The sequence below is a fragment of the Amycolatopsis sp. CB00013 genome, assembly GCF_001905755.1.
In the GTDB taxonomy this organism is placed as follows: domain Bacteria; phylum Actinomycetota; class Actinomycetes; order Mycobacteriales; family Pseudonocardiaceae; genus Amycolatopsis; species Amycolatopsis japonica.
The window spans coordinates 1,107,288-1,218,178 of sequence record NZ_LIWC01000002.1; the positions used below are offsets into that span (position 1 = coordinate 1,107,288).

Genomic DNA, 110,891 nt, shown 5'->3' on the forward strand with positions numbered 1-110,891 from the left:
CGGGCGATGTCTTCCCTTATGTTCGAACCATGGCGAAACTCGGGAACACCGACCTCGACGTCCGTGGGATCAACCTCGGCGGCAACGTCTTCGGCTGGACCGCGGACGAGGAGCAGTCCTTCGCCGTCCTCGACGCCTACACGGCGGCGGGCGGCAACTTCATCGACACCGCCGACCTGTACTCCCAAGGCGGTTCCGAGACGATCATCGGCGACTGGCTGGCCAAGCGCGGCCGCCGTGACGACGTCGTCATCGCGACCAAGACCGGTATGTGGGAGCAGCGCAAGGGGCTGTCGGCGGCGAACATCGCGGCGGCGGCCGAAGGCTCGCTGCGACGCCTCCGTACCGATCACATCGACCTCTACTACGCGCACATCGACGACCCGGACACGCCCGTCGAGGAGACGGTGCGCGCCTTCGACGCGCTCGTGCGCGCGGGCAAGGTGCGCTACGTCGCGGCGTCGAACTACTCGGCCGAACGACTGAGCGAAGCACTGTCCATTTCGGACCGCGAAGGGCTGGCGAAGTACGTCGCGCTGCAGCCCCACTACAACCTCGTCGAGCGGGACTACGAGCAGGATCTGGCGCCGACGGTCGAGCGCGAAGGCCTGACCGTCCTACCGTATTTCTCGCTGGCCAAGGGTTTCCTCGCCGGGAAGTACCGCTCGAAGGACGACCTCGGGGACAGCCCGCGCGCCGCTCGCGCTTCGTCCTATTTGGACGAACGGGGCGAGCGGGTGCTCGCGGCGCTCGACGAGGTCGCGGCCTCCCGCGGCGTCCCGGTCGCGGCCGTTTCGCTCGCGTGGCTGTTCGCGCAGCCGACCGTCACCGCGCCCATCGCGAGCGCCCGCTCGGTCGAGCAGCTGAACGACCTCCTGCCCGCGGCCGACCTCACGCTGACCACCGAGGAGGTCGACGCCCTCACCGCCGCCTCCGGAAGCTGACGACCCTCGCGTTTCGTCCTCTGGATGCGGTAGTCGGCACCACGAACTACCGCATCCAGAGGACGAAGCGCGGACTTACTTGCGGGTAGCTTACTCCGGGTAGGTTGAGGTACCGTCCGAAAGCCTTAGGGCTCGGACGAGGAGGCAACGTGGCCAAGAACAGCGTGAACGGCAAGGTCGTCCTGATCACCGGCGCCGCGAGGGGCATCGGCGCGGGGCTCGCCGAGCGCCTGGCCGCGCAGGGCGCGAAGGTCGCCTTGGTCGGCATCGAAGCCAAGGAACAGCAGGCGGTCGCCGACAAGATCGGCCCCAGCGCGCACGCGTGGGAAGCCGACGTCACCAGCTGGGACGACCTCGAACGCGCCACCGCGGGCGTCGTCGAGCACTTCGGCGGGATCGACATCGTCATCGCGAACGCCGGCATCGCGACCTCCGGTTTCGTCCGGTCGGTGGATCCCGCCGCCTTCGAAAAGGTCATCGAGGTCGACCTCCTGGGCGTTTGGCGCACCTTCCGCGTCACCCTTCCGCATGTCATCGACCGCAAGGGCTACCTGCTCGCGATCTCCTCGCTGGCCGCGATCACCCACGCGCCCGGCATGGCGAACTACGCCGCCGCGAAGGCGGGCGTCGAGGCGTTCTGCAACAGCTTCCGCGCCGAAGTCGCCCACCTTGGCGTGAAGGTCGGCGTCGCGCACCCCACCTGGATCCGCACCGACCTCGTCGAGAGCGCCGACCAGCACCCGGTCTTCGGCAAGCTCCGCGCCGGCATGCCCGGCCTGCTCGGCAAGACCTACCCGCTGTCCGTCGCGCTCGACCACCTGCAGGCCGGGGTCAACAAACGCGCCCGCACCGTGCACGTGCCCCGCTGGGTCGGCGGCCTGAAGCTGATCCGCGCGTTCCTGCCGCCGATCATCGAGATCGGCGCGAAGGGCCGGATCAAGAAGGCCGACGCCGCCGCGCTCATGGACATCAAGGAGCGCGGGGCGTACGAATCTTCAGTGACCGGCCAGGCAGGCCGGGCCGCCACACGAAAGGGCTGACGTATGTCCCGTCGCGACCAGATCCGCATGTCACCTGACGAACTCGCCGCTTACCTCGACGAGCAGAAGGTCATCAACGTCGCGACGATCGGCCCCAACGGCCGCCCGCATCTGGCGCCGCTCTGGTACTACCCGCACGAGTCCGGCGTCGCGACCTGGACCTACGGCACGTCCCAGAAGGCGAAGAACCTGGAGCGAGACCCCCGCGCCACCGTGCTCATCGAGGACGGCGAGAGCTACGAGAAGCTGCGCGGGGTCTCCCTCGAAGCCGACGTCGAGGTCATCACCGATACGGCCGTGGTCACCCAGATGGGTATCAGCCTCATGCAGCGGTACGCGGGCGCGAAGCCCGGGGACCCGGTGCCCGACGAGCTGTCCGGATTCATCGGCAAGCAGGCCCCGAAGCGGATCGGGCTGATTTTCCGGCCCACCAAGATCGTCAGCTGGGACCACACGAAACTCGGCGGCACGTACTGACGGGTAGGTAGTACTAGCAAGTAACTGTTACTTCAGGTAACGTCATCTGCGCAAGAAAGCCTCGACGTGGAGGGCGCAGATGACCGAGCGATTCAAGGTCGTGATCGTGGGCACCGGATTCTCCGGGCTCGGCCAGGCCATCCAGCTCGAAAAGGCCGGGATCTCCGACTACGTGATCCTGGAGAAGGCGGACGAAGTCGGCGGTACGTGGCGCGACAACTCGTACCCCGGCTGCGCCTGCGACGTGCAGTCCCACATGTACTCGTTCTCGTACGAGCAGAACCCGGACTGGTCGCGGTCGTTCTCGCCCGCCCCGGAGATCTTCCAGTACCTGAAGGACGTCACCGACAAGTACCGGCTGCGGCGCAAGATCCGCTTCGGGGTCGAGCTCACCGGCGCCACCTGGGACGACACCAAGCGTCGCTGGCACGTGCACACCAAGTCGGGTGAGTTCGAGGCCCAGTTCCTGGTCTCCGGCGTCGGCGGCCTGCACATCCCGCAGGTGCCCACGCTGCCCGGGATCGAGAAGTTCAAGGGCCAGACCTGGCATTCGGCGCAGTGGAACCACGAGTACGACCTGCGCGGCAAGAAGGTCGCCGTGGTCGGCACCGGCGCGAGCGCGATCCAGTTCGTCCCGAAGATCGCCCCCGAGGTCGACGAGCTGACGCTGTTCCAGCGGACGCCGCCGTGGATCATGCCGAAACCCGACCACGCCATGCCGGGCTGGGCCAAGACCGCGTTCCGCCGGATCCCCGGTGTGCAACGGCTTTACCGCAACGCGCTGTACTGGTTCCTCGAAGTGCGCGCCGTCGGCTTCAACGGTCACCCCGCGATCATGAAGGCCGGCGAGGTGATCGCGAAGCGCCACATCGGCAAGGCCATCAAGGATCCGAAGCTGCGCAAGAAGGTCACCCCGGACTACACCATGGGCTGCAAGCGGGTGCTGATCTCCAACGACTACTACCCGGCGATCAATCGGTCCAATGTGGACGTCAACACCGAAGGCGTGCGCGAGGTCAAGGCGCACAGCGTCGTCGACGGGAACGGTGTCGAGCACGAGGTCGACGCGATCATCTACGGCACCGGCTTCAAGGTCACGGATGCCTTGGAATACCTCGACATCACCGGGATCGACGGCCGCGACCTCGCCAAGGAATGGGCGACCGAGGGGATGCACACGCACAAGGGCATCAGCGTCGCCGGTTTCCCCAACCTGTTCTTCCTCCTCGGCCCGAACACCGCGCTGGGCCACAACTCCGTGGTCTTCATGATCGAGTCGCAGGCGCGGTACGTCGTCGACGCGATCAAACTCGCCGACTCGCGGGGCGCCGCCGCGCTCGACGTCCGCCCCGGCGTGCAGGAGAAGTTCCAGCGCGAGATCCAGGACAAACTCGTCAAGGGCGTGTGGACCCAGGGCGGCTGCAAGAGCTGGTATCTCGACGCGAAGGGCGTCAACCGCACGATCTGGCCGGGCTTCACCTGGCGCTACTGGCTCGACACCCGCAAGGTCGACGCGAGCGACTACGAACTCAGCGGGAGGTCGTCGTGACCGACCACGAGCAGATCGTCCTGCACGCCCGCGACGTCGAGTTCGACTGGGCGTCGCTGCCGATGCACTGGATCCCCGGCGAACCGCAGGCGACGCACACGATCAACGTGCTGCACCTGGCGCTGCCGGAGGGCGAACGCTGGTTCGTCGAGGTGTTCAAGCAGGCCGTGCCGCTGATCCGCGACGAGCGGCTCAAGGAGGACGTCCTCGGCTTCATCGGCCAGGAGGCCATGCACGCCGAGGCGCACGACGGCGCGGCCGAACACCTCGAAGCCGCGGGCGTCCACGTGCGGCCGTACATCGCGCAGATGGAGTGGATGTTCCGCCGTCTGCTCGGCGACCGTGAGCTTTCCGCCAAACGGCGCGAAGAATGGTTGATCGAACGGCTCGCCGTCATCGCCGCGATCGAGCACTACACGGCGTTCCTCGGCCAGTGGATCCTCGACGCCGAAGCGCTCGACAAGGCCGGCGCCGATCCGACGATGCTGGATCTCCTGCGCTGGCACGGCGCCGAAGAGGTCGAGCACCGCTCGGTCGCGTTCGATCTGTTCATGCACCTCGACGGCCGGTACGCGCGCCGCGTGCGCAGCATGCTCGTGGTGACGCCGGTGCTCGCGTGGGTCTTCTTGCGGGGCACCAGGTTCCTCATGAAGAACGACCCGACCCGGCCGGGCAAGACGAGTTTCCGGACCTATCTGCGCGTCGCGAAGCTCGGGCTGCTGCCGTCGGGCAGGCAGTTGCGGCGCGAGATCCGGCCGTACTTCCGGAAGTCCTATCACCCCACCGAAACCGGCAACACGGATCAGGCCGTCGCGTACCTCGCGAGCTCTCCGGCCGCGCTGGCCGCCGACGAACCCCGATGACCAGGCCGCTGCGGCTCGACGGCAGCGGGCGCACCGACCGCGCGATGGCGTCGCTGACCGGTGTCGTCGCGCTCTACCGCAGGCTCAGCGGGGTGAGCGGCCGTCGCCGTCCGCCTGTGGTCGCCGTCGACCGTGACCTCCCGCTGGTCGTCGACGACCTCCGCGCCCAGGCGGACGGCGTCGCCGTCCTGCGGCTGGTGCACGAACGCGGCGAGCCGCTGCCCCGGTGGCGTCCTGGCGCGCACATCGATCTCTCGCCGCGGCCGGGCCTGGTCCGGCAGTACTCCCTGTGCGGCGATCCGGACGACCGCTCGGCCTACCGCGTCGGAGTCCGCTTGCTCGGCGAGGGATCGACGGCGATGCACGCGCTGAAGAAGGGCGCGCGGATCACCGGGCGCGGCCCGCGCAACGCCTTCCCGTTCGTCGAGAGCCCGGCGTATCTGTTCATCGCGGGCGGTATCGGGATCACGCCGATCCTGCCGATGGTGCGGCAGGCGGCCGCTTCGGGAGCGGATTGGCGACTGGTCTACACCGGTCGCGACGAGGCTTCGATGCCGTTCTTGGAGGAATTGTCCGAATTCGGCGACCGCGTTTGGATCCGGCCGGACACGGACCACGGGATCCCCGCGTCGGGCGAGGAATTGCTCGAAGGGACACCGAAGAGTGCCCCGATCTACTGCTGCGGCCCGGTTCCGATGATCGTGAGCGTCCGGACGGACGCCGCGCTGCGCGGCTCGGGACCCGTGTTCTTCGAACGGTTCTCGACGCCGCCGATCGTAGGCGGCAAGCCGTTCCGCGTCGAACTCGCGCGCAGCGGCGTGACCCTGGACGTGCCCGCCGACCGGTCGACGCTCGACGTCCTGCGCGAGACCGTGCCCGGTATCGCTTATTCGTGCCGCCAGGGGTTTTGCGGGACGTGCGAACTGCCGACGGTGACCGGCGACCGCGTCCGGGTCTGCGTCGAACGCGAGCCGGTCACCCTCGATCTCTGAGTTGTCAGGCTTCCTTGGGGACCCAGGCGCCGATCACCGGCTTGAACTCGCGCACGGTCCGCTTCGCCACGACCCCTTCGAGGTGGTACGGGTCCTGGTCGATGATCTCCATCAACGCCGCCTCGTCGGCCGCCTGGTACATCGAGATGCCACCGGAGCCGTCGCCCAGCGGGCCGCCGAGCGCGACGACGCCCTGGTCGGCGAGGTCGGCGAGGAACTTCCGGTGCCGGGGACGCACGTCCGCCAGCTTCTCCTGCACGTACGTGATCTCCACCAGGAACCAGGCCATCGACATCTCCAAGGTCGTTCCGACAGACGCCTCCCAGCTTCTCAGGATCCGACCAGGCAGGAGTCACGCCCCACCCGATACGCTGATCGAGCGCCACGCACAGGTTGTGCTTCAAAGGGGTAAATGAACAGGTAGGGGTACATGCTCGAGGGCAATGCGGAACGCAGTGTCGAGGCGACCCTCGGCCACTTGCGCACCATGGACGGACCGGTCACGCCACCGCCGCCTGCGGCACCGCTGACCCTTGAGGATCTCTATCGCCAGCACCGGATGCGGCTCGTCCGGCTGGCCATCCTGCTCGTGGACGAACCGGCGACCGCCGAAGACGTCGTCCAGGAGGCCTTCACCGGGCTGCACCGCAACTGGGGGCGCCTGCGCGACGCCGCCGCGGCCGTCGGATACCTGCGCACCGCCGTGGTCAACGGCTCACGCAGCGTGCTGCGCCGCCGCAAGACCGCGCGCGAGTACGTCGCGCCGCACGCCGTCAACGCGCGTTCGGCCGAAAGCCTCGCCATGCTGTCGAGTGAACATCAGGCCGTTGTGAGCGCTTTGTCCAAACTGCCCCCTCGCCAGCGCGAGGTTTTGGTCCTCCGTTACTACGGTGGGCTGAGTGAGGCCGAAATCTCGGAGGCCGCCGGGATTTCGAAAGGTACCGTTAAGTCAACCGCCAGCCGGGCGCTCGAAGCACTGCAGAAAGCGATGCAGTCACCGAACTGATGCCCGGCCTTCATCTCGACCGCTGGGTTGTGCCGCCATGCTTGGTCCAGACCAATATATGCTGGGGGGCGTGAGAGGCGCCGGAGATTTCGTGATCGCGGGCGGCCGGGTCGTCGCCCCGGACCGTGTACTCGACGACGGCTGGCTGGCTATCGCCGGCGGCAAGATCGTCCAAGTCGGTTCCGGGACACCCCCGGACATCGGCAGTGCCGACTATGTGGACGTCGAGGGCGGCCTGGTCGTCCCGGGCTTCGTCGACACCCATTGCCACGGCGGTGGGGGCGGATCGTTCTCCAGCGCGAACCCCGAGGAGCTGTTCCGCGCGGTCCGCGCGCACCGGCGGCACGGGACCACGACGATGCTCGGCAGTCTGGTCTCGGACCCCATCCCGGTGCTCAGGGACCAGATCGCGGCCCTTCGTGAGCTGGTCCAAGAGGGTGAACTTGCCGGAATTCACCTTGAAGGACCCTTCATCTCGAAGGCGCGCTGCGGGGCGCACGACCCGGCGACGCTGATCGAGCCGGACACGGCGACGGTCAACGCGTTGCTCGGCGCGGGCCGCGGCGACATCCGGATGGTCACCCTCGCCCCCGAACTGCACGGCGGGATCAAGGCCGTCCGGCAACTGGCCGAATCGGGCGTCATCGCCGCCATCGGGCACACCGACGGCGTCGAGGACCAGATCATCCCCGCGATCGACGCGGGCGCCTCCGTCGCGACACACCTCTTCAACGCCATGCGGCCGCTCCACCACCGCGAGCCGGGCCCGATCGGCGCCCTCCTCGACGACGAGCGCATCACCGTCGAACTGATCTGCGACCTCGTCCACGTGCACCCGACCGTCCTGCGGCTGGCCGCGCACCACGCGGGCAAGGGCCGGACGGTGCTCATCACCGACGCCATGTCGGCCACCGACGCCGCCGACGGCAGTTACATCCTCGGCCGCCTCGAGGTCGACGTCCGCGACGGCGTCGCCACCCTGGCCGGGAACGGTTCACTGGCGGGCAGCACGCTGACCATGGACGCGGCCTTCCGCAACCTCGTGCGCGGCGCGGGCATCGACCTGCTCGACGCGGTCCGCGCGACCTCCGGGCGCCCCGCCGAACTGCTCGGCATCGCCGACCGGACCGGCTCGCTGCGGGCCGGGCTCGCGGCCGACCTCGTCGTGCTCGACCGCGACCTGCGGCCGGTCAAGGTGCTTCGTCAGGGCAAGTGGGTCGAAGACGACGCTGCGGCTACATTGAGCAGCGCCATCGAAGGCGGTGTGTCGGTCAGCGACGGGTAGCGGCGAAAGGAGTCCCGGATGAGCGAGCCCAAGGACCCGGAGAAGCTCCTAGCCGATGCCCTGCGCGCTCAGGCCGTCTTCGCCCCTTCGGCGGAGCGGATCTCCGAGACGACCACCGACAAACCGGTCGAAACGGACACCGAGAGTAATCTCGGATCCGCCGGCGAACACGAACTGCCGCTGCAGTACGGCCTGCTGTCCGGAGCCGGCGCGGACTCGCTCGAGCGAGAGCGCGTCGCGCTGGAAGACGCGGAAACGGCCAGGTTGGCGGAGCGCCCGACACCGCCTCCTGCGCCTTCGCCGGGCAGCCCGCCGCTGCCCGCGTACTGGGTGTTGCTGCTGGCCGTGCTGCTGGGGCTCGCCGCCGGTTCGGTGATCGGGCTGCTCACGCTGATCTGAGCGGGGTCTCCCGCCGGGTCAAGGCACTCTGCGTCACCCTGTACCGTTTTGGTGTGATCCTGGCGCAGAACAACGTGACGACGATGGGCCTCCTGCCGGAGTGGCTGGACCCGCAGCACCTGCTGAGCGGGCTGACCGTCCCGGTCATCACCGTGCTCTGCCTGATCATCTTCATCGAGAGCAGCATCTTCCCGGTGCTGCCCGGTGACTCGCTCCTGTTCACCGCGGGCCTGTTCATCGCGAACGGTTCGATCGAGGCGCCGCTGTGGCTGGTGTGCGTCCTGGTCACCGTCGCCGCGCTGCTCGGCAACGCGGTCGGGTACGGCCTCGGCTGGAAGGTCGGCCCCTGGCTGTTCCGCAAGCCGGATTCGAAGTTCTTCAACCAGAAGTACGTGGACCAGACCCATGCCTTCCTGGAGAAGCACGGGCCGAAGGCGGTCGTGCTGGCGCGGTTCGTGCCGTTCGTGCGGACATTCATCACCTGGATCGCCGGCATCGGCAAGATGGACCCGAAGAAGTACTTCACCTACACCGTCATCGGCGGCATCCTGTGGGCCGCCGGGATCACCGCGCTCGGCCACCTGCTCGGCGGTGTCGCGTTCATCCGCGACAACGTCGACGCGATCTTCATCCTGATCGTGCTGGTTTCGGTGGTGCCGATCGTGATCGAGTACCTGAAGGCGCGCCGCGAGAAGAAGCACGAAGCCGCCGCCCCGGCCGCGGACATGGACGCGACGCAGCAGATCCCGCGCGTCCGCGACTGACCCGCTTCTCCCCGCTCTCGTGCCATGAAAGGTCCTTTCCTTGCAAATTTTGCAAGGAAAGGACCTTTCATGGCGTTCAGGAGCGTTTCGGGCGGGAGGCCTCCCGGGTGATCCGGACCCCGCACTCCCGCGTCAGAGGGAGAACATCGAGCCCGGGTTGAAGAGGTTCCCCGGGTCCAGCGCCCGCTTGATCTGCCGGTGCACCTGGATCCCGACCTCGCCGATCTCCTTGGCCAGCCACTCGCGTTTGATGCGGCCGATGCCGTGCTCGCCGGTGACCGTCCCGCCCAGCGACAGGGCCACGTCGAGGATCGCGTCGAAGGCGACCCGCGCGCGGGCGAACTCCTCCTCGGAATCGTGTGCGTAGACGATCGTCGGGTGCATGTTCCCGTCACCGGCGTGGCCGACGACGGCGATCCGCAACCCCACCTCTTCGCTGATCCTCTCGCAGCCGGCGATCAGTTCGGCGATCCGCGTGCGCGGCACGCAGACGTCGTCGGTCAGCCAGACGCCGTACATCTCCAGCGCGGTGAGCACGACCCGCCGCGCCTGCAGCAGCATCTTGCCCTCTTCGAGATCCTCGGTGGCGTAGGCCAGATCCGCGCCGCAGTCGACACAGATCTGTTCCAGCACCGCGAGTTCCTTCCGCGCGACCTCGCCGCCGGAGTCGGATTGCGCCAGCAGCAAGGCTTTGCAGTCCGAACTCGTGCCGAGGTCGGTCTTGAGGTACGCCTCGGCGGCCTTGATGGACGTCGCGTCCATGATCTCCATCAGCGACGGCACCAGACCTTCGCGCACGACCCGCGCGACGGCCTCGCCCGCGGCCTCCGTGCTGTTGAAGGCGGCGACGAGCGTGGAAGGCAACTGCGGCAACGGTTTCAGCGCGACGGTCGCCTGCGTGATCACGCCGAGAGTGCCCTCACTGCCGACGAAGAGCCGCGCGAGGTCGTACCCCGCGACGCCCTTCACCGTGCGGCGCCCGGTCTTCAGCACCGAGCCGTCGGCGAGCACGACTTCCAGTCCCAGCACGGAATCCGTGGTGACGCCGTACTTCACGCAGCAGAGTCCACCGGCGTTGGTGGACAGGTTCCCGCCGATGGTGCACCAGTCGTAGCTGGACGGGTCCGGCGGATAGAACAGGCCGTGCTTCTCCACCGCGTTGCGGAAATCGAGGTTCACCACGCCGGGCTGCACGACGGCGAGCCGGTTGCCTTCGTCGATCTCGACGATCTGGTCGAGCTTCGTCAGCACCAGCACGACACAGCCGTCGATCGCGTTCGCGGCGCCGGACAGACCACTGCCGGCGCCGCGGGGCACGATCGGCACCTCGAACTCCGCGCAGGCCTTGACCACGGCCTGCACACCTTCCACGTCGGACGGCAGGACCACCGCGAGCGGCTTGCCGCTGGCGGCCAGCGGCATCATGTCGCGCGAGTAGGCGTCCGTGACATCGGTGTCGGTGAGCACCGCGGCGTCGCCGAGCTGCTCGCGGAGGCGGGTGACCAGGGCATGGTTGTTCATGCCCTCATGGTAAGCCGGATCAGCTCCGCACTGCGGAATTTTTTTTCCGATCTAGCAGAACAAAGGCCTGAACACCTGTATAGACGAGCACGGCCACGCCCGCCCATGCGGTGACGTGCATGCCCTGGGTGAAGGCCTCGCGAGCCGATTCCAGGAGCGCCTGTCCCGCGGCGGGGTCGAGTTGCTGCGCGGTCGCCACCGCGCCGCCCAGCGTGTCCCGAGCCGACTCGGCCGTGCCCTCCGGCAGGCCGGACCGGTAGACCGCCGTCGCGACACTGCCGAGAATGGCCGTACCGAGCGCGCCACCCAGCTCGAACCCGGTTTCGGAGATCGCCGAAGCGGCGCCCGCCCGTTCGGCCGGAGCGGCCGAGATGACCAGGTCGTTCGTCAGCGTCTCCGACAAGGCGACACCACCCCCGAGCAGCGTGAACGCCACGACGACGTACGCGAGCCCGCCGCCGGACGACACCTGGGTCAAGGCGAGGAAGCCGACCGCCGCGACCAAGAGACCGCCACTGACCAGCAAGGACACCCGGATCCGCTTCGCGAGCCAAGCCGCGAGGAGCGCACCGGCGATACCGGCGACCGTCGCCGGCAGCATCCACAGCGCGGCGACGACCGGGCTCAGCCCGAGCACCAGCTGCAGGTACTGCGGCACCAGGAACAGCAGGCCGACCATGGCGAACACGCCGAGCATGTTCGTCACGACGGAGCCACTGAAGGCCCGGTTCGAGAACAGCTTCAGGTCGAGCATCGGCTCGTCGAGGCTGTTCTGCCTGCGGACGAACACGACGCCGAGTCCGAGCCCGATCAGGACGCTGACGGCGGCCTTCACCGTGAAGCCGTGTTCGGCGACCAGCTTGATGCCATAGACCACCGGCAGCATCGCGGCCAGCGACAGCAGCGCCGACAGCGGGTCGAACCGGCCCGGCTTCGGGTCGCGCGCCTCCGGCAGCACGAACGGTCCGACGATCAGCAGCACCAGCATCACCGGGACGTTGATGAGGAACACCGAGCCCCACCAGAAGTGCTCCAGCAGCCAGCCGCCGAGCACCGGCCCGAGCGCCATCCCGCCGGAGAACCCGGCGCTCCACACCGCGATCGCGATCCGGCGCTGTTTGGCGTCGACGAAGATGCTGCGGATCAGCGACAGCGTCGACGGCATCAGCGTCGCGCCACCGACGCCGAGCAGCGCCCTGGCGATGATCAGCATGAACGCGCTGGTAGAGAAGGCCGCGAGCACCGACGCGGCACCGAACGCCGCGGCACCCATGAGCAGCAGCTTGCGACGGCCGATGCGGTCGCCGAGCGTGCCCATCAGGACCAGCAGGCCCGCCAGCATGAACGAGTAGATGTCGACGATCCACAACTGCTCCGCACCGGTGGGCGCCAGATCCTCGGACAGGAACGGCAGCGCGAACCCGAGCACCGTCATGTCCACGCTGATCAGCAGCACCGGAAGCACCAGTACCGCCAACGCCCACCACTGCTTGCGCCCCGCCATGGCGCACTCTCCTTAAGCTAAACCGTCTGGACGGTACAGTTACCGCCTCGTTCGAAGGTAAACCGTCCAGACGGTATAGTCAACTGATATGGCGAAGCCCACCGCGAAGGAACGCATCCTCGACTCGTACGAGGAGATCCTCATCGAGCAAGGCCCCGGCGGGGTCACCCTCGACGCCGTCGCCGCGCACGCCGGGGTGTCGAAGGGCGGCCTGCTCTACCACTTCGGCTCCAAGGAAGCGCTGGTCGACGGCCTGATGGAACGTCTCGCCACGCTGTCGGAAGCGGATCTCGAAGAGGCGCGGAAGGCGCCCGAAGGCGTCGTCTCCTGGTATCTGCGGACCGCGATCACCGATGTCACGCAGCAGAAAGCGCTGCATCGCACGACCATGGCGACGATCCGGATCATGCTCAACGAACCCCGGGTGTCCGAGGTCGTGCAGGTCTACAACCAGAAGGTCCACGACCTGATCAGCGAGCACGTCGACGACCCGCTGACCGCCGAACTGGTCATCCTGGTGGGCGACGGCCTCTATCTGCGGGCCGCGCTCGGCCGGGACGACGCGAGCCCCCTCCTCGACCGGCTCGACGAGATCAAGGCCCGCATCGCCCGCTGATGCATTTAGTCCTCTGGATGCGGTCCTTGCGCGTGCAACTACCGCATCCAGAGGACTGAATGCGGGGCACCTACATCTGGATCCCGTAGACGCGCTCGATCGGGATGGTCAGCAGCACCCGCTGGTCGGCGACCATGGCGTCGCGGAACTCGTCCCAGTCCGGATGCTCGCCCCGCGCTCGCCGGTAGTGGTCCACGAGCGCGTCGACGGTCGCGTCGTCACGCGAAGCGGCGGTCGGCGTGAGCACAGCCGGCCCCTCGACGACGACGTAGCCGTCGCCACTCTCGGTCGAAACGTGGAACGTCGCCCGCGGATCGCGCTGGAGGTTCTTGGTCTTGGCTCGCGGCGCGGTGATCGAGATCAGGATCGCGCCCGCGTCCGCGTCGTAGAGGTAGTTGACGGTAGACAGCTGCGGCCGCCCATCACGCTTGATGGTGGCGAGGGTGCCGAAGTTTCGTCGGGCGAGGATCGCGTAGAGCGCGGAGTCGGTCATGACTCCATCAAAGCAAAAGTGCAGCTCAGGGCGAATCGGACAAACATGCGCGAATAAATGTGCTTGCATGCGGCAACTAAAGTGTCATCCGACACACAACATCGCTTTCTCCTTGCGAACCTCCTTTGAGAGGAACATCCTTGCTCTAGACAACTAGTTGCAGTGACCAAGCAACCGGCGAGAGAGACCACCATGACACCCACGACACCCGGCACCAGGTCGAAGTCCGACCTCGATCTGGCCGACACCCTCGGGCATGAGCTCGTGCGGCTCGTGCGCCTGGTCAACCGGGCCAAGTCCCAGGTGTCCAAGCAGGGACCGGACGGCATCGAGCGGGCCGCGTACGCGATCCTCTTCTGCCTCATCCACGTCGGCCCCCAGCGGACCAGCAAACTCGCCGAGTTCCTGCACTCCGAGATCTCGACCATCAGCAGGCAGTCGAGTTCCCTCGTCCAGCACGGACTGGTCGAACGCCTGGCCGACCCCGAAGACGGCCGTGCCTGCCTGCTCGCACCGACCGCCGAAGGGCTCCGGGTGTTCGAGGAGAACCGCAAGCAGCGGAACCAGTGGCTCGCCGAGGTGCTCGGCGACTGGTCCGACGACGACCGGAAGACCCTCAACTCGCTGTTCCACCGGCTGAACGACGACCTCGAAAAAACATCTCCACAGTTCGCCGACCCCGCGTCGGCGTCGAAGGCCAAGGGGGCCTGAAGCAATGAGTTCCACCGTAGAAAGTCCGCCAGCCATCCACGAAGATGGTCCCCGGCTCAGTCACCGTCAGATCGTCACGATCCTGATCGGCCTGATGTCGGGCATGTTCCTCGCCGCGCTCGACCAGACGATCGTGGGTACCTCGATCGTCCGGATCGCCAATGATCTCAACGGTTTCGACCTGCAGGCCTGGATCACCACGGCCTACCTGATCACCTCGACGATCGTCACGCCGATCTACGGCAAGCTGTCCGACATCTACGGGCGCAAGCCGTTCTACATCGCGGCGATCTCGATCTTCCTGGTCGGCTCGATCGCTTCGGCGTTCGCGACGTCGATGTACGAACTGGCCGCGTTCCGCGCGATCCAGGGCCTCGGCGCCGGCGGTCTGATGTCGCTGGCGATGACGATCATGGGCGACATCGTGCCGCCGCGGGAACGCGCCCGCTACCAGGGTTACTTCCTCGCCGTGTTCGGTATCTCCACCGTGCTCGGCCCGGTGCTCGGCGGTTTCTTCGCCGACTTCGACAAGCTCGGCAGCGTCTTCGGCTACGACATCGCAGGCTGGCGCTGGGTGTTCCTGATCAACGTGCCGATCGCGATCGTCGCGCTGTTCGTGGTGGCCCGCGTGCTCAACGTGCCGCACCAGCGCCACGATCACAAGATCGACTGGTGGGGCGGGCTCGCGCTCGTCGTCGCCGTGGTGCCGTTCCTGATCGTCGCCGAGCAGGGCAACAAGTGGGGCTGGGGCTCGCAGAACGCGATCATCTGCTACATCATCGGCGGTATCGGCGTGATCGCCTTCGTCTTCATCGAGAAGCTGATGAAGGACGCGGCGCTGATCCCGTTGCGGCTGTTCAAGAACTCGACCTTCACGGTCGCGATCGTCGGCGGCATCATCGTCGGTGTCGCGATGTTCGGCGCGATCATGATGATCCCGCAGTACATGCAGGTGGTTCAGGAGTTCTCGCCGACCGAATCGGGTCTGCTGATGATCCCGCTGATGGCGGGCATCATGAGCGGTTCGATCATCTCGGGCCAGATCACCAGCAAGACCGGGCGCTACAAGGTGTTCCCGGTGGTCGGCACGCTGCTGATCGCGGCGGGCGCGTTCTTCTTCGCGCAGGTCGAGTACAACAGCGCGCTGTGGCACCCGCTGGTCGCGGCCGCGATCATCGGTCTCGGCCTCGGTGCCTGCATGCAGACGCTGATCATCGCGGTGCAGAACGCGGGCCCGCGCAGCGACATGGGCGTCTCGACCGCGTCGGCGACGTTCTTCCGGCAGATCGGTGGTACCGCGGGTGTCGCGGTGTTCCTGACGATCCTGTTCAACGTCCTGCCGGGCAACATCACCAAGGCGTTCGGCGGCAACCCGCCGAGCGGCCCCGGCGCGGCGGCGCTGGGCGACATCCAGTCGAACACGAGCGGTATCGCGAGCCTGCCCGAGGCCATCAAGACCCCGGTGCTGATCGGCTTCACCGAGTCGATCACCACGGTGTTCTACGTGGCGGGTGCGGTCGCGCTGCTGGCGACGCTGGTGCTGATGTTCATGAAGGAGATCCCGCTGCTCGGCGGCTCGGCTCCTTCGGCGGCCTCGGCTCTCGAAGGCGGCGAAGCACTCCTCGAAGAGGAAGACGTGCCTGTCGAGACGGCTTCCGAGAAGACCGTCGTGACCGCGCCGGTCGAGCCCGGCAAGCACGCCATGACCAACGGGAACGGCGCCTACCGGGCGGGATCCGCGCAGATCAGCGGGCATGTCCGCCGGGACGACGCCACGAACGTCGCGGGTGCGGCGCTGACCCTGATCGACCACAACGGCAATCAGGTGGCCAGGACGCACACCAACGAGAACGGCGTCTACTCGTTCGCCGGCATCGTGGGCGGGCGGTACACGATCGTCGCCAGCGGCCGCTGGTTCCGGCCGGTCGCGGCGACGCTGACCGCCACCGGCTCCGGGATGCTGCGTCACGACGTCGAACTGGTCAGCACGATCCTGCTGAGCGGGGTCGCCCGCACCGACGGCGACCGGGTGGTGCCGGACGCGCGGATCACCGTGCTCGACTCCTCGGGCGGCGTCGCCGCCGTGGCGAGGACCGACGCGGAGGGCAACTACACGGTCAGCGACCTGCCCGCCGGGACCTACACGGTGATCGCCAGCGGCTACCCGCCGGCGACCAGCCGGGTGGAACTGCTGGGCGGTGACCAGGCCGAACACGACGTCCGGCTGAGCTACGACCAGGCGCTGGACGAGCTCGTCGAGCACTAGTCACCAACGCAATGAAAGGTCCTTTCCTCGCAAATTTTGCGAGGAAAGGACCTTTCATTGCATCGGGGGTTTCCCGTGCTTGAAAGGACGACACGGGTGATCCGACGGACGACACGCGTGACGGGATGGACGACACGCGTGCGTCGAGGGGTCCCGCCGTGTGTCGTCCGGCTGGACACGCGTGTCGTCCGCCCGATCACGTGTGTCGTCCGTTCAAGCACGCGAACCCGCCCGACGGGGAGGTCACGACCACCGTGCGGAGCGGGTCACAGGGCTCAGGACACCCCGATTCCACCGTTCGGTGAAGTGCGGTTCGCCGAGTACACGTAGGCTCGCGTCGTGAGTGAGGTGTACACCGAGGCCGCAGGCATCGGGGTGAGCTGGCTCGACACCGCCGGGCCGGTGCTCGTCTGGGTGATCGTGCTGAGCTTCATCTTCGTGGAGTGCGCGCTGATCATCGGGCTGTTCCTGCCCGGCGACTCCCTGCTGTTCGCGGCCGGAGTCGTCCTCGCGCAGCACGGCTCCGACCTGAACGCGTGGCTGCTCTCGGCCGCCGCGCTGCTCGTCGCGATCCTCGGCAACCAGGTGGGGTATTACATCGGCCGGGGCACGGGCACGAAACTGATCGCCCGCCGCGGCGGCAAGGTGCTGAACCGGCACAACCTCGACCGCGCCAGGGCGTTCCTGGATCGCAAGGGTTTCTTCGCCATCGTCGCCGCGCGCTGGATCCCGTGGATCCGCACGCTGGCGCCGCTCATCGCGGGGACCGCGCGGATGGATCCGCGGCGTTTCGCCCTCGCGACCGCGCTCGGCGGGCTGCTCTGGGTGCCGACCTTGGTCCTGCTCGGCTACTACGGCGCCGGTCTGCTGGACCAGCTGCCGTGGGTCAAGACGGCGGCCTTGTGGATCAGCATCGCGTTCTTCGTGGTGGGTACGGCCTACGGCTTCATCCGCTACCGCCAGGAGATGCGGCGTCCCGCCGAAGAGCCGGAACAGAGCACCCCCTAGACCTCGGGATCCGCCCAGATCTCCAGCTGGATCCCATCGGGGTCGCGGAACACGATGACCGACGAGCCTTCCAAGGTCCGCGATCCCTTCGACGGCGAATAGACGACGCCGTATTCCGAGAGCCGCGCTTCCCATTCGGCCAGTTCCGACCGCGACGAGACCTTGAACGCCACGTGGTCCAGACCTGTCCGTCGTTCGTCGAACCGCGGCCGCTCGGTGTCCTGATGCTCGACGAGCACCACGGCGAAACCTTCGCTCGGCGACCTGAGCACGACCTTCCGCAGTCCCGTCTCCGGGTCCTCGCGACGCGTGAACTCCTCGAGCTCGAGCACACGGGCGTACCAGGGCACGCTCCGGTCCACATCGGTCACGGTGAGTGCCAGGTGGTGCACAGACATGAGCTTGGACATCGGGGATGACCGTCCTGATCAAGAAGCTTGGGGGCGCCACCAGGGTGACACAGGCGCCTCGGGCCACGAGGTGATCCGCCGACTTCCCACATGAATCGTGATATCCGCCGGGAAAGGGTGTTAAAAAGTGGCTGAACCGCACGCGGACCCGATATCGCCCCGTGACCGGTCCGTGGCCCCGGGTGTCAACGTCCTCCGCCGACGGTCAGCACCGTCCCGGTGGTGTACGACGCCGCCGGGGAAAGCAGCCACAGCACGGCTTCCGCGACTTCGCCGGGTTCACCCGCCCGTCCCATCGGGATGGTGGGGGCGATCCGGTCCATGCGGTCGGGCATCCCCGCCGCGGCGTGCAATCCGGTGTGGATCATGCCCGGCGCGACGGCGTTGACCCGGATGGACTCTTTCGCGACTTCTTGCGCGACGCCGTAGGTCATCGTTTCCACCGCCGCCTTGGTGCCCGCGTAATGGACCCACTCCCCGGGTGAACCGGTTTTCGCGGCGGTGGAGGACACCGTCACGATCGAGCCGCCCGCACCGCCGTACCGGGTGGACATCCGGCGGATGCCCTCGCGGACGCACAGGAAGACTCCCGTGACGTTGACGTCGACCACGCGGCGGACGACGTCGACCTCGTACTCGTCGAAGCGGCCCGGGGTGTTGCCGGTGATGGCCGCGTTCGCGACCACCCCGGCGAGCGGGCCGAGTGCGACGGCGGCGTCGAACAGGGCCACCACGTCGTCTTCGGACGCGACGTCACCGCGCTGGGTGATCGCCTGGACGCCGTGCTTCCGGACGCGCGAAGCGACGTCTTCGGCCGCTTCGGCGTCGCCCGCGTAGTTGACGACGACGTCGTATCCGCGCGCGGCGGCCAGTTCGCAGACCGCCGCGCCGATGCCCTTGCTTCCGCCGGTGACGACGAGAACCCCAGTCATGACCGGATCATATGGCGAAGTTGACCAGCGGCAGGTTCTCGAGGACCAGGTCGGCCCGGTCGCTGGTGGACGCGATCAGATCGGCGTTGCGCTGGTCGGAACCGAGCGCGCGGCGACGCGCTTCGACCAGCGAACGGCCGTAGCGGCGGTGCCGCGAGACGAGCCGCTCGATGCGCTCGGGTTCGTCCGGCGCGAGGAACCACGACTCGGCGAGGATCGGCTTCACGCCACTCCACGGGTCGTCCTGCATGAGCAGGTAGTTGCCCTCGGTGATGACCAGCGGGACGTCCGGCGTGACCGCGACGGCGCCGGCGATCGGCTCCTCGATCTCCCGGCGGAACTCGGGCGCGTAGACCGTCTCGCGGCCTTCGGCGAGCCTGCGCAGCAGGTGCACGTACCCGGCGGCGTCGAAGGTGTCCGGCGCGCCCTTGCGCTCCACCCGCCCGAGCCGCTGCAGTTCGACCTGCGCCAGGTGGAACCCGTCCATCCCGACCACGGCCGCCCGCGTGCCCAGCGCCTTCGCCAGGCCCCAGGCCAGTGTCGTCTTGCCGGACGCGGGGGCGCCGACGATGCCGAGCACACTGCGCTGTCCCGGCTTCGCCAGCGTCTGAGCCCTGCTCAACAGGTCCTCGAACACCGGAGGCATGGCACTCATGGCTGTCCTTCTCCCATCTTCGCGACCGCGGCCGTCCACGACCTCGGTCCTTCATGCCGCACCCGTTCGGCGGCCACCTCGTTGGCGAACCCGATCCAGCCCGGGACATCCCCTGTGCCCCTGGCGACCGCGTACGCGAAAGCCCCGTGCCAGACGTCGCCCGCGCCCAGCGTGTCACGCGCCCGCGCGACGGGAACGGGAACTGCACCGGATCCGTCCGTCGTCGACCAGCGGACCGGTTCGGGCCCGGCGGTCGTGACGACCACCGGCACGCCGTGCTCACGCGGATCGTCCCCGCGGTACAGCGACGAGCACGCGGCGACGTCGACCAGCGGGAGGAGTTCGGGGAAGACCGGCTTCCAGCTCCCGGCGTCGAGCACCACCGGCACTTTCCGATCCTTCGCCCAGCGCCCGACCGCCAGCGCGACCTCCGGATGGTGCCCGTCCAGGAGCACACACCCCGGCATTTCGTCCTCTGAATGCGGTAGTTGCGCGTGCAAGGACCGCATCGAGAGGACGAAACGCGAGGAAGCGTGGGCGTTGCGCGAGACGACGGTGCGTTCCCCGTCGGAATCGCGGACGACGATGGCGCTGATCGCGGGCGGATCCGGGCGTTCGGGATCGAGGTCGACCAGGTCGACGCCGTACGCCTCGAGGTCGGCGCGGGCGAGTGCCGCCAGCGGATGCGCACCGGCGACCGTCAGCAACGTCGCCCCGGCGCCGAGCGCGGCCACGGTCACCGCCGCGTTCGTCGCCGGCCCCCCGGCGGCGACGTCCATCGACAGCGAACGCACCTTCTCGCCCGGCGCCGGGATCTCGGCGACGCGCTGGATCTGGTCGACGGTGCACAGGCCCGCCAGCAGCACCTTCACTACAGGCCCGTGTGGACGGCTGAAGCGACCTCTTCGACCTCGCCGTTCTCACCGATCTTCAGCGCACCCGTGAGCAGGCCGACGACCTGGTTCATGGTGTGCGTCTTCGGTGAGACCACCGCGACCCGCTTTCCGAGGCGGTGCACGTGGATACGGTCGGCGATGTCGAACACGTGCGGCATGTTGTGGCTGATCAGCACCACCGGCAGGCCGCGTTCGCGGATGCGGTTGATCAGGTCGAGCACCTTGCCCGATTCGGCGACACCGAGCGCGGCGGTGGGTTCGTCCATGATCACCGCCTTGGTGCCGAAGGCCGCCGCCCGCGCGACCGCGACACCCTGGCGCTGCCCGCCGGACAACGTCTCCACCGGCTGCGTGATGGATTTGATGTTGATGCCGAGCTCGTCCAGGATCCGCTGCGCGTCGGCCCGCATGGCGGCGCTATCCAGTTTGCGAAACACTCTCCCGAACAGGTCCGTGCGCCGCTTTTCCCGGCCGAGGAACATGTTCGACGCGATGTCGAGCGCGGGGGCGACGGCGAGATCCTGATACACCGTCTCGATCCCGTAGTGCCGAGCGTCCAAAGGGGACTTGAAGTGGACGGTCCGACCGTCCACTTTGATCTCTCCGGCGTCCGGGATCACCGCGCCCGAAAGGGCTTTGATGAGGCTCGACTTCCCGGCGCCGTTGTCGCCGACGACGGCGAGCACCTCACCGGGGAACAGCTCGAAGTCGGCGCCGTCGATGGCGGTGACCCGGCCGTAGCGTTTGACCAGTCCCTGAGCGGACAACGTGGGCGTCGTCATGACTGCTGCCTCCTCGCGAACCGGTCGACGCAGACCGCGCCGATGAGCAGGGCGCCGGTGGCGACGTCCTGGTAGAGCGCGTCCACCCCGAGCTGGGTCAGCCCGGACCGCAGGACCGCGACGACCAGCGCGCCCATCATCGTGCCGAGTACCGAACCCCGGCCGCCGAACAGGCTCGCGCCGCCGAGCACCACCGCGGTGATGGAGTCGAGGTTGCCGAGCTGGAAGGCGTTCGGGTCGGCGTTCGGCACGCGGCCGAGCGCCTGCCAGGCGGCGATCCCGACGATCACCCCGGCGACGATGTACACCGACAGGATCGTCCGGTTGACCTTGATCCCGGACAGCCGCGCGGATTCCGGCGCGTTGCCGACCGCGTAGACGTGCTTGCCCCACGGCGTCCGCGTGAGCGCGTACCAAAGTCCCAGGTACATCAGCAAAGCGAGCGTCATGCCGTAGGTGATCGGGATGCCGCCGAAGAGGTACCGGCGGGTGCCGAGCCATTTGAGCAGTTCGTCGGCGACCGGGACGGCCTGCCCGCTCGCGAACAGCTTCGCGGCCGCGGTGAGCACGGTCAGCAGGCCGAGCGTGACGATGAACGGCGGCAGTTTGATCCGGGTGACCAGCGAACCGGTGACCATCCCGATCACCACCGTCGCCACGATTCCCAGCAGCAGCGCCCAGATCCCGGAGACGCCGCCGACCACGAGCTTCGCCATGATCAGCGTCGCGAGCACCATCGCGGCCGCGTTGGCCAGGTCGATCCCCGCGGTCAGGATGATCAGCGTCTGCCCGAGCGCGAGCGTGCCGACCACCAGGGACTGTTGCACCACAAGGGAAAGGTTGTCGAGGTCGAGGAAGGTGTCCGTCGACAGCGAGAACACCACGATCGCGACGAGCAGGGCCAGCGCGGGCCCGACCGCGGGCGCGCGCAGGAAGAACTCGCCGATGGACGGGCGTTCGTTGCCTTTGAGGGTTGCGGTAGTCACTTCGTCCCCCAGCAGTTCTCGAGGCCCCACTTGGTGTCCTGGCTTTCCACGCCGGGGATCGGCTTGTCCGTGATCACCGCGGAACCGGTGTTGACGAACCCGCTCGGCTTCTTCCCGGTCTTGGCGTATTCGACGGCGGCGAGGACGCCCTGCTCGGCCATCTTCTTGGGGAACTGCATGACCGTCGCGGCGTACTGGCCGTCTCGCACGTTCTTGACGCCTTCGCAGCCGCCGTCGATCGAGCCCATCACGATCTGGTTCACCAGGCCGCGGGCCTGGAGCGCGGCGTAGGTGCCGCGGCCCATCGGCTCGTTCATCGTGTAGACCGCGTTGATGTCGGTGGTGCGCTGCAGCAGGTTCTCGACGCCCTGCTGCGCGAGGCTCTGGTCGCCGTTCGCGGGGGTCTTGCCCTTGATCTCCGGCGACGCGTCCGTGAGCCCGATGCCCTTGAGGAACCCGGTGTGCCGCTGGGTGTCCACTGTGGACCCGGCGGTGCCGTCCACCATGAACAGCTTCGGCGGCTTGCCGTTCAGGGCGGCCTTGACGTACGCGCCCTGCTGGCGTCCGGCTTCGAAGTTGTCCGTGGCGAAGGTGGCGTCGACGGCGGTGTCCGGTTCGGTCGCCGTGTCGAGCGCGATGACCAGCACCCCGGCCTTGCGGGCGCGGTCGATGGCGTCGAGGACGCCGGTCGAGGAACTCGGCGTGATCAGGATGGTGTTCGCACCCTGCTGCATGAGGTTCTCGATGGCCCGGACCTGACCGTCGTTGTCGCCGTCGAACTGGCCGGCGAGCGCGCTGAACTCCGCGCCGTTGGCCTCGGCGGCGGCCTTGGCGGCCGCTCTCAGCTCCACGAAGTAGGGATTGGTGTCGGTCTTGGTGACCAGGCCGACCTTGGCCTTGCCACCGCCGCCTGCGTTCGAGCCGCCACCCCAGTGGCGTTCGACGGTGCACCCGGCCGTGGTCACCGTCAAGGCGGCGGCCAGGGCGAGCGCGGCGAGACTGCGCTGTCTCATGGGGGATGCCCTCCGATTCAAGGCTGTCCGTGATGGACCGGAAGGTAGACAGGGTTATGCTCAGTCGCAAGCGTTTGCGCAAACGCTTGCCAGCTGACTTCACGAGGATTGGTAATGCCGCCGTCTCGCTCGTCCCGTCCCACCCAACGCGACATCGCCGAGCTGGCGGGAGTCTCGATCACCACCGTTTCCCACGTGGTCAACGGGACGAGGGCGGTGGCCGAGGACACCAAACTGGCGGTGCTGCGCGCGATCGAGCAGACGGGCTACACCGGCGACGCCATCGCCCGCTCGCTGGTGACCGGCGGGACGCGGTCGATCGGCGTCGCGATCTCCCTGATCGCGAACCCGTACTTCGCCGTGCTGATCCAGGCGATCGAACGCGAGGCCGCGCTCGCCGGGTACACGGTCTTGCTCGCGGACACGCACGACACCGTCGACACCGAGCGTGAGACCGTGCGGACGCTGCGTTCGCGCCGGGTCGACGGGCTGCTGATCACGCCGTCGCCGGGCGACGGTTCGGTGATCGGCGAGCTCGTCTCGCTCGACGTCCCCACCGTGCTCATCGACCGGCTCTCCACGCGCACCGACGTCGACCAGGTCGGCGCGGAGAACATCCAATCGACGTCGGCGCTGACGGCGCATCTGGCGTCGCTCGGGCATCAGCGGATCGGCATGATCAGCGGCACGGCCGGGCTGAGCACCAGCGAGGAGCGGATCCTCGGCTATCGGCTGGGGCTCGGGCGCTCGGGTTTGACCTGGTCGGAGGACCTGGTCGCGTGCGGGCAGTCTTCGCAGGCCGGTGGCGCGCTCGCGCTGAGCACACTGCTCGCGCTCCCGGAGCCGCCGACGGCGCTCGTGGTCGCCAACGACACCATGATGGTCGGCGTGCTGCACGAGCTGCGGCGCCGCGGCCTGCGCGCGGGTGTCGACCTGCCGGTGGTGGTCTACGACGACGTCGAGTGGGCCGATCTGGTCGACCCGCCGCTGACCACGATGGCCCAGCCGATCGAGGAGATAGGCACACAGGCGGTGCGTCTGTTGCTCGCCCGCATCAACGATCCCGCACGCAAGGCCCAGACGATGCGGATTCCGCCTACGCTCCGCCATCGTGCGTCCTGCGGATGCGCCCTCGTTCACTCACATTGATGATTGTTGGGAGACTTTCCGGTCTCGCCGCCGAGTGACGCTCCGTCAGCCGTTACCGTCATTCAAGCTCGGATGAAGGCGTGGAGCGATGACCGCATTGTCCCCGGCGTTACCCCTGTGGGAGGACACCCCTGTCACCCACCGGTTCGGGGTGGCCATGGCGATGCACGCGAACCCGTATTCGGGTGAACTCGTTCGCGCCATCCGCCGCGCCGCGCGCCGTCACGGCTGCGAGATCACCCTCGCCGACACCGGGGACAGCGTCGCCGAAGAAGCCGCGGTCATCCGCGCGCTGCGGGCGGACCGCGTCGACGGTGTCCTGCTCGTCCCGGCGGCCGGCGACGAAGCGGTGATCAACGGGCTGGTCCGGATGGGTGTGCCGACCGTGCTCGTCGACCGGATGGCCGGACGCAACGACGTCGACCAGGTCGGTTCCGAGAACATCCAGGCCGTGTGCGCGCTCGTGCGGCACCTGGCGGGGCTGCGGCACCGCAAGATCGGCTTCATCTCCGGCGAAGAGGACGTGACCACCTACGAGGAGCGGGCTCTGGGCTACCGGCTCGGCCTCGGCCGCTCCGGCCTGCGGTGGACGTCGCAGCTGGTCGCGTGCGGGCGGTCGACCCCCGGCGGCGCGGCCGCCGCGACCGCGAAACTGCTCGACAGCTGGCCGTCGCCGACCGCGCTCGTGGTGGCGAGCGAGGCGATGATGATCGGCGTCCAGTACGAGGCGCACCGGCTCGGCATCCGGATCGGGCGCGACCTCGCGATCGTCGGCTACGGCGACATGGAGTGGGCCGGGCAGGTGACCCCGGCGGTCACCACGATGGCGCAGCCGATCGAGGAGATCGGGCGCAAGGCCGTCGAACTCCTGCTGGCCCGGATCACCGACCCTGAGCGACGACCCGAATCCGTACGGCTCGCGCCGCGGTTCATCCACCGGCAGTCGTGCGGCTGCTGATCACAAGTCGCTGGTGAGAAGCCCGCCGCCGGGTGATGATGGCGGAATGACCGACCTGTGGACCGTGCACACCGCCGACCTCGAAGCAGGCGTGCTGACGTCGGCACGCGCTCTGCTGGACGACGCTTTCGACGGCGATTTCAGTGACCACGACTGGGAAAACGCCCTCGGCGGCATGCACACGCTCGTCTGGGAGGCCGGCGAGCTGATCGGGCACGCGTCGTTGGTCCAGCGGCGGCTCGTGCACGACGGACGGGTCCTCCGCACGGGTTATATCGAGGCGGTCGCCGTCCGGTCGGATCACCGGCGGCGTGGGCACGGCGCCGCGATGATGGACGCGCTGGAGCGGGTCCTGCGGAAGGCGTACGACCTCGGGGCGCTTTCGGCGTCCGACGAGGCGCTGGAGTTCTACGCGTCGCGGGGCTGGCTGCTGTGGCGCGGGACTTCGTCGGCCATGACGCCTACGGGCATCGAGGCGACGAAGGAGGAGGACGGGTCGATCCATGTGCTGCCGGTGGGGGTCACGCTGGATCTGGACGGGGAGATCACCTGCGACTGGCGTTCCGGCGACGTCTGGTGACCCGCATTCAGAGGACTAAATGCGGTGTTCCAGGGTGGCCGCGGCTTCGAGCAGCATCCACGCGCTCACCTGGACGGACAGGTCGCGTTCGGGAGCGTCGGCGGCGAGGGGTAGCGAAGGCGCCGGAGTCGCCCAGTCGGCGCTGAAGAGCGGCCCGTGCGGCGTCTCGGTGGCACCCGACCAGCACGCGTCAGCCGACCGGATGACCAGGTCGCGCGCCACCCCGCTCGGCAGCAGCGGCGCCGCGAGCGCCAAGTATCGGGCGAGGATCCCGCCGAACAGGCCGCCGTCGCCGCCTTCCTGCCCGCGGATCACGCCGTTCGGCGCGACGTGTTCCGCGACCGCGTGGATCGTGTGCTCCACTCTGTCCATTTCGGACAGTTCAAGGCAGGCGCCGAGGTACACACCTTGGCAGTAGGTGAAAATATGCTTCACCAGTTCGTTACTGCCGACGCGTAGACCGTCCCACACCAGTCCGGTTTCCGGGTCGACGAGCCGTTCGGTCATCCAGTCGGTCAACCCGCGAGCGTGCTGCATGGAGCCTTCGCGAGCGTGGAAGATCGCGGCCGGGCCGTTCGCGGGCGCGTTCTTGAAGTCGTCGCCGACGCGCCACCAGATCCCGCCGCCCGCGTCGTCGGTCCAGCCTTCGCGCAGCCGCGAACTGATCGCCTCCAGCCCACCGCGGACGTCCAGCCCGAGATGCCCCACGCGTTGCAGCGCGAGGCCGAGCCAGGCGATGTCGTCGTAGTAGTCGTTGATCCACTTGCCGAAGTTGCGCAGCCGCACGGACACCACGAACCGGTCGATCAGCTTCAGCCGATCCGGCGACGGATCCCGCAACTGGGCGTCGACGAGGGTCTCCAGCAGATGCGCCTGCCACCAGTAGTTCCAGTGCCAATGGACGCGCTGCCCCGTCGAGGGCGGCCAGCCGCTGCAGCCCAGCACGGTCCCCGGCAGCCCCCACACGCGGCGCAGATGCCGGTCGCGGATCGCGCGCTCGGCGGTCGCGGCCCGGTCGGCGAGAGCAGTCATCGGGCCATCATCCCTTGCCCGCTGACATACCGCTCAGTATGTTGGGATGATTCCCGGACCCGCGAGGTGCTTCATGACCACGGCGCACGTGACCTGCCCGCTTTGCGAAGCCACCTGCGGTCTGGAGGTGACGATCGACGAGAAGAGCCTGGTGACCCGGGTTCGGGGCGACAGCGAGGACGTCTTTTCGAAGGGCTACATCTGCCCGAAGGGCGCTTCGCTCGGCGCGCTGCACCATGACCCGGACAGGCTCACCGCGCCGCTGGTCAAACGGGACGGCGAGTTCGTCGAGGTCACCTGGGACGAAGCGTTCGCCGAGATCGACCGGCGGCTCCGGCCGATCATCGACGAACACGGCCGGAACGCCGTCGCGGTCTACGCCGGCAACCCGACGGTGCACAACTCGGCGCTGGTGCTCTACGGCCGCGTGTTCTTCAAAGCCTTGGGCACCAGGAACTTCTACACCGCGACCACGGTCGACCAGATGCCGAAGCACTTCTCCTCCGGCTACCTGTTCGGCGACCCGCAGACCATCCCCGTCGCGGACCTCGACCGCACCGAGCACCTGCTGATCCTGGGCGCGAACCCGTTGGTGTCCAACGGAAGCCTGATGACCGCCCCGGACACCCGCGGAAAGCTGCGCGGGATCCAGAAACGCGGCGGCAAGATCGTCGTCCTCGATCCGCGCCGCACCCGGACCGCGCAGCTCGCCGACGAGCACCACGCGATCCGGCCAGGCACCGACGCCTTGTTCCTGTTCGCGCTGGTCAACGTCCTGTTCGCGGAGAACCGCGTCCGTCCCGGCGAACACGTCGACGGTGTCGACGAGGTCCGCGCGCTCGCGGAGCCGTTCACGCCGGAGGCGGTCGCGCCCGCGACCGGGATCGACGCCGCGGAGATCCGCCGCATCGCACTCGACCTCGCGGACGCCGAACGCGCCGCGGTGTACGGCCGGATGGGCACCACGACCCAGGCGTACGGCACCATCGCGAGCTGGCTGGTCGACGTCCTCAACACGCTGACCGGCAACCTCGACCGCGAAGGCGGCGTGATGTTCCCGCTGCCCGCCCTGTGGCGGCCGCGCCGGTCGTCGCCGTTCACCAGCGGCCGCTGGACGAGCCGGGTGCGCGGGTATCCCGAGGTGCTCGGCGAACTGCCGGTGGCCACGCTCGCGGACGAGATCGAGACGCCCGGCGAAGGCCAGGTGCGGGCGCTGGTGACCATCAGCGGCAACCCGGCGCTGAGCACGCCGAACTCCGCGCGGCTCTCGGAAGCGCTGCGGCAGCTGGATTTCATGGTCTCGCTCGACGTGTACCTCAACGAGACCACGCGGCACGCCGACGTCATCCTGCCCGGACCGTCGCCGCTGGAGCGGCCGCATTACGACGTCGCGCTGTACGCGCTCGCCGTGCGCAATGTCGCGAACTGGACGCCGCAGACGCTCGAGACGGACATGCCGCAGGAGTGGGTGACCTTGCTACGGCTGGCCGGGATCGCCGCCGGCCAGGGCCCGGACGTCGACGTCGCCGCCTTCGACACGATGGTCGCGGGCGAAACGGCGCGACGCACCGGCGTCGATCTCTCGCTGGCCGAAGGTCGCACGGGACCGGCACGGATGATCGATCTGATGCTGCGCGGCGGACCGTACGGACTGAGCCTGGCCGACCTCGAAGCCGCCCCGCACGGCATCGACCTCGGCGCGCTCAAGCCGCGGCTGCCCGAGGCGCTCGTCACCGCGAGCGGGAAGGTCGAATTGGCCCCGGAGGCGATCACGAAGGATGTGCCGCGGCTGCGCGCGGAGCTGGACAAGGCGCCCGACGGCGGGCTGCTGCTGATCGGGCGACGGCATCTGAGCTCGAACAACTCGTGGATGCACAACCTGACGCCGCTGGTGCGCGGTGGGAACCGGTGCACCGTCCAGGTGCATCCGGACGACGCGTCCCGGCTCGGGCTGACCGACGGCGGGCTCGCATCGGTGACTTCGCGGGCGGGCAAACTCGAAGCGCCGGTGGAGGTCACGGCCGACGTCCGGCCCGGCGTGGTGAGCATGCCGCACGGCTGGGGGCACGACCTCGACGGAACGCGGACGAAGGTCGCCGCGGCGCACGCCGGGGTCAACTCGAACCTGGTCGCCGACGAAACCCTGCTCGACGTGCCGTCCGGGAACGCCGTCCTGAACGGGATCCCGGTGGAGGTGGCCCCCGTCTAGCCCGCGTTTCGTCCTCTGAATGCGGTAGTTGCACGCGCAAGGACCGCATTCAGAGGACGAAATGCGGGGGTCACCAGGCTTGGGCGAGATCGGCGTGCTGCCGGACCCAGGCGTGCATGACGATCCCGGCGGCGACGCCGGCGTTGATCGAGCGGGTCGTGCCGAACTGCGCGATCGAAACGACCAGCGACGCCGTCTTCTGCGCCTCGGCCGACAACCCCGGCCCTTCCTGGCCGAACAGCAGGACACACTCGCGCGGCAGTTCGGCGGTCTCGACGGGCTGCGAACCGGGCGTGTTGTCGACGGCGACCACGGCGAGGCCTTCCGTCGCGGCGAAGGTCAGCAGGCCGTTGACGTCCTCGTGGTGGAGAAGGTGCTGGTAGCGGTCGGTCACCATGGCGCCGCGCCGGTTCCAGCGCCGCCGCCCGACGATGTGCACCGCCGCCGCGGCGAACGCGTTCGCCGTCCGGACCACGGTGCCGATGTTGTGGTCGTGCTGGAAGTTCTCGATCGCCACGTGGAACGGATGCCGACGACCGTCCACATCGGACACGATGGCCTCCCGCCGCCAGTAGCGGTACGGGTCGACGACGTTGCGGCGATCACCGTTGGCCAGGAGTTCCGGGTCGTAGCGCTCGTCCGCGGGCCACTCGCCCTCCCACGGACCGACGCCGACCTCTTCCCGCGCCACCCATTCGGTGGGCCCGGCTTCTTCCGAGTTCACCCGGTGATTGTCACCCAGTGGTCGCCATCGGAAGTCCTTCGGGGGTATTCGGCGGATCCAGGTTTCCGCTGGGTGCGCGGCCGCGAGGTCCTCGTACCGGGTCCGTACTCGGGCCTCGCGGCCGTGCGCCCAGCGGGAAGCTGGGCCGTCGAGACCCTCGGAGGACTTCCGATGGTGACCACTAACCCATGCTGACGCGGTGCGCCGGTGCGTCTCCGTCGTGGTGGCGGTGACGCCAGCGCTGATACGCGCCGACGTAGGAGATGATCACCGTCGCCATCGCGATCACGACGACGACCGGCAGCGACGAACGCGGGAACACGGTGTCGTAGAGGTAGTAGGCGTTGAAGCCGCCGGGCAGGTCGCCGAGGCCCTGCTGGTGCCGGAAGTAGTTCTCGGCCGCGGTCAGCGGGCAGGGCCACGGGAAGACGTTGACGAGGACACCCCATGCGGCGAAGAACACATGCACGAAGATCACCTTCGGCCACCGCCACGCCAGGAAACCGCCGAATCCTATGAACAACAGTGCGAAAATGTGCACCGCGACTGTCACGTTCGCCAGGAAACCCGCCACCTCAAGCCCCCTTTCACACCCCTACCAGCGACGTTACCCCTCTCGTATTGAGAAACGCTCACGAAAAAAGGGGCATCCTCCGTTCGCACACGGAGGATGCCCCCTTCGGGACGCTTTACTCAGGACAGACCGAGATCGTCCTTGTTCAGGATGTAACGGTATTCGAGGCCCTCCTTCTCGATGGCCTCGCGCGCTCCGGTGTCCCGGTCGACGACCGTCGCGACACCGACCACGTTCGCTCCGGCCTCGCGCAGCGCCTCGACGGCGGTGAGGACGCTGCCGCCGGTGGTCGAGGTGTCCTCGACGGCCAGCACGCGCTGCCCCAGCACCTCGACGCCTTCGATCCGGCGCTGCATGCCGTGTTCCTTGACGGCCTTGCGGACGACGAACGCGTCGAGCACGACGCCGTCGGTCGCCGCGGAGTGCAGCATCGCCAGCGCCACCGGGTCCGCGCCGAGGGTCAGGCCGCCGGCGGCGACGTAGTCCCAGTCGTGCGTGAGCTGCCGGAGCAGCTTCCCGATGAGCGGCGCGGCCGCGTGATGCAGCGTCGCCCGCCGAAGGTCGATGTAGTAGTCGGCTTCCTTGCCAGAGGACAAGGTCACCTTGCCGTGCACGACGGCGAGTTCGCCGACCAGTCTCGCCAGTTCGAGTTTCGCCGCTTGATCCAACCCGGGGTACGCCACGGCCGAGAGTCTTACACACGGCCCGCCGGGTCCTTCGACGGTAGCTCTAGTCACTGCCGGCCGTCGCCGCGTCGACGGCCGGGCCGCGGGTGGCCGCCCAGGCCGGGATCAGGGTCGCCGCCAGCGCGAGGGCCGCGGCGAGCCCGATGATGGTCAGGTAGATCAGCGGCGAGCCCATCGGCAGCAGCGAATCGGCCGCCACCAGGCAGAACGGGACGATCGCACCCGCCGAGACGACGGTGCCGAGCACGATCCCGACCAGTGCGACGAGCCCGCCTTCGAAGCCGGCCATCCGCAGCACCTGTGCCCTCGTCGAGCCGGTGAGCCGCTGGAGGCCGAACTCGCGGCGCCGCCGCACGGTCGCCATCACGAGCGTGTTGGCGACCGAAATCACCGTGTAGGCGATGATCATCCCGACCAGCAGGTAGTTCACCCACGCGCCGACGGCCTGGTCCTTGTCGTGCGCCGCGACGAGCGCCGCCCGGTCGCCGACGGACACCGGCAGTCCGGCCGTCGCCTCGCGGAGCCGCTCGGTGAGCACCGCCGGATCGACCTCCGGGGCGGCGCGGACCAGCATCTGCGGGGCGAGCCCGGCGGTGGTGTGCGGGGCCAGGAGACCGGCCGGGAGCAGCAGGCTTTCGAAGCCGGGGCGCTGGCTGGTCACCGCGACGACCTTGACGTCGACGGGGGCGCCGTCGCCGAGCCGCAGGCTGAGCGTGTCGCCGAGGCCGCGGCCGTAGTCCTTCGCGAAGACCTCGGGGAGCGCGACGGTCAGGCCGGTCAGCGCCGTCAGATCGCCCTGGGTCACCCTGGTGTCGGTCGTGGCGGCCGCGCCGGAAGCGGTGAGGCCGATCGCCGGGCGCCCCTCGTCGGAGGAGTCGTACGGCTTCTCGAGGAACACGCTGCTGGTGACGTACTCGGAGGCACCGGCGACGCCCGGAACGGCCCGGATCCGCTGGACGAGGTCCGGGGACAGCCCGCCCGCGACGGAACCGATCACGGCGTCCGCCCGGACGTCTTCGGTGAAGGCCTGGTTCGCCAGCTCCTGCTGGGTGGTCTGCAGGTAGATGTTCGCGGTCGCGATGCCGACGGCGAGCATGATCGGGGTGACCGCGCCCGCCGCCCGGACGATTCCGGCGCGGGTGTTGAGCACGGCGAGCCGGGCGTCGATACCGCCGAGCAGGCGCATCGGCCACTGCAGGATCGCCGTCATCACCTTGGCGACGCCGGGCGTGATCATCGCGACGCCGATCGCCCACAGGATCACCGCGGGGCCGGCGGTGCTGGCCGCGATCGGTCCGGTCATCACCGCGACGGTCACGATGGCCAGCGCGGTGCCGCCGCCGAAGCAAAGGGCGGCGACGATGAACCGGGTCGGGGTCAGCCAGCGGCGGGTGACCGCGGCCTCGGCGAGCGCCTCGGTCGGCCGGATCTTCCCGGCGCGGCGGCCGGCGACGAAGGCGGCGATGAACACCGCGAGCATCGCGGCTCCCGCGCCGACGACGGCAGGCAGCCAGCCCTGGTAGAACCGCAGGACCGGGGGCACCACACCGTTCTCGACGAGCTGACCGAACAGCCACTCGCCGAGGATCGGTCCCAACAAGGCGGCGAGCGCGGTGGCGAGCAGGCCGACGGCCAGCGCTTCGCCGAGCACCATGCGCCGCAGCTGACGCGGGGTCGTGCCGATCGCCCGCATCAGCGCGAGTTCCCGCGAACGCTGCTGGGTGGACAGGCTCAGCGTGCTGGCGACGACGAACATCGCGACCATCACCGAAAGCCCGCCGGAGACCGCGGCGATGACGATCAGGTTGGTCCCGCTCGTATCGGCCTCGGGGAACTCCGCGACACCGCGGTCGATACCGGTCAGGACGTTCGCGCCGGACGCGGCCTCGGCGACCTTCGCCTGCACCGTTTCGACGTCGGCGCCGGGATCGGTGAAGACACCGATGACGTCGGCCTTGCCGGGGTGCCCGGAGAGCCGGGCGGCGTCGGCGGCGGAGAAGAACACGGCAGCCTGCGTGATCGAACGCGGCGCACCGGCCACTCCGGCGACGCGGAACGATTCGGTCTTGCCGCGCGCGGCGATCTGCACGACGTCACCGGGCTTCGCGCCCGACGAGGACTCGACGACGACCTCGCCCGCGACCGGCGCGGCACCCGCGACCAGCGCGTACGGGGTCAGGACGGCGGAGTCCCAAGCGTGGCCGAGCGCGGGTTTCCCGCCCGCCGCGAGCGGGAAGCTCACTTCGCCGACGACGTCCGAGACGCCGGGGACGGACCGCAGCCGGGAGACCAGGCCGTCGTCGAGCCGGACGCGTTCGGGAAGCCGCGCGTCCTCGAACTTGCGCTTGTCGTCGGGTTCGAGGGAGGCCGGGTCCTCCTTGGGCAGCTCGAAGGTCTGGCCGCCGGTGACGAGGATCGGAGCGGCCGCGAGCCGCTGCGGTTCCGCGTTGCCACGGATCCCCGTCTCCATCAGGCCGCCGCACGAGGCGACGATCAGCGCGCCGAAGAAGACGGCGATGAAGGTGCCGATGAAACCGCCCTTGCGCAGGCGCAAGGTCCGGAAGGCGAGTCGCAGCATCACGCCCCCGCCCTGACCGGGCTGCCCCAAGCACCCAGGTGGGTCATGCGTTCGGCGACGACGTCCGCGGTCGGCGCGTGCAGTTCGTCCGCGATCCTGCCGTCGGCCAGGAAGATGACGCGGTCCGCGTACGAGGCCGCCATCGGGTCGTGAGTCACCATGATCACCGTCTGACCGGTAGTGCGGACCGAACCGCGCAGCAGTTCGAGGACCTCGGCGGCGGTGCGGGTGTCGAGCGCCCCGGTCGGCTCGTCGGCGAAGACCACCGCGGGCCGGGTGACCAGCGCCCGCGCGATCGCCACGCGCTGTGCCTGCCCGCCGGACAGTTCGCCGGGAAGGTGCTTGCGGCGGCCGGAAAGCCCGACGCGGGCCAGCATCTCCTCGACGACGCGACGATCCGGCTTGGCACCGGCGAGCTGCTGCGGGAGCGTGACGTTCTGCTCGACGGTCAGCGCCGGAAGCAGGTTGAAGGCCTGGAAGATGAAGCCCACCCGGTCGCGGCGCAGCTTCGTCAGCTTCGTCTCGCTCATCCCGGCCAGCTCCTGCCCGTCGAGCACGACGGATCCGGACGTCGGCCGGTCCAGCCCGGCCGCGCAGTGCAGGAAGGTGCTCTTGCCCGAGCCCGAAGGCCCCATCACGGCGGTGAATCCGCCACGCGGGAACGCGAGCGTCACCCCGTCCAGCGCGACGACGCCCTTGCCGTATTCCTTGCGGACGCCGTCGAGCCGGACCGCGTCTCCGTTCCACCCAGGGTTCATGGTGAAAACCCTAGGAATCCCAGGTCGGAAGCACCCTGGGGCGAGCGTGCGTCTCCTTGGTAGGGCGGGCCCTACCTGACCGCCCCGGTCTTGGCGTCCACGTCGAGGTCGTGCTCGATCCCCTTGCCGTCACGCAACCCGACCTGCCAGACGAGGGCACCGTCGGTGGCGCGGTCGATCTCCATCTCGTCGAGCTCGCCCGGCTGCCGTTGCTGCGCGGTCTGCAGCGCCTTGACCGCGTCGACGTCCGCCTGCGCGATCTTCGCCAGGTCGTCGCTCGGCTTCGCCGTCTGCTGATCGCCGAGGACCTGACCGCCGTCCCGGCTCACGCGGATCTTGTGTTCCTGTCCGCCGGACGCGACCTTGATCTCCCAGCCGTCGTTCGCGGGCTCCACGTCGAACACCCGCCCGCCGGGCACGGCGGCCGCCGCGGCTTGGATCGCCTTCACCGGCTGGGCTTCCGGCCCCGGAGCCGCGGGCCCCGGCGGTGGCTCGGTGGAACAAGCGGCCAGCGTCAGCGCGACCGCGATGACGAGAAGTGATGACTTCATGATCCGCGCGTACCCGCCCGGCGCGAGCTCGAACCGTCGCCGGGCCGGATGGCACTGTGGGGTGATGGTCTCGAACGGACAGGGCTGGCTCCAGATCGGCGAGCTGACGACGGCGTTCGCGCTTTCGGCGGCGATCGGGCTGGAGCGGCAGATCAGGGGCAAGAGCGCCGGGCTGCGGACCCAGACGATCGTGGGCACGGCGTCCGCGCTGATCCTTTTGGTCAGTAAGTACGGTTTCGGCGACATCCTCGCGACCGGGCAGGTGGTACTCGACCCGTCGCGGATCGCGGCGCAGATCGTCTCCGGTGTCGGGTTCCTCGGCGCCGGGCTGATCATCACCAGGCAGGGCGCGATCCGGGGACTCACGACGGCCGCGGCGGTCTGGGAGACCGCGGCCATCGGGATGGCGGCCGGTGCCGGGTTGCTGCTGCTGGCGGTCGTCGTGACGGCCATGCATTTCGTGGTGGTACTCGGTTTCACTTGGCTGACCGAGCATCTTCCGGGCGGCACGGGCACGACCAGGCTGCGCGTGAGTTACGCGGACGGGCAGGGTGTCCTGCGCGATCTGCTCGCGCTCTGCACGAGCCACCGATGGTCGATCACGTCCTTGCGGATCACCGACGACCGCGACGGCGAGGTGACGGTCTCACTCGACCTCACCGGCCCCGATCACACCGCCGCCCCGACCGTGCTCGCCGCGACCGAAGGTGTGCGGTCCATCGAAACCGCCGATGACGACTAGGTGCGGCCCTTGCCGCCGAAACCGCCGCCGAGTTTGCGCAGCACCGCCCTCGGCAGCAATCCGCCGACCGCGACGAGCGCCTTGTACTGCAGGCTCGGCACCGAAATAACCTTGCCGCGGCGCAGATCCGCGAGCGCCTCGTCGACGACCTGGTCGACACCGAGCCAGAACGCCTTCGGTCCTGGCTTGTCCAGTCCCGCCCGCTCGTGGAACTCCGTGGTGGTGAACCCGGGGCACAGCGCCATCATGCGGATGTTCTTCGGCAGCGAGGCGGCGATGCCCTCGGTGAACGAGGTGACCCAGTTCTTGCTGGCGGTGTACGTCGAGCCGCGGCCGCTGAAGAAACCGGCGACCGAGCTGACGTTGATGATCGCGCCCTCGCCGCGGTCGATCATGCCCGGCAGCGCGGCGCGGGTCAGCCGCAGGACGGCCGTGACGTTGACGTCGAGCTGACGCTGCAGCGCGTCCGGCGGGATGGTCCAGAAATCGCCGTTGAGGCCGAAGCCCGCGTTGTTCACCAGCAGGTCCACCGGCTCGCCTTCCAGGCGGGCTTCGACCAGCGCACGTCCGTCCACTTCGGACAGATCGGCGGGCAGGACGACGACGTCGACGCCGTGCGCCTCGATCAGTTCCGCCGCGAAGCCCTCCAGCCGGTCGACGTCGCGGGCGACGAGCACGAGGTCGTACCCCTCGGCGGCGAGCCGGCGCGCGAACTGCGCACCGATGCCGGCGGTGGCACCGGTGATCAGGGCGGTCTGTGTCATGCCGCCGAACCTACTCCTCGGTCGGATTCCGGGAAGACGCTCGGATGAGGCGAGCGTGGGGGTCACCCACCGTGGGGATTTGACGTGCAATGGCCGGAGTCGGGAAGTATCGTCCGCCCCCATGGGGAAGCACAGCAGGCGCAAGCCGAGCTACCTGCCCAAAGTCGCGGTCGGCGCGGCGCCGCTGGCGTTGTTGCTCGCCGGCCCGGCCACCGCGATCGCCACCCAGACCGACCCGTCGATCCCGCTGCCCCTCGACCACCAGCGCGAAGGCAGCCTCGACCGCGGAGCCGGCTTCACCACCGAAGGCGACACATCCGTCTTTCGCGGTTTCTTGACCAACACCGAACGGAACGTCTTCGGCAAGGACCTCGGCGACGCGAAGGTCGTCGCGGACGTCCGCCGCTCGGTGAGCGAGACCGTCGAGACCCGCGAGAGTGTCACGGCCCGCCCGGACAAAGTCGGCGCGCTCGGCGCGGCGAAGACCGTCGAGACCCTCAAGCAAGGCCAGCGCGAAGCCGTGAAGGTCGACCGCTACGGCAGCGTCGTCGCCGGGAACGAGACCGAACTCGAGCGGACCGGCGCCCGGCTGACCGAGGTCGCGCTCGACCCGCGCACCGGCGTCCCCACCTTCGTCTCCCAGGACGGCCGCGGGCTCCGCGCGGCCGAGGGGACCTACCACGCCGTCCGCCCGCTGCCGGGGATCGGCGTGATCAACGAGACGGACCAGCGAGCAGGCGGCACTCTCGACCGCGCCGTCCGGCTCGACGGCGGGTTCACCGGCGACCTCGGCGGTGTCCTGGAGGCCGGTCGGTCGTCGGGCCACGCGGTCGACTTCGGTGACCTCGCGGCCGTCGGGACGACGTCGACGCAGCACGGCAACGGCCGGTTCAAGGGTGTTCTCCCGCTCGACGTCGGCTCGGGCGCCGCCTTCGGCCAGGAACACGCGCTCGGCGGCACCGTCGGCCCGGGGACCGGGCTGGTGACCACCGGACAGGACGTGGATCTGGCGCAGCACGGCGGTGAACTGACCGGAGCCGGTTCGCACACCATCAGCGGCGACCTCGGCATCGGCGAGGTCGCGTCCGCCCGCGGCACCACGACGTCGTCCGTGCGCGGGGTCCTGCCCACCGCCGATCCTGCGCAGGCGGGGCATGTGACGCAGTCCGGGACGCTCGACCTGACGCTGCTCGGTCAGCCGACGCACACCGGCTACGTCGCCGGAGCGCTCCCGCTGGAGCTCAAACCGACTTAGGCCTGCGGCTCGATGTCGTCAGGGGTCTCGGTCTGCCAGTGGCGGCCCGGGGTCGGGGCGTTGTCGTACTCCTCGTCGAACGGGTCGACGATGTCGGCGATCTCGCCGAGGTCGCGCAGCAGCCGCTCGAGCCGCGACGGCCCGGCGTTCGGGGCGACGCTCGCGAGCACCCACTCGTTCTCCAGCCACGCCACGCCGACGTCACCGCCGAGCGAATCCGCCGCGTCGACGAGTTCCTGCGTGATCACCTTGCGGGCGCCCTCGGAGTCGTCCGCGAAGGCGTAGCGCTGACCGATCGGGCCGAGCATCTCGGGCATGTCCTGGCGCTGGAACGGCACGCTGGACAGCCACATCTCCAGCGGCGTCTCGTGCACGCGGTTGCAGCGCACGGCGACCACGACCGCTGGGATCTGGCCCTCGGTCTCGATGTCGAAGATGAAGACGGGGCGCCGTCCGTCGGAGGTGAAGGTGGACCCGGCCACGACGTTGACCGCCAGCTGCGCGCCGAAGTAGCCGATCGCGCCGTTGGACCACTGCCGCGGCAACCGCTCGTCCTCTTCGACGAACTGCCAGCCGCGCAGCTCGGCCCAGCGCATGCGCTCGCGATTGCGCGAGCCCTCCTTCGCCCGGTCGGCCGCGAGCAGCGCCAGCCCCGCCACCAAGGCGACGGCGGCGATGACGAACCAGATCCACGCCGGAATACCCACGACGGTCAGGGTATCCCCCTGCCCTCACCGGATGTGATCGCCGGGCGCCGTGTCGCGCGCCCCTTTCGGTGCGGCACCCGGGAAAGACCACGAAAGACGCAAGGAAAGGTCGACAAATCGCCGTGTCGCCAACGCTTGTGAATGGCAGGCGATCGCATGTGATCAGACGGACGACACCGGTGATTGGACGGACGACACGCGTGATCAGCCGGACGACTCTCGTGTCGTCCACCCAGTCACGCGTGTCGTCCGTCTGATCACGTGAGTCGTCCGGCTGGGCACGCATAGTCGCCGGATCTCGTTCAGGCACCGCACTCACGTGATCAGCGGCGTGACTCGCGTGATCGAAGGCGGAACTCACGTGATCAGAGGAGGAACACCCCGGGTGCGGGCTCCAATCACGCGAGTCACGCCATCGCTCACGTCGCGCCTGTGTGCTTAGTCCGTGAAGGCCTCCTTGAGGGACTCTGGGTCCCTCAAGGAGGCCTTCACGGACTTCGGACAAGGAGGTATAGAAGGCAAGGACGGTTCTAGCCGTCCTTGCCACTCACGAGGCCTCAGTCCACCCGCGTGACCGTCAGGGCATCCGACGCCTCCTGGGCCGGGATGTCCACCCGGACCGTGTCGCCGTCCCGGATCTCACCGGCCAGCAGCTGTTTCGCCAGCTTGTCGCCGATCGCCGACTGCACGAGCCGCCGCAGCGGCCGCGCGCCGTAGATCGGGTCGAAGCCGTTCAGCGCGAGCCACTCGCGTGCCCCGTCGGTGACCTCCAGCGTCAGGCGGCGACGCGAAAGCCGCGTGGCGAGCCGCTCGATCTGGATGTCCACAATGGACGTCAGCTCGTCGGTGCCCAGCGCGTGGAAGACCACGATGTCGTCCAACCGGTTCAGGAACTCCGGTTTGAACTGCCGCTGCACCACCGACATCACCGCGTCGTTGCGCTGACGCTCGTCGAGCGCCGGGTCGGCGATGGCCTGCGAGCCGAGGTTCGACGTCAGCACCAGGATCGTGTTGCGGAAGTCGACCGTGCGGCCCTGGCCGTCGGTGAGCCGTCCGTCGTCGAGCACCTGCAGGAGCACGTCGAACACGTCCGGGTGCGCCTTCTCGACCTCGTCCAGCAGCACCACCGAATACGGCCGCCTGCGCACCGACTCGGTCAGCTGCCCGCCCTGGTCGTAGCCGACGTAGCCCGGGGGCGCACCGACCAGGCGCGCCACCGAGTGCTTCTCGGCGTACTCGCTCATGTCGATCCGCAGCATCGCGCGCTCGTCGTCGAACAGGAACTCCGCCAGCGCCTTCGCCAGCTCGGTCTTGCCGACACCGGTCGGGCCGAGGAACAGGAACGAACCGGTCGGCCGGTCGGGGTCGGCGACGCCGGCCCGGGTGCGGCGCACCGCGTCCGAGACGACCTGCACGGCCTCCTTCTGCCCGACGACCCGCTTGCCGAGCTCCTCCTCCATCCGGAGCAGCTTGCCCGTCTCGCCTTCCAGCAGCCGTCCGGCCGGGATGCCGGTCCACGCGCTGACCACGTCGGCGACGTCGTCCGCGCTGACCTCCTCCTTGAGCATGACGTTCTGCTGGCTGACCTCGTTCGCCTCGGTCGCGGCCTGGAACTCCTTCTCCAGCGCGGGAATCCGGCCGTAGCGGAGTTCGGCGGCCTTGCCGAGGTCGCCGTCGCGTTCGGCGCGTTCGGACTCGCCGCGCAGCTGCTCCAGCTGCTCCTTGAGTTCGCGGACGCGTTCGATCGAGCCCTTCTCGTTCTGCCAGCGCGCGGTCAGCGCGGTCAGCGTTTCCCGCTTTTCGGCCAGTTCCGAGCGCAGCGCGGCGAGGCGCTCCTTGGACGCGGCATCGTCCTCTTTGGACAACGCCATCTCCTCGATCTCCATCCGCCGCACGGCGCGCTCGACCTCGTCGATCTCGACGGGCCGCGAGTCGATCTCCATGCGGAGCTTCGAAGCGGCCTCGTCGACCAGGTCGATCGCCTTGTCCGGCAGGAACCGGGCGGTGATGTAGCGGTCGGACAGCGTCGCGGCGGCGACCAGCGCGGCGTCGGTGATGCGCACACCGTGGTGCACCTCGTACCGCTCCTTGAGCCCGCGCAGGATGGCGATGGTGTCCTCAGGGGACGGTTCGCCGACCAGCACCTGCTGGAAGCGCCGCTCCAGCGCGGCGTCCTTCTCGATGTGCTCGCGGTACTCGTCGAGCGTGGTCGCGCCGACCATCCGCAACTCACCGCGGGCGAGCATCGGCTTGATCATGTTGCCCGCGTCCATCGCGCCCTCACCGGTCGCGCCGGCGCCGACGATGGTGTGCAGCTCGTCGATGAAGGTGACGACCTCGCCCGCGGAGTCGGTGATCTCCTTGAGCACGGCCTTCAGCCGCTCTTCGAACTCGCCGCGGAACTTGGCGCCCGCGACCATCGAGCCGAGGTCCAGCGCCACCACGCGCTTGCCGCGCAGCGACTCCGGCACGTCACCGGCGACGATGCGCTGGGCGAGCCCTTCGACGATGGCCGTCTTGCCGACGCCGGGTTCGCCGATCAGCACCGGGTTGTTCTTGGTGCGGCGCGAGAGCACCTGCACCACGCGGCGGATCTCGGTGTCACGACCGATCACCGGGTCCAGCTCGCCCGCCCGGGCGCGCTCGGTCAGGTCGACGCCGTACTTCTCCAGCGCCTTGAACGTGCTTTCGGGATCGGCGCTGGTGATCCGCGCGGAGCCACGCACCTTGGCGAACGCCTCGCGCAGCGCGTCCGGGGTGGCGCCGTGCCGTTTGAGCAGCTCGGCCACCGGCCCGCCTTCGGTGGCGAGGCCGACGAGGAGGTGCTCCGTCGAGACGTATTCGTCGCCGAGTTCGGTCGCGAGCTTCTGCGCGTGCGTCAGCGCCTTGACGGCGTTCGTGTCGAACTGCGGGCTCGACACGGTGGCGCCGGTCGCCGACGGCAACGCCGCGATCAGCGGCTCCAGCTCCTTGTGCACCTGCGCCGGATCGGCCCCGACCGCGGTCAGCAGCGGTGCGGTGAGCCCCTCACCCTGCGCCAGCAGGGCGCCGAGCAGGTGTGCGGCCGCCACGTGCGGGTTTCCCGCCATCGTGGCCGCCTGGGCCGCCGACGAGATCGCCTGCTGGGTCTTCGTGGTCGGGTTGAAAGCGTCCATCCCTCACCTCGTACTAGGTCTTGCAAAGCTCTGTCGACAGGTACAACGTCAGGAAAGTTGAGTCTGTTCCACTCAACTCCGAAAAGTTTCAGCCCCCGGTCGGGGAGACGGCCTCCGCGGGCAGCCGTGGACCCACCCGGCCGAGGCCGACGACGGCGGTGCAGGCGCACGCGGCCACGAGCACCCACGGGATCCAGACTGCCACGGAGAACAGCGCGACGACGGCCGGAGCGATCACCGCGGCGAGCGTGAACGCGTATTGGAAGGCCGCCAGATACCGGCCCCGCGCCTCCGGCGGCGCCGCCGCTTCGGCCAGCGCCCCGGAGCGCGGACCGAACGCGAGATCGCCCGCGGCCAGCACGAGGGTCGCGCCGAGCAGGTAAACCGGCTGGAACACCTTCGGCACGAACACCACCATCAGGCAGGCGAGGCACCACACCGCGAACAACGCCGAACCCGCGCGCATCGCGGCGATCCGGGTCAGCTTCCTGGTCAGCCGCAGCCCGACGACTCCACCCAGACTGGTGACGACGGTGAGCAGCGCGATGATCGCCCCAGGTAGCCATCGAGGCCCCTGCAACGCATTGAAGACGTACACGGGCATCCCGATGAGGAAGAAGTCCATCGTGAGCGCGAAGAGACCGCTGAACACGATGAGCGCCAGGTACGGACGGTCCCGCCAGACCCGCACGGACCCCGGGCACCGCCGCAGGTGCCGAGGGGCGGGCGTCACGAGAGTCGAGAGGATGGCGGCGGCGATGACGAAGGTGGCGACGTCGATCATCACGGCGACGTAGAGGCCTTCGCGCCCGATCCAGACCAGCAGCCCTGCCGCCGCGAGCCCGCCCAGCCCGAAGCCCGCGGAGCGGACCATCGCGGCTTCGGCGAACGGCCGGTCCTTCGGCCCTTCGCCCGCGACGTCGGCGATGAGCGAGAACTGCGAGCTGTAGAACAGCTGCTGCCCTGCCGCGAGCATGACGGACGCGCCGACGACCCCGGCGAAGCCGCGGGCCAGCAGGAAAGCACCCACCCCGGCGGCCTGCAGGACGTGGGCGCAGATCATCACCGTCCGCGGGCCGATCAGGTCGACGAGCCGTCCGGCGAACGCGGGGACGAGCAGGCCGGCCAACGCACCGAGAGTGACCGCACTCCCCGCCTGAGCGAGGGGGAGACCCACCACGCGGATGACGAAGACCAGCCCGAGCGGGAGGAACAGTCCCGAGCCGAAGTTGTCGATTCCCAAGGCGACCAGCAATGCGACCCGGTTACGCACAGATACGACGCTACCGGCGTCACAGCGCTACGAAAGGTCCGTTCAGTCAAGACCGGCGGGTAGCAACGGCCGCCCTCAAACGTCGCAGGTCCGCACGGACAGGGCGGCGCGGACGTCGGCGTTCATCTCCGCCAGGCGGGTGGTCAGTTCGAGGACCTTTTCGTCGTCCCAGCCGCCCAGCGCGCGCTCCATGAACTCCAGATAACCGGCCCGTCTGCGGCCCAGCTCCGCGCGCCCGCGCTCGGAGATGCTGATGATCGACGCGCGGCCGTCTTCGGGCGCCGGACGGCGGTCGACCATGCCCGCCGCGGACAGCTGGGAAATTTGACGACTTACGACCGAAAGGTCCACAAAGCGTCGTTTGGCCAACTCGGAAGGGCGTGCCTCGCCGTGCTTCGCCAGATCCGACAGCAGCATCGCGGCCGCCGGATGCAACCCGGGGTCGTCCTGCCACGCCTGCATTATCCAGGCGTGCTGCAGCTGCGAGGCGGCCTTCAACTCACGCATCAGCTCGACCCTGGCGTCGTCCGCGGAGCTCATCGGTCCCTCCTGGCTACTTGTACAGTACAACTTTATTCGGCGACACTTGCGTAAGACAACTATTTACCTCGTGAGATCGCCCACTGTGGACCGGCTTCGAGTACACCCGTCCGGAGCAACGATGCAGGCAAAAGGTCTCTCGGCGGCTAGTCTCGCGAACGAGCCGGAACTCAGCCGACCGGCCGACAGCCACTGACCGGAGAGGTGAATGATCCGTGAATTCTTCTCCAGTGGACCCTCGTACGTGAATCCGGGGAACTGTCTTCCGGTATGCGCTTCCCGATCAGCGACTCCCAGCCCGTGACGGCCGACGCGGTCAGCCCGGTCCCGCGGTCTTCGGCGCCGCGTGAAGCGCCGCCCGCCGTCACCGCGATGGTGCGGCTCATCCGGGACACCTGGGCGAAGTCGGAACCCTTCATCCCGGAGATCTCGCAGTTCTTCTACGGGATGCTGTTCACCCTCGCGCCTGCCACCCGCGACTTCTTCCCCATCAACATGGAGGTCCAGCGCGGCAGGCTGGTCCGCGCGCTGGTCCACATCGTGCAGATGGTCGACCGGCCGGACGATCTCGTCCCGTTCCTGACCCAGCTCGGCCGCGACCACCGCAAGTTCGGCGTCATCCCGCGGCACTACGAGGCCGTCGGCACCGCGCTGCTCGCCTCGCTCAAGAACCACCTCGGTCCGGACTGGACACCCGAGGTCGAACGGGCCTGGGCGGAGGCGTTCACCATCGTCGCCCGCGCGATGCAGGAGGCCGCCGCGGCCGACGTCAACCCGGCGTCGTGGTCGGCGACCGTACTCGAACACCGGCGGCTCACCTGGGATCTCGCCCTGGTCCGCGTCCAGCCCGAATTCCCGGTGCCCTACCTGCCCGGCCAGTACATGAGCGTCGAAGTACCGCAGCGGCCGAGGCTCTGGCGCTACCTTTCGCCGGCGAACGCGCCGCGCGAGGACGGCGGCATCGAGTTCCACGTGCGCGCGGTCGACGGCGGCTGGGTGTCGCGCGCCATCGTGAGCCACACGCAGCCCGGCGACGTCTGGCGGCTCGGACCGCCGCTCGGCAGGCTTTCGGTCGACCGGACCGACGGCCGCGACGTCCTGATGATCGCGGGCGGCACCGGTGTCGCGCCGCTGCGCGCCATCTTGGACGATCTGGCGCAGTGGGGCGAGAACCCGAAAGTGCAGTTGTTCTACGGCGGACCGTCGCGTGAGGACCTCTACGACCTCGACGAGTTGCGCGCCCTGGCGGCCACGAACCCGTGGCTCACCGTGACCCCGGTGGTCGAGCACGGTGAAGAAGCCCCCGGCTGCGTGCAGGGCACGCTCGCGGAAGCCGTTACACAGCAAGGATCCTGGCCGGGGCACCGGATCCTCGTCGCCGGCTCGCCCGCGATGATCCGGGCGACGGTGTCCCGGATGCTGGTCGCGGGCAGCGCGCTCGACCAGATCGCGTACGACCCCTTCACCATCGACTAGGCAATTCGATTCCACAATGGTGTTCGGCCGCGTTACGTGATCTCGTAAGCACAGAGAAAAACCCACCCGATCGGCCGATCACGCATTCCTTTACTTAGTGCCAGACGGGGTTGACGGCGCGTATATCGTTTGCTCCGTTCGAGCGGGAAACAAACATTCGTGGATCCTTTCGCGACTTTCGGGCATACAGTCGAGAACCCTCGGGGGAACACGAGCACGATGACATCGGGTCTGGAGAATATGCCCGATCCAACTGGAGAAAATCGTTCACCCATGACCGCCGAAACAGTGAAGTACGAGCATCCGCCCAGTTCGTCCAGATCCTCACCGATTCCCGTCCCACCCTTGATCGAGACGCCGACGGCGGACAAGTCCGTCCAGCTGGCCAAGCTCATCAGGGAGAGTTTCGCCGCCGTCGAAACGAAGTCCGAGGAGTTGTCCCAATACTTCTACGGGGCACTCTTCGCCGTTTCACCCGACGCCAGGGCGCTCTTCCCGATCAACATGGCCACGCAGCGAAATCGTTTGCTGCGCGCCCTCGTCTACGTCGTGCAGATGGTGGACCGGCCCGACGAACTGGCCACGTTCCTCAGCCAGCTCGGCCGGGACCACCGGAAGTTCGACGTCCTCGGCCGCCATTACGACGCCGTCGGCGTCGCACTGATCGCCGCGTTGAAAAGGTTCTTGAAGGACGACTGGACTCCCGAGGTGGAGGACGCCTGGGTCACCGCATACGGCGTCATTTCGAAGAGCATGCGCGAGGCCGCGGGCAAGGAGGTCGGGCCGGCGTGGTGGAAGGCGACCGTCATCGAACACCGCGTCGTGTCCCGTGACGTCGCCATCGTCAAGGTGCGCACCGATCAGCCGCTGCCGTACCGGGCCGGCGGCTATGTGAGCGTCGAGGTCCCGCAACGGCCGCGGATGTGGCGGTACTTCTCGCCCGCCACCGCGCCGCACGACGACGGGACGATGGAGTTCCACGTGCACGCCGTGCGCGGCGGCTGGGTCTCGCGCGCGATCGTCCACCACACCCGGTTCGGCGACGTCTGGCGCCTCGGCCCGTCGCTCGGCGCGCTTTCGGTGAATCACACGGAAAGCCGTCCGCTGCTGATGATCGGCGGCGGCACCGGCGTCGCGCCGTTGCTCGCCCTGCTCGACGACATGTCGCGCTGGAAGAACAACCCGCCGGTGCACCTCTTCTTCGGCGGGCGCCGTCCGGAAGACCTCTACGCCCTCGACGAACTCCGCGGGCTCACCGTCACCTGCCCTTGGCTGACGGTGACACCGGTGACCGAGGAAGGCGCCGTCACCGGCGGCGACCGCGGCACGCTGGCGACGGCGGTGACGCAGCGCGGGGCCTGGAAGGAGCGTGACGTGTACGTCGCCGGGTCGCCGTCGATGATCCGGGCGACCATCGCGAAACTGCTCGCCGCGGGCACGGACCTCGGCCGGATCAAGTACGACCCCTTCACCCTGGACTGAGGTGATACTTCGTTCGTATTAGGCCGATCGGCTGTTCCACCTGGGCCCGACGCAGCAGTAGGTCAGTGAATCATTGACCACGGTCACCGGCGGATTTATGGTCTAGACCACATTGCTCCCCCTCACGGGAACACCGTCGTTCCATCCCCAGGAGCCGGCATGACCGTCAAACGCAAGCTCGTGGCAGCCGCCGCCGGTGCGATCCTCGCCCCGATCGCCATCGTGGCCATCCCGCAGGTGGCCAGCGCCCACGGCTATGTGCTGTCCCCGCCCAGCCGCCAGGCGAACTGCGCCCAAGGCAAGGTTTCCGGCTGCGGCGCCATCGTCTACGAACCGCAGAGCGTCGAAGGCCCCAAGGGGCTCCGCAGCTGCAACGGCGGCCTTCCCGGATTCGCCGAACTCAACGACGAGTCGAAGCCGTGGCCCGCCGCGTCGGTCGGCAACAGCGTGACCTTCAACTGGAAGTTCACCGCCTACCACCGGACCACGAACTACGAGTACTACATCGGCGGCACCAAGATCGCCGACATCAGCGGGAACAACTCCGCGCCGAAGGACCCGACGTCGCACACGGTGAGCCTGAACGGCTTCAGCGGCCGCCAGAAGGTGCTCGCCATCTGGAACATCGCGGACACGCCGATGGCCTTCTACAGCTGCATCGACCTGCAGATCGGCGGCGGCACCCCGCCCACCAGCACCAGCAACCCGCCGACCACCAGCAACCCGCCCACGACGTCGAACCCGCCGACCAGCACCAGTAACCCGCCCACCGGCGGCACCTGGGCGGCCGGGACGTCCTACGCGGTCGGCAACACGGTGACCTACGGCGGCGCGACCTACCGCTGCCAGATGGCGCATACCGCGATCCAAGGCTGGGAACCGCCGAACACCCCCGCGCTGTGGACGCGGCAGTGAAGCTGGCCCTCGTTCTCGTCGCCGGTCTCGTGGCCCTCGCGGGCTGCGGGACCGGTGATGGCTCATCCACCAACGCCGGCGCCCCGATCTCCCCGGTTCCCCAGTCGGCCGGGGCGTCCGCGGAGTACAACGACGCCGACGTGATGTTCCTGCAGATGATGATCGCCCACAACGACCAGGGCGTGGAGATCGTCAAGCTGGTCAAGGCCAAGCAGGGGCAGAAGCAGGAGCTCAAGGACCTCGCGGCCGCCATCGAGGCGACCCAGCAGACCGAGACGACCGACATGCGGAACCGGCTGAAGGCCTGGGGCAAACCCGAGACGGGTTCCATGGACCCGAAGGCGCACCACCATCACGGTGGCGACGGGCTCACCGACAAGGGCCTGCTCGACGCACTGTCCAAAAAGGATGGTGCGGAGTTCAGTCTGGACTTCGCCGACATCTTCGTGGCGCACCAGCACAACGGGGTCGCGCTGGCGAGGACCGAGCTGAAGGACGGGAAGAACCCCGAGTCGAAGGCTCTGGCCCAGCGGATCCAGGACTCGCGCACCGGCGAGGTCCAGCAGATCCGGACCCTGGTCCCCGGCCAATGACGCATTCAGAGGACTAAACGCGTGAAGTACGTGAAGGCCCCCTTCATTGCGTCTAGCGCAGTGAAGGGGGCCTTCACGTACTCACGAGGGCTGGCGACCCGCGGCATTCAGAGGACTAATTGCGTTTTTTGGGCTTCCAGACCACGAGGGCCGTCTGCTGCCGCAAGGGAACGAGATCCTTGCGGTAGGAGGCGTGCACGGCCGCGGCCGTCTGTTCGGCGGTGAGGTACGCCGCCGTGAGCTCCTCGGTCAGTTCGGCGATGCGCGCGCGGAGCGCGTCGACCTGGTTCTCCAGCTCGATGATCCGCTTGATGCCCGCGAGGTTGACACCGTCCTCTTGGGACAGTCGCTGCACTTCGCGCAGCAACGCGATGTCCCGCATCGAGTAACGCCGTCCACCACCGGAGGTCCGGCCCGGCGACACGAGACCCTGGCGGTCGTAGGACCGCAGGGTCTGCGCGTGCAGGCCGGAAAGCTGTGCCGCCACCGAAATGACGAACACCGGGGTGTCCTCGTCCGCACCGTGCGGCAGCCCGCCGAACATCGTGCTCACCTGCCTTCGAGAAGTTCGGTGATCTCCGGTCGCGGGTCGTGGCCGGACATGGCTTCCGCGTACGCCTCCAGCGCTTCACGGGCCTTGTCGTCCAATTTGGCCGGGATGGCCGCCTGCAGGGTGACCAGCAGATCGCCCTGCGAACCGTCACGCTTCGCGATTCCCTTGCCGCGCACGCGAAGCACGCGACCGCTCGCCGTACCCTGCGGCACCTTCAGCGAGACCTTGCCCTCGAGCGTCGGCACGGTGATCGTGCCGCCGAGGGCCAGCTCCGTGAAGGACACCGGCACGGTGATCGTCAGGTCGAGGTCCTTGCGCCCGAACAACGTGTGCGGAGCGACGTGCACGCGGACGTACAGGTCGCCCGGCTGCGCGCCGCCACGGCCCGGTTCGCCCTGGCCCGCCAGCCGGATCCGCTGGTCGTCGGCGACGCCCGGCGGGATCCGCACGGTCAGGGTGCGCGTACGGGTGCTGACGCCCTCGCCCGCGCATTCCGGGCACGGGTCGTCGATGATCTGGCCGCGACCGCGGCAGTCGCGGCACGGCTCGGAGAACGCGAACGCGCCCTGGCTGCGGCTGACCAGCCCGCTGCCCTGGCAGGTCGCACACGTCCTCGGGGAGGTCCCCGGTTTCGCGCCGTTGCCACCGCAGGTGGAACAGGTCGCCGGGCTCGACAGCCGCAGCGGCAGGGTCGCGCCCTTGACCGCCTCGGCGAAATCGATCCGGACGTCGGTCTCCACGTCCGCGCCGCGTTGCGGCCGGTTCGCCGTGGCACCGGCCGCGGCGCCGCGGCGGCCGAACAGCCCGCCGAGGATGTCGCCGAGACCGCCGAAGCCGCCCTGCTGCTGCCCCGCCTGGCCGAAGATGTCGCCGACGTCGAACCCACCGCCGCCGGCACCGCCACCCGGGAAGCCGAAGCCGCCGGGACCGCCGGAGCCGAAGAGGCGGCGAGCCTCGTCGTACTCCTTGCGCTTGGCCGTGTCGGACAGCACGCCGTACGCCTCGGAGACCGCCTTGAACTTCTTCTCGGCCTCCGCGTTGCCCGCGTTGGCGTCGGGGTGGTTCTCCTTGGCCAGCTTGCGGTAGGCCTTCTTGATCTCGTCCGCGGTGGCGTCGGAGGAGACGCCCAGTTCACGGTAGAAGTCCTTACCGATCCATTCCCGTGCACTCACCGAACGTCTCCTCCTTTCACGCCGTATCGCCGATCAGCGGTTGTTCTCATCGAAAAGTTCGCCCTCGAGCGGCAGCTCGCCGCCCACCGGCGGGTCCACCGGGGCGCCACCCGGCTCGTGGTCGGTGACCCCGACCATCGCCGGACGCAGCACGCGCTCGCCGAAGCGGTAACCACGGCGCATGACCATGGTGACCGTCGGCCCGGTGACGTCCGGGGACGTGCTGTGCTGCACGGCCTCGTGCACGCTCGGGTCGAAGGGCTCGCCCTCGGTGCCGAACGCCTCGAGGCCCGACCTCTGCAGGCTTCCGACCAGCTTCTCGCCGACCGACTTGAAGGCACCGGTCAGATCGCCGTGCTGCTCCGCGCGCTCGAGGTCGTCGAGCAGCGGGAGCAGATCGCCGACGACCGACGCCTTCGCGCCGACGACGACCTGCTCGCGGTCGCGGTCCACGCGCTTGCGGTAGTTGGCGTACTCCGCCTGGAGGCGCTGGAGGTCGGCGGTGCGTTCCGCCAGCTCCTTCTCCAGACCGGTGGCCACCGACACCGAATCGTCCACAAGGGACCCCCCGAGGCCGGGGCCCGCGTGTGCGGCGGGCTCCGGCTCGGTCTGCGCGGCGGCCTCTTCGGCCGGGGCGGCGTGCTTCGGGCCGTCCTGGGGTTCGGCGGCCGGGGCGGCCGGGCGGACCTCACCGGTCAGCGGGTCGATCCGCCTACGGTCCCGCACGACCACCGGTTCCTCCGGGCCCCGGCCCTCGGTTTCGTCGTAGCGTCCCGTCACTTCTTGTCCTTCTCGTCCTCTTCGACGATCTCGGCGTCGACGACGTCGTCCGCCTTGGCCTGCGAACCGGTACCCGCGCCCGCCGCACCGGCGGCGCCTTCACCGGCGGCACCTTCGGCACCCGGGGTGGCGTTGGCGTAGAGCGCGGTGCCCAGCTCCTGCGAAGCGGTGTTCAGCTTCTCGATGGACTCGCGGATCTTCGCCGAGTCGGTGCCCTTGAGCGCCTCGTTGGCCTCGTCGATCGCGGACTTCACCTTGCCCTTGAGCTCGTCGGGCAGCTTGTCCTCGTTGTCCTTGACGAACTTCTCGGTCTGGTAGACCAGCGTCTCCGCCTGGTTGCGGGTCTCCGCCTCCTCGCGGCGCTGCTTGTCCTCCTCGGCGTGCGCCTCGGCGTCCTTGACCATGCGCTCGATGTCGTCCTTCGGCAGCGCGGAGCCACCGGTGATCGTCATCGACTGCTCCTTGTTCGTGCCGAGGTCCTTCGCGAGGACGTGCACGATGCCGTTGGCGTCGATGTCGAAGGTGACCTCGATCTGCGGCACGCCACGCGGGGCGGGCGGGAGACCGGTCAGCTCGAACATGCCGAGCTTCTTGTTGTGCGCCGCGATCTCGCGCTCACCCTGGAACACCTGGATCTGCACCGACGGCTGGTTGTCGTCCGCGGTGGAGAAGATCTCCGAACGCTTGGTCGGGATCGTGGTGTTGCGCTCGATGAGCTTGGTGAACACGCCGCCCTTGGTCTCGATGCCCAGCGAAAGCGGGGTCACGTCGAGCAGCAGGACGTCCTTGACCTCGCCCTTGAGCACACCGGCCTGCAGCGCCGCGCCGACCGCGACGACCTCGTCCGGGTTGACGCCCTTGTTCGGCTCGCGGCCGCCGGTCAGCTCCTTGACCAGCTCGGACACGGCCGGCATGCGGGTGGAACCACCCACGAGCACGACGTGGTCGATGTCGCCGACGGCGACACCCGCGTCACGGATGACGTTGTTGAACGGCTTGCGGGTGCGTTCGAGCAGGTCCGAGGTGATCTTCTGGAACTCGGCGCGGGAGAGCTGCTCGTCGAGGAACAGCGGGTTCTTGTCCGCGTCCACGGTGATGTACGGCAGGTTGATGCTGGCCGAGTTGGAGCTGGACAGCTCGATCTTCGCCTTCTCGGCGGCCTCACGGATGCGCTGGAGCGCCATCTTGTCCTTGGTGAGGTCGATGCCGTTGGACGACTTGAACTTGTCGACCAGCCAGGTGACGATCCGCTCGTCCCAGTCGTCACCGCCGAGGTGGTTGTCACCGGAGGTCGCGCGGACCTCGACGACACCCTCGCCGATCTCCAGCAGCGAGACGTCGAACGTACCGCCACCGAGGTCGAAGACCAGGATGGTCTGTTCCTTCTCGCCCTTGTCGAGGCCGTACGCCAGCGCCGCCGCGGTGGGCTCGTTGACGATGCGGAGCACGTTCAGGCCGGCGATCTGCCCGGCCTCCTTCGTGGCCTGTCGCTGCGCGTCCTCGAAGTACGCGGGGACGGTGATGACCGCGTCGGTGATGGTCTCGCCCAGGTACGCCTCGGCGTCGCGCTTGAGCTTCATCAGCACGCGGGCGCTGATCTCCTGCGAGGTGTAGGCCTTGCCGTCGATCTCGGTCTTCCAGTCGGTACCGATGTGCCGCTTGACCGACCGGATGGTCCGGTCGACGTTCGTCACGGCCTGGTTCTTCGCCGGCTGACCGGTCAGCACTTCGCCGTTCTTGGCGAAGGCGACGATGGACGGGGTGGTGCGTGAACCTTCCGAGTTGGCGATGACCGTCGGCTCGCCGCCCTCAAGGACAGCGACGACCGAGTTGGTCGTGCCGAGGTCGATGCCGACCGCTCGCGCCATGGTGTGATCCTCCTGCTAGTTCGTGACCTGCACGTTCTCACCCACCTTGAGTGGGCTCAACGCAAGTTGTATCGGGATGGTGGGGCTTCCGTCAAGCCGGACTTGAGTCACCCTCACTCAACCTTGTATCCGGCTCAACGTGCGGCACGGTCGTCTTGTTCCCGGACTACCGGCAGACCGTGCCCGGAGCGGGTGTGACACCGCTCACCAGGTACTTCACCTCTTCGGAGCGCACACAGGCCGAGTTCAGCAGCCCCGTGTGCCCGTACCCGGCGTCGACGAGCAACGTCGAGTTCTCGATGTTCCTCGCGAGCCCCTTCGCCCAAACGAGCGGCGTCGCCGGATCGTGTTCACCGCCGACCACGAGGATCGGCGCCGCGCCGCTCACCTTCTGCGGCCGCGGCAGGTACGCCGAGGGCACCGGCCAGGCCGCGCACCCGCTGGCCATGTCCCAGAACTCCGAGTACCGCCAGCCGTGCGGCGAGAGCGTCTTCACCAGTCCTTGCATCGCCCTCATGTCGGCGTAGGAGGTGAACGGCGAGCCGAAGTCGTGACAGCCGATCGAGCGATACGCGCCATAGGACGGGTCGAGCTGCGAATACGGCAGCAGTCCGTCCGCGTCGCCCGCCGTCGCGGCGTCGATCGCCTTCGCCAAGCCCGGCCAGAACGCGGGCAAGATGAGGTTGCCGTAGACCCCGGACGCCATCTCCTCGGCGGTCACGTTCCGCCCGAGCTGTTTCGACGGCACGCCGCCGGGCGTCCGCATCAAGGCGTCATAGGTGGCGAGGACGTCCTTGCCGCGAAGCACGCAGTCGGCCGACGTCGTGCACCACTTCGCGAAGTCCTTGAGGGCGCCTTCGGTCGCGACGGCTTCTTCGAGGACCGCCTGCCTGGTCGGCCGCGAGTGGTCGACGGCGCCGTCGAGCACCATCGTCCGGATGCGGTTCGGATACTTCTCCGCGTACACTGCGCCGAGTTCGGAACCGTAGGAGACGCCGAGCCAGTTCACCTTCGGCTCGCCGAGGGCGCCACGGATCGCTTCGATGTCGTCCGCGGCGTGCCAAGTGTCCATTGAGGACAGTGCTCGCCCGGTCCGCTTCAGGCATTCCTCGCCCGACGCGCGGTTGTGCGCAAGGAGCTTGTCGTAGTCGGCGCGGCTCCGCGGGAACCGGCCGACCGCCGGATCGTGCAGATCCGGCCCGCAGGTGATCGCGGGCGTGCTTTCGCCGACGCCGCGCGGATCGAATCCGATGACGTCGAACCGCTGCCGCACTTCGGCCATCTCCGGCTTGTCCAGCGCGAAACCGCGGCCGCCGTACTTGAGCACGGTGACCCCGGAACCACCCGGCCCGCCCGGATTCGTCAGCAGCGAACCGATACGGCGCCCGGGATCGGTCGCGGGCAGTTTCGCCAGCGCGATCGAAAACCCACCGCTCACCCGGAGATTCGCGCATTCCAGCGTCGGCGCGTACTCGGTCGCGCACGGCTTCCAGTCGATCCCGGACGCGGCGGACGCCGGCAGCGCGGTGAGCGGAAGCAGGGTCAGCGCGGCGACGGCGGCGAGCGCCTTCATGCGGGCTTCACCGTGATCGAGCCGGTGCCGGACTGGAGGTCCAGGACGTTCGCCGAAGCCTGGTCCTGCCGCACGCCACCGGTCTCGACCTTGCCGGTCTCCGCCTTCGCGCGGACCTGGTACGCGCCGTCGGGAACGGTGACGACGACCTTGCCGACCTCCGCGTTCGCGGTGACCGCGCCCGGCTTCGCCAGGCCGATCTCGATGTCGCCGGTGCCGGTGCGCAGGTTGACCGGCCCGGACGTGCCCATCACCTTGAAGTCGCCGACGTCGCCCTTCAGATCGACCGAGGCGGCGCGGGTGAGGGTGATCTTGCCGGTGCCAATGGACCCGGAGATCGCCAGCTCGCGCGGCACCACGACGTCGTAGTCCACGCCGCACTGCTGACAGCCGCCGAGGACCAGCGTGCCGTTCTCGACGCTGTACGTCTTTCCGGGATTCTTGCCGTTATAAGTCACTTCGCGGCGCAGCGAGACGGGCGCGCCGTCCTCGACCCGCAGCGTGACCGCGCCGACCGGCACGTCCACCCGGATCGCGGTGATCTGCTCGGTGACGGGCGCGCCGTCACTCAGTTTCTGCTGGAATTCCCCTGTGCAGCCGACGATCCCGAAGGCGGTCAGCGCGCCGAGAGCGAGCGCGCCGAGAACGCGCTTCTCCTTGTTCCCCATGAGAAAGTATTCCCCCGATAAGTCTGTCAGGCCGCTTTGACCGTGACGCTTCCGCTGTCGGTGTTGAGATCGAGCCTGTGCTGGGCCGAACCGGACTGGTTCACGCCGATGTCGCGGTGGCCGCTGCCGGTGTCGCCGGTGACGTTGTACTCACCCGACGGGACGGTGACCTCGACCGAACCGCTGTCGGTCCGCGCGGTGACGTCGGCACCCTTGAGGAGTTCGAGTTCGATACGGCCGCTGTCGGTCCGCGCTTCGACGTTGCCGCCGAGCCGTTCTCCCTTGATACCGCCGGAAGCCGCCTGCACCGTGACGGCCTGCCCGATGTTCGCCAGGTCGACGCGACCGGCTTCGGACCGCACCTTCACGGTGCCCGGCACGTCGCGCACTTCGACCCGGCCGGAATCAACCGTGACGTCCACAGTGGACGCTCCGGCGATGTCGAGCGCCCCCGAGTCCAGCTTGCCCGAGACCGGGATACCCGCCGGGACCACCACGTCGTAGGCGACCTCGCAGGAGGAGCCGCAGTCGGCGAGGACCAGGGTGTCGCCGTCCACGCGGAAGGCGTCGCCCGGCTTGCTCCCGCGGTACTCGAACTGCTGGTGGATCCGCACCGGCCCCTCGCCGGCGTGAACCTTGACGCGGCCCTCCTCGTTGTCGATGCGCACACTGCGGATCGGCTGGGCCACCTCCGCGGTGGCCTCCGCGTCGGACGGCCACCACCAGCCGAGGCCGGTGAGGACACCGACGCCGATCAAGGCGATGCCGCCGATTGCGAGGAGTGGGCGCGCCATGGTCTTGAGTCCCTCCAGAGCAGGTTTTCGTGTAACCCGACGCTAAGGGCACCACGACGGCTTGGACATAGGGGTAACCCCCGGATTCGTCCCTGAACCCGCGCCAGGGGCCTCGGGGTCATAACCTGACTCCGTCATCTGTTCAACGACCAGGAGGACGCATGCCGCAGGCACCCGATCCGTACAGCTTCCTGCCCGATCTGCCTGCCTTCACCCTGAGCAGCACCGACATCGAAGAAGGCGGCTTCCTGCCGACACCCCAGCTTTCCGGGATCTTCGGCGCGGGCGGCGAGGACCGTTCCCCGCAGCTGTCGTGGGAGGGGTTCCCCGCTGAGACCAAGAGCTTCGCCGTGACCTGCTACGACCCCGACGCCCCGACGGCAAGTGGATTCTGGCACTGGGCGGTGTTCAACATCCCGGCGTCGGTGACCGCGCTGGCCGCGAACGCGGGCGACGAAGCGGGCTCCGGTCTGCCGGAGGGCGCCGTCACCCTGAAGGGGGACGGCGGCGTGAAGCAGTTCCTCGGCGCGGCCCCGCCGCCCGGACACGGGCCGCACCGGTACATCTTCGCGGTGCACGCCGTCGACGTCGAAAAGCTTGAAGTCGGCGAAGACGCGACGCCGGCGTTCCTCGGCTTCAACCTCTTCGGCCACGCGATCGCCCGGGCGTCGCTGACGGCCCTGCACGAGAACAAGGGCTGAAGGACGCTTTCCCCGCATGGCACGCGGTGAAGGACGCTTTCACCACGTCTCATGCGGGGAAGGTCCCCTTCAGCACTGCCCGTTCGCCCGGCCCCGCTCCATGTACTGCCCTTCGGGCGGGTCGCCGAAGCCGAACTGCCGGTACAGCCCGTGCGCGTCGGCGGTGTGCAGCATCCACCGGAACTCCGCGCCCGGCCCGTTGTCGATCATCTCCCGGACCAGTTCCTTGCCGAGCCCCGCGCCACGCGCCTCGTCGACGACGAAGACGTCCGCGAGATACGCACTGCCGATGGTGTCCGAGAACGCCCTCGCGAAGCCGACCAGGCGACCGGTCGACGTCTCGTACGCGCCCACGACGCGCCAAGCGTTCCTGAAGACCTTCTCGACCAGTTCGCGGTCTCGCCACTTGCCCCAGTAGACGCCGGTGGACAGGTGCTTCCACACCACGTCGAGGTCCACCCGTGCCGGGTCGTCATCCAGTTCGTATGCGCCGACGATCCTCATGATCCGAACGCTACCCAGCAGGTCAACGAGGTTTCAGCAGGTAGTCCACCACCGGCCGCAGTTCCTCCGCGGACGGCGGCTCGTCGTCGATGAGGCCCTGGATCAGCAGACCGTCGATCCCGGCGAGGAACACCCGGAACGCGACCTCGTCGTCGTGCCGGACCATCGAGGTGAGCACGTCCAGCCAGCGCCGGGCGGCGGGCCGCAGCTCGGGTTTGCGGGCGGCCAGCAGGTACAGCTCGTACTCCGCCATCGTCCGCCCGCGGCTCGGGCCCAGCGCCTCCGCGAGCAGCCCGGCGACCTCTTCCGCGCCGCGGCTGCCGCGCGACCGGGCGCGGTCGATCATCCAGTAGACCTCGGTCGCCATATCCCTCGCGCACGAGATGAGGGTGGCGATCAGCAGATCGTCGAGGCTCGAGAAGTGATAGGTCGTCGAAGCCGTCGGCACGCCCGCCTCGGCGGCGACCGTCCGATGGGTGACGCCGGCGACGCCGTCCCGTTCGATCACCCGCAACGCGGCCGCGATGATCTCCTCGCGCCGCTTCTCACCCCTGGCCTTGCGGCCGTCGACCTGGATCTTCACTTAGTGCGCGCTCCCTGCCTCGATCAACACGACGCCGCCGACCACCAGTACCAGACCGGCGATCACGGAGAGGTTGACCGGCTCCTTGAAGAACACCATCCCGACGGCCGCCACCAGCGCGACCCCGGCCGCGGCCCAGATCGCGTACGCGACGCTCACCGGCACGCCCGCCTTCAGTACATACGCGAGCGCGACGAACGCGACGGCGTATCCGACGACCACGACGATCGACGGCCCCACCTTGCTGAAGCCCTCGGAAAGTTTCAACGACACCGTCGCGGATACCTCAGCGGCGATGGCCAAAGCCAGAAGGAGATACGCACCCATGTCACAAAAACTACCTGGACGATCGTCTTAAAACCAAGAGAGGCGTACACCACATCGGTGGGACTTGGGCGCGGTCAGTGGGTTACCCATCAGTAAGAAGCATTAGTCTGCCCGAACCACCACACGCTTCACGGACGAAAGGCACCCGACGATGGGCGCTGTACAGCTGACGCTCGGCGGGATCGCGGTCCTGCTCGGCGTCGTCGCCTGGGGAATGTTCTTCGCGACCGTCGCCCGCTTCGTGCGGGTGATCCGCCTCGGTCAGCCGGACTCGACCCGCAACGGGCCGTTCATCCCGCGGATGAAGACCTTGATCAAGGAATTCGCCGCGCACACCCGGATGAACAAGGTCAAGAGCGTCGGCCCGGCGCACTGGCTGGTCATGTGGGGCTTCCTGCTCGGCTCCCTCACGGTGTTCGAGGCGTACGGCGAGGTCTTCGTCCCGACCTGGGGCTGGCCCATCCTCGACGACTGGTCGCTGTTCCACCTGCTCATGGAGCTGCTCGGCGTCGGCACCATCGTCGGCATCCTGGTGCTGATCGGGATCCGGCAGAAGAACCACCCGCGCCGCGCGGACCGGCAGTCCCGCTTCCAGGGCTCCAACTTCAAATGGGCGTACTTCGTCGAGGCCGTCGTGCTCATCGAGGGCATCGGCATCCTCGGTGTCCGCGCCGCGAAGTCCGCGCTGGGCGTCCACGAGATCCCGATCTGGGCCTCGTTCGTCTCGCATCCGGTCGGCCTGCTGCTGCCGTCGAGCCTGAACCTCGTCACGGTGTTCGCGTTCGTCAAGCTGATGAGCGCCACCATCTGGCTGATCGTCGTGGCACGCACCATGACGATGGGCGTCGCCTGGCACCGGTTCAGCGCCTTCTTCAACATCTACTTCAAGCGCGAGGCCGACGGCGGCGTCGCGCTGGGCGCGCTCAAGCCGATGATGAGCAACGGCAAGGTGCTCGACCTCGAAGAGGCGGACCCGGACGAGGACACCTTCGGCGTCGGCAAGATCGAGGACTTCAGCTGGAAGGGCTGGCTGGACTTCTCCACCTGCACCGAATGCGGCCGTTGCCAGTCGCAGTGCCCCGCGTGGAACACCGGCAAGCCGCTTTCGCCGAAGCTGCTCATCACGCAGCTTCGCGACCACGCCTACGCGAAGGCGCCGTACCTGCTCGCGGGCGGCAAGCGCGACATGGCCGGCGACGAGGTCGGCTTGTCCGGCGACGACATGTACGCGGGTATCGACGTCCTCGCGATCGCCGAGTCCCAGAAGGCCCTCATCGGTGACGACGGCGGAGTCATCGACCCCGAGGTGCTGTGGTCCTGCACCTCCTGCGGCGCTTGCGTCGAGCAGTGCCCGGTGGACATCGAGCACGTCGACCACATCGTCGACATGCGCCGCTACCAGGTGATGATCGAGTCCGCGTTCCCCAGCGAGCTCAACGGGATGTTCAAGAACCTGGAGAACAAGGGCAACCCGTGGGGCCAGAACGCCAAGGACCGGCTCGCCTGGACCGAGGACCTGGACTTCGAGGTGCCGGTGTTCGACGGCGACCTCGGCGACACCGAGTACCTCTTCTGGGTCGGTTGTGCCGGCGCGTTCGAGGACCGCGCGAAGAAGACCACGCGGGCCGTCGCGGAGCTGCTGCACATCGCGGGCGTCAAGTACACCGTGCTCGGCTCGGAGGAGTCCTGCACCGGTGACCCGGCCCGCCGCGCGGGCAACGAGTTCCTGTTCCAGATGCTGGCGCAGCAGAACGTCGAGATCCTGAACTCGGTGTTCGAGGGCCGCGAACGCAAGGCGCGCAAGGTGGTCGTCACCTGTGCCCACTGCTTCAACACCCTCGCGAACGAGTACCCGGAGCTCGGCGGCCAGTTCGACGTCGTGCACCACACGCAGCTGCTCAACCGCCTGGTGCGGGAGAAGCACCTGACCCCGGTGGCCCCGGTCGCCGAGGACGTCACCTACCACGACCCGTGCTACCTGGGCCGCCACAACAAGGTCTACGACGCTCCCCGTGAGCTCGTCGGCGCTTCGGGCGCCCAGCTGCGCGAGATGCCGCGGCACGGCGACCGCTCGATGTGCTGTGGCGCCGGCGGCGCGCGGATGTGGATGGAAGAGAAGATCGGCAAGCGGATCAACGTCGAGCGCGTGGACGAGGCGCTCGGCACCGCGCCGTCGAAGATCGCGACCGGCTGCCCGTTCTGCCGCGTGATGCTCACCGACGGCGTCACCGCGCGCCAGAGCGACGGGCAGGCGAGCGAGAAGGTCGAGGTCGTCGACGTCGCCCAGCTGCTGCTGACCGCCGTCAAGCGGAAGCCGGAGCCGCAACTGGTCCCGGCGGGAGCGCCCTCTTTGGACGCGGTCTCGGACGCCGAACTCGACGGAAAGGCCGACACGCCGACCGACGAAACGGCCACCGGAACCCCGCTGCCCGAGGAAGACAAGTAGAACGTCACACCCGGAGGGGACATTCTCTCGCACATAATGCGAGAGAATGTTCCCTCTTGTTTTATCCCCGGTGCGGTTATTTCGTTCCATTACCCGTTCGGCGGTACACCGTGGCGATAGGCTGCAGCGGATCCGGAAAAAAGGGGCGAGGAATCAATGGGCAACCGTCACGAACTCCGCTCGGTCAGGGAGCATCGGCTCGCCACACCGGGATCACCGACCGTTCGCCCGACCGCCCGTATCCCGTCGTCCGCGGCACTCGCCAGGGTGGCCCAGGAAGCGACCATCCCCAGCATCCCGGCCGCGCGGCGGCCGCCGCGACAGGAACGGAAACGCACGCGCGTCCGCCCGTACGTCCGCACGGGCGGACGCACGCAGTCCAAGCGGAACTTCGCGATCGAAGCGATGATTTCCGTCCGGAACGACGCACCGTGGACGGCCCCGGGATTCAGTGTCGAATTCCATTCCGTGAGATCACTCTGCCGTCGTCCGACTTCGGTCGCCGAAGTGGCCGCGTCCTTATGTGTTCCACTCGGCGTTGCAAAGGTCCTTTTGGGTGACATGGCCGAACTCGGTTTGGTCACCGTTCATGAAACGCAGGCTGAATTCGACGGTCATCCGGCACTCGCCTTGATGGAACGCGTCCTGCAGGGATTGCGTCGCCTGTGAGATCGGCGCACCCGCACTACGCTACGCGAGGTGAGTGAAGAATCCGGTGACGAAAGCACGCTGACCGTGGTGCTGGCGGGTGGGGTCAACCTCGCCATCGCCGTGCTGAAGCTGATCGCCGGGATCATCACCGGCTCCGGCGCGATGCTGTCGGAGGCCGCGCACTCGGTGGCCGACACGATCACCGAGGTGCTCCTGCTGACCGCGCTGAAACGGTCGGACCGCCCCGCCGACCGAGTCCATCCCTTCGGCTACGGCAAGGAGCGGTACTTCTGGTCGCTGCTCGCCGCGGTGTCGATCTTCGCCTCCGGCGCGATGTTCGCGCTCTACGAAGGCTTTTCGACGGTCTTCGGCGAGGCGACCGAGCAGACCGATCCGATCGTCGGCTACATCGTCCTCGCGATCGCGTTCGCCCTCGAATCCGTCTCCTGGTTCCAGGCCGTGCGGCAGGTGCGCCGCGACGCCGCCGACTCCGGCCAGAAGGTCTCGGTCTACCTGAGGATGATCGACGACCCGGCGCCGAAGACCGTCCTGTTCGAAGACTCGGCCGCGCTGATCGGCCTGCTGCTCGCGTTCGCCGGGATCGGGCTGCACCAGCTCACCGGCTCGCACGTCTGGGACGGCGCGGCGTCGATCGCGATCGGCGTCCTGCTGGCGCTGGTCGCCTACGTGCTCGGGCGGACCAACCGCGGCCTGCTGATCGGCAGGCAGGCGGATCCCCGGCTGGTGCGCGGGGTGCGGGAGCACCTGAGGAACGCGCCGGAGATCGAGGCCGTCGTCGACCTGCAGACCATGCTCATGGGCACCGATCAGGTGCTCGTCTGCGCCCGTGTCGACTTCGACGATTCACTCGGCGCGGCGGACGTCGAACGCGCCTGCGTCCGGATGGCGACCGAGCTGACCGAGTCCTTCGGCGACGTCACCGAGGTGTTCATCGAACCGGTCCCGCGCACGGACGCCGAACTGCGCGCGGCCGTGCTGGCCCGCTACGGCGACATCGCCGAACGGTGGGACAAGGGTCAGTAGCCGAAGTTCTGCGTCCAGTACATGCCCTTGGTGTTGACGCCGACGCCGATCTTCTTCAGCTTGCAGTTCAGGATGTTCGCGCGGTGGCCCTCGGAGTTCATCCAGGCGTCCATCACCTTGGCGGCGTTCGACTGGCCCTTGGCGATGTTCTCGGCGCCGGGCTTGTCGTAGCCGGCGGCCCGGATTCGCTGGTCGAACGTGACGCCTTCCGGAGTGGTGTGCGAGAAGTAGTTCCGCGCGGACATGTCGTCGCTGTGGCCCTGCGCGGCGGCGGCGAGATGCGACTCGTTGCTCACCGGCGAGCAACCCGCGTCGGCACGCTCGGCGTTGACGAGGTCGATGACCTGCCCGGCGAGCGAGCTGTCCTGCGAACGGGGCGGCTCCGGAGCCTTGCTCGGAGTGGGCTTGGGCGCCTCGGAAGACTTCGCGGGCGGCTCGGCCGCGGCGGAGGACGAGCTGGGCGGGGCGGTGGACGACGTGGGAGCCGCCGAGGACGACGTCGGAGCGGCCGAGCCGGGCCCGGAACCCTCCGGCGCCGGAGAGGACGTCTGGCCGAAGTAGGCGGGCGGCTTCGCGAGGGCGTCGCCCGGTCTGCCCTTGGTGTCGGGGACGCTGAGTGAGAGATTGCTCAGCGCGGTGCCCTGGAACCGATCGGTCACCATCAGGTAGCTCGCGCTGGCGATCACCCCGCCCAGCAGGACACTGAGCGTGACAAGCAGTAACCGGCTTCGTGTTCTATTGGGGGACACGGGGCCGAAAACTATCACGAACTGGTTACGGCAATACCCCCGAAAGTAGTAATACCGGTCAGCGGCTGAGGCGACCCGTGGAGTCGTGCGTGATCGCCGCCGCGTCGGCGAGGAACCGGATCACGGTCTCCAGCTCGTCGTCCGTGTAGTTCTCGCAGGCCTCGCGGACCGACTTCACCAGGTGATCCCACAGCGGCGCGACGGTGTTCATCCGCGCCGCGTCGATCTCGATCAAGACCTTCCGCCGATCCTCGGGATGCGGCTTCCGGGCGACGATCCCCTTGCCTTCGAGCCTGTCGATGAGCGCGGTGATCGACGCCGGCGCGAGCCCCGACAGCTGCGAAAGAGCCTTCGGCGTCTGCGGCCCGAAGCGGGCGAGGTAGTCGGTCACCTTGCTTTCGACGGCCGAAAGGCCGCTCAGCTCGGCGATGGCCGTGTGGAACATGACCGTCTCCGTCGACAGCGCGCGCGACCCGCTGAGGATCCGCTCGACCAGTTCCGCTCGCTCGCTTGACACATCGGTCAGCCTAGCGGAGTCTTTAGTTCGATAGAACGAATTAGTTTCTAAGAGATTCGATGGGGTGAACGACATGGCGAAGGTACTGATCGCCGGCGGGGGTATCGCGGGCACGATCACGGCGATCGCACTGCACGAGACGGGCCACGAGCCGGTGATCCACGAGGCGTACGACCGGACCGCGGAAGGGGTCGGCGCGTTCCTGACCCTGGCGGTGAACGGCCTCGACGCGCTGGCCCCACTGGGACTGAAAAGCCTGGTCAAGGGCTTGGGATTCGATACACCGCGGATCAAGATGCACCTCGGCGACGGACGCGAGCTGGCGGATTTCGCCCTCGGCGGGCAGCTCGACGACGACACCGTGAGCCAGACGGTGCTGCGCTCCGAGCTCTACATCGGCCTACGCGACGAAGCCGTCAGACGCGGCATCGAGATCCGCTACGGCAAACGCTTGGCCGACGCGCGCGAAACCCGCGACGGCGTCCTCGCGACCTTTGAAGACGGCTCGTCGGCCGAAGGCGACCTGCTGATCGGTGCGGACGGGCTCCGCTCGCGCGTGCGGACGATCATCGACCCGAAGGCGCCGTCACCGCGCTACGTGCCGCTGCTGAACACGGGCGGGCTGGCCGAAGGCCTGCGGCTGGACGACGAACCCGGCGTCATGCACATGACATTCGGCAAGCGGCTGTTCTTCGCCCACGTCGTCCACCCGGACGGGGGTGTCTGGTGGTTCGCGAACGTCCCCCGGAAGCGTGAGCCGTCGCCGACCGACCTCACCGTGACCACCACATGGCGCGAGGACCTCATCCGGGGGCTGGCGGTGGACCGCACCCCGGCCGTCGAGATCGTGCGCGCGACGCGCGAGATCTACCGGCCGTGGGCGACGTACGACTTCCCGAGCGTGCCGACCTGGCGGACGGACCGGATGGTCATCATCGGCGACGCCGCGCACGCGACCTCACCCGCGGCCGGGCAGGGCGCCGCGATGGCCATCGAGGACGCCGTCACGCTGGCGCGATGCCTGCGTGACGTGCCCTCGATCCCGAAGGCCCTCACCGTTTACGAAGGCCTGCGGCGCGAGCGCGTCGAAGCCGTCGTCGAGCGCGGCAAGCGCAACGGCGACGCCAAGGCGGCCGGGCCCGTCGGGCGGGTGATCCGGGACTTCTTCCTCACGCGGGCGTTCAAGAACCCGCCGGCGGAGGATCCGAACGCCTTCATGTGGCGGCATCGGATCGACTGGGAAGCCCCAGTGGGCTGACGCGCTACCTCCAGGTGTCGACGCGGTGGAAGTTCTTGTACGCGCGGCTCGGGGTCGGGCCCCGCTGCCCCTGGTACCGCGAACCGGCCTCGTTCGAGCCGTACGGGAACTCCGCCGCGCTGGACAGGCGGAAGATGCAGAGCTGGCCGATCTTCATACCCGGCCAGAGCGTGATCGGCAGGTTCGCCACGTTCGACAGCTCGAGGGTGATGTGGCCGGAGAAGCCGGGGTCGATGAAGCCCGCGGTGGAGTGCGTCAGCAGGCCGAGGCGGCCGAGGGAGGACTTGCCCTCCAGGCGGCCGGCGAGGTCGTCGGCGAGCGTGACGGTCTCGTAGGTGGAGCCGAGGACGAACTCGCCGGGGTGGAGCACGAAGGGGTCTTCGCCCTCCTTCTCGACCAGCGAAGTCAGCTCGTCCTGCTGCAGCTGCGGGTCGATATGCGTGTACTTGCTGTTGTCGAACACGCGGAAGAAGCGGTCGAGTCGCACGTCGATGCTCGACGGCTGGACCATCGTCGGGTCGAACGGGTCGACGCCGAGACGGCCGGCGTCGAGCTCTTTACGGAGGTCACGGTCGCTGAGGAGCACGCGATCAGCGTAGTCAAGCGGCCTTCATGTGCCTGCCGTAGGTCGGGTCGAGCCCGAACACCTTGGTCACCTGCCGTAGATAGTGGCGACGGCCGGCCGCCCCGATCAGCTCCTGGAGCGCCGTCGCGCCGGGCACCACCCGCCGCACCGTCTCGGCGGCGAAGTTGACCCCGGCCGCCGCGACCACGGCCGCCTGGGCGATCGGATCGTCGGGCAGTTCGAGGAAGTCGGCGTTGGTCTTGCCGAGCAGGAGCCTGCTGATCGCCCCGTGCCCCGCGACCGACACGTGCGCGAGGACCTTGCCGAGCGCGCCGCGGCCGTCGCCGATCCCGGCGTGGGCCTTCATGAGCGCCGCGGCGAGCCGTTTGGAATCGTCGTCGGGAATGAACTCGGTGGTCGCGAGCAGCCACAGCAGCCGCCAGGCGTCGTCCTCGCCGGCGGGCAGGAGTTCCTCGTCGACACCCATCAGCCAGCCGACATAGCGCCAAAGATGCAGGATGTCTGCGCGCTCGCGGGCGCTGTAGCGGAGCCCGAGCAGTTGCGTGCCGAAGACGTAGACGAGGGAGAAGAGCAGGAGCGTGCCCGCGGTCTGGACCTGGTTGACCGGCCTGTCCCACGCCGCGTAATCCCAGTCCTTGCGGCGGTTCATGGCCGCACGGACGTGGGCGTGCACGATCCGCACCCGCAACGCGGACTCGTACCCGCGCCCGCCGGGCACCAGCGCGCCCGGTGTCGTCACGTGGATCCACCACGTCGCCGTCTCGACGAGACGTCGTGCCGCCTTGTACTCGATCTCGCCGGTGCCGACGAGCGACTTCGTGGCGCGCGAAGCGAGGTAGCCGCCCATCAACGAGACGTCGCCGAGCGGGAAGAGCCCGAGCAACCCGGCACGCGTGATCGCCCGCGCTCCGCGGTCAAGGCGGTCCCGGTCGACCCAGTACGGCGTCGCCTCGACGTCGCGAAAGAAGGCTTCGAGCGCTTCTGGCGGACTCTCGACGCTGTCGATGCCTTGCCGCAGCGCCTGCTCGAACTCGGGCCGGCATTCGCGCAGCAACGGCACCAGCACGTCGGCCGCCGGATCCTCCCGCTGCGCGAACTGCCGCAGCCGCGCCACCTGGCGCTCGTCACCCCTGATGTCGCCCTCGATGAACAACCTCGACGCGACCCGGAACCCGCCTTGACGGAACAGTTCGGGGTCAGGCAGCCGCTCGCCCATCCGGATCACCTCCGAGGTAGACAACAAGTGTTGTCACTTTCGGCGGCGACGTCAAGGTGGGCGGGGTCTTGGCAAGGAGAGATCCGGGCCATGTATGCTGGCCGAGCACTGCGGATGTAGTTCAATGGTAGAACATCAGCTTCCCAAGCTGAATACGCGGGTTCGATTCCCGTCATCCGCTCTCACGCGAAAGCCCCAGGTCAGTGGATGTCCACTTTAGACCTGGGGCTTTCGCTTTGTCCGGGTGATCTTCCGGCTGGGCCATTAACGGGCCATTAGCCGACGGGCACCGGCTGCCCGCTCAGGCCGTCGTCATCATCATCTGAGTTGCCCGTCCGGTGCTGGTCGACGAGCTTCGAGAGCCGGTCGGCGATCCGTTCGTCAGCGTCGCTGGTCGCCCGCTGATAGATGAGCGCCGCCCGCATGTCGTCATGTCCCATCCGCGCCATGAGGTCTTTGGTCGACGTGCCCGCCTTCGACGCCCAGATGTTCCCCGCGTGCCGGAGGTCATGGAAGTGCAGGCCCTTAAGCCCCATCTTCGTCACGACCTCCGTCCACTTCGTTCGTTGACTGAAGTTCGGCCGACGCACCGGGTTGCCCGCACGCTCACCGGTGAACAGCAGCGCGTCGTGATCCGGCTTCACGAACGCGTCGAGGTGCTTCACGACGTCCCGCCGAATCGCCGCCGGAACGATCAGCGTCCGCACTCCTGCCCGCGACTTCGGCGGACCGACGATCAGACCGCGACCCGGTACCTCGACCAGCGCCCGCGAGATCCGGACCCAGCTCCCGTCCTCCGCGACGTCACACCGTCGCAGTGCCGACACCTCACCCCAACGAAGTGACGCGAACGCGGCCAGCAGTACGAGCGCACGGAACCGGTGCGGCATACGTCCAGCCAGATCGAACACCTGCGGAACGGTCAGAATCGGCCGCTCCGCCGGATTCTCCTTGTCGGCACCCCGCACGCGGCAAGGGTTCCGCTGCAAGATCTTGTCCTCTTCGACCGCCGTTGTCAGGATCGCCCGAAGCAGCCTGTACGCCTTAGCAGTGACCGACTCCGACACTCCGGCTGCCAGCCGATCCGCACGCCATTGCCGAACGATCGCCGTCGACAACTTGCCTAGTTCGACGCCGCCGAGATCTGCTTCGATGTGCTTCCGCAGAAGCCACCGGTACAACTCGACCGTGCGCGGACGCAGACCAGGCCGCTGTGTAATCCACTGGTCCGCGTAGCTCCCAAGCGTGACTTTCGCCCGCTCAGGGTCGATCCACTCGCCTTTGATGATCTGCGTTTCGGTCACCGACAACCACTGTTCGGCCGCGCGCTTGCTGGCGAACATGGTGGGAGCGTTCCGCATCTGGCCATCCGGCCCCGGATAGCGCGCCTGCCACTTCCCCGATGCACGTTGCCGAACGTTGCCGAAACCCCGGTGTCCTCGCTTGTTCGCCATGTCAGGCCGCCTTTCCGAGGTCCCGGATCACCGAAGCCCGCGTGATCGGCTCGACCCGACCGGCCTGGATGAACTCCTCAAGATCAGCGATGGCGAGCCGCACGTGTACGCCGACCTTGTGGAACGCCACGCGCCGCTCCGCGATCAACCGCCGCACGAACCGGACGCGCGTGTTCAGGTACTCGGCTGCTTCTTCGACTGTCAGATAGTTCTTGCCCACGGTTTCGCCCCCAGTTCCTAAGCTGCCAGCGGAGTTGCCGAAAGATCCGGCGGACCCTGCGCGGCGAGTAATGCCTTGTCGTACTCGGCTTTCCACGTGATCCGTTCTGAGATCGCGTGCATCACCAGGTGATCCCGAGGAGGCACATTCGTGTCGCCCGAGTCGACCTTGCGCCAGACGAGCCGAGCCGGGTCCGGTGCGGGTTTCTCGATCCCAACCGCCGCCAGGGCTTCAATTACGAACGCCTTTCGGTCAGCTTTGTGGTCGACGAGCGTCTTGCCGGACCACTTCCGTGACACCAGCACCCGACGCCCCGGCAGCCCGAGCGTGGTCCGCCGATGAGCGCGCCCTTTGCAGTGCCCTGGTGTGGTCTTTCCGTTGGCGCCCTTGGGATTTATTCCGTACAGCAGCCACACGGCACACCGAGGCGAGCAGGGCGTCACCGACAGTTCCGCGTGCAACCGGTCGTGGTGATCCTTCTGCCGCACGGTGTCGGCTTCCACGACCTCACCGGTGGACTTGGTGAGGTACTTGGTCAGATAGCCGATATGCCGCCCGGCCTCTTCGGAGCCGCCGAGGATGCCCTTGGAGTGCACCTGACGGCCGAAGGTGACCACGTGCGCAGGGTCTTCCACGGCCTCCACCGCGTCGTCCCACTCGGTCAGCGGCTCGCGGGTATCCGGGTCGACGAACACCCGACGGTCGCCGTCCCACAGCGGCATCCGGTCGACGTAGACCACTTCGTCGTGCGCAGGCCACCAGACCTGGTGATAAGTCGCTTCGGTGACCTGCCGGATCACGTCATGCGGCACCGAACCCCGAATAGCCGCGTGCAGGTGCGGAGCAGCCCGCCGTTGGGGTTCGACGGTGGCGAAGTACTGCGCGTCCCAGCCCACGACCCGCCGGAGGTTCTGCCACCACCGGTCCACCAGGGCCGAGAAGTGCACCGCGTCCCGAGCCGCCCGCCGATAGTCATACGACGCGGGGTCGACCGGGGCACCGTCCGACCGCACCGGGCCGTAGGTGTCGCAGGTGAGCGTGACGAACATCGACGGCCGGAAACGTCCGGCGTACTCACGGCCCACGGTGGTCTTGGCGACCTTCCGCCGAGGCAGGTTCGGCGCGTCCTGCCGCCTCTTCGTTGACCGCTTCACCGCCTTCTTGGCCGGGAGGTCGATCGACGGGAGACGGCCGCGCATCCCGAGTTGCCGAAGTTCGTCGTCGACTCCTTGGATCTCCTCCCGCAGCTCGTCGGCTTCCGCCTGGTCGCTCACTTCGCGGTAGGCCGCGACCAGGTCAGCCCGGAACGCCAACAGCTCCGTCTGTGTCTCTGACGGAGGTTCCGGCGTGAAGTCCGGTTCGGTGTCGATATGCCAGCCCTCACGGCACTGAACCTGTCGAAGCGCCTTCGCCTTCCGGGCGCAGGGTAGGCACACCGATTCGACGGTCGAGCCGCAAGGAACGGGGACGTACCGGAGTTCGCCGGTGTCGGTGTCACCGACTTCCATCGTGAACGGCCGGACACAGACCCCGTGCTTCTCAGCGGTCGCCTTGACCACATCGGAGGCAAGGGGTTCACGCATCCGAGCTGCCCGCGAGTTGGCCGGCGGGGTCACCGCGGCTTCCTTGGTGCCTGTCACGCTGCCACCTCCCCAGCGCTGTTCCACTGCCGCAGCACGAACACCGGCATCTCCTGCCGCATCCCCGCAGGCAGATCAGGGAAGGTCACCTCGTCGAACGGGACTCCGCCGTAGACCGCGACCGGGATGCCGCAGGGAGTCCGGCCCTGTACTTCCAGATGCACACGGCCGCCATGGGGCACCCGCCAGATAGAGGCGGTCACGTTCTCCAGCGAATCCGCCCAGACGACCAGGCTCCGCGCCACGTCCGTCAGACGGTCGGTATCGAGCTGGACAGACACCGGATCCGAGCCAATCCCAACCCGCACGGACGCAACTGGCGGAAAGGCGTGGGAGTCGAGGTGATCACGGATCGCATCGAGGAACACCAGAACGCGGTTCACGCCGCCACCTCCTCTCCACCACGGCCAACAGGAAGGTTGATCACGTGGGCACCGCCGTTGGTCACGTAGGTCTCCAGCGCCTTGACCGTCTCGTCCGGCACCCAGCCAGCCCGGACCCGCAGCGGTTCGCGGATGCCTTCGCCCCAGATGTAGCCGACGCCCGCAGCCGACTCCTCGATCCGGTTCGCCCACGCCCCGCGCTCATAGGCACCGTCGCCCAGGACCATCCCGACGTGCGTCTTCGAGGTGACGCGCAGGCACACCCGGCGGGGGAACAGTTCCCGAACCGGCACGGTGTCCTTCGTCGGCTCCTGCACATACCCGCGCACCGTGTAACCCAGCGCCCGCCCTTGCGTCGTCAGGATCGCGACCCGTTCGACGATGGCTTCGCGGGTCTTGCGGTCGGTGTACTTGGTCAGCGCGCCGATCTCGTCGAATTCCAGCACCTCCAGGGGATGCTCGGTGGAGATCGGCACCTCACGGGTGCGCCCGGCGAACTCGCGCTTACGGGACTCAAGACCGCCGAGCAGGTCGTCCAGGACCTCGATTGCTTCCTTACCCGTGACGCCGTAGCGAGCGAAGATCCCACGTCCGTAAGCGAGCTCCATCCCCTTTGGGTCGATCCCCGACATACGCACCGTCCCGGCCCGGATCGCCGAGGCCGCCGACACCAGCGGAGACCACATGACCGAGTTCTTTCCTGCGCCTGTCGCTCCGGCGACGAGCATGTGCGCGCCCGGACCGGTCAGCGGCAGCCGCCAGTCCTTCCCGTACTCGGTACGTCCGGCGAACACCCGCCGCAGATCCACGCCGTCGACGGCCGCCAGCTCGGGCAGCGCCGCACAATCCACCGGCGCTTTGAGGAGGTCCCGGCGCTGGAAGTCCAGCGAGACGACATTGGGTTCCAGCTCCCGCACCTGGCAACGCGTGACCTTGCGAGCCACAGCCAGCGCGCGGGCGGCGTCGTCGAAGTCCTCCGGCTTCTGACCTGGCACGAGCCGGACACGAACCTCATCCCACGACGGCCCCGACTTCACCCCCAGCACCTTCGGCACCTGAACAGCCGCGCCCCCCGCAGTACGGGAGACCGCCTTCCGGCGACGGCCGACCAGATTCACCGTCACTTCCACCGGCACGGTGCCGTCAGAAATCGACAGGCCGCAGGCGTCTAGCCAGCCCGGCAGTTTCCGGGCGTAGGTGAACCAGCGCAGCCACCACGCCCGCAGGAACCGGCCACAGCACCGGTCGAACGACACCACGTCGAGCAGCCGCCACACCACCAGCACCACGCCGACCGACCCCACCGTGATCGCGAGCGACGGCCAGCCGAGCCACTGCCACCAGGCCACCACCGCGATCACGCCGAGGCTGGTTCGCCAGTGCGTGAAGACCTGCTTTCCCAGCCATCCCAACAACTTCACCGCCGACCACAGGGCGATGAAGACCACCGCAGCGGCGGCCAGGACTTCCGCGATCGTGGCGAGCGCGCGGCCGAGCTTGTGCAGCAGCCACACCACCACACCCAGCACCCCGCCGCCGACGAGGAGGAGACCGATTCCGTTTGTGTTCATCGGCGACCACCGCCGGTCAGATCCAGCGGCAGCATTCCCCGGCAGGGAGCACATTCCGTCTCGCCGGGCAGGAGCTTCGCGAACCGCTTGCAGACTGTGCAGCGCGTTCGGGTGACCCCGTCTAGCGGCCGGTTGTTGCCATCGTTTAGCGTTGTCATTGTTCACTTCCCAGTGGTTGTGGACAGCGCAGGACCGGCGAGGTTTCCTAGGCCAGGTACCGGTTCTGCGCCTTACGAGCCGAGGGAAGCGCGTGAGGACGTGTTTGTACGCCGCACGTCCCCACGCACGTTTTCCCTACGGCTGTTCAGTTCTCAGCTAGCTTCCGTCTTGTTCTTCTGGATCTGCGCGGCCACCTCCTCCGCCTTGCGCTCCTCGTAGCCCACCCAGTAACGGAGTTCGTGGTGGTGCGCGCGATCCACATCGGACACTTCGCGATACATGCGCGCGTTGGCCTGATGGAACTTCAGCCACGTCTCCAGGTTCGCCCCAGGCTTCGGTCTGCGGGCCGATGCGACCGCGTGCGCGTCCTTCAGTGTCTGCGGCTCATTCCGGCCGGGCGTCGTCACCGCGCACCGCCTTGTGCTTGCCGAGGAACACGGCCAGTTCGTCCGCGCTGTCGCGGATTTGGCGAAGGAGCCGGATGAACTCCGGCCACACGGCCGGGTCGGACGGCGGCAGGATCGCCAGGCTGTCCGGGTCCAGGTAGATCACCAGCGCCGGGTTCGCCGAACCATGGCCCTGCATCCCCGCGACCGCCTGCCGCCCCGGCTTCCACATCGCGTTGAACGCCACGGCTCTGACTCTCCTCGCTGTAGGCGCGCATCTCCCACGAGCGCGCGTTCTCCTCGAACCCCTCGGCAGCCGCCGACACCGCAGCCAGCACCCACCACGGCAACTGGCCCTGAGTCGCCAGTTCTCGCCATGCCGACGCCACCGCCAAGGAAGCGACGGCCATGTCATGCGCCGCCAGGGCATCCCCGCTCTGCGCAGTCCGCTGCGTCATCGCGCTGTAGTGGCGGTACGCGGCTTCCCAGGTTTGGACCAGGTGCGGCGGAACCACGGCCACACCCTGACTGCCAGGCACCCGGCCCGTCATCACGCCGCCTTGGGCGTCGACTCAGCAGCGCCCGAGGTCCGCGAGGACTTCGACGCCCCACCCGAAGCAACAGCCTTGAAGCCGGTCGCGCGGAACACGTAGGACTGGTACTTGAACTCGCCTTGACCAGCCACCTTCGGCTCAGCCGTCAGGCCCTCCAGTTCGATCGGCCGCATACCCGGCAGCACCTCCGACGTCGTCGGCACCGGCTGCACATCAGCCAGGAACGTGACGTCGTAAGACGCACGCTTGGAGTTGGTTTCGCTCGGGTCGGTGACCGTGGCCTTCCACTGACGCTTGCCCGTCACTTCGTCGACCCGCTGACGAACAGGTCGACCAGCGGACCGATCTTCCCGCGACTGGTACTCGTTGTCCGGCGCGACTTCGCCGACCATCACCAGCCCCAGCGGGAACGCGGCATCAAAGTCGATCTCGAAACGGTGTCCCTTGCCGATCGCCATGTCGTCTGTCTCCTGTCGTCTCTGGAGCCCTAGCGGGCTTACACCTTATTAGAGGTAGTTCTATTAAGCGCTTCGTCGCGCGAGTTGTCAATAGAACTATCTCTATCGGGCTCCGTAGACCATGATGGGGTGATACCGCTAGCGTTATCGACCGACGAAGGAGGACCAGGTGGGCACTGGCTACCGAGAGCTGGCCGCGATCCTGCGGGACGCGATCCAGCGGGGCGACTACGCCCCGGACACCACGCTGCCCAAGCAAGACGAGCTGGCCGACGAGTACGACGTCAACGTCAACACCGTCCGCAAAGCCGTCGGTGTCCTCGAAGCAGAAGGACTGGTCACGCCGATCAGACGACGCGGGACGGTCGTCCGTGCCCGCCCGCCCATGAAGCGTCTGGGCAAGGACCGGTACGCGAAGAGCAAGTGGAAGTACGGCGACACCGTCGCCTTCGTCGCCGACCGCGAAGCCTCCGGCCGCGACTGGAAGCCGACCGACCAGACGCAGACCGTCGCGAAGATCGAAGCCGACCGAGAAGTCGCCGACGCTCTCGGGGTCATCGTCGGTTCCCCGGTCTACGAGCGAGCACGGCTGGTCAAGGACGCCGGCCAGCCCACCCACGTGCTCACCAGCTACTACCGGCCCGCCGACGTCGAAGGCACGCCCATCGTCGACCCAACCCCCGGCCCAGCCGGACGAGGAGGCGGGTTTCTGGTCCTCACCCTGCAAGGTCTTGAGCCGGACACCATGACCGAGACCTTCTACGCGCGGATGCCGACGCCCGACGAGGCGGAACAGCTCGAACTGCCCGCAGGCGAACCCGTCATGGTCCTGCAACGCCGCACGTACACCGAGGACGGCCGCGTGGTCGAGTTCGCACGAGGCGTGCACGCCGCAAGCCGGTTCTCCTGGACCTACACTTTCAAGATCCCCGACTGACCCCGGAGACCCAGATGCCCGAGCGTTCGACCACCCTGCCGGACGACCTCCGCGCCGACGTCCAGACGCTCTGGGACTACCACGACATGCACCACGAACTCCGGCCCGCCGACGTCGGGATCGGACTTGGCAGTCACGATCTCGGGGTCGCGACCTTCACCGCGGAACTGTTCCAAGCTGGGATGTTCCCGCTCATCGTCTTCACCGGGGCCAACGCCCCCACCACCGTCGAACGGTTCCCGCGCGGTGAGGCTGTCCACTACCGCGAACATGCGCTTGAGCTGGGCGTACCCGATGACGCCATCCTGGTCGAGCCAGAGGCACGGAATACCGGGGACAACATCATGCTCACGCGCGCACTGCTGAAGTCACGCGGCATCGAGGTCGAGTCTGTCGTCCTCATCTCACGGCCGTACCAACAGCGACGCGCGTATGCGACCTGCAAGAAGCTCTGGCCCGAGGTGGACGTCATTTGCGCTTCGCGACCACTCCCGCTGGATGAGTACATCGAGAGCATCGGCGACGTGGACCGTGTCATCAACATGCTTGTCGGCGACACCCAGCGCATCACTGTCTACGCTGAACGCGGCTTCGCGATACCGCAGGAGATCCCGAGTAGCGTTGACGAGGCCTATGGCCGCTTGAGCAAGGCTGGCTTCACAGCACGTCTCCTTTAGCTACACGCACCTGCCTCAGACAACGCTCCCGCGCCCCTACGAACCCGAACTGCGCCATGTCGGCGAGCCATCCGTTCACGCATTGAGAACGCGGATACGATTCCAGCATGGATGCAACCAGGAAGATCGAACTTATTGAAAAGCAGATTGAAGACGCTAAGGACGGCAGGCCCGAAGACTTTCGACTCTGGCGGGAAAAAACCGAAGTAGTTCTGCGCAATGCGCTTGGTGATGCACACCCCAACTACAAGAGGTTCCTGAAAGTAAAATACACACCGAGCGTATGGACCGACGCTTCACCTCAAAGCTATTTCGATGACGTGCGCGAGCGCGGTGTCAGGAATGCCGTAGCCATACTACAAGCCGCACTGTTGGATGTAGAACTATCAGGCGGAGCACCTGAACCAGCACACGAGGAACGAGCCGCTAGTTCCGACGTATTTATCGTCCACGGACAAGACGAAGCACGTAAGCACGAAGTTGCCCGGTTCATCCAGAAACTAACTGGAAACGAACCAAAAATTCTGCATGAACAAGCGAACTCTGGTCAAACTATCATTGAGAAATTCGAAGAACACGCCGCCACGGCTGCATATGCGGTCGTGATCGCCACCGGCGACGACCTTGGTCGAGCAAAAGTGGCGGAAAAAGACCGGTTGCGAGCGAGGCAGAATGTTGTTTTTGAACTTGGATTCTTCTTTGGCAAGTTGGGAAGATCGCGCGTCGCCTTTCTATACGAAGAAAATGTTGAACTTCCATCTGACATTAATGGCGTAGTCTACATTAGCCTTGATCCCGCAGGAGCATGGAAAGCGGCGCTTGCCCGAGAAATGGAGAGCGCCGGGGTTGGCATCGACTGGTCCGCCTTAAGGTAGGCGACACCGGGTTCTTTTAGAGCAAATCGGCGCGATCACTGTCCACACTGTTGCGCCTGATTAAATCTCTGCACTTGCGAGGGTTCCAATTCGCAGTCATGATCACGCCTCCGAACTTGACTTGCCTGCCGAACTTGGCTCTATTGGATCAAGGCGCCGCCAGCGGCGGCGCGCACGTCACCGTCCGTACGGCGGGCTTCGCCTAATGGCGGACGCCGGCCTCCCGCTCCGCTCCGGCAGGCGCCGCCGGGCGAGCCCGCCGACGAGGCAGCACCGCACAGCGCGCCGCCACCACCGGAGACCCATGGAACAGGACGGCCAGATCGCCCGACCTACCTGACCGCGTAGCAGTGGTCACCGGGTGTCCCTCGCTGCTCAGCGTCTAACACCGTGCTGCCCGCATCAAGGCGGGAAAGCGTGCCTTGACACGACCGACCCGGCGCTAGAGATGGCAGGGGCGAGGGAAGCGGAGCAAACAGGCACAAAGACGCAGGTAGAGACAGGGCGCGTTGGGCCATTAACGGGCCATTCAGAGGGGTCAACCACGGTCAATCGCGGCCACCCCGAGGAAGCGCCGTCCGCAGGTCAGAGCCACTTTCCAGCATGATCACCCTGGTTCCCAAGCTGAATACGCGGGTTCGATTCCCGTCATCCGCTCTCATGCGAAAGCCCCAGGTCAGTGGATGTCCACTTAGGACCTGGGGCTTTCGCTTTGTCTGACCGCCGATGCTCGCGTGCCATTAACGGTCCATTAGCCGACCGGGACCGGTTGGCCGTCCTGATCTTCGTCGTCATCGGGAGGCATACCCGGCAACGGCAGTCGACGAGCTTGGGGATCTTCGTACTTTCCCGCCGGCGAGCTAGAGCGGCGGAGTTCTCGAATACGTCGGGATACCCTCTGTTGCTTCGGCGCAGAGGTAGAGGCGGCTCCATGTCGAACCGCGATGAGACGATGAGCCGCATGGCGATCAACGACTGGTGGGCGGGTGACGATAATGAGCGCTTCTGGATGGAGATCACCGACCGCAGCGACCTCGGAGATGACCTCAATGCACCCACCCTCAATGGAGCTGGCCGCGAGGAGTGGGGCTACACCCTCGTTACAGAGACCAGACCTGGCGACATCGTGCTCCACTGGCACAGGACGCTTCTCCGCCAACCAGCACTAGTGGGCTGGTCGACCGTTGTCGGCCCGCTCGCGATCGAAGAGCACTACACGTGGACGGCCCACGGCACACGCGGCCGGGAGCGCGCCCGCCCCACGACGGGCCAAGGCTGGCGGATGCCATGCACCGGATTCCAAAGACTCGCGCAGCCAGTAGACAAACGTCGTCTCATCGAGCTCGAACCTCAGCTACTTCAGGTCCATGAACGCCTAAGCCAACGCGTCCGCGGAGCCCTCTATTTCCCGTTCATGTTCTACAGGCCGGGCGAGGTCAGGGCGGCGCAGACCTACCTGACGAAGTTTCCGGCTGCCCTCGTCGATCTCCTTCCCGAACTCTCGACGCTCAGGGCTCCGAAATCGATAGACACCCCACCGACACGCTCCGCAGGGAACAAACGAAGCGGCGGCGCATACCGGCGCCTTCAAGATCCGGAGCTCAGGCGGGTCATCGAGCTACACGCCGTTCGGCTAGCCACCCAGCACTACCTCGATCAGGGAGCGACTGAGGTAGAAGAACTGGGCAAGCCATACGACTTGCGTGTGCTTGGCCTCGGACCAGAGCGCCACGTCGAAGTAAAAGGAAGCTCAGTCGACGCCATCGCGATCGAGCTCACCGCCAACGAGATCGCCCACGCTCACAACCACAAGCCCACCGACCTGGTCGTCGTCGACCGCATCGAAACCCGGCGCCGGGACGACGGCGGATACGACGCCACCGGCGGACACCTCCGCATCTGGGAAGACTGGGAACCGGACCAACAGCGACTGGCACCCACCCAGTACAGGTACCCCCTCTGACTCACGCATCGGCAGTACCCAGTGGGAGATCGGCGTACTTCTCAACGAGATCGGCGGTCCGCGCGATGTGTCAAAGCCAGGAGCCTGTGTAACGTTCGTGGTCATCGTCGCGTAGTTCCCAACGGCAACCCAAGCCCCCCGGAGCCAGCCAGGATTACAGCGTCTTACTCGATCCACCGCCGAGTTCATGGCGGGCCAATTCCTTGGAACTCCGACCGAGATCGTGCTCGCCTTCGAACACACCTGCCGTACGAAAGCGACGGCGCGGCGGCTCAGCGTCCGGCTGTGCCTCGGCCGACTGCCCGAGCGGTGTCGACACAGCGGACACTCGAGCCGTATCCGAGTCCGAGCTGTCGCCGGTCGTCATAGCCCCACCCTAGCCGCCGTCATGCGTGCCTGCATTGACTTGATCTGAGCCGGGGACCCGTCCCGCGCCCCGCGGCTACCTTCTGCACCGTGCGGAGAATGTCGAGCGACAGTACGGCCGCGGCCTTGCTCACCGTGGTGGCCGGGTCGCTGATCCTTCCGCTCCTCCTGGTCGGCGGGATCTTCCTCGTCATCGGCTTGAACACGGGCAGCACCCCGGGGCCCTACACCGTCGTTTTCGCCAAGGCTGGTGACGAATGCGGGGCGACAGGCCAATATCTCGACGCGTCCACAGGGGACCCGCTGAGGTGCATGGGTCCCGGAGTGCTGCGGGACGCCTCGCTCGAATTCCCCGGTTTCTCCCGCGAGCAGAACGACGAGATTCGCCGCTGGCTGGCGACGTTGGCGGAAGACGGCGAGCTGAGCGTCTTCGACCATCGTTCGGTCCAGGCCAAGATCGACGGGATCGCGGCCGGATTGCCGCCGGGGATCCGCGTCGAGCGGGAATCCGGCGCGACGCGGATCTGGATCGGCTCGGGTTTGACGGTCGCCGGCCTGGTCTTGCTCTCCGGCTTCGCCTGGCGATGGCGCCGGAACCGCCGGACCGGTTATTGACTTCCCAGCGTCGTTACCGTGCCAGGTATGGAGATCCGGGAGTTCACCCAAGACGACTGGGCGCAGGTCTGGCCGATCGTGCGCGAAGTCGTGCGGGCGGCGGACACGTACACCTACGACCCGAACCTCACTGAGGAAGATGCCCGCGGCACCTGGGTCGAGACGCCGCCGGGCCGGACGGTGGTCGCGGTCGAGGGCGGCCGCGTCCTCGGAACGGCCAAGATGGGGCCGAACCGCGGCGGGCCCGGGGCCCATGTGGCGACGGCCAGTTTCATGGTGGACAAGGACGTTCGCGGCAAGGGCATCGGTGGCGCGCTGTGTGCGGACGCCCTGGATTGGGCCAGGGAACGGGGTTTCGCGGGGATGCAGTTCAACGCGGTCGCCGAATCGAACGCGGCCGGGATCCGGATCTACGAACGGCTCGGGTTCGAGATCGTCGGAACGGTGCCGGGCGCGTTCGAGCACCCGACGCTGGGGCGCATCGGGTTGCACGTCATGTACTGCGACTTCGGCTGAAACCGTGAACGGGGCGATCAAAAGACATGCCGTCACAGCCGTCGTCGCCGTGGCGGCGGTCGCGATCACGGCGACCTGGCTGCTGAACCGCGACGTCCGGCCGACCACCGTCGAAGGCTGGGCATGGCCGAACGCGGCCGGGAACACGATCTGGCTCACCGAGTCACCTGAGGGCGGCTCGAACGGCGACGGCTTCATTCTGTCGGGCGCTCGATGGGTCGGCCCCGACAACGTTTGGCGTGATGGCTCGTCGGGACCAACGTGCGTCGGCACGGACACCACGGTCGCGACGCATGTCCAACTCGGCGTGGTCGACGTCCGCACCGACGGGATGTCCTGGCGGCACGCCGTGTGGCTGCGCTGCCTTTAGCCTTCGACGAGTTCCCAAGGAGCGTCGGCGCTCGGCCGGTCGTACACCTGGCCGGGGGCGGCGCTCAGCACCAGCGCGACATCCGGGTACAGCGTGACGGCGTGTTCCATCTCGAGGGCTTCGACCTCGAAGTCCTCGCTTTCCGGGACCTGGAAGCCGACGAGCAGCCAGCTTCCGTCGGCCTCGCGGACGACCTGCCGGACGGCGCGCGCCGGAGCGGCGGGGTCGGTGGAGATCTCCGCGAGTTCGGTGCTCACCTGGACTTCTTCCAGCGGCGAGCCGGGATGCGTCCACGCGGCGAGGCGGGCGGCGCGCACCAGGAGGTCTTCCTCGTCGTCGTCCGAGTCGGCGACCGAACTGAGCAGCCACGTGCGCCGCTCCGGGTCCCAGTCGGCGGCCATGCCGGTGGGGAGGCCTGCCAGCACGGCGATCTCCGGGATGAGCTCCACGGCGTCCCGCAGGGGCAGCGCGCCGAACGCGTCCTTGTTCTCCTCCATGTCTTCGGAGAACTCGTTGCCGTCGCTGATGAACCAGTCGCCGTCGTCGTCCAGGACGACGAACGCGAGGTTCGACGGGTCCTCCACCAGCGACCGGGAGATGATCACCGGCGACTCGGGATCCTGACTCATCGGCCAGTTCTCGCTCGACATGCTGGGCTCCCAACGGGGTTGTCCGGCTGTGGGGCCCCATCCCACCATCTCCGGCGTTCCCCTCGCGCACCGGACCGGCGGAAGGTCATTCGCTGAGGTCGTACTCGTCGACGTCGAGTGCGGCCGCCGCTTCGGTGAGGAACGCGATCACGGCGGGCGAGAGATGCCAGCCGAATTCCTCGCCGTCGTCACGATGATGGAAGTAGCGCACCACCTGCAGCACCGCGCTCACACCTTCGTCCACCAGCCGCCGGATTTCCGGGCGGACCGGGGCGAGCCTGCCGATCACGCTCTCGATCTGGTCGTCGACCGGTTCCGAACCGCGATGCGTCACCTTCCAGGCGTGCATCCGCGGCAACCGGTGTTCGGCGGACCGCGAACCCAGTACCAGCACCTCGTCGGGCTCCATGCCGAGCCGCGCGGTGATCTCCCCGGCGGACACGGTTTCGCTCTTCAAGGCGAAGTAGCAGTACTGGTGGACCTTCATACGCCCGGCACCCTAGCTTTCGGGCAGGCTGACCAGGTGAAACGTGATCAATCGCTTATCGAACGGCTCGCCAGGGAGCGCAACGCCTGGTTGTGCACGCTCCGCGGGGACGGATCGCCGCACGTCACGCCGGTGTGGTTCGTGTATCTCGACGACGTCTTCTGGATCGGAAGCGGCGAGCGGAACGTGAAGGTGCGCAACATCGACGGCGATCCACGCGTCAGCCTCGCGCTCGAAGACGGCGACGCTCCGGCTGTCGCCGAAGGCGTGGCGCGCGTCCATCGAGGAGCTCTGCGCGAAGACGTCCTGGCGGCCCTGGCGGCGAAGTACGACGGCTGGGCGGCCGGGGTGGAGATCGCCCCGTTCGGCGCCAGAGTGCTGCTGGAAGTCCCCGTTAAGCGGTGGCTGCTCGAGGGTGTCGCCCAATAGTCTGGAAAGTCCGATACCGATCTTGGGATGGACGATGCTGACCGGTGAACTGATCCGCTTGCGCCCGCTGGAACCCGAGGACGCGGACACGCTGTGGCGCTGGCACAACGACCCGGAGGTCACGCGCTGGCTGCCCGCGGACCACCCGGAATCCCTCGCCCAGATCCGCGAACGCTTCACCCACCGGAAACCCAACAGCTTCAGCCAGGTGGACTTCGCGATCGAGAGCCTCGCCGTCGGCACCTTGATCGGCACCTGCACCCTGCGCGACGCCACCCCGGAGCAGGGCCGCGCGGAACTCGACATCTACCTCGGCGAGAAGGACCACTGGGGCGGCGGCTACGGCACCGACGCCATGCGCACGCTCTGCCGCTACGGCTTCGACATGATGCGGCTGCACATGATCGCGCTGTGGGTCGTGGTCGACAACGAGGCCGCGATCCACATCTACAAGAAGCTCGGGTTCCAGGTGGACGGCAGGCATCGGCAGTCGTTCCGCGGCCAGAACGGCCAGTGGCACGACGAGTACCTGATGAGCCTGCTCGAAGGGGAACTCCGCTAGTCGTTCAGTCCTTTCGTGAGCCTGGCGGGTGCCTTCATCCGCCAGGCCTCCTCGATGAGTTCGCTCAACTGCGCCTTCTCCACCTTCTCGAGGTCGACGAGGATCGCGCCGTAGCCGTCGTAATGCGGCGTGGTGAAGTACGCGGGGTCGCCGGAAGCCAGCAGGGCCTCCTTCTCCGCGTGCTCGCACAGCAGCATCAGCCCGCCCTCGGCCTCGGTGCGCAGCCGGGCGAAGTTCTTGCCCGCGACCTTGAGCGACGGCGTGCGGTACGACGTGGACTCCTCGACCTCCGGCAACCTGCCCGCCAGAGCCACGACTTCTTCCCAGGTCGTCATGGCGGACATTGTGCCCTGGGTCACTGACAAAACCACCCGGCGAATGCAAGGAAAGGTCCTTTCCTCGCAAATTTCGCAAGGAAAGGACCTTTCATGGCGCGCGGGGGAGCTACGGCAGGACGGTGATCCGGTCCGCGGGCGGCGGAGCGATGCCCGGGTGCGCCCCGAAGTACGCGATCAGCGCGTCCAGGTCCACCGGACCACCCGACAGGCCGGTCCCCTTCGTGAACTCGGTGAAGCCGTCCCCGCCGGCGGCGAGGAAGTTGTTCACCGAAACGCGGTACGACGCCGCCGGGTCGATCGGCGCGCCGTCGAGCGTCAGGTTCGAAACGCGCGAACCCTGAGCCGCCGACGCCGAGTACGAGTACTTCAGCGACTTCGAGATCTGCAGCGTGCGCACGACGCCGTTGGCCTGCCACTGCTGTTCGAGCACGTTCTTCAGGTTCGCGCCGGTGAGCGTGATCGTCTGCATGATGTTCGCGAACGGCTGCACGGCGAACGCCTCGCCGTAGGTCACGACACCGTCGCCTTCGCCAGCGGGCGACGACGCGTAGGTGAAGTCCGTGCGGATACCGCCCGGGTTCGTCATCGCGATCTGCGCGCCGTTCGACTTCGTGGCTTCGAGCTGGGCGTCGGCGATGACGTCGCCCAGCGGCGACTCACCGGACGCCGCGCCCTTGGCGACCAGATCCGCGGTGATGGTGCCGACGGCCTTGTTCGCGATCGGCGCGGCCTTGGTCTTCGCCTCGTCGATCAGCTTCACCACGTCGGCGTCCGGGGTGACGTCGCGGGTGACGATCTGGTTGTGCGCCTTGGTCTCGCCGCGGACGACGTCGCGGGTCCGGCGGTCGATCTTCAGGTCGACGACCGACAGCAGACGGCCGAACGACGCGCCCTGGATCACCGGACGCGGGGCGCCCTCGGGATCGTTGATCACGCAGTTGTACTGCTGGTGGCTGTGCCCGGTGAAGATGGCGTCCACTTTGGACGTCACCTTCTGCGCGATCGCGGTCGCCGCGCCCGGCTTGACCTTGCACTCGTCCGGACCGGCGGTCTCGGAGTTGTCGCCCTGGTGCAGCAGCACGACCTGCGCCTTGACCCCGAAGAAGTCGAGCAGCTTGGCCGTGCGGTCGATGGCCTGGACCTCTTCGCCGAACTTGAGGCCCTTGATCGCCTCCGGGGTGACGACCTGCGGCAGATCCTTCAGCGTGGCGCCGATGACGCCGATCGGGACGCCGCCGGAGACCTCGATACTGAACGGCAGCAACGCCGGGACGCCGTTCTCGTAGTACACATTGGACCCGAGGAAGGGGAAGTTCGCGCCCTTGAAGGACTCGCGGAACTGGCAGCCGTCGGTGGGATGGCAGCCGCCGTGCTGCATCCGGCGGAGCTCCTTGAGGCCCTCGTCGAATTCGTGGTTGCCCACGACGGAAGCCTCGACGCCGAGCCGGTTCAGCAGCTCGACGGTCGGCTCGTCGTGGAACAGCGCCGAGATCACCGGCGACGCGCCGATGCTGTCACCGGCCGACAGGACGACCGAGTTGCGCGCTTCGCCGCGAAGCTTCTTCAGGTGCGTCGCGAGGTAGGCGGCGCCGCCCGCGTTGACGGTCTTGCCGTCGGGCAGCGTGACACGGCCGCTCGAACCGGATGGCGGTTCGAGGTTGCCGTGCAGGTCGTTGAACGTGATCAGCCGGACGTCGGTGGTCGCCGACGCGGCGGACGCGGGCGCGGCGACGGCGGCCAGCGCGGTCAGCGCGGCACCGGCGACGACGGCCAGGCGGGTGGAGATCTTCATTGTTGGGCGCACGGCGGAGGAGTCTGCCTTGCGGGTTTGACCTTCACCAGAGGAAAAAGGAGGACGATAGGCAACCGTCACATGGCGCGTGAGCTTCCGTCGAGCAGTACCCGCGCGACCAGTTCGGGCTCGTCGTTCATCGGCACGTGCCCGCATCCGCGCAGCACCAGCAGTTCGGCCTCCGGTGCGATCCGGCGCAGTTCGGCGGCCTTCGGGCGGGCGAGGATGCGGTCGCGTTCCGCCCACGCGATGGTCACCGGCACGTCCCGCACGACACCTTCGAACCGGAAACCGCCGCGGGCCTGCTCCAGCGTCGGCCGGAAGCCGGGGCAGCCGGCGAGCGCGCGGATGTCCTCCATGACGACCTGCGTGGTGAGCCGGTCCGGGCGGCCGACGATCATCCCGGTCAGCACCGACCGGCCCGCCGGAGTCGCGGCGAGGCGCCGTGCGGTGCGTTCGGGGATCCGCTCGGCGAGCAGGCGATGGGTGCGCAACATGCTCAGCGCGTACCGCTGCTGCCGCGGCGTCCACAGCCCGGCCGGGGACAACGCCGTCACGCTGCGGACCAGGCCCGCCTCCCCGAGCGCGAGCGACAGCAGCCCGCCGAGCGAGTTGCCCGCGACGTGCGGTTTGCCGAGGCCGAGGTCGTCGAAGAACTTCCCGAACATCTCGACGGCCGCTTCGACGCCGTAACCGCCGGCATGCGGCGCCGATTCGCCGAACCCGGGCAGGTCGACGGTGATGACGTCCCGGTGCGGGGTGAGCAGGCCGAGTACGGGCGACCAGGCCTGACGGCGATGGCCGACCCCGTGGATCAGCACCAGGGGCTCGCCCTTGCCGGCGCGGTCGAAGACGACGTTGTCCATCCCGCGAGGTTAAGCCATTAACTGCTACCGGCGGTAACAGGTAAATAAAGACGTTCGCGCCGACGGGTGACGTCGTTCGGCATCGGCTCCAGTTCACCCGTCGCGATGAACCCGAGCTTCAGGTACAGCCGCCGCGCCCGGTCGTTGTCCTCCGCGACGTGCAGCCACACCTCGCGCGCGCCGTCGTCCTCGGCGGCCGACCGCACCTCGCCCATCAGCCTGGTGCCCAGCCCCCGGCCCCGGGCTTCGGGCGCGACCCACATCGAGTAGAGGATCCAGCCGTCGTCCCGCGCCCGTCCGGCGACGAGGCCGACCGGACGCCCGTCGTCGAAGGCGGCGAACCAGACGTCGCCCGCCAGCTTCGCGAGCCACTCCTCGTCGGATTGCGCGCTTTCGGCCGCGGCGATCGAGCCGTAGTTCTCGGGGGTGTCCGTCAGGGCACGCAGGCGGACCTCGCGGAAGACGTCGAGGTCCGAGGGGACGAGCCGTCGAACGAGCAACATCCGGGCAGAATCCCACGTCGAGCGGTGGATCGGGGAACGAATATCGCCGATCGGCCAAGATCGGGGTCGGCCACTCGGCCGATCCGGCGCCGTCCGCCGCGGCCCTTCGACCGAAGTGGCGGACCCCTCGTGATCCATAACGTCGTGGTCATGACGAACGCACAGGTCACCGCCCTGCAGTACGGCTTGATCGGCTTCTTCGCGCTCTGGGCGACGGTGCTGATCCCGCAGCTGATCGTCCTGCACGCGCGGCACGGCCGAGTGCGGCTTCGTCCCGTCCTGACCACGGCCGCCGTGCTGCTCTACGCGACCATGACGCTGGCCGTCACCTTCCTGCCGCTGCCCGGCCCCGGCGTCAAGCGGCTGAGCCAGACCGTGCAGCTGCAGCCGTTCCAATGGGTCGCCGACATCCACACCGAACTGCTGAAGCACGGGCTGCCGATGGCCGACTGGTTCACCACGCAGACCTTTCAGCAGGCCACCATGAACGTGCTGCTGTTCGTCCCGCTCGGCTTCTTCGCCAGGACGCTGTGGAAGCGCGGCCTCGTCGGCACGACACTGATCGGCCTCGCCGCTTCGCTGCTGATCGAGATCACGCAGCTGACCGCGAACTTCGGCACCGCGCCCTACGTCTACCGGATCTTCGACGTCGACGACCTGCTCAACAACACCGGTGGCGCGATGCTCGGCTGGATCGCCGGGGCCCTGCTGCTCAGCCTCGTGCGCAAGCCCGCTCCCTCAACGGTCGAGCTTCAGCTTCCGCGCCGCGAGCGGGTCGACCTCGCCCAGGTCCGCTAGCCTCGCCTGCCGTCGCTGGGCCGCGCGCCGCGCGGCCCGCCGGTCTTCCGCGATCACCAGCACGGTGGCCACCACGAAGATCAACGCGACCAGGCCGAGGATGAGCGAGAGCTGCAAAACGCCTCCTCGAAGACGACCTTGTGTGCGAGATCACAAACAGTACGCACATCGTGCTGAGTTGACCACCCCTTGAGACGAAAGTGGGTGTCGCAGGTCACTCGGGGCTCGCCGAGAACCAGGTCCGGTCTTCGGTGTGCCACCGTTCGAAGGCCAGGTCTGCGCTGGTCAGCGCGGCTTTCAGGGCCTGCAGGTCCAACCGCCGGCAGGTGAACGCCTGGCTCCACCACCGGGTGCCGGCCGAGTACCGCACGACGGCCGAGAGCAGGTCGCCGTCACGGACGACCTGGCCGAGCCGGACGTCGACCTCGCCGAGCCTGCCGCCCTGACCGTCGCGGACCGAGTCGAACCACTCCGGCGGATGCCATTCGACGAGCACCCGCCCGCCGGGCGCGACATGCGCGCGGGCGGTGGCCAGGAAGGCCGCCCGATCGGCTTCCGAGGCGGTGTTGACCAGGTGGCTGCCGAGCAACAACACGTCGAAGAGCCGGCCGAGCCGCAGGTCTTCGATCTTCGAGCACACCGTCCCGGCGCGGACGTGGGCGAGCATCTCCGGCGAATCGTCCACCGCGACCACCGGATGCCCGAGCTCCAGCAACGCGTGCGTGACCCGCCCGGCGCCGCTGCCGAGCTCCAGGATCGAGGCCCCCGCCGGGACCGCCGCGTGCACGATCCCCGGCTCGTCGCCGGGCGGCAGCAGCCGGTACACCTCCACCGAACACCCGTCCGCCGTGAACGTCCCCTGCTCCATACCCACCAGCGTGCCGGAAACTGGCCCCGTGAGGACCAAACCGACCAAGGACGAGCTGGCCGCCGCCTACGGCAAGACCATCGACGACGTCATCGCGCCCGATCTGGACGTGCTGTTCTGCGGGATCAACCCCGGCCTCTACTCGGGCGCCCTCGGCCTGCACTTCGCCCGGCCGGGGAACCGGTTCTGGCCCGCGCTGTACCGCGGCGGCTTCACCCCGCGCCTGCTCGACCCCAGCGAGCAGGACGAACTGCTCGGCCTCGGTCTCGGCATCACGAACGTCGTCGCGCGGACGACGGCGCGGGCCGACGAGCTGACGCCGGACGAATTCCGGGAAGGCGGCCGTCTGCTCACGGCGAGGGTCGCCGAATTCCGGCCACGCCGGCTCGCGGTCGTCGGGATCACGGCCTACCGGACCGCCTTCGGCCTGCCGAAGGCGAAGATCGGCCCGCAAGACACCGAGATCGGCGGAGCGCGGGTCTGGGTACTGCCGAATCCGAGCGGGCTGAACGCGCACTGGACGCCCGCGGCGCTCGGGGACGAGTTCGGGCGCCTCCGTGCCGAAGTCCACTCTCAGTAGTGAACGGGTCAGGATCTCCCGTCGGCGCGCTCATTCGAGCAAGAGATCCACAACCAGCTGATACGCAGAGTTTGCTGCGACGAGGCGATACATCTATGAGGGGGATATCGCGTCACGTGCTCCGACCTACCGACTCGTAATAGTTACGAGGTGTCATCTCTGTCCGGTCCCGCAGGGGGGACCGGTTGGCGAGGGTGACCACGCCGGGGGGCAGTGGTCACCGAATGGACTTCCGAGTCCTCTCGTCCGGAGATGGCGGGCACGAAAACGGAGGGGTCCGTGATGCGAAGCATCGAGCCGAACCGAACGCAGGCCGGCAGGCCTGGCGGACTGTCGCCAGGCGGCCGCGGACTCGGCGTGGCCGCCGTCGATCCGATCCCGATCTTCTGCGAGGGATTGAGCTCGCTGGTCCACCGCACGCCGGGGCTGACGTGGCTCGGCCACGCGGCGAGCCACCATGCCGCGCTCCAGCTGTGCGAACAGCTCAAACCGGACGTCATCGTGCTGGATTCGGCGCTCGACCCGAACTGCCATCTGTCCCGGCTGCTCAGCGGCGGCGACCCGGCGCTGGTCATCATCACGATGATCAGGGACACCAACCGCACCCAGCAGTACCTCGCCGCGGCGATCGCGGCGGGCGTGCACGCGATCGTGCCGAGGGCGACCGACGGACGGCACCTGGCCGAGGCGATCCGGCGCGCGCACAGCGACCGCCGCTACATCGACCCGACGCTGGCGGCACTCACGGCGCGGCCGAAGCGCCAGCCCGTGCTCCCGAAGCCGGGCGAAGCCCCCAAGCCGGCGACCGCGCGCGGCCTGATGCCGCTGTCCCGCCGCGAGTACCAGGTCCTGCAGCTGGTGGCCGAGGGACTGGAGAACTCCGGGATCGCGAAGATCCTGTTCCTGTCCGTCGAAACCGTGCGGACGCACGTCAAGAGCATCCTGCGCAAGCTTTCGGCCCGCGACCGCACACACGCCGTGACGATCGCGTTCCGCTCCGGCATCCTGGTGGCGAATCCCGACGACGCGCACACCCCGGCGGAGCCGCAGGCGGCCACATCGATCGCGCCGTCACCCCGCTGAACCAGCACCTCGCCCCCCCGAATTGCTGATTTCCACATCACAACAGTGGCCATTCACTTGCCGCCGGTTACCCACAGGTAATATCCTGATGTTACCGGCGAGTAGGGACGTGTGCCCGGCCGGGGAGCCGAACACATTGGAGTGACGAAATGGGCCACTACAAGAGCAACGTCCGAGACCTGGAGTTCAACCTCTTCGAGGTCCTCGGCGTGCAGGACCGCCTCGGCAAGGGCGTCCTCGCGGAATCCGACGAGGAGACCGCCCGCGGCGTGCTGACCGAGCTGAACAAGCTCGCTTCCGGTCCCCTCGCCGACTCGTACGCCGACGCGGACCGCAACCCGCCGGTGTACGACCCGAAGACCTTCTCGGTGAAGATCCCCGAGTCGTTCAAGAAGAGCTACCAGGCGCTGATGGACGGCGAATGGTGGCGGCTGGGCCTGCCGAACGAGCTGGGCGGCTTCGGCCTGCCCCCGACCGTGCAGTGGGCCGCGGCCGAGCTGATCCTCGGTGCCAACGCGCCGCTGTTCATGTACATGGCGGGCCCGAACTTCGCCGGCATCGTCGACAAGAACGGCACCGACGAGCAGAAGCGCTGGGCGCAGATCATGATCGACCGCGGCTGGGGCGCCACCATGGTCCTCACCGAGCCCGACGCCGGTTCCGACGTCGGCGCCGGCCGCGCCAAGGCCGTCAAGCAGGAGGACGGCTCCTGGCACATCGACGGCGTGAAGCGGTTCATCACCTCGGCCGAGAACGACATGGTCGAGAACATCATGCACCTGGTGCTGGCCCGCCCCGAGGGCCCCGGCATCGAGACCAAGCCCGGCACCAAGGGCCTTTCGCTCTTCCTCGTGCCGAAGTTCCACTTCGACGGCGAGACCGGTGAGCTGGGCGAGCGCAACGGCGCCTTCGTCACCAACGTCGAGCACAAGATGGGCATCAAGGCCTCCACCACCTGCGAGCTGACCTTCGGCCAGCACGGCACCCCCGCCAAGGGCTGGCTGCTCGGCGAGGTGCACGACGGCATCGCGCAGATGTTCCAGGTCATCGAGTACGCCCGCATGATGGTCGGCACGAAGGCCATCGCGACGCTGTCGACCGGCTACCTCAACGCGCTCGAGTACGCCAAGGAGCGCGTCCAGGGTGCGGACCTGCCGAACATGCTGAACAAGGCGGCGCCGCGCGTCACCATCACCCACCACCCGGACGTCCGCCGCTCGCTGATGCTGCAGAAGGCGTACGCCGAGGGCCTGCGCGCGGTGTACCTCTACACCGCGACCTTCCAGGACCAGGTGTGGACCGGCGAGGGCGACGAGGCTTCGCGGAAGATCGCGCACGGCGTCAACGACCTGCTGCTGCCGATCGTCAAGGGCGTCGGGTCCGAGCGCGCGACCGAGCAGCTCGTGCAGTCGCTGCAGACCCTCGGCGGGTCCGGCTTCCTGCAGGACTACCCGATCGAGCAGTACATCCGTGACGCGAAGATCGACTCGCTGTACGAAGGCACCACGGCCATCCAGTCGCTGGACTTCTTCTTCCGCAAGATCGTCCGCGACAAGGGCGCTTCGCTGGCCTACGTCGCCGGGGAGATCACGAAGACCATCGAGTCGGAGATCGGCAACGGGCGGCTCAAGAACGAGCGCGGTCTGCTCAAGCAGGCGCTCGAGGACACCCAGGGCATGCTCGGCTCGCTGATCGGCTACCTGACCTCGTCGCAGGAGGACCCGCAGAACATCAACAAGGTCGGCCAGCACACGGTCCGCCTCCTGATGTCGGTCGGCGACCTGCTCATCGGCTGGCAGCTCATCAAGCACGCCGAGGTCGCCATCGGCAAGCTCGACGCGGGCGCGTCGGCGAAGGACGTCCCGTTCTACGAGGGCAAGCTCGCCGTGGCGTCGTTCTTCGCGAAGAGCGTCCTGCCGGAGCTGACGTCGCGCCGCGCGATCGTCGAGGCCGCGGACAACAGCCTCATGGAGATCCCCGAAGCCGCGTTCTAAACGGTTTCGTGACGAAGAGCCCTCTCCGGTCCGGAGGGGGCTCTTCGTGGTTTCGAGGGGGATTTCCGGGGGAATTTCCGTGCTGAGTCCGCCCGTTGGCGGAGACCTCGGCAAAGGAGTCTCAATGACAGTCACCGGCATCATCACGGCGATCGTGGTCGGCCTGATCCTCGGGGTGCTCGGCAGGTTCTTCGCCCCCGGCAAGCAGTCCATCCCGATCTGGCTGACCATCGTCGTCGGTATCGTCGCCGCCTTCATCGGCACCGCGATCGCCCGCGGGCTCGGCTACGCGGACACGAAGGGCTTCGACTGGCTCGAACTCATCACCCAGATCGTCATCGCCGGGATCGGGGTCACGCTGGCCGCCAACCTCTACGGACGCCGCGGTGTCACCCGGTAAGGGGTCTTGAGGCGCGACGAGCCGGTTTCGGTGTCACCGTGGGTTCACTCGATTCTCCAGCGAAGGAGGGACCATGTTGGGTGGCCTTTGGGGCATCATCACCACGATCGTGGTCGGGCTGATCCTCGGCGTCATCGGCCGGATGATCGCGCCCGGCGATCAGAAGATCCCGATGTGGCTGACGATCGTCGTCGGCATCGTCGCCGCGTTTATCGGCAACTGGCTGGCCGGCGTGTTCGGCGTCCGCGACACCGCGGGCATCGACTGGATCCGGCACGCCTTCCAGGTCGGCGCGGCCATCGTCGGCGTCATCGCCGCGGCCGCGATCTACGCCAAGATCAAGGGCGGGCATCGCGCCGCGACCTGACCCAGGACTACGGTCGGCCCCTGTGACCACTCGACTCGAACTCGGTGGCCAGGGGCTGACCTCCCTGTCCGGCATCTCCCTCCCGGCGACGCTGGAGTACCTGGACCTGTACGACAACCGGCTGACGTCCGTTCCCGACGAGCTGTGGTCGCTTTCCGGGCTCCGCGTGCTGAATCTGGCCACCAACCGGCTGACCTCCGTCCCCTCCGCCATCGGCGCCTTGCGGAATCTGCACACGCTGGATCTGGGGCACAACGAACTTTCCGTCCTACCGGACGAACTCGGCGAGCTTTCCGGGCTGACGGAATACCTCTACGTGAGCGACAACCGGTTGACCGAGTTCCCCGCCGCGCTGTGTTCGCTAGGACGGCTGAAATACCTGGGGTGCACGGACAATCGCATCGCCACCCTTCCGGAGGATCTGTCCGGCCTGACGTCGTTGCGTGAATTCCGCTTGTACGGCAACGGATTGACCGGGATCCCGGAATCGATGGGGACGCTTTCCGCGTTACGCGAACTGCATCTGCGAAAGAACCTGCTGACCTCCTTGCCGTCCTCCATCGGGGACCTGAGCGAGCTGCGTCAGCTGGACCTGTGGGAGAACCGACTCACTTCGCTGCCGGAATCCATCACCCGGCTGTCCAAATTGGACAAACTGGATCTGCGGTGGAACAAGGAACTGCGCGAACCTCCGTGGCTCGCGGACTTCGAGGCGCGGGGCTGCATGGTGCTGCGGTGAAGCTCAGGCGCAGATGATCGCGGTCCTCGGCGAGTAGGTCGCGTTGCGGGTCTCCCGGCGGACCTCCGTACCGGTGACGACGTCGACGAGCACGCGGGTGTCCGAGGTGCTGAACCCGGCCGCGCCGGGATCCGGGACGCAGCCGGGCCCCGAGCCCATCTGCACCGGCTGGGGGACGTACGAGTGCCGCACGCCGGCGACGCTCTGCACCGAAAACCGTTTCGTACCCCAGATCCGCACCGTCACCGAGCCGTTCGCGGGGATCACCTGGAGCGCGATCCCGGTCGGGGCGTCGTTGACGATCTGCAGATCGACCGGCGAACCGTCGGTGGTGATCGCCTTGGCGTCGCGCGCGACGGGATACCGGTCCAGGTAGTTGTCGTGCTCCAGATGGCCGCCGTCGGCGAGGCCCGCCAGGTACGCGGCGTTGTAGAGCGTCGTCGCGAGCTGCGAGACGCCGCCGCCGACCACGACCGGCCCGGTGCCGTCCTCGTTCACCGGGGCGGGCACGTAGCCCGCGTCCGCCGTCCTCGCCCCGGAGCGCGCGCCGAGGCTGAACCGTTCGTTCGGCTTCACGATGGCGCCGGAGACCCTGGTGGCCAGCGTCTGCACGTTCGTCATCGCCGGCCCGCTCAAACCGGACGTGGTGAACTCGCCGATGACCTCGTTGATGCCGAGGACGTTCGCCGCCTCGGTGCTGACGGCCGGGCTGCTGGCGTCGTAGACCGCTTTCAGCTCCCGCTCCTCGCTCTTGGCGAGCGTCGAGGTCAGCGAGGAGAACGTGAGGTCCCAGTTGACCTTCCTCGCGTCCTTCGACGGCTGGACCGCCGGCCTGTCGCCGACGAAGACGATCTGCGCGTCGGCGCCGTCGGTCTCGGTCTCCTTGAGCTGCGGCTGCGCCACCGCCCGCAGATTGCCCTGGTCGATACGGACTTCGAGGTTGCCGTCGTCGCGCGCGGCGAACTGGAAGGACCCCGCGATCACATCCGGTTTCAGCGTCGCGTCCTTGCCTTCGCCGCGGATGACCAGCGGCTTCGCGACGGCCGGGACGACGATCTTGACGAGCGCCGCGTGCACGCCCGGCGAAGTCGCCTTCACCGGCGCGACGTTCACCTTGAACTCGACACCGTTGTCGCTCAACCAACCCTCGGTGACCGCGGTGACGGCCTCCTTGAGGTCGGTGAGGGTCTGCCCGTTGCGCGGTTCGACCGCGGCCGGGACCACGCCGCCGTCGGTGCCCGCGACCGGCTGGAAGGTGATGTTCCCTTCGACCGGCGGGCGGTTCAGCTTCGTGGCGGCGAGGTCCGAGACGGCCTTTTCGAGCTTCGGCGCGTCGGTCCAGGTGACGACACCGACCTCGCGGCTGGTGAAGAACGACATCAGCCGCGTGTACGGGCTCAGTGGCTGATGACCGGCGCGGCCCAGCGTCTGCGGCCAGTCCAGGCCGAGACCGGAGGACGTCGGGTACAGCACCGTGCGGACGTCGCCCGCCCGCACCCGCACCGGCTCGATCAGCCTCGGCTCCAGCTCACGGCGAAGTTTCGACTCGGCGTCTTTGTGCGTGAGACCGCCGACGTCGATCCCCGCGACCGTGACGCCGCGCGGGACGTCCCCGGCGCTGACGATCAGATCGACCGCGTACAGGAGCACGAACAGGCCCATGAGCACGCCGGTGACCATGAGGGCCTTGCCGAGGCCCTTGCGGAACTTCGACGCGGGCGTCGGCGGCGGATGCACCACCCTGTCGCCCTCGAAGAGCTCGTCTACCAGGCCCTCGTCGGTTTCCGGGGCCGAGAGGAGATCGTCGGTGAACAGGTCGGCGCCCGGCTCGTCATGGTCTTCGCGCACCGCCCCTCACCACCCCTCCCGTGGCTCGAGTTACAGGTACAACCCCGTGCCGTGTTCGGTCCGTTCGGTCGCCACGGCGTGGATGTCGCGTTCCCGCATCACCAGGTGCCCCTCGCCCTGGATCTCGACCTCGTGCTGGTCGTCCGGGTTGAACAGCACGCGGTCGCCGGTCTTGACGTTCCGCACACTGTTGCCCACGCCCAGTACATCACCCCACGCGAGCCGCCGCGCCACCTGCGCGGTGGCGGGGATGACGATGCCGCCGGAACTTCGGCGCTCCCCGTCCTCGGGGGACAGCTTCACGAGCACCCTGTCCTGCAGCATCTGAATCTCGAGTTTCGGCCGCTCTGACACAAGTACGACTCTACTTACCCGGGTCGCCCGCCATGACCAGGCTCAGCACGCTTTCTCCGCCGGTTTCGAACCGCACCGGCACACCCCAGTCCTGGCGGGTGATGCGGCAAGCGGGATGCTCGCCGCCGTCGTCACAGCTCGCCGCCTGTGCGACGACCTGCAGCACCCCTCCGGTGACGCCCTCTGCGAAGCGGAGCTTGCGGAACAGGTCCGTGCCGACCCCGGCGCCGTCGGCGAGCAGTTCCGGCGGCGACGCGCTGATCTCCAGCCGCGTCGACGGGCCGAAGCGGTCGTCGAGCTTCTCGCCGGGCGGCGGGGTGAAGACGACGGAGAACTCCAGCTCACCCGGCGCGAGCACGGTCGGCGGACGGCGGACCGCGTGCGCGTCCCCGGCCACGGCCTGCTCCCCGAGCGGCACCGGCCCGATCCGGCCGCCCGCCGACTCGACGACCAGCAGTTCGCCGTCGTGCACCAGCAGCCCGGACGGCTCCGCGAGCCCGGTCGCGAGCGTGGTCACCTGGCGGGTGAGCGGGTCGTAGCGGCGGATGGCGCCGTTGTAGGTGTCGGCGATCGCGACGGTGTCGCCGGGCAGGACCGCGAGGCCGAGCGGATGCTGCAGCAGGGCCTTGTCGGCGGGTCCGTCGACGTGACCGAAGGAGAACAGGTCGACGCCGACCGCGGTGTGCACGGTGAACGTCTCGCCCTCGGGCTGGATCCAGCGCAACGCCGACGTCTCCGCGTCCGCCAGCCACAGCTTCTGCCCGTGGGGCGTCAGGCCGGACGTCTGCGCGAAGAACGCTTCGTGGACGTCGCCGTCACGAAGGCCTTCGACGGTCGTGCCCGCGAAGCGGCGGATGGTGCCCGAGACCGGCTCGAACACGCTCAGCGTGTGGTTGCCCGCCATGGCGACCACGACGCCGCCCGCGGGACCCCACCAGGCGACGTCCCAAGGGCTGGTGAGGTCGATGTCGAGCGCCTTGCCGGTGTCGACGCCGTCGCGCCACTGGCGGCCGGTGCCGGCGACCGTGGAGACCTCGCCGGTGATCAGGTCGATACCGCGCAGCCGGTGCCCGGCCGTGTCGGCGACGACGGCGTGATAGCCCGCGCGTTCGGCGACCTCGTACGGCAGCAGGGTGATCCCGGACGGCTCGGTGAAGCTCGCCAGGTCGAACGGCCCGTCCTGCGCGCCGCGCTCACCGCTGCCGAACCGGCGGATGATCGTCTCGCCGTCGGAGGCGAACTCGACGATGGAGTGGTTGCCCGTGTCGGCGACCAGGATGCGGCCTTCGGCGGTGGTGACGGCCTTGCTCGGGAACCGCAGCTCGGTGCGCTGCTCCTCGGCCGGGACGTACGGACTGCCGCCGCGGCGGAGCGTGCCCTTGGCCTCGTGGGTCGCGACGAGGTCGGCGATCACCCGGCGCAGTGCCTCGGCGTGCCCCTCGCCGGCGGCGACGTGGACGACGTAACCCTCGGGGTCGACTACGACCAACGTCGGCCATGCCTTGACCGCGTATTGCGACCAGGTGGCCATCTTCGGGTCGTTGAGGACCGGGTGGTGCACCTCGTAACGCCGCACGGCGGCCTCGATCGCGGCCGCCTCGCCCTCGTGCAGGAATTTGGGCGAATGCACGCCGATGGTCACCAGGACGTCGGCGAACTCGGCCTCCAGCGGGCGCAGCTCGTCCAGCACGTGCAGGCAGTTGATGCAGCCGCTGGTCCAGAAGTCCAGCAGGACGACGCGGCCGCGCAGCCCGGCGAGCGTGATCCGCTCGCCGCCGGTGTTGAGCCACCCGTCACCGGCGAGCTCGGGGGCGCGCACACGGGACTGCGTTCGTGGGGAAGTCACGACATGAGTGAACTACACCCGCGGCCGTGCTGTTCCGAGGTCCAGGCGTTGAGAGGGCGAGCTCACCCCTCGGGAGGAGGCCCATGTGGGTGATGAGGGAGTGGTGTTAAAAGGGAAGGCGCCTTCGCGATGCGCAATTTAGGCTCGAACACATGTCCACTGTTGAGCACGCCTTCACCATCGAGGAGGCACACGACCTCCAGGCGAGCTTGGCCGAACCCGTGCGTCCCGGGTTGAGCGAGGCCGAGCTCGACGACGTCGAAGCCCGTTTCGGCTTCCGGTTCGCCGCCGACCACCGGACGTTCCTGTCCGCCGGGGTGCCGATCGGCGACCGCTGGCCGGACTGGCGCTGCGGCAACCCCGACCAGCTGCGAAAACGCCTGGACTGGCCGGTCGACGGGGTGCTTTACGACGTCGAACACAACGGCTTCTGGCTGCCGGACTGGGGCATGCGCCCGATCGACCTCGCCGACGCGCTTTCACGGGCGCGATCGCATCTGGCGCTCGCGCCGCAGCTGGTACCCGTCTGCGGGCACCGGTATCTGCCCGGGATCGCCGGGAGCACGGGCTATCCGGTGCTGTCGGTGTATCAGACCGACATCGTCTATTACGGCTACGACCTGCGGGGATACCTGCAGCACGACTTCTGCGGCCAGCCGCTGGGCCCGCCGCCGGAGGGCGGGCCGCGGCACGTCGAGTTCTGGTCGCGGTTCGTCGAATGAACGGCCCGTTCATGACTTGAGTTTGTGGGGCGGGACCGCTAGGTGTGGTGGCGTTGAGGATCGTTCGTCACCACATGTGCCCCACGTGGTAGCAAAGGTCCCTTGCTCTTTTCGGTGATCCGGGACCGGCCGTGGTATGGGTCAGGACTCGGCGGCGGCCTTCAGCCGAGCCAGCGTCGCGGCGATGTTCGCCCGGTTGGCGTCGTCCCGCTTCCAGACCCCGGTGAACAGCGACGTCGGCCCGCGCAGCCAGCCCGGCCGCCGGTCCCACGTGCTCTCGACGGCCACGCAACCGTCACCCGACGCCTCGATGTCGTACTGCCAGCGCGCGACGGGAAGGCCGGCGACGGTGGTCACCTCGAACGCGAACCGCTTGCCCTCGTCGGCGTCCGTGATCGTCGAGAGCGTGCTCCAGCGGCGGAGCCCACGGCGGTTTCGGCCGCGGAACTTGGCGCCGACGGCGGCCCCCGCGGCGCCGACCCAGCGGTGTCCCTCGTATTCCTCGGCCATGCCCGCGAGCGCACCCGGGTCACTGACCAGGGAATACACCTTCTCGGGCGGGGCGGCGATCGCGATCTTTCCGGTGGCGCTGGGCTCTGTCATGACATACCTCCGTACTGAGGGTATGTGAAATACCCTCAGTTGTCCCGACGGAGCATGCGACTGATCCCGGCCGCGACCGTGGTCGCCAGCACCCAGCCCGACGCGGTGAACCCGGCCGCGACCCAGTTGTCCATGCCGTGCATGTACCAACGCGACTTGTTGCCGAAGTCGACGATCGGGACCAGCAGGTCGATCGTGTACAGCACCGGATTCCACTGCAGCCCGGTGTCGTCCTGGTTGACCAGGCAACGCGGCCCGCTCACCGTGAGATTGGGCTTGGTGACGCAGTCGTCGACCCCGAACCCGAACCACAGGCTGCCCAGCACCAACAACGTCAACAGCCAGCCGAGCGCACGCACCGGACGGAAGCCGTAGCCGACCATCGACCGCTGCAACCAGCTCCACACGTGCACGCCGGGCCCGAAGAACTTGAAGCCCTTCGCGAGCGCCTCGTACCGGAACTGCTGTTTCTTCAGCAGCACCGTGGAGGCGTGCTCTTCATTACCGGACGCGCGCAGCGTCGCCGCCAGCTGGTCGTAGGGGCCCGGTCGGTAACCGTCCATCGCCTTGCGCAGCAACACGATCCGATGGTCGATCGCCCGGTCGTCGTCGAGCGCGATGTCCTCTTGCAGTGCGTCGTAACGGAAATCCTCCAGCTCGATCCCCGTCGCCGACGCCCAGAACGCCTCGTTGTCGCCCAGCGTCCCGCAATGCGCCCGGCGCAACACGATCCGGCCGTCCGGTGGGACGGCGGGCGTGAGCAGGAATTCGTCGGCGGACACGTCACTGCCGTCGAGCGCGATCCCGTGCTGCGGCAGGGAACCGAGCCGCGCGCCGCGGAAGTCGACGCGTCGTGCGACCTGCGCGCCGTCGAGGTTGACCCCGCCCTGCGCGACGAACGGACGTTCCTTGTTCTCGGTGAGGATCAGATCCCGGCCGATCCGCGCGGTGCGGACGTCCAGCGAGTAGCTGGTCCGCGTGCGCGCGCCGGGCTCGGTCAGGCTCGTGCCGAAGAGGTTCACGCTGCCGCCGATCTCGGCGCCCTGCAACCGCAAGGTGCCCTGGACGGTCGCGTCCGTGAGCTGGAAGTTGCCCGCGATCTTCGCGCGCCGCGCGGAAAAGACGTCGCGGCGCGGGTGCAGGAACATCGAGTTCCACGCCAGCACGTTCCCACCGACGGTGATGTCGGCCATGCGCAACTGCCCGGACGGCACCCGCAGGCTCGTCGCCTCGAGATCACCGCCGATGGTGGTCCCGTCGAGATGGATCGCGCGGTCGTAGTAAGGAATGCTCTGCCCGCGGACGACCTGGACCTCGGCGCCCGCCAACCGCAGCGAACCGCCGATGCGGGCGTTGACCATCCGCAGCGTCCCGGTGGCCTGCATGCCATCGCTCAGCTCGAGGTTCCCGTTGACCGTCGAGCGGTCCGCGACCAACGCGGGCCGCGGATCGATGTACGGATCATTCGATTTCCACGCGTCGACGACGATCGGCCCGGACTGGTTCACTGAGAGCTTGGCCTCGCGCAGGATGATGTCACTGTCCACAGTGGCGCTCGGCAAGTACATGATCCCACTGGCGGAAAAGCGTTTCCGCTGCGCGGCGGGCCCGTAGTTGTCCACCTCGCACAGCAGGCTGCCGCCGATGTGGATGCCGTTGCCGTTGAGCGCGAAGCCGTCGCGGTTGTTCAGCGTCGCGCCGGAGAAGTTGACGTTACCGCCGGCCCGCATACCCGGGATGCGGACTTCTCCGTTGGCCACCAACCGATACGCCAGCAGCGCGCCGACGATGTTGACCCGGTCGGCCTGGATCGCCTTGCCGCGAGGATGCGTGATCACCGTGCGGGTCAGTACGACCGAACCCTCGATGACCGCGTCGGTGAGATTGACCGCCGCGTTCGGCATCCCGCGCTCGCGATCGTCACCGCGCTGGACCGTGGTCTCCTCGATCTCGTGTTCGGCGTCGACGTGCACGACACTGCGGATGAGGCGGACGTCGTTGCGGGTGCGGAGGTTGCGCGCCTTGAGCCCGGGCAGCCAGCACTTGCGGAACACGAGCCCGAGCAGATGCGCCTCACGGACGTCCGGCGGATGCTCGAACCGGCACCGCTCGAACCGGAACAGATACTTGATGTCGGCGGCGCGCAGATCGAGCGTCCCGGTGATGTACGCGTCCTCGACCTGCACGATCGGCGCGTTGGTCGCCTGGCGGCGCCACCGGAGCAGCCCCGTCGTCCCCGGCTTCATCAGCTCGGACGCCGGAACCTCGTACCGCTTGTCGGGGTTCGGGTCGAACGGGTCGAGCGGCGGCAAGGACGTGTCGCCGTTCTGGTCACCTTCCCCCGGATCGCGCGGCCCGTTGTTGCGCCGAAAACCCGGCATCGTTTCGCTTCCCTCCCCCGTCGTTCCTCGGCCCCCAGCGAAGCCGATCACGCACGGGGTTCGCAAGTGGCCCGGGACAGTGGACCGGAACCTGCCACGGGATCGCGACGGCAGAACGGCCGCCCCGGGTGCTGGAACAGGCCGTTTGCGTCCGCGGTGGTGATCTTGGGCGGATTCGCCGCCGGTGTCCTGTTTCACCGCCGCGGTCACTCACCGGAGTCAAGACAAATCACGCCGACTTCCCATCTTTCGATGGTGATCTTTCACGAAGGGGCTGATCAACGGTTTACCTGCTGCTATCGTCACCGATCGGAGTCATCGGGGAACTACGGGTAGGTCGCGCCCCATCGCGACCCGTGCGGGGAGGCACGAAATGACGAGACCAGGAAGCGGCCCCCAAGGGGTCTACGACCAGATCAACGGGCCGGGGCCGCAGGCGCCTCCTCCGAACTCGGGGTTGATTCAGGGCGCTGCCGCAGCGCCGCCGTCCCCTCCGCCGCCGAATTACGGCGAACTGGGCAGCGGACAAGCGAAGGCCGACTTCGCAGCCGCCTCGGCGAATGGTGGCTGGGAGTTCGATCCTGCCGCTATGGACGCCGTGATCAAGTCCCTCGAAGACTGCCTCGAGAGCGACTTCCGGAAGGCACGTCGCGAGGCCGACGTACTGAATCAGATCCAGCCGCCGGGCCATGAAGTCGGCAGCGAGGGATACACGGCCGCTGCGAACAACTCGGGAAGCTCCTACCAGGCCTTCATGCAGGGGGCCTGGGACTACACGAACTCGTACCTGGACACTTTGAGGCAAATCCGGACTGCGTACCAGAACCAGGATCAAGCAGCCATCGACGCACTCCGCCAGATCGGGAAGGCCGACTGATGCCCCACGCCAGGAAGTTCGTGTCCGTAGCCGCAGTGAGCGGTTTGCTGCTGATGAGCGGATGCAGCGATCCAAAGACGGGCGATGCGACCTCAGCCGCCCCGACCGCGCCCACGTCGGCCCGGCTACCGGCGAACGGCGCTCCTGCTGTGACGAATCCGATTCTGAACACCACCCAAGCCGAATCGGACCCGTGTAGCACGGTGGCCACCGCTCAGATCGAGGAACTCGGCGGAAAGGTCGAGAAGACAGAGGTCGACGACGGGACTTTCGGAAAAAGCTGCGGCTGGATCTTCGAGGCCGGGCCAAGCAGCGTGACCGCAGGCCTTCTGCCTGGCAATAAGGAGGGGCTGAGCAGCCTCTACGCGAAACACGCGCAGGGCGGGCTCTCCACCTTCAAGCCGATCGACTCGATCGAAGGATATCCAGGCGTCATCTACGACAACGGCGGAGAAGGCAAGGGGCGGTGCGTACTCGCGGTAGGCGTGCGTGACGACCTTACCTATACGGTCACGCCGCTCCTGGCCACTGGAAACCCCATGCTGTCCGATCCCTGTGGTCTCGCTACCAAGGTTGCTGCCGCAGCGATCAAGAAGCTCAAAGGAGCTTAGGCCATGACCTATAGCGGCTGGGAGATATTCACCAAACTCAACGCCAATCCGTCCACGACGGAGACCCTCGACAAGGCGCAGGTCGCCTCACACAAGTTGATGGTGTTCCATGAAAACTTCAGCAAGGCCATGGAGACCAGCCAAACGGCGCTGACGTCCTTTTGGAAGGGCAAGGCCGCCGACAGCGGAACAGCAGGCCTCGCCCCGCTCATCGCGACCTCCAAGATCGCCGGCGAGAACATGGACCGCGCTCGCCAGTCGATGTACGACCAGAACGCCTCTTTCCATTACACGCGCGGCAATGTCCGTCCCGTCGAGAAGGAACGCGCGGGGGACAACGGGCCCGGCGACATCCTGTCCATCGGCGCGAGTGACGACGAGATCGCGGCGGCGAAGTTCGACTCGGACACCAAGCACAACGTCGAGATCTACGAGCCGTACTACCAGAGCACCCAGCCGCGGCAGCAGTCGCTCGCGCCGGTTTATCCCGCCGCACATGATCCGAACGTTTCGGCGGGGCCGATCACGCCGGATCCGATCGATCCCGGGCAGACCAAGGTCAGCGGGTTCAGCGGCGGGCCGGGCGACTCCGGGCGGCACAGTGGTCCGGGTGGGTACACCGGCGGGCCGAGTTCGTACAGCGCGCCTCCGGGGGCCGAGGGGTATCAGGCGCCGAGGCCGCCGCAGGTTCCGCCGGCGCCGAGGGTGCCGCAGGTGCCGCGTCCGGTTCCGTCACCACAGCCGAACGATCGGACCCAACTGTCCCATTGGGACCCGAAAACGCAGGTGCGGCCGGGCGACCACCGACCGCCCTCGTTCGGTCCCGGGCCAGGGAGCGGGCCCGGTGGCGGCAACGGATTCGGGCCGGGATCGGGCGGATTCAGTGGCGGTTTCGGGCCCGGCGGCGGTTTCGGGCCGGGTGGGTCGACGGGCGGGCCGGGGAGCATGGGGCCCGGTCGCGGTGTCGGCGCCGCAATGCCCGGTGAAGGGCCGATGCGCGGTACGCCGGCGGGCGGCGCCGCGGCGGCGGGTCGTGCCGGCGCGCCGGGTATGGGCGGCGGCGGGATGGGCGCCGGTGCCGGCAAGGGCAAGGGCGGCGAGGACGAGGAGCACCAGCGCAAGATCACGCTGCAGGAAGAGGACGGCGACTCCCTCTTCGGCGGTTACGACGGTGACAAGCCGGTTCCGCCGGTGATCGGCGCGTAACGTGCTGCAGAAACCCGTCGAACTGACGCTCCAGACCTACGAAACCTTGCTGGACCAGCACAATCTCGGCGACATCCATCCGACGCTCGTCCGCGGCGCGCAGTGGTATCTGCCCGAGGAACGGCGCGAGCTCGCCGCCACCGCGCAGTCCGAATTGGACAGACAGGGACTGCTCAGGCGCGGCAAGATCGACGACGAATTCCTCGACACACTGCGCTTCCTGCAGCGGCCGGCGGTGGAGTACTACTCGTGGGTGAAGTCCGAGGGACGGGAACGGACGGTTCGCGCCGCGGGCAGTGGCCGGGAAGCGGTCAACGTCGTTTTGGTCGACAAGGTCGTCTACCTGACACCGACGCGGCCGGACACGCTGGCGCAGGATTTCACCGGTCTGCTCCCCGAGGCGCCCGCCGCGCGCACGCCGTCTTTGAACTGCTCGGAAGCCGATCTTCAGGTCCTGATGAAGGGCGAAATGCTCACCGGCAGCGGCCCGAGCATCCGCGACGCCAAGAAGATCCTCCAGTGGATCCGGTCGCCGTACACCTTCTTCGGACGGCTTTACGTCGCCATCCGTGACGGCGGCGGCAACCGGAAACGCGTCGAAAGGCCGCCGGGCTGGATGGACACCGAACACGGCCGCGTCGTGTTCGGCCCGGACGCCAAGGGCTGGGTGAGCCTCATGGGCGCCGGGCCGCACGAAATCGTCGCGAAGGTCGTCCAGCTGGAGTCGCAGCTTCGCGGACGCTAGCCCTGGTGGTTCGGGTTCAGGACCCGCGAGAGGAACGTCTTCGTGCGCTCCTCCTGCGGGTCCCCGATCACCTGGTCCGGCGAGCCCTGCTCGACGACGACGCCGCCGTCCATGAACAGCACGATGTCGGCCACTTCACGCGCGAACTGCATTTCGTGCGTGACGACGAGCATCGTCATGCCCTCTTGCGCGAGTTGCCGCATGACCGCGAGAACGTCGCCGACCAGTTCGGGGTCCAGCGCCGACGTCGGCTCGTCGAACAGCATGACGTCGGGATCCATCGAAAGCGCCCTGGCGATCGCGACGCGCTGCTGCTGCCCGCCGGAAAGCTGTGTCGGCAGCGAAGACTCCTTCTCCGCCAGCCCGACCTTCGCGAGGTTTTCCCGCGCGACGCGCTCCGCCTCTTCCTTGCCGCGCTTCAACACCTTGCGCTGAGCGACGGTGAGGTTTTCGAGCACGCTCAAGTGCGAGAAGAGGTTGAACGACTGGAAGACCATGCCGATCTTCGTGCGGGCGCCGTCGATGTCGACGTCCGGGTCGGTGATCTCGCTGCCGTTGACCACGATCTTGCCCTGCTGCGGTTCCTCGAGGAGGTTGACGCAGCGCAGCAGCGTCGATTTGCCGGAACCCGACGGGCCGATGATGCAGACGACCTGGCCCCGCTGGACCTCCAGGTCGATGCCCTTGAGCACCTCGAGCTCGCCGAACGCCTTGTGCAGTCCCGAAACTTCGACGATCGTCTGGGTGCTCATACCGTTCCTCCGCCGGGCACTCCGGCTCCGTATTTCTTCTCTAGCCGCTGCTGCAGGATCGACAGCGGAATGGTGATGACGAGGTAGCACAGACCGGCGACGACGATCGGGGTCAGGCCCTTGGCCTCAAGCAGCGCCTGACGGCTGAACTGCGCGAGTTCCTGCTGCGCCGGGGTGGTGCCGAGCAGGAACGCGAGCGAAGAGTCCTTCGTCAGCATGATCAGCTCGTTGGCCAGCGGCGGCAGGATGATCCGGAACGCCTGCGGGATCACGACGGTGATCATCGTGCGGGCGGGTGACATGCCGAGCGAACGCGCGGCCTCGACCTGTCCGCGCGGCACCGCCTGGATACCGGCGCGAATGGTCTCCGCCATGTAGGCCGACGACACGATGCCCAGCGCCAGCATGATCGACACGTTCCGCGGCAGGAACACGTTCGGGAAGGCGATCGGCACCCCGACACCGACCGCCAGGAAGATCAGCAGCGCGGGCAGGCCGCGGAAGAACTCGATGTACCCGCGCGCGAACCAGCGGTACGGGCCGACCGAAGACAGTCTCATCAGCGCGAGCAGGAGCCCGAGGCCGAGGCCGAGCGCGAAGCCCAGCGCGGTGAAGACGATCGTGTTCTTCAGTGCGACGGTGATGACGTCCGGGAACTGCTTCGCGGCGACTTCGAGGTCGAAGAACGCCTTGCCCAGCCGTCCCCAGTCGGCCAGCAGCGCGAACACCACGACGATCACCAGCAGCAGACCGTACTGCGCCCACCGGAACGCCGATCGTCGCTGGCGGCGGCTCAGAGCCATTTCTCTCCTCAAACAGGTGGTGACAAGCCTGTGGCCGGTGCACTGGGCACCGGCCACAGAGGACGGATTATCAACCGGCGGCCGGGCTGCCCGGCTGCCAGGTCGGCGCCTTGCCGAACCACTTCTGGTAGATCTGCGCGTACGAGCCGTCGGCGACCGAAGCCTTGAGGACCTCGTTGACCTGGTTGACGAGGGCGGTGTTACCCGACTTCACGCCGATACCGTAGAACTCGTTGGTCTTGAACTCCGTGACGACGGTCGTGTCCGGGTTCGTCTTCACGAAGTCGTAGAGCACACCGTTGTCGTTGATGCCCGCGTCGATCTGGCCGCTCTTCACCGCCTGCTCCAGCAGCGCGAGGTCGTCGAAGGTGACGATTTCGGCGCCGACGGCCTTTTCCTTGCCGTAGTCGGCGCCGGTGGTGGCCGACTGGACGCCGATCTTCTTGCCGGCGACGTTGCTCAGGTCCTTGATCGGCGAACCGGTCTTGACCAGCAGCGCCTGCGACGCCTCGAAGTACGGGTCGGAGAAGGCGAACTTCGCCTTGCGCTTGTCGTTGATCGTCATCCCGGCGGCGGCGAGGTCGCACTGGCCCGTGTTCATCGCCTCGCCGGACTCGATGTTCTCGAAGGCGATGTCGACGATGCTCTGCTCGACGCCCAGCTTCTTCGCCACGAGGTCGACCAGGTCGACGTCGAAGCCGACGATCTTGTCGCCCTGCTTGACCTGGAACGGCTGGTAGGGCAGGTGCGTGCAGGTGGTGAGCTTGCCGGAGGCGACGAGCTGGACGCCACCGGCCGCGGTGCTCTGCCCACCTTCTTCGCCACACGCGGTCAGCGCACCCGCGGCTAGGGCGAGCGCCGGGATCAGGGCGAGCGCTTTCAATCGGGCCACGTCGTCACTCCTTGTAGTTCCCATGTGTCGAGAGCATGCATAGTGCCACTCATCCGGCGGCAAGCACAGCACCGAGACGTTACAGCGCTGTTTCCAGCGAAGATCGTCCCGACAACGGGAGGGAGCCGACCTCGGTCCCGGTGGGTCGCGACAGAGGTTCAACCGGCCCAGCACGGGAAACACGATGGGGCGCCGAAGCGCCCCATCGCCGCCCTATCTACTTGGGCCAATATTGGAACCTGTAGCCGTTGTAGCAGATACCCGCACAACTGGGGTCGACAGGAAAGTACTCGAGCGGCCCGACGTTGTAATACCGGGCGAATTCGCTCCGCTCACGGATACAGCTATCGTAGTTGTGACCGCACCAGCGACTCGTGACATCCGTTACGCCGACACTGGTCGACGGCGCCGCGGCACCGCCCTGAGCTGCCATCGCGACACCCGGAACGGCCAGCGCCGCCACTGCGGCACCGGCCACGACGAACGTTTTCACAAGATTCTTCACAATTCCCCTTGTAAATTGCAGGTGAAATTCAGAGCCTGCTTATCCAGCAGGTAATACGCGAATCAACGAGTTTTACGCATGGCGAAACGCCGAACAGAATCCAACCTTCCCCAGTCAGGTTCGAATACGCCCGGCGAGGCTAGCATCAGGCTGATCATTCCGCCAAGCCAACCCGGGCATCTCGCGCCGAACGGGGTACATAGGTCACGATGACCCCCATGAACAACAACTCGGCGCCCCGTCTCCCCCCTGCGGGCCGCCGCCCGCGGACGACGACGTCGGCCCGGCGCGCGGCGAAACCCGGGGCGCAGTTCGACGGCTATCTCTCGCCGTCGCGGCCGCACGCGGGCGCGTACGACGAGATGTTCACCGCCGACGGCACGGTCCGCCAGCCGTACCGCGCGCTGTACGAATCGATCTCCGCGCTGACGTCGGCGGACCTTTCGTCCCGGTCGGCGGCGATCGACCGGGCCATGGTGGACCAGGGCATCACGTTCTCGCTGTCGGGCCAGGAACGCCCGTTCCCGCTCGACCTGGTGCCGCGCGTGATCACCACCGCCGAATGGAGCAAACTCGAACGCGGTGTGGCGCAACGGGTCCGCGCGCTCGAAGCCTTTCTCGCCGACGTGTACGGCGACCGGCAGATCCTGCGTGACGGCGTTCTGCCGCGACGGCTGATCACCTCGTGCGAGCATTTCCAGCGCGAGGCGTTCGGGATCAATCCGCCCAACGGCGTCCGCATCCATGTGTCCGGTGTGGACCTGGTGCGCGACGAGGAGGGCACCTTCCGGGTGCTGGAGGACAACCTCCGCAACCCGTCCGGCGTGTCGTACGTGATGGAGAACCGCCGCACGATGGCGCGCGTGTTCCCGGACCTGTTCGCCCAGCACCGGGTGCGCCCGGTCGGCGATTACGCCTCGCATCTGCTGCGCGCGCTGCGGGCGGCGGCCGCGGCGAACGTCGCCGACCCGATGGTCGTCGTGCTCACGCCCGGCGTGCACAACTCCGCGTATTTCGAGCATTCGCTGCTGGCCCGGCTGATGGGGGTCGAGCTGGTCGAGGGCCGCGACATGTTCTGCCGGGACAACGTCGTCTACCTGCGCACCACCGAGGGCGAGCGGCAGGTCGACGTCATCTACCGGCGGATCGACGACGAGTTCCTCGATCCGGTGCACTACCGGCCGGATTCCGTGCTCGGCGTGGCCGGCATCCTCAACGCGGCGCGCGCGGGCAACGTGGTGATCGCGAACGCGGTCGGCAACGGCGTCGGTGACGACAAACTCGTCTACACCTACGTGCCCGAGATGGTGAAGTACTACCTCAACGAGAAGCCGCTGCTGCCCAACGTCGACACCTTCCGGTGCTGGCTGCCGGACGAGTTCGACCACGTCATGCAGCATATGGACGAGCTGGTGATCAAACCGGTCGAAGGTTCGGGCGGGTACGGCATCGTGTTCGGCCCGGAGGCGACGCAGGCCGAGCTGACCGCGCTCAAACGCAAGGTCCGGGCGCACAAACGCGGCTGGATCGCCCAGCCGGTGGTCCAGCTGTCCACCGTTCCGTCCAAAGTGGACGACAGACTGGCGCCACGGCACGTCGATCTCCGGCCGTTCGCGGTCAACGACGGCAAGGAGATCTTCGTCCTGCCGGGCGGACTGACCCGGGTCGCGCTCCCGGAGGGCAGCCTGGTCGTCAACTCGTCGCAGGGCGGCGGCTCCAAGGACACCTGGGTGCTCGCGCCGCGATCCTCGACGGCGGAACGGGAACTGGAACGGCCCGCACTCGGCGCACTGTCCCAAGTGGACGGACTGGTCGCCGAACAGGGCCCGGAGCTGACCACCACCCAGCAACAGCAGCAACAACAGGCATAAGGGAGGTTGATGTGCTCGCCCGCAACGCGGAATCGCTGTACTGGATCGGCCGGTACGTCGAACGCGCCGATGACACCTCCCGGATCCTCAACGTCTCCGTGCATCAGCTGCTCGAAGACGCGAGCGTCGACCCGGACCACGCGAGCCGCCAGCTGCTCGCCGTCCTCGGCATCTCGCCGGAGGGCATGGACACCCTCGACGTGTGGAAGCTGACCGAACTGGTCGCCTACGCCAAGGACAATCCGGCGTCCATCGTCGGCTCGATCAACTCGGCCCGCGAGAACACGCGCGGTGCCCGCGAGGTCGTCTCGACCGAGCTGTGGGAATGCCTGAACGCGACGTGGAACGCGGTGCCGGACAGGCAGCGGTACGCGCGCCGCGCCGGGCCGCACGCGTTCCTCTCCTTCGTGGAGGAGCGCGCGGCGATGTTCGCCGGGCTCGCCGATTCGACGATGAGCCGCGACGACGGCTGGCTGTTCATGGTGCTCGGGCGCTCGGTCGAACGCGCGGACATGGTGGTGCGGCTGCTGCTCTCGCGAGTGCAGGACAGCGCGTCGTCACCCGGCTGGATCACCGTGCTCCGTTCGGCGGGCGCGCAGGACACGTACCTGCGGACCTATCGCGGCGCGCTCGACGCCGCCCGGGTCGTGCAGTTCCTGTTGCGGGACACGCTCTTCCCGCGTTCGGTGTTCCACGCGTTGCGCCAGGCGGAGGAATGCCTGGAGCGGCTGGACCCCGGCGTCAACTCGCGTGCCAACGAGAAGTCCGAGGCGCTGCGGCAGCTCGGCCGCGCGCGCAGCGAGCTGGAGTTCCTGCGGCCGTCGGATCTGCTGGAGGACCTGCCGAAACGGCTCGGCGCCCTGCAGACCTCGATCAAGGACATCGGCGACGCGGTTTCGGTGCAGTACTTCCATTCGTCGCCTTGGGTGGCCTGGAGCGGTGCGGAGGTTTCGCTGTGACCTGGCAGCTTCGGGTGGCCCACCGGACCGGGTACCGGTACGCGACCCCGGCCACGCAGTCGTACAACGAGGCGCGGCTGACCCCGCGCTCCGATCGGCGCCAGACCACGGTCGTGAACCGGGTCGAGACGACGCCGGCGACCCGTGCTTACCGGTACACGGACTACTGGGGCACCGTCGTGACTTCGTTCGACCTTCACGCGCCGCACACCGAGTTCACCGTGCTCGCGACGTCGGTGGTCGAGACCGCCGACGAAGGCGAGCCGGTCCGTTCGGCGACGTGGAAGGATCTGCGCGGCGACACCGTGGTTGACCACCGCACCGAGTACCTGACGCCGACGCCGTACACGCCCCGCGATCCGGAGCTGACGAAGGTCGCGCGTGAACTGCGGAAGGGGCTCGACCCCGCGGAGGCCGTGCTCGCGGTCTGCGAATGGGTCAACCAGCAGCTGAAGTACCAGCCTGGGACGACCGGTGTGCACAGCACGGCGACCGACGCGTGGCGTGCGCGCGAAGGGGTTTGCCAGGACTTCGCGCATGTCACGCTGGTGATGCTGCGCGCGATCGGCGTCCCGGCGCGCTACGTCTCCGGGTATCTGCACACGAAACCGGAGGCGAAGCTCGGCGAGACGGTCGAAGGCGAAAGCCACGCCTGGGTCGACGTGTGGACCGGCGGCTGGTGGGCCTACGACCCGACGAACGCGATCCCGGTCGGGCCGCGGCACGTCTGGGTCGCGTACGGCCGCGACTATGCCGACGTACCACCGCTCAAGGGCATCTTCACCGGTGGCGGTCAGTCCACTTTGGACGTCTCGGTGCAGCTGACCCGGCTGACCTAGGCACGTCGTCGCAGCAGCAGCCAGAGGAGATAGGCACCGCCGAGGGCTGCCGCCACGACGCCCGCGGGCAGCAGCGAGGACTCCAGCAGCCGCTGGCCGAGGTAGTCCGCCGCGACGACCAGCACCGCGCCGACGAAGGCCGAAGCCGCCAGGTTGGGCCCCGGCAGACGCGTCATCCGGCGCGCGAGCTGGGGCGCGGCGAGCGCGATGAACGGCAGCGGCCCGGTCGCGGCGGTGGCGGCGGCCGCCAGCGCGACCGCGACCAGCACCAGGGTCAGCCGCACGCGGTGGACGTCGACGCCGATACCGGTGGCGGTGTCGTCGCCCATCTCCAGCATGCGCAGCGCGCGGCCGTTGACGAACACGATCGGGGCGAGCACCGCCACCGCGACCGCCAGCGGCACGAAGAAGCCCCAGTCGCGGCCGGCGAGGTCGCCGACCAGCCAGCCGACGGCCTGCGCGGCGGCTTCTAGGTTCGCCTTCACCAGCAGATACGAGTTCACGCCGACCAATACCGCGCTGACCGCGATCCCGAGCAGCACCAGCCGCGAACTCAGCAGACCGTGCGGCGCGCACAAGGCCATCACGACCAGCGCTGTCAGCAGCCCGCCGACCAGCGCGCCGACGGAGACCAGCCCGGGGCCGGAGCCGAAGAGCAGCAGGGTCACGATGCCGCCGGTCGCCGAGCCGGTGGTGAAGCCGATGACGTCCGGGCTGCCCAGCGGGTTGCGCGTGATCGTCTGGAAGACCGCCCCGGCCAGCGCCAGCGCGGCCCCGACGAGGATCGCGACCAGTACCCGCGGCAGCCGTCCCATGACGACCAGGTACTGCGCCTTCGTACCCGAACCCGCGAGTGTGGCGAGCACTTCGCCGGGGCTCATTTCGTAGTCGCCGGTGCCGACGGAAAGCACGACGAGCGTCAGCGTCACCAGGGCCAGCACGGCGACGACGATCACCGATCGTCTGTCCACACCAGACTCACGGCGTACCAGCTCGGTCATCGGCGCACCGCCTTCAAGCGCCGGGCCACGATCACGAACGCGATCCCGCCGACGACGTCGGTCATCACGCCGACCTGGATCTCCCCCGGCGAGCCGAGCAGGCGGCCGAGGACGTCGCAGCCGAGCAGCAGCACCGGCCCGAGCAACGCCGAAATCAGCATCACCCACCGCTCGTCCTGGCCGATCAGCGTGCGGACGACGTGCGGGATCATCAGGCCGACGAAGGCGATCGGCCCGCAGGCCGCGGTCGCCGACGCCGAAAGCAGACCGACGGCGACCATCCCGGCGACGCGGACGAGCGCCGGATTCGCGCCGAGGCCGCGTGCCGTGTCCTCACCGAGCGCCAGCGCGTTCAGCGCGCGGGCCAGCACGATCGCGATCACCACCCCCGCGACGAAGAACGGCAGCAAGACCGACAGCTGATCCAGATTCCGGTTCACCAGCGAGCCGACCAGCCAGAACCGCATGGCCTGCAGGTTGTGCGTGTTGACCATCTGCATGCCCTGGTTGATCCCGACGAACACCGCCTGGACGGCGACACCGGCCAGCACCAGCCTCAGCGGGCTCGTCGCCCCGCGTGTCCCGCCGATCACCGAGACCAGCGCGGTTCCCGCGAGTGCCCCGGCGAAGGCGAACCAGACGTACTCGCCGGGCGAAGTCACCGAGAACAGCG

At 68.0% G+C, this 110,891-nt stretch carries 117 protein-coding genes and 1 tRNA gene (1 of these 118 only partly in view); 54 read left to right on the top strand and 64 right to left on the bottom strand.

What is annotated here, in order from left to right; translation table 11 throughout:
- Window positions 1-29 precede the first annotated feature (29 nt).
- The 6 genes from AMK34_RS15350 (at window position 30) to AMK34_RS15375 (ending at window position 5,865) form a co-directional block, all read left to right on the top strand.
- Window positions 30-944: an aldo/keto reductase gene (locus AMK34_RS15350; protein WP_073845805.1), complete on the top strand. Its 915-nt coding sequence runs from the start codon at window positions 30-32 to the stop codon at window positions 942-944.
- 149 nt (window positions 945-1,093) lie between these two features.
- On the top strand, window positions 1,094-1,984 hold the full coding sequence (locus AMK34_RS15355; RefSeq protein ID WP_037334573.1) for an SDR family oxidoreductase: 891 nt from the start codon (window positions 1,094-1,096) through the stop codon (window positions 1,982-1,984).
- Window positions 1,985-1,987: 3 nt separating this feature from the next.
- A complete protein-coding gene (locus tag AMK34_RS15360) occupies window positions 1,988-2,461 on the top strand; it encodes a pyridoxamine 5'-phosphate oxidase family protein (protein ID WP_073845806.1) in 474 nt (157 codons plus the stop codon).
- Window positions 2,462-2,540: 79 nt separating this feature from the next.
- Entirely contained in the window at window positions 2,541-4,010 is a 1,470-nt protein-coding gene (locus AMK34_RS15365; RefSeq protein WP_073845807.1) for a flavin-containing monooxygenase, read from the top strand.
- Window positions 4,007-4,873 carry a metal-dependent hydrolase gene (locus AMK34_RS15370; protein WP_073845808.1) on the top strand — a complete coding sequence of 289 codons (867 nt, stop codon included), beginning with the start codon at window positions 4,007-4,009 and terminating at the stop codon, window positions 4,871-4,873. The genes AMK34_RS15365 and AMK34_RS15370 overlap by 4 nt, the downstream gene beginning before the upstream one ends.
- Entirely contained in the window at window positions 4,870-5,865 is a 996-nt protein-coding gene (locus tag AMK34_RS15375) for a PDR/VanB family oxidoreductase (protein ID WP_073845809.1), read from the top strand. Before AMK34_RS15370 ends, AMK34_RS15375 begins: the two co-directional genes overlap by 4 nt.
- Before the next feature lie 4 nt (window positions 5,866-5,869).
- Here AMK34_RS15375 and AMK34_RS15380 read toward each other — a convergent pair whose 3' ends face one another.
- Window positions 5,870-6,154 (bottom strand): YciI family protein, encoded by a 285-nt coding sequence (locus AMK34_RS15380; RefSeq protein WP_073845810.1) that lies wholly within the window; start codon window positions 6,152-6,154, stop codon window positions 5,870-5,872.
- A 141-nt stretch (window positions 6,155-6,295) separates the two neighbouring features.
- Here AMK34_RS15380 and AMK34_RS15385 point away from each other — a divergent pair, with 141 nt between their 5' ends.
- The 4 genes from AMK34_RS15385 (at window position 6,296) to AMK34_RS15400 (ending at window position 9,319) form a co-directional block, all read left to right on the top strand.
- Window positions 6,296-6,871, top strand: a complete 576-nt coding sequence (locus AMK34_RS15385) for a SigE family RNA polymerase sigma factor (protein ID WP_007032484.1) — start codon at window positions 6,296-6,298, stop codon at window positions 6,869-6,871.
- 91 nt (window positions 6,872-6,962) lie between these two features.
- Window positions 6,963-8,156, top strand: coding sequence for an N-acetylglucosamine-6-phosphate deacetylase (gene nagA, locus AMK34_RS15390; RefSeq protein WP_038521552.1), 1,194 nt, complete (start codon window positions 6,963-6,965; stop codon window positions 8,154-8,156).
- An 18-nt stretch (window positions 8,157-8,174) separates the two neighbouring features.
- Window positions 8,175-8,555, top strand: a complete 381-nt coding sequence (locus AMK34_RS15395) for a hypothetical protein (RefSeq protein WP_037334561.1) — start codon at window positions 8,175-8,177, stop codon at window positions 8,553-8,555.
- Window positions 8,556-8,608: 53 nt separating this feature from the next.
- Window positions 8,609-9,319 carry a DedA family protein gene (locus AMK34_RS15400; protein WP_038521555.1) on the top strand — a complete coding sequence of 237 codons (711 nt, stop codon included), beginning with the start codon at window positions 8,609-8,611 and terminating at the stop codon, window positions 9,317-9,319.
- 132 nt (window positions 9,320-9,451) lie between these two features.
- Here AMK34_RS15400 and AMK34_RS15405 read toward each other — a convergent pair whose 3' ends face one another.
- Both AMK34_RS15405 and AMK34_RS15410 read right to left on the bottom strand, forming a co-directional pair.
- Window positions 9,452-10,840, bottom strand: coding sequence for an FAD-binding oxidoreductase (locus AMK34_RS15405; protein ID WP_038524810.1), 1,389 nt, complete (start codon window positions 10,838-10,840; stop codon window positions 9,452-9,454).
- A 19-nt stretch (window positions 10,841-10,859) separates the two neighbouring features.
- Window positions 10,860-12,344 carry an MFS transporter gene (locus AMK34_RS15410; RefSeq protein WP_073845811.1) on the bottom strand — a complete coding sequence of 495 codons (1,485 nt, stop codon included), beginning with the start codon at window positions 12,342-12,344 and terminating at the stop codon, window positions 10,860-10,862.
- 88 nt (window positions 12,345-12,432) lie between these two features.
- Here AMK34_RS15410 and AMK34_RS15415 point away from each other — a divergent pair, with 88 nt between their 5' ends.
- A complete protein-coding gene (locus AMK34_RS15415) occupies window positions 12,433-12,960 on the top strand; it encodes a TetR/AcrR family transcriptional regulator (protein WP_038521561.1) in 528 nt (175 codons plus the stop codon).
- 70 nt (window positions 12,961-13,030) lie between these two features.
- Here the strand turns inward: AMK34_RS15415 and AMK34_RS15420 are convergent, their stop codons facing one another.
- Window positions 13,031-13,453, bottom strand: a complete 423-nt coding sequence (locus AMK34_RS15420; RefSeq protein ID WP_073845812.1) for a PPOX class F420-dependent oxidoreductase — start codon at window positions 13,451-13,453, stop codon at window positions 13,031-13,033.
- 192 nt (window positions 13,454-13,645) lie between these two features.
- Here AMK34_RS15420 and AMK34_RS15425 point away from each other — a divergent pair, with 192 nt between their 5' ends.
- The 3 genes from AMK34_RS15425 (at window position 13,646) to AMK34_RS15435 (ending at window position 17,438) form a co-directional block, all read left to right on the top strand.
- The gene (locus tag AMK34_RS15425; RefSeq protein ID WP_037336196.1) at window positions 13,646-14,164 is read left to right on the top strand and encodes a MarR family winged helix-turn-helix transcriptional regulator; all 519 of its coding nucleotides are present in this window, start codon (window positions 13,646-13,648) and stop codon (window positions 14,162-14,164) included.
- Between the two features lie 4 nt (window positions 14,165-14,168).
- Entirely contained in the window at window positions 14,169-16,430 is a 2,262-nt protein-coding gene (locus AMK34_RS15430; RefSeq protein WP_073845813.1) for an MFS transporter, read from the top strand.
- Window positions 16,431-16,769: 339 nt separating this feature from the next.
- Window positions 16,770-17,438: a DedA family protein gene (locus AMK34_RS15435; RefSeq protein ID WP_038521569.1), complete on the top strand. Its 669-nt coding sequence runs from the start codon at window positions 16,770-16,772 to the stop codon at window positions 17,436-17,438.
- Here AMK34_RS15435 and AMK34_RS15440 read toward each other — a convergent pair.
- The 7 genes from AMK34_RS15440 to AMK34_RS15470 all read right to left on the bottom strand — a co-directional run bounded on the left by AMK34_RS15440 (window position 17,435) and on the right by AMK34_RS15470 (window position 23,112).
- Window positions 17,435-17,848: a VOC family protein gene (locus tag AMK34_RS15440; protein WP_005160702.1), complete on the bottom strand. Its 414-nt coding sequence runs from the start codon at window positions 17,846-17,848 to the stop codon at window positions 17,435-17,437. The genes AMK34_RS15435 and AMK34_RS15440 overlap by 4 nt on opposite strands.
- Before the next feature lie 185 nt (window positions 17,849-18,033).
- Complete coding sequence (locus tag AMK34_RS15445; protein WP_073845814.1) at window positions 18,034-18,780, bottom strand: SDR family oxidoreductase; 747 nt, start codon at window positions 18,778-18,780, stop codon at window positions 18,034-18,036.
- A 7-nt stretch (window positions 18,781-18,787) separates the two neighbouring features.
- A complete protein-coding gene (locus AMK34_RS15450; protein WP_038521576.1) occupies window positions 18,788-19,435 on the bottom strand; it encodes a nucleoside/nucleotide kinase family protein in 648 nt (215 codons plus the stop codon).
- On the bottom strand, window positions 19,432-20,301 hold the full coding sequence (locus AMK34_RS15455) for a PfkB family carbohydrate kinase (protein WP_083649913.1): 870 nt from the start codon (window positions 20,299-20,301) through the stop codon (window positions 19,432-19,434). Before AMK34_RS15455 ends, AMK34_RS15450 begins: the two co-directional genes overlap by 4 nt.
- A 5-nt stretch (window positions 20,302-20,306) precedes the next feature.
- Entirely contained in the window at window positions 20,307-21,113 is an 807-nt protein-coding gene (locus tag AMK34_RS15460) for an ATP-binding cassette domain-containing protein (RefSeq protein ID WP_038521581.1), read from the bottom strand.
- Entirely contained in the window at window positions 21,110-22,099 is a 990-nt protein-coding gene (locus AMK34_RS15465; protein ID WP_037334541.1) for an ABC transporter permease, read from the bottom strand. Before AMK34_RS15465 ends, AMK34_RS15460 begins: the two co-directional genes overlap by 4 nt.
- A complete protein-coding gene (locus AMK34_RS15470) occupies window positions 22,096-23,112 on the bottom strand; it encodes a substrate-binding domain-containing protein (RefSeq protein ID WP_038521584.1) in 1,017 nt (338 codons plus the stop codon). The genes AMK34_RS15465 and AMK34_RS15470 overlap by 4 nt, the downstream gene beginning before the upstream one ends.
- 114 nt (window positions 23,113-23,226) lie before the next feature.
- On the opposite strand from AMK34_RS15470, the gene AMK34_RS15475 reads away from it, so the two are divergent.
- The 3 genes from AMK34_RS15475 (at window position 23,227) to AMK34_RS15485 (ending at window position 25,799) form a co-directional block, all read left to right on the top strand.
- Window positions 23,227-24,261 (top strand): LacI family DNA-binding transcriptional regulator, encoded by a 1,035-nt coding sequence (locus AMK34_RS15475; RefSeq protein ID WP_037334537.1) that lies wholly within the window; start codon window positions 23,227-23,229, stop codon window positions 24,259-24,261.
- Between the two features lie 88 nt (window positions 24,262-24,349).
- On the top strand, window positions 24,350-25,219 hold the full coding sequence (locus tag AMK34_RS15480) for a LacI family DNA-binding transcriptional regulator (RefSeq protein ID WP_038521587.1): 870 nt from the start codon (window positions 24,350-24,352) through the stop codon (window positions 25,217-25,219).
- 46 nt (window positions 25,220-25,265) lie between these two features.
- Window positions 25,266-25,799: a GNAT family N-acetyltransferase gene (locus tag AMK34_RS15485; RefSeq protein ID WP_038521590.1), complete on the top strand. Its 534-nt coding sequence runs from the start codon at window positions 25,266-25,268 to the stop codon at window positions 25,797-25,799.
- A gap of 15 nt (window positions 25,800-25,814) precedes the next feature.
- Here the strand turns inward: AMK34_RS15485 and AMK34_RS15490 are convergent, their stop codons facing one another.
- Window positions 25,815-26,831: a glycoside hydrolase family 76 protein gene (locus tag AMK34_RS15490; RefSeq protein ID WP_073845816.1), complete on the bottom strand. Its 1,017-nt coding sequence runs from the start codon at window positions 26,829-26,831 to the stop codon at window positions 25,815-25,817.
- Window positions 26,832-26,904: 73 nt separating this feature from the next.
- Here AMK34_RS15490 and AMK34_RS15495 point away from each other — a divergent pair, with 73 nt between their 5' ends.
- Complete coding sequence (locus AMK34_RS15495; RefSeq protein WP_073845817.1) at window positions 26,905-29,040, top strand: molybdopterin oxidoreductase family protein; 2,136 nt, start codon at window positions 26,905-26,907, stop codon at window positions 29,038-29,040.
- A 70-nt stretch (window positions 29,041-29,110) separates the two neighbouring features.
- Here AMK34_RS15495 and AMK34_RS15500 read toward each other — a convergent pair whose 3' ends face one another.
- From AMK34_RS15500 to AMK34_RS15525, 6 genes are all read right to left on the bottom strand, one after another.
- Window positions 29,111-29,764: a TrmH family RNA methyltransferase gene (locus AMK34_RS15500; RefSeq protein ID WP_073845818.1), complete on the bottom strand. Its 654-nt coding sequence runs from the start codon at window positions 29,762-29,764 to the stop codon at window positions 29,111-29,113.
- A 181-nt stretch (window positions 29,765-29,945) separates the two neighbouring features.
- Window positions 29,946-30,338, bottom strand: coding sequence for a DUF2784 domain-containing protein (locus tag AMK34_RS15505; RefSeq protein WP_073845819.1), 393 nt, complete (start codon window positions 30,336-30,338; stop codon window positions 29,946-29,948).
- Window positions 30,339-30,457: 119 nt separating this feature from the next.
- The gene (pyrE, locus tag AMK34_RS15510) at window positions 30,458-31,021 is read right to left on the bottom strand and encodes an orotate phosphoribosyltransferase (protein ID WP_007032460.1); all 564 of its coding nucleotides are present in this window, start codon (window positions 31,019-31,021) and stop codon (window positions 30,458-30,460) included.
- Between the two features lie 46 nt (window positions 31,022-31,067).
- On the bottom strand, window positions 31,068-33,602 hold the full coding sequence (locus AMK34_RS15515; RefSeq protein ID WP_073846304.1) for an FtsX-like permease family protein: 2,535 nt from the start codon (window positions 33,600-33,602) through the stop codon (window positions 31,068-31,070).
- A complete protein-coding gene (locus tag AMK34_RS15520) occupies window positions 33,602-34,360 on the bottom strand; it encodes an ABC transporter ATP-binding protein (protein WP_073845820.1) in 759 nt (252 codons plus the stop codon). Before AMK34_RS15520 ends, AMK34_RS15515 begins: the two co-directional genes overlap by 1 nt.
- A 71-nt stretch (window positions 34,361-34,431) precedes the next feature.
- A complete protein-coding gene (locus tag AMK34_RS15525; RefSeq protein ID WP_083649871.1) occupies window positions 34,432-34,911 on the bottom strand; it encodes a PepSY domain-containing protein in 480 nt (159 codons plus the stop codon).
- A 61-nt stretch (window positions 34,912-34,972) separates the two neighbouring features.
- Between AMK34_RS15525 and AMK34_RS15530 the strand changes: the two genes are divergently transcribed.
- Window positions 34,973-35,653, top strand: a complete 681-nt coding sequence (locus AMK34_RS15530; RefSeq protein ID WP_073846305.1) for an MgtC/SapB family protein — start codon at window positions 34,973-34,975, stop codon at window positions 35,651-35,653.
- Here AMK34_RS15530 and AMK34_RS15535 read toward each other — a convergent pair.
- Window positions 35,650-36,417: an SDR family NAD(P)-dependent oxidoreductase gene (locus AMK34_RS15535; RefSeq protein WP_038521603.1), complete on the bottom strand. Its 768-nt coding sequence runs from the start codon at window positions 36,415-36,417 to the stop codon at window positions 35,650-35,652. The two genes, AMK34_RS15530 and AMK34_RS15535, sit on opposite strands and share 4 nt — an antisense overlap.
- 121 nt (window positions 36,418-36,538) lie before the next feature.
- Between AMK34_RS15535 and AMK34_RS15540 the strand changes: the two genes are divergently transcribed.
- Window positions 36,539-37,672: a hypothetical protein gene (locus tag AMK34_RS15540; protein WP_073845821.1), complete on the top strand. Its 1,134-nt coding sequence runs from the start codon at window positions 36,539-36,541 to the stop codon at window positions 37,670-37,672.
- On the opposite strand, the gene AMK34_RS15545 is transcribed toward AMK34_RS15540, so the two are convergent.
- From AMK34_RS15545 to AMK34_RS15560, 4 genes are all read right to left on the bottom strand, one after another.
- On the bottom strand, window positions 37,669-38,379 hold the full coding sequence (locus AMK34_RS15545; protein ID WP_038521608.1) for a hypothetical protein: 711 nt from the start codon (window positions 38,377-38,379) through the stop codon (window positions 37,669-37,671). The genes AMK34_RS15540 and AMK34_RS15545 overlap by 4 nt on opposite strands.
- Window positions 38,380-38,936: 557 nt before the next feature.
- Window positions 38,937-41,534, bottom strand: coding sequence for an ATP-dependent chaperone ClpB (clpB, locus tag AMK34_RS15550; RefSeq protein WP_037334507.1), 2,598 nt, complete (start codon window positions 41,532-41,534; stop codon window positions 38,937-38,939).
- Window positions 41,535-41,622: 88 nt separating this feature from the next.
- On the bottom strand, window positions 41,623-42,807 hold the full coding sequence (locus AMK34_RS15555; RefSeq protein ID WP_038521610.1) for an MFS transporter: 1,185 nt from the start codon (window positions 42,805-42,807) through the stop codon (window positions 41,623-41,625).
- Window positions 42,808-42,882: 75 nt separating this feature from the next.
- Window positions 42,883-43,347, bottom strand: coding sequence for a MarR family winged helix-turn-helix transcriptional regulator (locus AMK34_RS15560; RefSeq protein WP_037334501.1), 465 nt, complete (start codon window positions 43,345-43,347; stop codon window positions 42,883-42,885).
- 270 nt (window positions 43,348-43,617) lie between these two features.
- Here AMK34_RS15560 and AMK34_RS15565 point away from each other — a divergent pair, with 270 nt between their 5' ends.
- From AMK34_RS15565 to AMK34_RS15580, 4 genes are all read left to right on the top strand, one after another.
- Window positions 43,618-44,823, top strand: coding sequence for a globin domain-containing protein (locus AMK34_RS15565; protein WP_174492084.1), 1,206 nt, complete (start codon window positions 43,618-43,620; stop codon window positions 44,821-44,823).
- 273 nt (window positions 44,824-45,096) lie between these two features.
- Window positions 45,097-46,305, top strand: coding sequence for a globin domain-containing protein (locus AMK34_RS15570; RefSeq protein ID WP_443111206.1), 1,209 nt, complete (start codon window positions 45,097-45,099; stop codon window positions 46,303-46,305).
- A 159-nt stretch (window positions 46,306-46,464) separates the two neighbouring features.
- The gene (locus AMK34_RS15575) at window positions 46,465-47,220 is read left to right on the top strand and encodes a lytic polysaccharide monooxygenase (RefSeq protein ID WP_073845822.1); all 756 of its coding nucleotides are present in this window, start codon (window positions 46,465-46,467) and stop codon (window positions 47,218-47,220) included.
- Complete coding sequence (locus AMK34_RS15580) at window positions 47,217-47,813, top strand: DUF305 domain-containing protein (RefSeq protein ID WP_073845823.1); 597 nt, start codon at window positions 47,217-47,219, stop codon at window positions 47,811-47,813. Before AMK34_RS15575 ends, AMK34_RS15580 begins: the two co-directional genes overlap by 4 nt.
- A 115-nt stretch (window positions 47,814-47,928) precedes the next feature.
- On the opposite strand, the gene AMK34_RS15585 is transcribed toward AMK34_RS15580, so the two are convergent.
- From AMK34_RS15585 to AMK34_RS15615, 7 genes are all read right to left on the bottom strand, one after another.
- Window positions 47,929-48,357, bottom strand: coding sequence for a heat shock protein transcriptional repressor HspR (locus AMK34_RS15585; protein WP_038524831.1), 429 nt, complete (start codon window positions 48,355-48,357; stop codon window positions 47,929-47,931).
- 5 nt (window positions 48,358-48,362) lie between these two features.
- Complete coding sequence (gene dnaJ / locus AMK34_RS15590; protein WP_038521616.1) at window positions 48,363-49,538, bottom strand: molecular chaperone DnaJ; 1,176 nt, start codon at window positions 49,536-49,538, stop codon at window positions 48,363-48,365.
- A 33-nt stretch (window positions 49,539-49,571) separates the two neighbouring features.
- Window positions 49,572-50,318 (bottom strand): nucleotide exchange factor GrpE, encoded by a 747-nt coding sequence (gene grpE, locus AMK34_RS15595; RefSeq protein WP_073845824.1) that lies wholly within the window; start codon window positions 50,316-50,318, stop codon window positions 49,572-49,574.
- A complete protein-coding gene (gene dnaK / locus AMK34_RS15600) occupies window positions 50,315-52,186 on the bottom strand; it encodes a molecular chaperone DnaK (protein ID WP_016338148.1) in 1,872 nt (623 codons plus the stop codon). The genes grpE and dnaK overlap by 4 nt, the downstream gene beginning before the upstream one ends.
- A 166-nt stretch (window positions 52,187-52,352) precedes the next feature.
- On the bottom strand, window positions 52,353-53,759 hold the full coding sequence (locus tag AMK34_RS15605; RefSeq protein WP_073845825.1) for an alpha/beta hydrolase: 1,407 nt from the start codon (window positions 53,757-53,759) through the stop codon (window positions 52,353-52,355).
- Window positions 53,756-54,427: a DUF4097 family beta strand repeat-containing protein gene (locus AMK34_RS15610; protein ID WP_038521629.1), complete on the bottom strand. Its 672-nt coding sequence runs from the start codon at window positions 54,425-54,427 to the stop codon at window positions 53,756-53,758. Before AMK34_RS15610 ends, AMK34_RS15605 begins: the two co-directional genes overlap by 4 nt.
- Window positions 54,428-54,453: 26 nt before the next feature.
- Window positions 54,454-55,221, bottom strand: coding sequence for a DUF4097 family beta strand repeat-containing protein (locus AMK34_RS15615; RefSeq protein WP_073845826.1), 768 nt, complete (start codon window positions 55,219-55,221; stop codon window positions 54,454-54,456).
- Between the two features lie 161 nt (window positions 55,222-55,382).
- Between AMK34_RS15615 and AMK34_RS15620 the strand changes: the two genes are divergently transcribed.
- On the top strand, window positions 55,383-55,922 hold the full coding sequence (locus tag AMK34_RS15620; RefSeq protein ID WP_038521636.1) for a YbhB/YbcL family Raf kinase inhibitor-like protein: 540 nt from the start codon (window positions 55,383-55,385) through the stop codon (window positions 55,920-55,922).
- Between the two features lie 69 nt (window positions 55,923-55,991).
- Here the strand turns inward: AMK34_RS15620 and AMK34_RS15625 are convergent, their stop codons facing one another.
- The 3 genes from AMK34_RS15625 to AMK34_RS15635 are packed head-to-tail and all read right to left on the bottom strand — an operon-like array spanning window position 55,992 to window position 57,336.
- Window positions 55,992-56,426, bottom strand: a complete 435-nt coding sequence (locus AMK34_RS15625) for a GNAT family N-acetyltransferase (protein WP_038521639.1) — start codon at window positions 56,424-56,426, stop codon at window positions 55,992-55,994.
- A gap of 22 nt (window positions 56,427-56,448) precedes the next feature.
- A complete protein-coding gene (locus AMK34_RS15630) occupies window positions 56,449-57,009 on the bottom strand; it encodes a TetR/AcrR family transcriptional regulator (protein WP_038521642.1) in 561 nt (186 codons plus the stop codon).
- On the bottom strand, window positions 57,010-57,336 hold the full coding sequence (locus AMK34_RS15635; RefSeq protein WP_037334469.1) for a DMT family transporter: 327 nt from the start codon (window positions 57,334-57,336) through the stop codon (window positions 57,010-57,012).
- A gap of 151 nt (window positions 57,337-57,487) precedes the next feature.
- Between AMK34_RS15635 and AMK34_RS15640 the strand changes: the two genes are divergently transcribed.
- From AMK34_RS15640 to AMK34_RS15650, 3 genes are all read left to right on the top strand, one after another.
- Complete coding sequence (locus AMK34_RS15640) at window positions 57,488-59,782, top strand: (Fe-S)-binding protein (protein ID WP_073845827.1); 2,295 nt, start codon at window positions 57,488-57,490, stop codon at window positions 59,780-59,782.
- A 156-nt stretch (window positions 59,783-59,938) separates the two neighbouring features.
- Entirely contained in the window at window positions 59,939-60,451 is a 513-nt protein-coding gene (locus AMK34_RS15645) for a DUF742 domain-containing protein (protein WP_037334464.1), read from the top strand.
- A gap of 30 nt (window positions 60,452-60,481) precedes the next feature.
- Entirely contained in the window at window positions 60,482-61,477 is a 996-nt protein-coding gene (locus tag AMK34_RS15650; protein ID WP_038521648.1) for a cation diffusion facilitator family transporter, read from the top strand.
- Here AMK34_RS15650 and AMK34_RS15655 read toward each other — a convergent pair.
- Both AMK34_RS15655 and AMK34_RS15660 read right to left on the bottom strand, forming a co-directional pair.
- Window positions 61,471-62,163 carry a CAP domain-containing protein gene (locus tag AMK34_RS15655; RefSeq protein ID WP_143202507.1) on the bottom strand — a complete coding sequence of 231 codons (693 nt, stop codon included), beginning with the start codon at window positions 62,161-62,163 and terminating at the stop codon, window positions 61,471-61,473. The two genes, AMK34_RS15650 and AMK34_RS15655, sit on opposite strands and share 7 nt — an antisense overlap.
- Before the next feature lie 121 nt (window positions 62,164-62,284).
- Window positions 62,285-62,743 (bottom strand): MarR family winged helix-turn-helix transcriptional regulator, encoded by a 459-nt coding sequence (locus tag AMK34_RS15660; RefSeq protein WP_073845828.1) that lies wholly within the window; start codon window positions 62,741-62,743, stop codon window positions 62,285-62,287.
- Window positions 62,744-62,816: 73 nt separating this feature from the next.
- Here AMK34_RS15660 and AMK34_RS15665 point away from each other — a divergent pair, with 73 nt between their 5' ends.
- A complete protein-coding gene (locus tag AMK34_RS15665) occupies window positions 62,817-64,001 on the top strand; it encodes an FAD-dependent oxidoreductase (RefSeq protein WP_073846309.1) in 1,185 nt (394 codons plus the stop codon).
- A gap of 4 nt (window positions 64,002-64,005) precedes the next feature.
- Here AMK34_RS15665 and dcd read toward each other — a convergent pair whose 3' ends face one another.
- Entirely contained in the window at window positions 64,006-64,587 is a 582-nt protein-coding gene (dcd, locus tag AMK34_RS15670; protein ID WP_016338162.1) for a dCTP deaminase, read from the bottom strand.
- A gap of 13 nt (window positions 64,588-64,600) precedes the next feature.
- Window positions 64,601-65,803, bottom strand: a complete 1,203-nt coding sequence (locus AMK34_RS15675) for an oxygenase MpaB family protein (protein ID WP_073846311.1) — start codon at window positions 65,801-65,803, stop codon at window positions 64,601-64,603.
- A 110-nt stretch (window positions 65,804-65,913) separates the two neighbouring features.
- Between AMK34_RS15675 and AMK34_RS15680 the strand changes: the two genes are divergently transcribed.
- Window positions 65,914-65,984, top strand: a tRNA-Gly gene (locus AMK34_RS15680).
- Window positions 65,985-66,078: 94 nt separating this feature from the next.
- Here the strand turns inward: AMK34_RS15680 and AMK34_RS15685 are convergent.
- The 8 genes from AMK34_RS15685 to AMK34_RS15720 form a co-directional block, all read right to left on the bottom strand.
- Window positions 66,079-67,146: a tyrosine-type recombinase/integrase gene (locus AMK34_RS15685; protein ID WP_083649914.1), complete on the bottom strand. Its 1,068-nt coding sequence runs from the start codon at window positions 67,144-67,146 to the stop codon at window positions 66,079-66,081.
- 112 nt (window positions 67,147-67,258) lie between these two features.
- Complete coding sequence (locus AMK34_RS15690) at window positions 67,259-67,477, bottom strand: excisionase family DNA-binding protein (protein ID WP_073845829.1); 219 nt, start codon at window positions 67,475-67,477, stop codon at window positions 67,259-67,261.
- A 17-nt stretch (window positions 67,478-67,494) separates the two neighbouring features.
- Window positions 67,495-69,060, bottom strand: coding sequence for a replication initiator (locus AMK34_RS15695; RefSeq protein ID WP_073846314.1), 1,566 nt, complete (start codon window positions 69,058-69,060; stop codon window positions 67,495-67,497).
- Window positions 69,061-69,113: 53 nt separating this feature from the next.
- Window positions 69,114-69,500 carry a hypothetical protein gene (locus tag AMK34_RS15700; RefSeq protein ID WP_073845830.1) on the bottom strand — a complete coding sequence of 129 codons (387 nt, stop codon included), beginning with the start codon at window positions 69,498-69,500 and terminating at the stop codon, window positions 69,114-69,116.
- Complete coding sequence (locus AMK34_RS15705; protein ID WP_073845831.1) at window positions 69,497-71,071, bottom strand: FtsK/SpoIIIE domain-containing protein; 1,575 nt, start codon at window positions 71,069-71,071, stop codon at window positions 69,497-69,499. Before AMK34_RS15705 ends, AMK34_RS15700 begins: the two co-directional genes overlap by 4 nt.
- 311 nt (window positions 71,072-71,382) lie before the next feature.
- Window positions 71,383-71,637: an AMED_5909 family protein gene (locus AMK34_RS15710; RefSeq protein WP_073845832.1), complete on the bottom strand. Its 255-nt coding sequence runs from the start codon at window positions 71,635-71,637 to the stop codon at window positions 71,383-71,385.
- Window positions 71,615-71,863: a hypothetical protein gene (locus tag AMK34_RS15715; RefSeq protein ID WP_073845833.1), complete on the bottom strand. Its 249-nt coding sequence runs from the start codon at window positions 71,861-71,863 to the stop codon at window positions 71,615-71,617. The genes AMK34_RS15710 and AMK34_RS15715 overlap by 23 nt, the downstream gene beginning before the upstream one ends.
- Before the next feature lie 303 nt (window positions 71,864-72,166).
- A complete protein-coding gene (locus AMK34_RS15720; RefSeq protein WP_073845834.1) occupies window positions 72,167-72,628 on the bottom strand; it encodes a hypothetical protein in 462 nt (153 codons plus the stop codon).
- A gap of 169 nt (window positions 72,629-72,797) precedes the next feature.
- Between AMK34_RS15720 and AMK34_RS15725 the strand changes: the two genes are divergently transcribed.
- From AMK34_RS15725 to AMK34_RS15755, 7 genes are all read left to right on the top strand, one after another.
- Window positions 72,798-73,565 carry a GntR family transcriptional regulator gene (locus AMK34_RS15725; protein ID WP_073845835.1) on the top strand — a complete coding sequence of 256 codons (768 nt, stop codon included), beginning with the start codon at window positions 72,798-72,800 and terminating at the stop codon, window positions 73,563-73,565.
- 14 nt (window positions 73,566-73,579) lie between these two features.
- Window positions 73,580-74,242, top strand: coding sequence for a YdcF family protein (locus tag AMK34_RS15730; protein ID WP_073845836.1), 663 nt, complete (start codon window positions 73,580-73,582; stop codon window positions 74,240-74,242).
- 107 nt (window positions 74,243-74,349) lie between these two features.
- Window positions 74,350-75,117 (top strand): TIR domain-containing protein, encoded by a 768-nt coding sequence (locus AMK34_RS15735; RefSeq protein ID WP_083649872.1) that lies wholly within the window; start codon window positions 74,350-74,352, stop codon window positions 75,115-75,117.
- 961 nt (window positions 75,118-76,078) lie between these two features.
- Window positions 76,079-77,080 (top strand): protein NO VEIN domain-containing protein, encoded by a 1,002-nt coding sequence (locus AMK34_RS15740; protein ID WP_158073288.1) that lies wholly within the window; start codon window positions 76,079-76,081, stop codon window positions 77,078-77,080.
- A gap of 465 nt (window positions 77,081-77,545) precedes the next feature.
- Window positions 77,546-78,061, top strand: coding sequence for a hypothetical protein (locus tag AMK34_RS15745; RefSeq protein ID WP_241832776.1), 516 nt, complete (start codon window positions 77,546-77,548; stop codon window positions 78,059-78,061).
- Between the two features lie 27 nt (window positions 78,062-78,088).
- Window positions 78,089-78,577, top strand: coding sequence for a GNAT family N-acetyltransferase (locus AMK34_RS15750; RefSeq protein WP_073845840.1), 489 nt, complete (start codon window positions 78,089-78,091; stop codon window positions 78,575-78,577).
- 4 nt (window positions 78,578-78,581) lie between these two features.
- Window positions 78,582-78,947 (top strand): hypothetical protein, encoded by a 366-nt coding sequence (locus tag AMK34_RS15755; RefSeq protein WP_073845841.1) that lies wholly within the window; start codon window positions 78,582-78,584, stop codon window positions 78,945-78,947.
- Here the strand turns inward: AMK34_RS15755 and AMK34_RS15760 are convergent.
- A complete protein-coding gene (locus tag AMK34_RS15760; protein WP_073845842.1) occupies window positions 78,944-79,597 on the bottom strand; it encodes a hypothetical protein in 654 nt (217 codons plus the stop codon). The two genes, AMK34_RS15755 and AMK34_RS15760, sit on opposite strands and share 4 nt — an antisense overlap.
- Window positions 79,598-79,682: 85 nt before the next feature.
- Complete coding sequence (locus AMK34_RS15765) at window positions 79,683-80,084, bottom strand: DUF4279 domain-containing protein (RefSeq protein WP_073845843.1); 402 nt, start codon at window positions 80,082-80,084, stop codon at window positions 79,683-79,685.
- 36 nt (window positions 80,085-80,120) lie between these two features.
- Here AMK34_RS15765 and AMK34_RS15770 point away from each other — a divergent pair, with 36 nt between their 5' ends.
- Entirely contained in the window at window positions 80,121-80,513 is a 393-nt protein-coding gene (locus AMK34_RS15770) for a pyridoxamine 5'-phosphate oxidase family protein (RefSeq protein WP_037334437.1), read from the top strand.
- 34 nt (window positions 80,514-80,547) lie between these two features.
- Window positions 80,548-81,075 carry a GNAT family N-acetyltransferase gene (locus tag AMK34_RS15775; RefSeq protein ID WP_037334434.1) on the top strand — a complete coding sequence of 176 codons (528 nt, stop codon included), beginning with the start codon at window positions 80,548-80,550 and terminating at the stop codon, window positions 81,073-81,075.
- Here AMK34_RS15775 and AMK34_RS15780 read toward each other — a convergent pair.
- From AMK34_RS15780 to AMK34_RS15795, 4 genes are all read right to left on the bottom strand, one after another.
- The gene (locus AMK34_RS15780; protein WP_037334431.1) at window positions 81,072-81,410 is read right to left on the bottom strand and encodes an MmcQ/YjbR family DNA-binding protein; all 339 of its coding nucleotides are present in this window, start codon (window positions 81,408-81,410) and stop codon (window positions 81,072-81,074) included. The two genes, AMK34_RS15775 and AMK34_RS15780, sit on opposite strands and share 4 nt — an antisense overlap.
- Before the next feature lie 109 nt (window positions 81,411-81,519).
- Complete coding sequence (locus AMK34_RS15785; RefSeq protein ID WP_038524840.1) at window positions 81,520-83,205, bottom strand: bifunctional metallophosphatase/5'-nucleotidase; 1,686 nt, start codon at window positions 83,203-83,205, stop codon at window positions 81,520-81,522.
- A 77-nt stretch (window positions 83,206-83,282) separates the two neighbouring features.
- Complete coding sequence (locus AMK34_RS15790; protein WP_073845844.1) at window positions 83,283-84,071, bottom strand: alpha/beta fold hydrolase; 789 nt, start codon at window positions 84,069-84,071, stop codon at window positions 83,283-83,285.
- Window positions 84,072-84,088: 17 nt separating this feature from the next.
- Window positions 84,089-84,574 (bottom strand): GNAT family N-acetyltransferase, encoded by a 486-nt coding sequence (locus tag AMK34_RS15795; RefSeq protein WP_073845845.1) that lies wholly within the window; start codon window positions 84,572-84,574, stop codon window positions 84,089-84,091.
- 150 nt (window positions 84,575-84,724) lie between these two features.
- On the opposite strand from AMK34_RS15795, the gene AMK34_RS15800 reads away from it, so the two are divergent.
- The gene (locus AMK34_RS15800) at window positions 84,725-85,372 is read left to right on the top strand and encodes a VanZ family protein (protein WP_073846315.1); all 648 of its coding nucleotides are present in this window, start codon (window positions 84,725-84,727) and stop codon (window positions 85,370-85,372) included.
- On the opposite strand, the gene AMK34_RS43170 is transcribed toward AMK34_RS15800, so the two are convergent.
- Window positions 85,313-85,489, bottom strand: coding sequence for a hypothetical protein (locus AMK34_RS43170; RefSeq protein WP_167551731.1), 177 nt, complete (start codon window positions 85,487-85,489; stop codon window positions 85,313-85,315). The genes AMK34_RS15800 and AMK34_RS43170 overlap by 60 nt on opposite strands.
- Window positions 85,490-85,586: 97 nt before the next feature.
- A complete protein-coding gene (locus AMK34_RS15805) occupies window positions 85,587-86,240 on the bottom strand; it encodes a class I SAM-dependent methyltransferase (RefSeq protein WP_073845846.1) in 654 nt (217 codons plus the stop codon).
- 28 nt (window positions 86,241-86,268) lie between these two features.
- Between AMK34_RS15805 and mug the strand changes: the two genes are divergently transcribed.
- The 6 genes from mug to AMK34_RS15835 all read left to right on the top strand — a co-directional run bounded on the left by mug (window position 86,269) and on the right by AMK34_RS15835 (window position 91,403).
- Window positions 86,269-86,820, top strand: coding sequence for a G/U mismatch-specific DNA glycosylase (mug, locus tag AMK34_RS15810; RefSeq protein ID WP_073845847.1), 552 nt, complete (start codon window positions 86,269-86,271; stop codon window positions 86,818-86,820).
- Between the two features lie 282 nt (window positions 86,821-87,102).
- Entirely contained in the window at window positions 87,103-87,903 is an 801-nt protein-coding gene (locus AMK34_RS15815) for a response regulator transcription factor (RefSeq protein ID WP_038524846.1), read from the top strand.
- A gap of 149 nt (window positions 87,904-88,052) precedes the next feature.
- Window positions 88,053-89,897 (top strand): acyl-CoA dehydrogenase, encoded by a 1,845-nt coding sequence (locus AMK34_RS15820; protein ID WP_038521680.1) that lies wholly within the window; start codon window positions 88,053-88,055, stop codon window positions 89,895-89,897.
- Window positions 89,898-90,021: 124 nt separating this feature from the next.
- Complete coding sequence (locus AMK34_RS15825; RefSeq protein ID WP_038521682.1) at window positions 90,022-90,297, top strand: GlsB/YeaQ/YmgE family stress response membrane protein; 276 nt, start codon at window positions 90,022-90,024, stop codon at window positions 90,295-90,297.
- A gap of 73 nt (window positions 90,298-90,370) precedes the next feature.
- Window positions 90,371-90,664: a GlsB/YeaQ/YmgE family stress response membrane protein gene (locus AMK34_RS15830; RefSeq protein ID WP_038521684.1), complete on the top strand. Its 294-nt coding sequence runs from the start codon at window positions 90,371-90,373 to the stop codon at window positions 90,662-90,664.
- 22 nt (window positions 90,665-90,686) lie between these two features.
- Window positions 90,687-91,403 (top strand): leucine-rich repeat domain-containing protein, encoded by a 717-nt coding sequence (locus tag AMK34_RS15835; protein ID WP_073845848.1) that lies wholly within the window; start codon window positions 90,687-90,689, stop codon window positions 91,401-91,403.
- A gap of 3 nt (window positions 91,404-91,406) precedes the next feature.
- Here AMK34_RS15835 and AMK34_RS15840 read toward each other — a convergent pair whose 3' ends face one another.
- From AMK34_RS15840 to AMK34_RS15850, 3 genes are read right to left on the bottom strand one after another with little or no spacing between them, the layout of a single operon-like run.
- Complete coding sequence (locus tag AMK34_RS15840) at window positions 91,407-93,251, bottom strand: VanW family protein (RefSeq protein ID WP_073845849.1); 1,845 nt, start codon at window positions 93,249-93,251, stop codon at window positions 91,407-91,409.
- Between the two features lie 30 nt (window positions 93,252-93,281).
- Window positions 93,282-93,575, bottom strand: a complete 294-nt coding sequence (locus AMK34_RS15845; RefSeq protein ID WP_007032412.1) for a GroES family chaperonin — start codon at window positions 93,573-93,575, stop codon at window positions 93,282-93,284.
- Window positions 93,576-93,615: 40 nt separating this feature from the next.
- A complete protein-coding gene (locus AMK34_RS15850) occupies window positions 93,616-95,424 on the bottom strand; it encodes an NHL domain-containing thioredoxin family protein (protein WP_073845850.1) in 1,809 nt (602 codons plus the stop codon).
- 179 nt (window positions 95,425-95,603) lie between these two features.
- Here AMK34_RS15850 and AMK34_RS15855 point away from each other — a divergent pair, with 179 nt between their 5' ends.
- Complete coding sequence (locus tag AMK34_RS15855) at window positions 95,604-96,173, top strand: hypothetical protein (protein WP_038521697.1); 570 nt, start codon at window positions 95,604-95,606, stop codon at window positions 96,171-96,173.
- Window positions 96,174-96,314: 141 nt separating this feature from the next.
- Here AMK34_RS15855 and AMK34_RS15860 read toward each other — a convergent pair whose 3' ends face one another.
- Both AMK34_RS15860 and AMK34_RS15865 read right to left on the bottom strand, forming a co-directional pair.
- Window positions 96,315-96,776 carry an SRPBCC family protein gene (locus AMK34_RS15860; protein WP_037334400.1) on the bottom strand — a complete coding sequence of 154 codons (462 nt, stop codon included), beginning with the start codon at window positions 96,774-96,776 and terminating at the stop codon, window positions 96,315-96,317.
- A gap of 35 nt (window positions 96,777-96,811) precedes the next feature.
- A complete protein-coding gene (locus tag AMK34_RS15865) occupies window positions 96,812-99,157 on the bottom strand; it encodes a hypothetical protein (protein WP_038521703.1) in 2,346 nt (781 codons plus the stop codon).
- Between the two features lie 373 nt (window positions 99,158-99,530).
- Between AMK34_RS15865 and AMK34_RS15870 the strand changes: the two genes are divergently transcribed.
- Genes AMK34_RS15870 through AMK34_RS15885 form a run of 4 tightly spaced genes read left to right on the top strand, consistent with a single transcriptional unit; the run spans window position 99,531 to window position 102,596 of the window.
- The gene (locus AMK34_RS15870; RefSeq protein ID WP_073845851.1) at window positions 99,531-100,034 is read left to right on the top strand and encodes a hypothetical protein; all 504 of its coding nucleotides are present in this window, start codon (window positions 99,531-99,533) and stop codon (window positions 100,032-100,034) included.
- Window positions 100,035-100,069: 35 nt separating this feature from the next.
- Window positions 100,070-100,645, top strand: a complete 576-nt coding sequence (locus AMK34_RS15875) for a DUF3558 domain-containing protein (protein WP_228694817.1) — start codon at window positions 100,070-100,072, stop codon at window positions 100,643-100,645.
- A 3-nt stretch (window positions 100,646-100,648) separates the two neighbouring features.
- Window positions 100,649-101,851 carry a hypothetical protein gene (locus AMK34_RS15880; protein ID WP_038521711.1) on the top strand — a complete coding sequence of 401 codons (1,203 nt, stop codon included), beginning with the start codon at window positions 100,649-100,651 and terminating at the stop codon, window positions 101,849-101,851.
- 1 nt (window position 101,852) lies between these two features.
- Window positions 101,853-102,596 carry an ESX secretion-associated protein EspG gene (locus AMK34_RS15885; RefSeq protein WP_073845852.1) on the top strand — a complete coding sequence of 248 codons (744 nt, stop codon included), beginning with the start codon at window positions 101,853-101,855 and terminating at the stop codon, window positions 102,594-102,596.
- Here the strand turns inward: AMK34_RS15885 and AMK34_RS15890 are convergent.
- From AMK34_RS15890 to AMK34_RS42680, 4 genes are all read right to left on the bottom strand, one after another.
- On the bottom strand, window positions 102,593-103,348 hold the full coding sequence (locus AMK34_RS15890; RefSeq protein WP_038521717.1) for an amino acid ABC transporter ATP-binding protein: 756 nt from the start codon (window positions 103,346-103,348) through the stop codon (window positions 102,593-102,595). The genes AMK34_RS15885 and AMK34_RS15890 overlap by 4 nt on opposite strands.
- Window positions 103,345-104,151 carry an amino acid ABC transporter permease gene (locus AMK34_RS15895; RefSeq protein WP_038521719.1) on the bottom strand — a complete coding sequence of 269 codons (807 nt, stop codon included), beginning with the start codon at window positions 104,149-104,151 and terminating at the stop codon, window positions 103,345-103,347. Before AMK34_RS15895 ends, AMK34_RS15890 begins: the two co-directional genes overlap by 4 nt.
- 70 nt (window positions 104,152-104,221) lie before the next feature.
- Window positions 104,222-105,043 (bottom strand): transporter substrate-binding domain-containing protein, encoded by an 822-nt coding sequence (locus AMK34_RS15900; RefSeq protein ID WP_038521722.1) that lies wholly within the window; start codon window positions 105,041-105,043, stop codon window positions 104,222-104,224.
- A gap of 217 nt (window positions 105,044-105,260) precedes the next feature.
- Window positions 105,261-105,548, bottom strand: a complete 288-nt coding sequence (locus AMK34_RS42680) for a hypothetical protein (RefSeq protein WP_143202458.1) — start codon at window positions 105,546-105,548, stop codon at window positions 105,261-105,263.
- 209 nt (window positions 105,549-105,757) lie between these two features.
- On the opposite strand from AMK34_RS42680, the gene AMK34_RS15905 reads away from it, so the two are divergent.
- The 3 genes from AMK34_RS15905 to AMK34_RS15915 are packed head-to-tail and all read left to right on the top strand — an operon-like array spanning window position 105,758 to window position 109,217.
- The gene (locus tag AMK34_RS15905; RefSeq protein WP_051972750.1) at window positions 105,758-107,419 is read left to right on the top strand and encodes a circularly permuted type 2 ATP-grasp protein; all 1,662 of its coding nucleotides are present in this window, start codon (window positions 105,758-105,760) and stop codon (window positions 107,417-107,419) included.
- Between the two features lie 11 nt (window positions 107,420-107,430).
- Window positions 107,431-108,378 carry an alpha-E domain-containing protein gene (locus AMK34_RS15910; protein WP_016338202.1) on the top strand — a complete coding sequence of 316 codons (948 nt, stop codon included), beginning with the start codon at window positions 107,431-107,433 and terminating at the stop codon, window positions 108,376-108,378.
- Complete coding sequence (locus AMK34_RS15915; protein WP_073845853.1) at window positions 108,375-109,217, top strand: transglutaminase family protein; 843 nt, start codon at window positions 108,375-108,377, stop codon at window positions 109,215-109,217. The genes AMK34_RS15910 and AMK34_RS15915 overlap by 4 nt, the downstream gene beginning before the upstream one ends.
- Here AMK34_RS15915 and AMK34_RS15920 read toward each other — a convergent pair.
- Together AMK34_RS15920 and AMK34_RS15925 are read right to left on the bottom strand one after the other, a co-directional pair.
- Entirely contained in the window at window positions 109,214-110,218 is a 1,005-nt protein-coding gene (locus AMK34_RS15920; protein ID WP_073845854.1) for a FecCD family ABC transporter permease, read from the bottom strand. The two genes, AMK34_RS15915 and AMK34_RS15920, sit on opposite strands and share 4 nt — an antisense overlap.
- Window positions 110,215-110,891 carry the 3' portion of a FecCD family ABC transporter permease gene (locus AMK34_RS15925; RefSeq protein ID WP_241832777.1) on the bottom strand. The gene runs 289 nt beyond the window's last position, so the window shows 677 of its 966 coding nt (coding positions 290-966); its start codon lies off the right edge, out of view; it ends in the stop codon at window positions 110,215-110,217. Before AMK34_RS15925 ends, AMK34_RS15920 begins: the two co-directional genes overlap by 4 nt.

What these genes read in the sequence shown, in the direction of transcription:
- AMK34_RS15350 (WP_073845805.1), top strand. Translation starts at nt 30, where the DNA reads ATGGCGAAACTCGGGAACACCGACCTCGACGTCCGTGGGATCAACCTC.
- AMK34_RS15360 (WP_073845806.1), top strand. Translation starts at nt 1,988, where the DNA reads ATGTCCCGTCGCGACCAGATCCGCATGTCACCTGACGAACTCGCCGCT.
- AMK34_RS15365 (WP_073845807.1), top strand. Translation starts at nt 2,541, where the DNA reads ATGACCGAGCGATTCAAGGTCGTGATCGTGGGCACCGGATTCTCCGGG.
- AMK34_RS15375 (WP_073845809.1), top strand. Translation starts at nt 4,870, where the DNA reads ATGACCAGGCCGCTGCGGCTCGACGGCAGCGGGCGCACCGACCGCGCG.
- AMK34_RS15380 (WP_073845810.1), bottom strand. Translation starts at nt 6,154, where the DNA reads ATGGCCTGGTTCCTGGTGGAGATCACGTACGTGCAGGAGAAGCTGGCG.
- AMK34_RS15385 (WP_007032484.1), top strand. Translation starts at nt 6,296, where the DNA reads ATGCTCGAGGGCAATGCGGAACGCAGTGTCGAGGCGACCCTCGGCCAC.
- AMK34_RS15395 (WP_037334561.1), top strand. Translation starts at nt 8,175, where the DNA reads ATGAGCGAGCCCAAGGACCCGGAGAAGCTCCTAGCCGATGCCCTGCGC.
- AMK34_RS15405 (WP_038524810.1), bottom strand. Translation starts at nt 10,840, where the DNA reads ATGAACAACCATGCCCTGGTCACCCGCCTCCGCGAGCAGCTCGGCGAC.
- AMK34_RS15410 (WP_073845811.1), bottom strand. Translation starts at nt 12,344, where the DNA reads ATGGCGGGGCGCAAGCAGTGGTGGGCGTTGGCGGTACTGGTGCTTCCG.
- AMK34_RS15415 (WP_038521561.1), top strand. Translation starts at nt 12,433, where the DNA reads ATGGCGAAGCCCACCGCGAAGGAACGCATCCTCGACTCGTACGAGGAG.
- AMK34_RS15420 (WP_073845812.1), bottom strand. Translation starts at nt 13,453, where the DNA reads ATGACCGACTCCGCGCTCTACGCGATCCTCGCCCGACGAAACTTCGGC.
- AMK34_RS15425 (WP_037336196.1), top strand. Translation starts at nt 13,646, where the DNA reads ATGACACCCACGACACCCGGCACCAGGTCGAAGTCCGACCTCGATCTG.
- AMK34_RS15430 (WP_073845813.1), top strand. Translation starts at nt 14,169, where the DNA reads ATGAGTTCCACCGTAGAAAGTCCGCCAGCCATCCACGAAGATGGTCCC.
- AMK34_RS15440 (WP_005160702.1), bottom strand. Translation starts at nt 17,848, where the DNA reads ATGTCCAAGCTCATGTCTGTGCACCACCTGGCACTCACCGTGACCGAT.
- AMK34_RS15445 (WP_073845814.1), bottom strand. Translation starts at nt 18,780, where the DNA reads ATGACTGGGGTTCTCGTCGTCACCGGCGGAAGCAAGGGCATCGGCGCG.
- AMK34_RS15450 (WP_038521576.1), bottom strand. Translation starts at nt 19,435, where the DNA reads ATGAGTGCCATGCCTCCGGTGTTCGAGGACCTGTTGAGCAGGGCTCAG.
- AMK34_RS15460 (WP_038521581.1), bottom strand. Translation starts at nt 21,113, where the DNA reads ATGACGACGCCCACGTTGTCCGCTCAGGGACTGGTCAAACGCTACGGC.
- AMK34_RS15470 (WP_038521584.1), bottom strand. Translation starts at nt 23,112, where the DNA reads ATGAGACAGCGCAGTCTCGCCGCGCTCGCCCTGGCCGCCGCCTTGACG.
- AMK34_RS15475 (WP_037334537.1), top strand. Translation starts at nt 23,227, where the DNA reads ATGCCGCCGTCTCGCTCGTCCCGTCCCACCCAACGCGACATCGCCGAG.
- AMK34_RS15480 (WP_038521587.1), top strand. Translation starts at nt 24,350, where the DNA reads ATGACCGCATTGTCCCCGGCGTTACCCCTGTGGGAGGACACCCCTGTC.
- AMK34_RS15485 (WP_038521590.1), top strand. Translation starts at nt 25,266, where the DNA reads ATGACCGACCTGTGGACCGTGCACACCGCCGACCTCGAAGCAGGCGTG.
- AMK34_RS15490 (WP_073845816.1), bottom strand. Translation starts at nt 26,831, where the DNA reads ATGACTGCTCTCGCCGACCGGGCCGCGACCGCCGAGCGCGCGATCCGC.
- AMK34_RS15495 (WP_073845817.1), top strand. Translation starts at nt 26,905, where the DNA reads ATGACCACGGCGCACGTGACCTGCCCGCTTTGCGAAGCCACCTGCGGT.
- AMK34_RS15515 (WP_073846304.1), bottom strand. Translation starts at nt 33,602, where the DNA reads ATGCTGCGACTCGCCTTCCGGACCTTGCGCCTGCGCAAGGGCGGTTTC.
- AMK34_RS15520 (WP_073845820.1), bottom strand. Translation starts at nt 34,360, where the DNA reads ATGAACCCTGGGTGGAACGGAGACGCGGTCCGGCTCGACGGCGTCCGC.
- AMK34_RS15525 (WP_083649871.1), bottom strand. Translation starts at nt 34,911, where the DNA reads ATGAAGTCATCACTTCTCGTCATCGCGGTCGCGCTGACGCTGGCCGCT.
- AMK34_RS15535 (WP_038521603.1), bottom strand. Translation starts at nt 36,417, where the DNA reads ATGACACAGACCGCCCTGATCACCGGTGCCACCGCCGGCATCGGTGCG.
- AMK34_RS15540 (WP_073845821.1), top strand. Translation starts at nt 36,539, where the DNA reads ATGGGGAAGCACAGCAGGCGCAAGCCGAGCTACCTGCCCAAAGTCGCG.
- clpB (WP_037334507.1), bottom strand. Translation starts at nt 41,534, where the DNA reads ATGGACGCTTTCAACCCGACCACGAAGACCCAGCAGGCGATCTCGTCG.
- AMK34_RS15560 (WP_037334501.1), bottom strand. Translation starts at nt 43,347, where the DNA reads ATGAGCTCCGCGGACGACGCCAGGGTCGAGCTGATGCGTGAGTTGAAG.
- AMK34_RS15565 (WP_174492084.1), top strand. Translation starts at nt 43,618, where the DNA reads ATGCGCTTCCCGATCAGCGACTCCCAGCCCGTGACGGCCGACGCGGTC.
- AMK34_RS15570 (WP_443111206.1), top strand. Translation starts at nt 45,097, where the DNA reads ATGACCGCCGAAACAGTGAAGTACGAGCATCCGCCCAGTTCGTCCAGA.
- AMK34_RS15575 (WP_073845822.1), top strand. Translation starts at nt 46,465, where the DNA reads ATGACCGTCAAACGCAAGCTCGTGGCAGCCGCCGCCGGTGCGATCCTC.
- AMK34_RS15585 (WP_038524831.1), bottom strand. Translation starts at nt 48,357, where the DNA reads ATGTTCGGCGGGCTGCCGCACGGTGCGGACGAGGACACCCCGGTGTTC.
- dnaK (WP_016338148.1), bottom strand. Translation starts at nt 52,186, where the DNA reads ATGGCGCGAGCGGTCGGCATCGACCTCGGCACGACCAACTCGGTCGTC.
- AMK34_RS15605 (WP_073845825.1), bottom strand. Translation starts at nt 53,759, where the DNA reads ATGAAGGCGCTCGCCGCCGTCGCCGCGCTGACCCTGCTTCCGCTCACC.
- AMK34_RS15610 (WP_038521629.1), bottom strand. Translation starts at nt 54,427, where the DNA reads ATGGGGAACAAGGAGAAGCGCGTTCTCGGCGCGCTCGCTCTCGGCGCG.
- AMK34_RS15615 (WP_073845826.1), bottom strand. Translation starts at nt 55,221, where the DNA reads ATGGCGCGCCCACTCCTCGCAATCGGCGGCATCGCCTTGATCGGCGTC.
- AMK34_RS15620 (WP_038521636.1), top strand. Translation starts at nt 55,383, where the DNA reads ATGCCGCAGGCACCCGATCCGTACAGCTTCCTGCCCGATCTGCCTGCC.
- AMK34_RS15625 (WP_038521639.1), bottom strand. Translation starts at nt 56,426, where the DNA reads ATGAGGATCGTCGGCGCATACGAACTGGATGACGACCCGGCACGGGTG.
- AMK34_RS15635 (WP_037334469.1), bottom strand. Translation starts at nt 57,336, where the DNA reads ATGGGTGCGTATCTCCTTCTGGCTTTGGCCATCGCCGCTGAGGTATCC.
- AMK34_RS15640 (WP_073845827.1), top strand. Translation starts at nt 57,488, where the DNA reads ATGGGCGCTGTACAGCTGACGCTCGGCGGGATCGCGGTCCTGCTCGGC.
- AMK34_RS15645 (WP_037334464.1), top strand. Translation starts at nt 59,939, where the DNA reads ATGGGCAACCGTCACGAACTCCGCTCGGTCAGGGAGCATCGGCTCGCC.
- AMK34_RS15665 (WP_073846309.1), top strand. Translation starts at nt 62,817, where the DNA reads ATGGCGAAGGTACTGATCGCCGGCGGGGGTATCGCGGGCACGATCACG.
- AMK34_RS15675 (WP_073846311.1), bottom strand. Translation starts at nt 65,803, where the DNA reads ATGGGCGAGCGGCTGCCTGACCCCGAACTGTTCCGTCAAGGCGGGTTC.
- AMK34_RS15685 (WP_083649914.1), bottom strand. Translation starts at nt 67,146, where the DNA reads ATGTTCGCCAGCAAGCGCGCGGCCGAACAGTGGTTGTCGGTGACCGAA.
- AMK34_RS15695 (WP_073846314.1), bottom strand. Translation starts at nt 69,060, where the DNA reads ATGCGTGAACCCCTTGCCTCCGATGTGGTCAAGGCGACCGCTGAGAAG.
- AMK34_RS15705 (WP_073845831.1), bottom strand. Translation starts at nt 71,071, where the DNA reads ATGAACACAAACGGAATCGGTCTCCTCCTCGTCGGCGGCGGGGTGCTG.
- AMK34_RS15720 (WP_073845834.1), bottom strand. Translation starts at nt 72,628, where the DNA reads ATGGCGATCGGCAAGGGACACCGTTTCGAGATCGACTTTGATGCCGCG.
- AMK34_RS15730 (WP_073845836.1), top strand. Translation starts at nt 73,580, where the DNA reads ATGCCCGAGCGTTCGACCACCCTGCCGGACGACCTCCGCGCCGACGTC.
- AMK34_RS15735 (WP_083649872.1), top strand. Translation starts at nt 74,350, where the DNA reads ATGGATGCAACCAGGAAGATCGAACTTATTGAAAAGCAGATTGAAGAC.
- AMK34_RS15740 (WP_158073288.1), top strand. Translation starts at nt 76,079, where the DNA reads ATGGCGATCAACGACTGGTGGGCGGGTGACGATAATGAGCGCTTCTGG.
- AMK34_RS15745 (WP_241832776.1), top strand. Translation starts at nt 77,546, where the DNA reads ATGTCGAGCGACAGTACGGCCGCGGCCTTGCTCACCGTGGTGGCCGGG.
- AMK34_RS15750 (WP_073845840.1), top strand. Translation starts at nt 78,089, where the DNA reads ATGGAGATCCGGGAGTTCACCCAAGACGACTGGGCGCAGGTCTGGCCG.
- AMK34_RS15760 (WP_073845842.1), bottom strand. Translation starts at nt 79,597, where the DNA reads ATGTCGAGCGAGAACTGGCCGATGAGTCAGGATCCCGAGTCGCCGGTG.
- AMK34_RS15765 (WP_073845843.1), bottom strand. Translation starts at nt 80,084, where the DNA reads ATGAAGGTCCACCAGTACTGCTACTTCGCCTTGAAGAGCGAAACCGTG.
- AMK34_RS15775 (WP_037334434.1), top strand. Translation starts at nt 80,548, where the DNA reads ATGCTGACCGGTGAACTGATCCGCTTGCGCCCGCTGGAACCCGAGGAC.
- AMK34_RS15780 (WP_037334431.1), bottom strand. Translation starts at nt 81,410, where the DNA reads ATGACGACCTGGGAAGAAGTCGTGGCTCTGGCGGGCAGGTTGCCGGAG.
- AMK34_RS15785 (WP_038524840.1), bottom strand. Translation starts at nt 83,205, where the DNA reads ATGAAGATCTCCACCCGCCTGGCCGTCGTCGCCGGTGCCGCGCTGACC.
- AMK34_RS15790 (WP_073845844.1), bottom strand. Translation starts at nt 84,071, where the DNA reads ATGGACAACGTCGTCTTCGACCGCGCCGGCAAGGGCGAGCCCCTGGTG.
- AMK34_RS15795 (WP_073845845.1), bottom strand. Translation starts at nt 84,574, where the DNA reads ATGTTGCTCGTTCGACGGCTCGTCCCCTCGGACCTCGACGTCTTCCGC.
- AMK34_RS15800 (WP_073846315.1), top strand. Translation starts at nt 84,725, where the DNA reads ATGACGAACGCACAGGTCACCGCCCTGCAGTACGGCTTGATCGGCTTC.
- AMK34_RS15805 (WP_073845846.1), bottom strand. Translation starts at nt 86,240, where the DNA reads ATGGAGCAGGGGACGTTCACGGCGGACGGGTGTTCGGTGGAGGTGTAC.
- AMK34_RS15815 (WP_038524846.1), top strand. Translation starts at nt 87,103, where the DNA reads ATGCGAAGCATCGAGCCGAACCGAACGCAGGCCGGCAGGCCTGGCGGA.
- AMK34_RS15820 (WP_038521680.1), top strand. Translation starts at nt 88,053, where the DNA reads ATGGGCCACTACAAGAGCAACGTCCGAGACCTGGAGTTCAACCTCTTC.
- AMK34_RS15825 (WP_038521682.1), top strand. Translation starts at nt 90,022, where the DNA reads ATGACAGTCACCGGCATCATCACGGCGATCGTGGTCGGCCTGATCCTC.
- AMK34_RS15830 (WP_038521684.1), top strand. Translation starts at nt 90,371, where the DNA reads ATGTTGGGTGGCCTTTGGGGCATCATCACCACGATCGTGGTCGGGCTG.
- AMK34_RS15845 (WP_007032412.1), bottom strand. Translation starts at nt 93,575, where the DNA reads ATGCTGCAGGACAGGGTGCTCGTGAAGCTGTCCCCCGAGGACGGGGAG.
- AMK34_RS15855 (WP_038521697.1), top strand. Translation starts at nt 95,604, where the DNA reads ATGTCCACTGTTGAGCACGCCTTCACCATCGAGGAGGCACACGACCTC.
- AMK34_RS15860 (WP_037334400.1), bottom strand. Translation starts at nt 96,776, where the DNA reads ATGACAGAGCCCAGCGCCACCGGAAAGATCGCGATCGCCGCCCCGCCC.
- AMK34_RS15865 (WP_038521703.1), bottom strand. Translation starts at nt 99,157, where the DNA reads ATGCCGGGTTTTCGGCGCAACAACGGGCCGCGCGATCCGGGGGAAGGT.
- AMK34_RS15870 (WP_073845851.1), top strand. Translation starts at nt 99,531, where the DNA reads ATGACGAGACCAGGAAGCGGCCCCCAAGGGGTCTACGACCAGATCAAC.
- AMK34_RS15880 (WP_038521711.1), top strand. Translation starts at nt 100,649, where the DNA reads ATGACCTATAGCGGCTGGGAGATATTCACCAAACTCAACGCCAATCCG.
- AMK34_RS15890 (WP_038521717.1), bottom strand. Translation starts at nt 103,348, where the DNA reads ATGAGCACCCAGACGATCGTCGAAGTTTCGGGACTGCACAAGGCGTTC.
- AMK34_RS15895 (WP_038521719.1), bottom strand. Translation starts at nt 104,151, where the DNA reads ATGGCTCTGAGCCGCCGCCAGCGACGATCGGCGTTCCGGTGGGCGCAG.
- AMK34_RS15905 (WP_051972750.1), top strand. Translation starts at nt 105,758, where the DNA reads ATGACCCCCATGAACAACAACTCGGCGCCCCGTCTCCCCCCTGCGGGC.
- AMK34_RS15920 (WP_073845854.1), bottom strand. Translation starts at nt 110,218, where the DNA reads ATGACCGAGCTGGTACGCCGTGAGTCTGGTGTGGACAGACGATCGGTG.